Annotated in this window: 105 protein-coding genes, 2 tRNA genes, 1 pseudogene and 2 riboswitches (2 of these 110 cut by a window edge); of the genes and pseudogenes, 18 read left to right on the top strand and 90 right to left on the bottom strand. The window is 48.1% G+C overall.

Annotated elements, in window-relative coordinates; genetic code table 11:
• On the bottom strand, positions 1 to 1,566 hold the 5' portion of the coding sequence (locus AC2JF8_RS03315; protein WP_500761126.1) for an AIPR family protein. Its footprint begins 177 nt before the window's first position; only the first 1,566 of its 1,743 coding nucleotides appear in the window; the start codon lies at positions 1,564 to 1,566; the stop codon falls past the left edge of the window.
• A gap of 217 nt (positions 1,567 to 1,783) precedes the next feature.
• Positions 1,784 to 3,334 carry a glutamine-hydrolyzing GMP synthase gene (gene guaA / locus AC2JF8_RS03310; RefSeq protein ID WP_500761279.1) on the bottom strand — a complete coding sequence of 517 codons (1,551 nt, stop codon included), beginning with the start codon at positions 3,332 to 3,334 and terminating at the stop codon, positions 1,784 to 1,786.
• A 189-nt stretch (positions 3,335 to 3,523) separates the two neighbouring features.
• Positions 3,524 to 3,621: riboswitch (purine riboswitch) on the top strand.
• Positions 3,622 to 3,696: 75 nt separating this feature from the next.
• On the opposite strand from guaA, the gene AC2JF8_RS03305 reads away from it, so the two are divergent.
• Positions 3,697 to 4,275, top strand: a complete 579-nt coding sequence (locus tag AC2JF8_RS03305; protein ID WP_500761124.1) for a xanthine phosphoribosyltransferase — start codon at positions 3,697 to 3,699, stop codon at positions 4,273 to 4,275.
• Positions 4,275 to 5,582 carry a nucleobase:cation symporter-2 family protein gene (locus AC2JF8_RS03300; RefSeq protein ID WP_500761122.1) on the top strand — a complete coding sequence of 436 codons (1,308 nt, stop codon included), beginning with the start codon at positions 4,275 to 4,277 and terminating at the stop codon, positions 5,580 to 5,582. Before AC2JF8_RS03305 ends, AC2JF8_RS03300 begins: the two co-directional genes overlap by 1 nt.
• Positions 5,583 to 5,683: 101 nt before the next feature.
• Here the strand turns inward: AC2JF8_RS03300 and AC2JF8_RS03295 are convergent, their stop codons facing one another.
• Complete coding sequence (locus AC2JF8_RS03295; protein ID WP_500761119.1) at positions 5,684 to 6,613, bottom strand: phosphotransferase; 930 nt, start codon at positions 6,611 to 6,613, stop codon at positions 5,684 to 5,686.
• Between the two features lie 67 nt (positions 6,614 to 6,680).
• Entirely contained in the window at positions 6,681 to 8,255 is a 1,575-nt protein-coding gene (locus AC2JF8_RS03290; protein WP_500761117.1) for an ATP-binding cassette domain-containing protein, read from the bottom strand.
• 270 nt (positions 8,256 to 8,525) lie between these two features.
• Between AC2JF8_RS03290 and AC2JF8_RS03285 the strand changes: the two genes are divergently transcribed.
• From AC2JF8_RS03285 to AC2JF8_RS03270, 4 genes are all read left to right on the top strand, one after another.
• A complete protein-coding gene (locus AC2JF8_RS03285; RefSeq protein WP_500761115.1) occupies positions 8,526 to 9,941 on the top strand; it encodes a C69 family dipeptidase in 1,416 nt (471 codons plus the stop codon).
• A gap of 257 nt (positions 9,942 to 10,198) precedes the next feature.
• Positions 10,199 to 11,464 carry a M20/M25/M40 family metallo-hydrolase gene (locus AC2JF8_RS03280; RefSeq protein WP_500761277.1) on the top strand — a complete coding sequence of 422 codons (1,266 nt, stop codon included), beginning with the start codon at positions 10,199 to 10,201 and terminating at the stop codon, positions 11,462 to 11,464.
• Between the two features lies 1 nt (position 11,465).
• Positions 11,466 to 12,284 carry a DUF3100 domain-containing protein gene (locus AC2JF8_RS03275; protein WP_500761114.1) on the top strand — a complete coding sequence of 273 codons (819 nt, stop codon included), beginning with the start codon at positions 11,466 to 11,468 and terminating at the stop codon, positions 12,282 to 12,284.
• Complete coding sequence (locus AC2JF8_RS03270) at positions 12,277 to 12,762, top strand: hypothetical protein (RefSeq protein WP_500761112.1); 486 nt, start codon at positions 12,277 to 12,279, stop codon at positions 12,760 to 12,762. The genes AC2JF8_RS03275 and AC2JF8_RS03270 overlap by 8 nt, the downstream gene beginning before the upstream one ends.
• A gap of 363 nt (positions 12,763 to 13,125) precedes the next feature.
• Here the strand turns inward: AC2JF8_RS03270 and scrK are convergent, their stop codons facing one another.
• The 17 genes from scrK to AC2JF8_RS03185 form a co-directional block, all read right to left on the bottom strand.
• Positions 13,126 to 13,998: a fructokinase ScrK gene (gene scrK / locus AC2JF8_RS03265; protein ID WP_500761110.1), complete on the bottom strand. Its 873-nt coding sequence runs from the start codon at positions 13,996 to 13,998 to the stop codon at positions 13,126 to 13,128.
• A gap of 130 nt (positions 13,999 to 14,128) precedes the next feature.
• Complete coding sequence (locus AC2JF8_RS03260; protein WP_500761108.1) at positions 14,129 to 14,506, bottom strand: VOC family protein; 378 nt, start codon at positions 14,504 to 14,506, stop codon at positions 14,129 to 14,131.
• Between the two features lie 13 nt (positions 14,507 to 14,519).
• Complete coding sequence (locus AC2JF8_RS03255) at positions 14,520 to 15,965, bottom strand: GH32 C-terminal domain-containing protein (RefSeq protein WP_500761105.1); 1,446 nt, start codon at positions 15,963 to 15,965, stop codon at positions 14,520 to 14,522.
• Complete coding sequence (locus tag AC2JF8_RS03250; RefSeq protein ID WP_500761103.1) at positions 15,949 to 16,359, bottom strand: PTS sugar transporter subunit IIA; 411 nt, start codon at positions 16,357 to 16,359, stop codon at positions 15,949 to 15,951. The genes AC2JF8_RS03255 and AC2JF8_RS03250 overlap by 17 nt, the downstream gene beginning before the upstream one ends.
• A gap of 16 nt (positions 16,360 to 16,375) precedes the next feature.
• Positions 16,376 to 16,864: a PTS sugar transporter subunit IIB gene (locus AC2JF8_RS03245; RefSeq protein ID WP_500761101.1), complete on the bottom strand. Its 489-nt coding sequence runs from the start codon at positions 16,862 to 16,864 to the stop codon at positions 16,376 to 16,378.
• A gap of 10 nt (positions 16,865 to 16,874) precedes the next feature.
• Positions 16,875 to 17,669, bottom strand: a complete 795-nt coding sequence (locus AC2JF8_RS03240) for a PTS system mannose/fructose/sorbose family transporter subunit IID (RefSeq protein ID WP_500761099.1) — start codon at positions 17,667 to 17,669, stop codon at positions 16,875 to 16,877.
• Positions 17,656 to 18,429 (bottom strand): PTS mannose/fructose/sorbose/N-acetylgalactosamine transporter subunit IIC, encoded by a 774-nt coding sequence (locus tag AC2JF8_RS03235; RefSeq protein ID WP_500761097.1) that lies wholly within the window; start codon positions 18,427 to 18,429, stop codon positions 17,656 to 17,658. The genes AC2JF8_RS03240 and AC2JF8_RS03235 overlap by 14 nt, the downstream gene beginning before the upstream one ends.
• 145 nt (positions 18,430 to 18,574) lie before the next feature.
• On the bottom strand, positions 18,575 to 21,313 hold the full coding sequence (locus tag AC2JF8_RS03230; protein WP_500761095.1) for a sigma 54-interacting transcriptional regulator: 2,739 nt from the start codon (positions 21,311 to 21,313) through the stop codon (positions 18,575 to 18,577).
• A gap of 682 nt (positions 21,314 to 21,995) precedes the next feature.
• The gene (locus AC2JF8_RS03225; RefSeq protein ID WP_500729593.1) at positions 21,996 to 22,601 is read right to left on the bottom strand and encodes a response regulator transcription factor; all 606 of its coding nucleotides are present in this window, start codon (positions 22,599 to 22,601) and stop codon (positions 21,996 to 21,998) included.
• Positions 22,594 to 23,742 (bottom strand): sensor histidine kinase, encoded by a 1,149-nt coding sequence (locus tag AC2JF8_RS03220; protein WP_500761093.1) that lies wholly within the window; start codon positions 23,740 to 23,742, stop codon positions 22,594 to 22,596. The genes AC2JF8_RS03225 and AC2JF8_RS03220 overlap by 8 nt, the downstream gene beginning before the upstream one ends.
• 53 nt (positions 23,743 to 23,795) lie before the next feature.
• Entirely contained in the window at positions 23,796 to 24,533 is a 738-nt protein-coding gene (locus tag AC2JF8_RS03215; protein ID WP_500761091.1) for an ABC transporter permease, read from the bottom strand.
• A gap of 5 nt (positions 24,534 to 24,538) precedes the next feature.
• Positions 24,539 to 25,414: an ABC transporter ATP-binding protein gene (locus AC2JF8_RS03210; RefSeq protein WP_500761089.1), complete on the bottom strand. Its 876-nt coding sequence runs from the start codon at positions 25,412 to 25,414 to the stop codon at positions 24,539 to 24,541.
• 247 nt (positions 25,415 to 25,661) lie between these two features.
• Positions 25,662 to 26,936: a UDP-N-acetylglucosamine 1-carboxyvinyltransferase gene (murA, locus tag AC2JF8_RS03205; RefSeq protein WP_500729589.1), complete on the bottom strand. Its 1,275-nt coding sequence runs from the start codon at positions 26,934 to 26,936 to the stop codon at positions 25,662 to 25,664.
• Positions 26,937 to 27,064: 128 nt separating this feature from the next.
• Positions 27,065 to 28,684, bottom strand: a complete 1,620-nt coding sequence (pyrG, locus tag AC2JF8_RS03200; RefSeq protein ID WP_500761086.1) for a CTP synthase — start codon at positions 28,682 to 28,684, stop codon at positions 27,065 to 27,067.
• A gap of 123 nt (positions 28,685 to 28,807) precedes the next feature.
• Positions 28,808 to 29,356, bottom strand: a complete 549-nt coding sequence (rpoE, locus tag AC2JF8_RS03195; RefSeq protein WP_500761083.1) for a DNA-directed RNA polymerase subunit delta — start codon at positions 29,354 to 29,356, stop codon at positions 28,808 to 28,810.
• A gap of 45 nt (positions 29,357 to 29,401) precedes the next feature.
• Complete coding sequence (locus AC2JF8_RS03190; protein ID WP_500729586.1) at positions 29,402 to 29,806, bottom strand: YwiB family protein; 405 nt, start codon at positions 29,804 to 29,806, stop codon at positions 29,402 to 29,404.
• Between the two features lie 154 nt (positions 29,807 to 29,960).
• On the bottom strand, positions 29,961 to 31,136 hold the full coding sequence (locus AC2JF8_RS03185) for an MFS transporter (protein ID WP_500761080.1): 1,176 nt from the start codon (positions 31,134 to 31,136) through the stop codon (positions 29,961 to 29,963).
• 202 nt (positions 31,137 to 31,338) lie between these two features.
• Here AC2JF8_RS03185 and AC2JF8_RS03180 point away from each other — a divergent pair, with 202 nt between their 5' ends.
• Entirely contained in the window at positions 31,339 to 32,697 is a 1,359-nt protein-coding gene (locus AC2JF8_RS03180; RefSeq protein ID WP_500761077.1) for an HD domain-containing protein, read from the top strand.
• 271 nt (positions 32,698 to 32,968) lie between these two features.
• Here the strand turns inward: AC2JF8_RS03180 and AC2JF8_RS03175 are convergent, their stop codons facing one another.
• From AC2JF8_RS03175 to AC2JF8_RS03160, 4 genes are all read right to left on the bottom strand, one after another.
• Positions 32,969 to 34,561, bottom strand: a complete 1,593-nt coding sequence (locus AC2JF8_RS03175) for an ATP-binding cassette domain-containing protein (RefSeq protein ID WP_500761074.1) — start codon at positions 34,559 to 34,561, stop codon at positions 32,969 to 32,971.
• Entirely contained in the window at positions 34,551 to 36,152 is a 1,602-nt protein-coding gene (locus AC2JF8_RS03170) for an ATP-binding cassette domain-containing protein (protein WP_500729582.1), read from the bottom strand. Before AC2JF8_RS03170 ends, AC2JF8_RS03175 begins: the two co-directional genes overlap by 11 nt.
• A 177-nt stretch (positions 36,153 to 36,329) precedes the next feature.
• A complete protein-coding gene (locus AC2JF8_RS03165) occupies positions 36,330 to 37,304 on the bottom strand; it encodes a ribose-phosphate diphosphokinase (RefSeq protein WP_500729581.1) in 975 nt (324 codons plus the stop codon).
• A gap of 194 nt (positions 37,305 to 37,498) precedes the next feature.
• Positions 37,499 to 38,353, bottom strand: coding sequence for a helix-turn-helix domain-containing protein (locus AC2JF8_RS03160; protein WP_500729580.1), 855 nt, complete (start codon positions 38,351 to 38,353; stop codon positions 37,499 to 37,501).
• 117 nt (positions 38,354 to 38,470) lie between these two features.
• Between AC2JF8_RS03160 and AC2JF8_RS03155 the strand changes: the two genes are divergently transcribed.
• Positions 38,471 to 39,727 carry an MFS transporter gene (locus AC2JF8_RS03155; protein WP_500729578.1) on the top strand — a complete coding sequence of 419 codons (1,257 nt, stop codon included), beginning with the start codon at positions 38,471 to 38,473 and terminating at the stop codon, positions 39,725 to 39,727.
• Positions 39,728 to 39,791: 64 nt separating this feature from the next.
• On the opposite strand, the gene murQ is transcribed toward AC2JF8_RS03155, so the two are convergent.
• The 30 genes and pseudogenes from murQ to trpS all read right to left on the bottom strand — a co-directional run bounded on the left by murQ (position 39,792) and on the right by trpS (position 72,887).
• On the bottom strand, positions 39,792 to 40,688 hold the full coding sequence (gene murQ, locus AC2JF8_RS03150; protein WP_500761071.1) for an N-acetylmuramic acid 6-phosphate etherase: 897 nt from the start codon (positions 40,686 to 40,688) through the stop codon (positions 39,792 to 39,794).
• Between the two features lie 16 nt (positions 40,689 to 40,704).
• Positions 40,705 to 41,259, bottom strand: a complete 555-nt coding sequence (locus AC2JF8_RS03145) for a PTS sugar transporter subunit IIA (protein WP_500761068.1) — start codon at positions 41,257 to 41,259, stop codon at positions 40,705 to 40,707.
• Between the two features lie 65 nt (positions 41,260 to 41,324).
• On the bottom strand, positions 41,325 to 42,761 hold the full coding sequence (locus AC2JF8_RS03140; protein ID WP_500761065.1) for a PTS transporter subunit EIIC: 1,437 nt from the start codon (positions 42,759 to 42,761) through the stop codon (positions 41,325 to 41,327).
• 14 nt (positions 42,762 to 42,775) lie between these two features.
• Positions 42,776 to 43,669, bottom strand: coding sequence for an alpha/beta hydrolase (locus AC2JF8_RS03135; protein WP_500761063.1), 894 nt, complete (start codon positions 43,667 to 43,669; stop codon positions 42,776 to 42,778).
• Between the two features lie 127 nt (positions 43,670 to 43,796).
• Positions 43,797 to 44,660, bottom strand: coding sequence for a MurR/RpiR family transcriptional regulator (locus AC2JF8_RS03130; RefSeq protein WP_500761060.1), 864 nt, complete (start codon positions 44,658 to 44,660; stop codon positions 43,797 to 43,799).
• Positions 44,661 to 44,860: 200 nt separating this feature from the next.
• A complete protein-coding gene (locus AC2JF8_RS03125; RefSeq protein ID WP_500761058.1) occupies positions 44,861 to 45,706 on the bottom strand; it encodes an alpha/beta hydrolase in 846 nt (281 codons plus the stop codon).
• Between the two features lie 217 nt (positions 45,707 to 45,923).
• Positions 45,924 to 46,172 carry a hypothetical protein gene (locus tag AC2JF8_RS03120; protein ID WP_500729572.1) on the bottom strand — a complete coding sequence of 83 codons (249 nt, stop codon included), beginning with the start codon at positions 46,170 to 46,172 and terminating at the stop codon, positions 45,924 to 45,926.
• Positions 46,173 to 46,392: 220 nt separating this feature from the next.
• Positions 46,393 to 46,866: a cysteine hydrolase family protein gene (locus AC2JF8_RS03115; RefSeq protein ID WP_500761055.1), complete on the bottom strand. Its 474-nt coding sequence runs from the start codon at positions 46,864 to 46,866 to the stop codon at positions 46,393 to 46,395.
• A gap of 179 nt (positions 46,867 to 47,045) precedes the next feature.
• Positions 47,046 to 48,110: a MupG family TIM beta-alpha barrel fold protein gene (locus tag AC2JF8_RS03110; RefSeq protein ID WP_500761052.1), complete on the bottom strand. Its 1,065-nt coding sequence runs from the start codon at positions 48,108 to 48,110 to the stop codon at positions 47,046 to 47,048.
• 136 nt (positions 48,111 to 48,246) lie between these two features.
• The gene (locus AC2JF8_RS03105; RefSeq protein ID WP_500761049.1) at positions 48,247 to 49,347 is read right to left on the bottom strand and encodes a DUF871 domain-containing protein; all 1,101 of its coding nucleotides are present in this window, start codon (positions 49,345 to 49,347) and stop codon (positions 48,247 to 48,249) included.
• A 15-nt stretch (positions 49,348 to 49,362) separates the two neighbouring features.
• Positions 49,363 to 50,720, bottom strand: a pseudogene (locus AC2JF8_RS03100) (PTS sugar transporter subunit IIC).
• Positions 50,713 to 51,000: a hypothetical protein gene (locus tag AC2JF8_RS03095; RefSeq protein WP_500761047.1), complete on the bottom strand. Its 288-nt coding sequence runs from the start codon at positions 50,998 to 51,000 to the stop codon at positions 50,713 to 50,715. The pseudogene AC2JF8_RS03100 and the gene AC2JF8_RS03095 overlap by 8 nt, the downstream one beginning before the upstream one ends.
• A gap of 215 nt (positions 51,001 to 51,215) precedes the next feature.
• Entirely contained in the window at positions 51,216 to 52,568 is a 1,353-nt protein-coding gene (locus AC2JF8_RS03090; protein WP_500729567.1) for a PTS sugar transporter subunit IIC, read from the bottom strand.
• 315 nt (positions 52,569 to 52,883) lie between these two features.
• Positions 52,884 to 54,209, bottom strand: coding sequence for an alpha-L-fucosidase (locus AC2JF8_RS03085; RefSeq protein ID WP_500761044.1), 1,326 nt, complete (start codon positions 54,207 to 54,209; stop codon positions 52,884 to 52,886).
• Positions 54,202 to 55,185 carry a LacI family DNA-binding transcriptional regulator gene (locus AC2JF8_RS03080; RefSeq protein WP_500729565.1) on the bottom strand — a complete coding sequence of 328 codons (984 nt, stop codon included), beginning with the start codon at positions 55,183 to 55,185 and terminating at the stop codon, positions 54,202 to 54,204. The genes AC2JF8_RS03085 and AC2JF8_RS03080 overlap by 8 nt, the downstream gene beginning before the upstream one ends.
• Before the next feature lie 2 nt (positions 55,186 to 55,187).
• The gene (locus AC2JF8_RS03075) at positions 55,188 to 56,057 is read right to left on the bottom strand and encodes an ROK family protein (RefSeq protein ID WP_500761041.1); all 870 of its coding nucleotides are present in this window, start codon (positions 56,055 to 56,057) and stop codon (positions 55,188 to 55,190) included.
• 22 nt (positions 56,058 to 56,079) lie between these two features.
• Positions 56,080 to 57,459 (bottom strand): glycoside hydrolase family 1 protein, encoded by a 1,380-nt coding sequence (locus AC2JF8_RS03070; protein WP_500729563.1) that lies wholly within the window; start codon positions 57,457 to 57,459, stop codon positions 56,080 to 56,082.
• Between the two features lie 159 nt (positions 57,460 to 57,618).
• Entirely contained in the window at positions 57,619 to 59,184 is a 1,566-nt protein-coding gene (locus AC2JF8_RS03065) for an SLAP domain-containing protein (protein ID WP_500761039.1), read from the bottom strand.
• A gap of 148 nt (positions 59,185 to 59,332) precedes the next feature.
• Complete coding sequence (locus AC2JF8_RS03060; RefSeq protein WP_500729561.1) at positions 59,333 to 60,676, bottom strand: MFS transporter; 1,344 nt, start codon at positions 60,674 to 60,676, stop codon at positions 59,333 to 59,335.
• Positions 60,677 to 60,776: 100 nt separating this feature from the next.
• On the bottom strand, positions 60,777 to 62,162 hold the full coding sequence (gene glmU, locus AC2JF8_RS03055; RefSeq protein ID WP_500761036.1) for a bifunctional UDP-N-acetylglucosamine diphosphorylase/glucosamine-1-phosphate N-acetyltransferase GlmU: 1,386 nt from the start codon (positions 62,160 to 62,162) through the stop codon (positions 60,777 to 60,779).
• A 61-nt stretch (positions 62,163 to 62,223) separates the two neighbouring features.
• Positions 62,224 to 63,054 (bottom strand): pur operon repressor, encoded by an 831-nt coding sequence (gene purR / locus AC2JF8_RS03050; RefSeq protein WP_500729559.1) that lies wholly within the window; start codon positions 63,052 to 63,054, stop codon positions 62,224 to 62,226.
• Between the two features lie 120 nt (positions 63,055 to 63,174).
• Positions 63,175 to 63,420 carry a Veg family protein gene (locus AC2JF8_RS03045; protein WP_500729557.1) on the bottom strand — a complete coding sequence of 82 codons (246 nt, stop codon included), beginning with the start codon at positions 63,418 to 63,420 and terminating at the stop codon, positions 63,175 to 63,177.
• 62 nt (positions 63,421 to 63,482) lie between these two features.
• Entirely contained in the window at positions 63,483 to 64,379 is an 897-nt protein-coding gene (rsmA, locus tag AC2JF8_RS03040; RefSeq protein WP_500761033.1) for a 16S rRNA (adenine(1518)-N(6)/adenine(1519)-N(6))-dimethyltransferase RsmA, read from the bottom strand.
• Positions 64,372 to 64,938, bottom strand: coding sequence for a ribonuclease M5 (gene rnmV / locus AC2JF8_RS03035; RefSeq protein ID WP_500761030.1), 567 nt, complete (start codon positions 64,936 to 64,938; stop codon positions 64,372 to 64,374). The genes rsmA and rnmV overlap by 8 nt, the downstream gene beginning before the upstream one ends.
• Positions 64,925 to 65,692: a TatD family hydrolase gene (locus AC2JF8_RS03030; protein WP_500729554.1), complete on the bottom strand. Its 768-nt coding sequence runs from the start codon at positions 65,690 to 65,692 to the stop codon at positions 64,925 to 64,927. The genes rnmV and AC2JF8_RS03030 overlap by 14 nt, the downstream gene beginning before the upstream one ends.
• Entirely contained in the window at positions 65,692 to 67,668 is a 1,977-nt protein-coding gene (metG, locus tag AC2JF8_RS03025) for a methionine--tRNA ligase (RefSeq protein WP_500761027.1), read from the bottom strand. Before metG ends, AC2JF8_RS03030 begins: the two co-directional genes overlap by 1 nt.
• A gap of 125 nt (positions 67,669 to 67,793) precedes the next feature.
• Positions 67,794 to 70,484 carry a magnesium-translocating P-type ATPase gene (gene mgtA / locus AC2JF8_RS03020; RefSeq protein ID WP_500761024.1) on the bottom strand — a complete coding sequence of 897 codons (2,691 nt, stop codon included), beginning with the start codon at positions 70,482 to 70,484 and terminating at the stop codon, positions 67,794 to 67,796.
• Positions 70,485 to 70,570: 86 nt separating this feature from the next.
• Positions 70,571 to 70,734: riboswitch (M-box (ykoK) riboswitch) on the bottom strand.
• A gap of 56 nt (positions 70,735 to 70,790) precedes the next feature.
• Positions 70,791 to 71,450, bottom strand: coding sequence for a TPM domain-containing protein (locus AC2JF8_RS03015; protein ID WP_500729550.1), 660 nt, complete (start codon positions 71,448 to 71,450; stop codon positions 70,791 to 70,793).
• A complete protein-coding gene (locus AC2JF8_RS03010) occupies positions 71,380 to 71,859 on the bottom strand; it encodes a deoxycytidylate deaminase (RefSeq protein WP_500729549.1) in 480 nt (159 codons plus the stop codon). The genes AC2JF8_RS03015 and AC2JF8_RS03010 overlap by 71 nt, the downstream gene beginning before the upstream one ends.
• 11 nt (positions 71,860 to 71,870) lie before the next feature.
• Positions 71,871 to 72,887, bottom strand: coding sequence for a tryptophan--tRNA ligase (trpS, locus tag AC2JF8_RS03005; RefSeq protein WP_500761021.1), 1,017 nt, complete (start codon positions 72,885 to 72,887; stop codon positions 71,871 to 71,873).
• Between the two features lie 96 nt (positions 72,888 to 72,983).
• Here trpS and AC2JF8_RS03000 point away from each other — a divergent pair, with 96 nt between their 5' ends.
• Together AC2JF8_RS03000 and AC2JF8_RS02995 are read left to right on the top strand one after the other, a co-directional pair.
• On the top strand, positions 72,984 to 73,589 hold the full coding sequence (locus AC2JF8_RS03000) for an SOS response-associated peptidase family protein (protein ID WP_500761018.1): 606 nt from the start codon (positions 72,984 to 72,986) through the stop codon (positions 73,587 to 73,589).
• A 56-nt stretch (positions 73,590 to 73,645) separates the two neighbouring features.
• Positions 73,646 to 73,716, top strand: a tRNA-Gly gene (locus AC2JF8_RS02995).
• A 53-nt stretch (positions 73,717 to 73,769) separates the two neighbouring features.
• Here the strand turns inward: AC2JF8_RS02995 and AC2JF8_RS02990 are convergent.
• The 4 genes from AC2JF8_RS02990 to greA all read right to left on the bottom strand — a co-directional run bounded on the left by AC2JF8_RS02990 (position 73,770) and on the right by greA (position 76,722).
• Complete coding sequence (locus AC2JF8_RS02990) at positions 73,770 to 74,432, bottom strand: CPBP family glutamic-type intramembrane protease (protein WP_500761015.1); 663 nt, start codon at positions 74,430 to 74,432, stop codon at positions 73,770 to 73,772.
• Between the two features lie 87 nt (positions 74,433 to 74,519).
• Positions 74,520 to 74,876: a hypothetical protein gene (locus AC2JF8_RS02985; protein ID WP_500761012.1), complete on the bottom strand. Its 357-nt coding sequence runs from the start codon at positions 74,874 to 74,876 to the stop codon at positions 74,520 to 74,522.
• Positions 74,869 to 76,182 (bottom strand): Y-family DNA polymerase, encoded by a 1,314-nt coding sequence (locus tag AC2JF8_RS02980; protein WP_500761009.1) that lies wholly within the window; start codon positions 76,180 to 76,182, stop codon positions 74,869 to 74,871. Before AC2JF8_RS02980 ends, AC2JF8_RS02985 begins: the two co-directional genes overlap by 8 nt.
• Before the next feature lie 78 nt (positions 76,183 to 76,260).
• On the bottom strand, positions 76,261 to 76,722 hold the full coding sequence (gene greA, locus AC2JF8_RS02975; protein WP_500729543.1) for a transcription elongation factor GreA: 462 nt from the start codon (positions 76,720 to 76,722) through the stop codon (positions 76,261 to 76,263).
• A gap of 208 nt (positions 76,723 to 76,930) precedes the next feature.
• Here greA and AC2JF8_RS02970 point away from each other — a divergent pair, with 208 nt between their 5' ends.
• Positions 76,931 to 77,353: an Hsp20/alpha crystallin family protein gene (locus AC2JF8_RS02970; RefSeq protein WP_500729542.1), complete on the top strand. Its 423-nt coding sequence runs from the start codon at positions 76,931 to 76,933 to the stop codon at positions 77,351 to 77,353.
• A 139-nt stretch (positions 77,354 to 77,492) separates the two neighbouring features.
• Positions 77,493 to 78,809 carry a C1 family peptidase gene (locus tag AC2JF8_RS02965; protein WP_500761006.1) on the top strand — a complete coding sequence of 439 codons (1,317 nt, stop codon included), beginning with the start codon at positions 77,493 to 77,495 and terminating at the stop codon, positions 78,807 to 78,809.
• 70 nt (positions 78,810 to 78,879) lie between these two features.
• Here the strand turns inward: AC2JF8_RS02965 and AC2JF8_RS02960 are convergent, their stop codons facing one another.
• The 6 genes from AC2JF8_RS02960 to AC2JF8_RS02935 form a co-directional block, all read right to left on the bottom strand.
• Positions 78,880 to 79,818: a nucleoside hydrolase gene (locus tag AC2JF8_RS02960; protein WP_500761004.1), complete on the bottom strand. Its 939-nt coding sequence runs from the start codon at positions 79,816 to 79,818 to the stop codon at positions 78,880 to 78,882.
• 9 nt (positions 79,819 to 79,827) lie between these two features.
• Positions 79,828 to 80,784, bottom strand: coding sequence for an ABC transporter permease (locus AC2JF8_RS02955; RefSeq protein ID WP_500729539.1), 957 nt, complete (start codon positions 80,782 to 80,784; stop codon positions 79,828 to 79,830).
• On the bottom strand, positions 80,784 to 81,923 hold the full coding sequence (locus tag AC2JF8_RS02950) for an ABC transporter permease (protein ID WP_500761001.1): 1,140 nt from the start codon (positions 81,921 to 81,923) through the stop codon (positions 80,784 to 80,786). Before AC2JF8_RS02950 ends, AC2JF8_RS02955 begins: the two co-directional genes overlap by 1 nt.
• Positions 81,916 to 83,451 (bottom strand): ABC transporter ATP-binding protein, encoded by a 1,536-nt coding sequence (locus AC2JF8_RS02945; RefSeq protein WP_500760998.1) that lies wholly within the window; start codon positions 83,449 to 83,451, stop codon positions 81,916 to 81,918. Before AC2JF8_RS02945 ends, AC2JF8_RS02950 begins: the two co-directional genes overlap by 8 nt.
• Before the next feature lie 80 nt (positions 83,452 to 83,531).
• Positions 83,532 to 84,605: a BMP family lipoprotein gene (locus AC2JF8_RS02940; protein WP_500760996.1), complete on the bottom strand. Its 1,074-nt coding sequence runs from the start codon at positions 84,603 to 84,605 to the stop codon at positions 83,532 to 83,534.
• A 124-nt stretch (positions 84,606 to 84,729) separates the two neighbouring features.
• Positions 84,730 to 85,821, bottom strand: a complete 1,092-nt coding sequence (locus AC2JF8_RS02935) for a BMP family lipoprotein (protein ID WP_500760993.1) — start codon at positions 85,819 to 85,821, stop codon at positions 84,730 to 84,732.
• Positions 85,822 to 86,205: 384 nt separating this feature from the next.
• Between AC2JF8_RS02935 and AC2JF8_RS02930 the strand changes: the two genes are divergently transcribed.
• Complete coding sequence (locus AC2JF8_RS02930; RefSeq protein WP_500760990.1) at positions 86,206 to 86,391, top strand: hypothetical protein; 186 nt, start codon at positions 86,206 to 86,208, stop codon at positions 86,389 to 86,391.
• On the opposite strand, the gene AC2JF8_RS02925 is transcribed toward AC2JF8_RS02930, so the two are convergent.
• From AC2JF8_RS02925 to AC2JF8_RS02845, 17 genes are all read right to left on the bottom strand, one after another.
• The gene (locus AC2JF8_RS02925) at positions 86,369 to 87,031 is read right to left on the bottom strand and encodes an HD domain-containing protein (RefSeq protein WP_500729534.1); all 663 of its coding nucleotides are present in this window, start codon (positions 87,029 to 87,031) and stop codon (positions 86,369 to 86,371) included. The two genes, AC2JF8_RS02930 and AC2JF8_RS02925, sit on opposite strands and share 23 nt — an antisense overlap.
• Positions 87,032 to 87,045: 14 nt before the next feature.
• A complete protein-coding gene (locus tag AC2JF8_RS02920) occupies positions 87,046 to 87,750 on the bottom strand; it encodes a C39 family peptidase (RefSeq protein WP_500760987.1) in 705 nt (234 codons plus the stop codon).
• 125 nt (positions 87,751 to 87,875) lie between these two features.
• On the bottom strand, positions 87,876 to 88,556 hold the full coding sequence (locus tag AC2JF8_RS02915) for an SAV1803-related protein (protein ID WP_500760984.1): 681 nt from the start codon (positions 88,554 to 88,556) through the stop codon (positions 87,876 to 87,878).
• A gap of 150 nt (positions 88,557 to 88,706) precedes the next feature.
• Positions 88,707 to 88,779: transfer RNA gene (locus AC2JF8_RS02910), tRNA-Thr, on the bottom strand.
• A gap of 64 nt (positions 88,780 to 88,843) precedes the next feature.
• Positions 88,844 to 89,179 (bottom strand): heavy metal-binding domain-containing protein, encoded by a 336-nt coding sequence (locus tag AC2JF8_RS02905; protein WP_500729530.1) that lies wholly within the window; start codon positions 89,177 to 89,179, stop codon positions 88,844 to 88,846.
• A 103-nt stretch (positions 89,180 to 89,282) separates the two neighbouring features.
• Positions 89,283 to 89,696, bottom strand: a complete 414-nt coding sequence (locus tag AC2JF8_RS02900; protein WP_500760981.1) for an NUDIX domain-containing protein — start codon at positions 89,694 to 89,696, stop codon at positions 89,283 to 89,285.
• Between the two features lie 62 nt (positions 89,697 to 89,758).
• On the bottom strand, positions 89,759 to 91,024 hold the full coding sequence (tyrS, locus tag AC2JF8_RS02895; protein ID WP_500729528.1) for a tyrosine--tRNA ligase: 1,266 nt from the start codon (positions 91,022 to 91,024) through the stop codon (positions 89,759 to 89,761).
• Positions 91,025 to 91,286: 262 nt separating this feature from the next.
• Positions 91,287 to 94,259 (bottom strand): LTA synthase family protein, encoded by a 2,973-nt coding sequence (locus tag AC2JF8_RS02890; RefSeq protein WP_500760978.1) that lies wholly within the window; start codon positions 94,257 to 94,259, stop codon positions 91,287 to 91,289.
• Positions 94,260 to 94,374: 115 nt separating this feature from the next.
• Positions 94,375 to 95,502 carry an LCP family glycopolymer transferase gene (locus AC2JF8_RS02885; RefSeq protein WP_500761275.1) on the bottom strand — a complete coding sequence of 376 codons (1,128 nt, stop codon included), beginning with the start codon at positions 95,500 to 95,502 and terminating at the stop codon, positions 94,375 to 94,377.
• A gap of 108 nt (positions 95,503 to 95,610) precedes the next feature.
• Positions 95,611 to 96,177, bottom strand: a complete 567-nt coding sequence (locus AC2JF8_RS02880; RefSeq protein ID WP_500760975.1) for an aldose epimerase family protein — start codon at positions 96,175 to 96,177, stop codon at positions 95,611 to 95,613.
• A 335-nt stretch (positions 96,178 to 96,512) separates the two neighbouring features.
• Positions 96,513 to 96,800, bottom strand: coding sequence for a type II toxin-antitoxin system HicB family antitoxin (locus AC2JF8_RS02875; protein ID WP_500760971.1), 288 nt, complete (start codon positions 96,798 to 96,800; stop codon positions 96,513 to 96,515).
• Positions 96,801 to 96,974: 174 nt separating this feature from the next.
• Entirely contained in the window at positions 96,975 to 98,393 is a 1,419-nt protein-coding gene (locus tag AC2JF8_RS02870; protein WP_500760969.1) for an MFS transporter, read from the bottom strand.
• A 141-nt stretch (positions 98,394 to 98,534) separates the two neighbouring features.
• A complete protein-coding gene (locus AC2JF8_RS02865) occupies positions 98,535 to 100,490 on the bottom strand; it encodes a BglG family transcription antiterminator (RefSeq protein WP_500760966.1) in 1,956 nt (651 codons plus the stop codon).
• 205 nt (positions 100,491 to 100,695) lie between these two features.
• Positions 100,696 to 100,986 (bottom strand): PTS sugar transporter subunit IIB, encoded by a 291-nt coding sequence (locus AC2JF8_RS02860; RefSeq protein WP_500760963.1) that lies wholly within the window; start codon positions 100,984 to 100,986, stop codon positions 100,696 to 100,698.
• Between the two features lie 28 nt (positions 100,987 to 101,014).
• On the bottom strand, positions 101,015 to 102,391 hold the full coding sequence (locus AC2JF8_RS02855) for a PTS galactitol transporter subunit IIC (protein ID WP_500761273.1): 1,377 nt from the start codon (positions 102,389 to 102,391) through the stop codon (positions 101,015 to 101,017).
• A 51-nt stretch (positions 102,392 to 102,442) separates the two neighbouring features.
• Positions 102,443 to 102,895, bottom strand: coding sequence for a PTS sugar transporter subunit IIA (locus AC2JF8_RS02850; protein WP_500760960.1), 453 nt, complete (start codon positions 102,893 to 102,895; stop codon positions 102,443 to 102,445).
• A gap of 107 nt (positions 102,896 to 103,002) precedes the next feature.
• Positions 103,003 to 103,734 (bottom strand): L-ribulose-5-phosphate 4-epimerase, encoded by a 732-nt coding sequence (locus AC2JF8_RS02845; protein WP_500760957.1) that lies wholly within the window; start codon positions 103,732 to 103,734, stop codon positions 103,003 to 103,005.
• Between the two features lie 315 nt (positions 103,735 to 104,049).
• On the opposite strand from AC2JF8_RS02845, the gene hflX reads away from it, so the two are divergent.
• Entirely contained in the window at positions 104,050 to 105,333 is a 1,284-nt protein-coding gene (hflX, locus tag AC2JF8_RS02840; protein WP_500760955.1) for a GTPase HflX, read from the top strand.
• Between the two features lie 84 nt (positions 105,334 to 105,417).
• On the opposite strand, the gene AC2JF8_RS02835 is transcribed toward hflX, so the two are convergent.
• From AC2JF8_RS02835 to AC2JF8_RS02825, 3 genes are all read right to left on the bottom strand, one after another.
• On the bottom strand, positions 105,418 to 106,164 hold the full coding sequence (locus tag AC2JF8_RS02835; RefSeq protein WP_500760954.1) for a C40 family peptidase: 747 nt from the start codon (positions 106,162 to 106,164) through the stop codon (positions 105,418 to 105,420).
• 234 nt (positions 106,165 to 106,398) lie between these two features.
• On the bottom strand, positions 106,399 to 106,824 hold the full coding sequence (locus AC2JF8_RS02830) for a C40 family peptidase (RefSeq protein ID WP_500760951.1): 426 nt from the start codon (positions 106,822 to 106,824) through the stop codon (positions 106,399 to 106,401).
• 233 nt (positions 106,825 to 107,057) lie between these two features.
• Positions 107,058 to 107,606 (bottom strand): guanylate kinase, encoded by a 549-nt coding sequence (locus AC2JF8_RS02825; RefSeq protein WP_500760949.1) that lies wholly within the window; start codon positions 107,604 to 107,606, stop codon positions 107,058 to 107,060.
• A gap of 94 nt (positions 107,607 to 107,700) precedes the next feature.
• Here AC2JF8_RS02825 and AC2JF8_RS02820 point away from each other — a divergent pair, with 94 nt between their 5' ends.
• A complete protein-coding gene (locus AC2JF8_RS02820) occupies positions 107,701 to 108,024 on the top strand; it encodes a DUF2187 domain-containing protein (RefSeq protein ID WP_500760946.1) in 324 nt (107 codons plus the stop codon).
• A 152-nt stretch (positions 108,025 to 108,176) separates the two neighbouring features.
• Positions 108,177 to 109,682 carry an O-antigen ligase family protein gene (locus AC2JF8_RS02815; RefSeq protein WP_500760944.1) on the top strand — a complete coding sequence of 502 codons (1,506 nt, stop codon included), beginning with the start codon at positions 108,177 to 108,179 and terminating at the stop codon, positions 109,680 to 109,682.
• 58 nt (positions 109,683 to 109,740) lie between these two features.
• Here the strand turns inward: AC2JF8_RS02815 and AC2JF8_RS02810 are convergent, their stop codons facing one another.
• Positions 109,741 to 110,361: an LVIS_2131 family protein gene (locus AC2JF8_RS02810; protein WP_500760942.1), complete on the bottom strand. Its 621-nt coding sequence runs from the start codon at positions 110,359 to 110,361 to the stop codon at positions 109,741 to 109,743.
• 150 nt (positions 110,362 to 110,511) lie between these two features.
• The gene (locus AC2JF8_RS02805) at positions 110,512 to 111,039 is read right to left on the bottom strand and encodes a hypothetical protein (protein ID WP_500760940.1); all 528 of its coding nucleotides are present in this window, start codon (positions 111,037 to 111,039) and stop codon (positions 110,512 to 110,514) included.
• A gap of 361 nt (positions 111,040 to 111,400) precedes the next feature.
• Between AC2JF8_RS02805 and AC2JF8_RS02800 the strand changes: the two genes are divergently transcribed.
• Together AC2JF8_RS02800 and AC2JF8_RS02795 are read left to right on the top strand one after the other, a co-directional pair.
• Complete coding sequence (locus AC2JF8_RS02800) at positions 111,401 to 112,978, top strand: multicopper oxidase family protein (RefSeq protein ID WP_500760938.1); 1,578 nt, start codon at positions 111,401 to 111,403, stop codon at positions 112,976 to 112,978.
• A gap of 91 nt (positions 112,979 to 113,069) precedes the next feature.
• Positions 113,070 to 113,780, top strand: coding sequence for a C39 family peptidase (locus AC2JF8_RS02795; RefSeq protein WP_500760935.1), 711 nt, complete (start codon positions 113,070 to 113,072; stop codon positions 113,778 to 113,780).
• Positions 113,781 to 113,980: 200 nt separating this feature from the next.
• On the opposite strand, the gene AC2JF8_RS02790 is transcribed toward AC2JF8_RS02795, so the two are convergent.
• The 3 genes in view from AC2JF8_RS02790 to AC2JF8_RS02780 are tightly spaced (at most 7 nt apart) and all read right to left on the bottom strand, a layout consistent with a single transcriptional unit that may run on beyond the window.
• Positions 113,981 to 114,439 (bottom strand): threonine/serine exporter family protein, encoded by a 459-nt coding sequence (locus tag AC2JF8_RS02790; RefSeq protein WP_500760933.1) that lies wholly within the window; start codon positions 114,437 to 114,439, stop codon positions 113,981 to 113,983.
• A gap of 2 nt (positions 114,440 to 114,441) precedes the next feature.
• Positions 114,442 to 115,218: a threonine/serine exporter family protein gene (locus tag AC2JF8_RS02785; protein WP_500760931.1), complete on the bottom strand. Its 777-nt coding sequence runs from the start codon at positions 115,216 to 115,218 to the stop codon at positions 114,442 to 114,444.
• A 7-nt stretch (positions 115,219 to 115,225) separates the two neighbouring features.
• Positions 115,226 to 115,343, bottom strand: the end of a protein-coding gene (locus AC2JF8_RS02780) for an ABC-F family ATP-binding cassette domain-containing protein (RefSeq protein ID WP_500760929.1). It continues 1,430 nt past the right edge of the window; 118 of the gene's 1,548 nt are visible here — the last part of the coding sequence; its start codon lies off the right edge, out of view — the gene reads right to left on this strand; the stop codon is at positions 115,226 to 115,228.

Below are 115,343 nucleotides of genomic sequence, written 5' to 3'. Positions count from 1 at the left end.
TTCGCATTCTTTATCAATTTCTTTCCTAGATTTGTCCTTATCTACATCATCTATCAAATAAAATCTTATCATCATAAGAATATGATATTTAAATTTCCTACAATTCTTATCAATTACATTATTTCTAACAAAGAACAAATATCTATATAGTGCAAATGACGATGTATAAAATGCTCTTAAAGAATTTGTTTCTTTGAATACCGAAGATGAATATTTTTTATATAGCTTACCAATCCAGCGACTTGCAATGTGTGGTTTTCCTAAAAACATAGAACTATAACATCTTAAGGAAGTTAAAACGCTCACAATTTTAACTTTTACTGTATTACTGTCGTGATATTGATTAGCTCTTCTCTCATAGTAGAGTTTCTTTTCGCCATCATATGTTTTAAACTCTTCTTCAAGTTTTCTCTGAAACTCAGTAAGAGCCAAAAGTTCTTCATCTTTGACAGCATTTTGTCTATTATTCGCAACAGTTATTTTATCAGATATTTTTTTATTAGTTGTAATTATTATTTTTACAGGAATATTTATATATTTTTTAGCAATATCTTTATTATTGTATATAACATATGATGTTTGACAACCATTTACAATTTGATAATTTTTTAGAATTAAATATGTTGAAATCAACTTAGCATCCTGTGCTATTATCGTTATACCATTATTTAAAATTACCATATTTTCTGGCTCATTAGATTTCAAAGTACTAGCAATATCAGTATTTGTATCAGTATCATCACCAATGAAATCTCTTACATTGTCAAAAAATAATGATCTCCTAAGATCACCATTTTCATCTTCTATAAGTTTTAAGAATTCAGTTTCAGAAAGATACCCATACCAGCCCTGTTGAATTCCTTTTATTTCTGGTAAAGTTACTTTATTAGGAAAGTTTATTTTCTCTTTAACTTTAATATTTGAATCTCTATAATACTGTTGTAGTTTTTGATTATCAACAGGTAGAAAAGTAAACTCAGAGAAAATATTTTCTTCTTTAATTGATTTTTTCACATTATCTATTGCAGCAGTATGATTCCTATCTTCAATATAAGTTCCAATTGTTACATAATAAGCCCTTCCTTGAATAGATTTAAATAATTCAGCATGCTGAATTATTTCATTTATCATACTCCACTTTTCCTTTATTAGAGTATTTTGAATTAATTTAGGTTTAGATCTTAAAATGTCTACTATTCCATCACCAAAGCTTCTTATAGATGCAGAATTAAATTGAGAACTTTTTTTAGCCTGAATAAATACTATTTTTATTGTATATTCACCGAATTTGTTACTATTATTTTTAAAAAAGTCCTCTAAAGCTTCTAGTGAATCAAAAAATTCACCATTTATAATAATTCCTATAGCATCTATCCCTGTGTCATTGGCATTACCGACAAGCATGCCATCAATATCGTCATATTCAAAATATCCATCCATAAGTTTAGACACAACATAATAAGTTGAAAATGCTTCAAAGATTTCAGATTCTTTATAAGAATTTTTATCTAATTTATTATCATCAACAAACTTATCTATATAAGAACTTATTATTCTATCTTTCATAATATACCTCCTCCAGTAAAGCGCTACTACTAACTGCCTATTATCAGCTTTTCATTTATTAAATACAATAAAAAATTCTAGCTCTCACTAGAATTTTCTCTTTCTTGCTTGGCAAACTTTTGGCAAACAATTATCTTTTTAAATGTAGGTTTTTAGTTTAATTAGTTCCCTAAAATGCTGTTATATCGCTCTTCCTGTTTTGAACAATATAGTCCTTTTATTCCCACTCAATCGTTGACGGTGGCTTGCTCGTCACGTCGTAGACCACGCGGTTGACGTTCGGCACCTCGTCCACGATGCGGGTCGAGACCTTCTGCAGAACGTCCCACGGCAGGCGGGCAAAGTCGGCGGTCATGCCGTCGACCGAGGTCACGGCGCGGATGCCGATTGTGTAATCGTAGGTGCGGCCGTCGCCCATCACGCCGACGGAGCGGATGCCGGGCAGCACCGTGAAGTACTGCCAGACCTCTTCTTCAAGGCCCGCTTCCTTGATCTCGGCGCGCAGGATGGCGTCGCTTTCGCGCACGAGCGCCAGCTTGTCCTCGGTCACCTCGCCCAAGACGCGGATGCCTAGACCAGGACCCGGGAACGGCTGCCGCCAGACCAGATCGTGCGGAATCCCTAGCTTTTCGCCCAGGACCCGGACCTCGTCCTTGAACAGCTTGCGCAGCGGTTCGATCAGCTTGAAGTGCATGTCCTTGGGCAGGCCGCCGACGTTGTGGTGGGACTTGATCGTCTGCGCGGTGTTGGTGCCGCTCTCAATCACGTCCGTGTAGAGCGTGCCCTGCGCCAGGAAATCAACGTCATGCAGTTTTTGCGCCTCTTCGCTAAAGACCTCGATGAACTCCTTGCCAATAATCTTGCGCTTCTGCTCCGGGTCACTGACGCCGGCGAGTTTGCCCAGGAAGCGGTCCTGTGCGTTCACCCGGATGATGTTCACGCCCAGGTCGCGGTTCAGCGCCGCCATCACCTCGTCGCCCTCGTTTTTGCGGAGCATCCCGTGATCAACAAAGATCGCGGTCAGCTGGTTGCCGATCGCCTTGTGCAAAAGCGTCGCGGTGACGCTCGAGTCGACGCCGCCGGACAGGCCCAGGATGACCTTCCGGTCGCCCACCGTCTTTTTAATCGCGGCAACCTGCAGCTCGATGAAGTCGTCCATCGTCCAGTTGGCGCGCGCCTTGCAGACCTTGAAGGCGAAGTTGCGCAGGATGTCCAACCCGTACTGCGTGTTGCGCACCTCGGCGTGGAACTGGATGCCGTAGAACTTCTTGGCGTTGTTGGCGATGGCGGCAATCGGGCAGTTCTTGCTCGAAGCGACCGTCGTGAAGCCTTCCGGCGCCTGCTTAACCAGGTCGCCGTGGCTCATCCAAACGTACTCCTCTTCGGGCAGGCCGCTGAACAGGACGCTGCCCGCGTCCTCAACCCGGATGTCGGCGCGGCCGTACTCGGAGTTGTCCGCCTTCTCGACCCTGCCGTCCAGGTAGTAGGACATCAGCTGCATGCCGTAACAGATGCCCAGGATCGGAATCCCCAGGTCAAAGATCGCGGGGTCAACCTTCAGCGCGCCCTCATCGTAGATGCTGTTGGGCCCACCGGAAAAGATGATGCCCTTGGGGTTGATTGCCCGAATCTTGGCCATGCTGATGTCGTGCGGCAAGAGTTCGGAATAGATGCCAAAGTCCCGCAGTCGACGGGTAATTAGCTGGTTGTACTGGCTGCCAAAGTCCAAAACAATGATTTCGTCAAAATCGTGCTCGTTTTCTTTCACTGTGCTCCGGTCTCCTTTAATAAAGCAAACAATAATCACTTCAACTCTACTAAGAATTGCACTCACGGTCAACTCTTTTTAATCAGTTTTGTATTTTTCACGAATTATTTCCTACCTATGCCCAAATTAATTCGCATTTGTTCGTAATCTTGCGCCTTGCACTGGGCCTTTTTCTTGTGGTAGAATGCAGGCACAAGGAAATATCAGGTCTATATATTGCCGAAATAAGGTCGGCAGTCTCTACTCAGAACCGTAAATTCTGAACTATGGCCAATCAAGGCGGTAGCAGCTCACGCTGCTCTCAGGGTCTTTTTTGCCATAGTTGTGGTAGAAAGGGCCCTTTTTGATTCAAGGAGGAAAACGTGAAGCTATTTGAAGACCGCATTCGCCGCGACGGCGAAGTATTGCCGGGCAACGTACTGAAGATCAACTCGTTTTTAAACCACCAGGTCGACCCCGAGCTGATGATGGCAGCGGGGCAAGAATTTGCAGAACTTTTCAGGGATGAAGGCATCACCAAGGTTCTGACCTGCGAAGCATCCGGGATCGCGCCCGGACTGATGGCCGCTTACCAGCTGCACGTGCCCATGGTTTTTGCCCGCAAGAAAAAGCCCTCGACGCTCAACGATGCAGTCTACTGGGCCGACGTCTACTCCTACACCAAGAAAGTAACGAACCAGATCTGCGTCGAGCAGAAGTTCCTGCACAGGGAGGACAATCTCCTAATCATTGACGACTTCCTGGCCAACGGTGAGGCCGTCAAGGGCATGATCAACATTGCCGAGCAGGCAGGCGCGGATATTGCCGGCGTCGGCGTCGTGGTGGCCAAAACCTTCCAGGGCGGCAGCGATTGGGTCCAAGAACACGGCTACCGGCTCGCAGCCCTGGCCAAGATTGGTAGCCTGGCCGACGGCCAGGTGCATTTTGAAGGAGAGGAATAATGCAGCAAAAAGAAGTCAGCCACCAAAAAGCAGCCGTTTTAGGTCTGCAGCACCTGCTTGCCATGTACTCCGGCGCCGTTGCCGTCCCGCTTTTAATCGGCGGGGCGCTGCACTTTTCCGCCGCCCAGATGACCTACCTGGTCTCAATCGACATCTTCATGTGCGGGCTCGCCACCCTGCTGCAGCTATTCACCAACAAGTTTTCCGGCATTGGCTTCCCCGTGATCCTGGGCTGTGCCATCCAGGCGGTCGCACCGCTGCAGATGATCGGCCAGAAGTTTTCAATTAACGACATGTACGGCGCAATCATCGCGGCCGGCATCTTCGTCGTCTTGATTGCGGGCGTCTTCGCCAAAATCAAGAAGTTCTTTCCACCGGTGGTCACGGGAACGCTAATCACCACGATCGGTCTCTCCCTCATCCCGGTTGCTGTCCAAAACATGGGCGGCGGCAGTTCCCAGGCCAAGAGTTTTGGCAGCGGTCAAAACCTGCTGCTCGCCTTTGCCACCATGTTCATCATCCTGGCCCTGCAAATCTGGACCCGGGGCTTCATGCGGTCCATCTCCGTTCTGATTGGGCTGATCATTGGCACTGCCATTGCCTCCTTCATGGGCATCGTCTCCTTCAAGCCCGTCCTTGAAGCTTCCTGGTTCCACCTGCCGCAGCTCTTCTACTTCGGCGTGCCCCACTTCGAGTGGTCGTCGAGTTTGACCATGATTATCATTGCCCTGGTTTCGATGGTCGAATCGACTGGCGTCTTCTTTGCCACCGGCGACCTGATTGACCACCAGGTCACCGAGGAAGAACTCAAGAAGGGCTACCGCGCTGAAGGAATTGCCCAGATTTTCGGCGGATTATTCAACGCCTTTCCGTACACAACCTTCTCGCAAAACGTGGGCCTGCTGCAGCTGTCGGGCATCAAGACCAAGCGGCCAATCTACTGGGCAGCCGGCCTGCTCATGGCCATGGGGCTTTTGCCTAAGATCGGCGCACTGGTGACCATCATCCCGACGCCCGTTCTCGGCGGGGCCATGCTGGTCATGTTCACCATGATTGCCGTTCAGGGCATCAAGACCCTGGCCAAGGTCGACCTGACTGCCAACAGCAACGTCCTGATCATCGCCATCTCCGTTGGACTAGGCCTGGGCGTCACGATCTACCCGCAATTTTTCCAAAATCTGCCCGCAACCGTTCAGCTCTTCCTGAGCAACGGGATCGTGATTACCAGCCTGTCGGCCACAATCCTGAACCTGCTGCTCAACGGCATCGAGGTCAAGCCGGCCGATCCGGCCACAACCATCTCCTAGAATTTTCCCAATCACAAAAAAGGTGTCTTTCCTCGTGGAAGGCACCTTTTTATGTCCGGTAGATTGCGGCATTCCGGAAATATGGAGGCTCTTCGTGCCCCCTAGTTCGTCTTAATGATGCTGTTAAAGATCTGGGGTGCAAACCTGCCCGCGGCTCCAGCCGGCTGCTTGCCCAATAACCCTGCCTCTTTCAGAAAGCATTCAACCGTTGCCAGCATCTGCACGCCGACGGCCTTGAACTCGGGGTCGCTGATTTTGGCCGTGTACTTCATGATGCCGACGGCCGAAAGCAGAATCAGCAGGGCCTGCGTGACCGGAAGGACCTCAACCTTGTTTCCGCCAGCCGCATACCCCTGCATAAAAGCCCGAATCAACTCTTCATTTAAGGCAAAGTCCTGGTAAAAAAGCTTGACAAAATCCTGATAGTTAACACCGAGCCGTGCCCGTTCAAAATCAATCAGGGTCAACTTACCGTCAACCAGCTGGTAGTTGCGCACGCCGACGTCACCGTGCAGGACAAAGTGGGAATTGACCCGGATATCCTGCTCAACCTGCGGCTTGACCTTGGAAAAGCCGGCAAAAAGAGCGCCCAAGCGTTTCTTAATGGCCGATTCGTCCAGGCTGGCAATGTCTCCTTGCATCTTAGCAAATAAGTTGTCCGCAGTAACGATACCGGCAAACGGCCTGACCTGAATGTGGAAGCTGGCCAGCTGCGTGCCCATCTCTGCTGCTAGTTCATTCGTAATTTTACCGGTCAGGGCCCGCGGGGCTAGGTCCGTCATGACCAGTACAAATAGTTCTGGTGTCGTCGCGAGCGTAAAAGACTCAAGCACGCGCTGGTTGAGCTGCTCGTTGACCGTCTTCTCGGTCACAAGCTTTTGCTTTTGCGTAAAGACCTTGACGAAGACTTGCTGCTTGTGCTTTTGGCTGTAACCGGCAAACGTGCTGTTTAAAGACTCATGGTCGATGGGAACTAACTGCGCGCTTAGCACCCGGTCCAGTAACTGCTTAAGTTTTCTGTTCTCTACCATATAACTGGTCCCCTTGAACAAAGGAGCAGCTCCTTTTCGAACCGCTCCTGTTAAAATCACTCAACACCTAAACGTAGTCGTTAAAGTCGATGACCTGGTCGTAACGGGTCAACTCTTCCGGCTCGTAGTGGTGGATCACCTCAATAAACGTGCGGTCCGAATCAAACAGGTAATCGTGCACCTGGTTTGACGTGGCCTTGTCCAGCGAGGCGTTGACTTCATCCAATAAAAGAATTTGGCGTTGGGACAGAATTGCCCGTGCCAGTTCGATCCGCGACAGCTGCCCGCCCGACAGCTGGTCGGCATTGTCGCCCAGTTCGTAGTCCAGGCCCTTGTCTTGAATTAGTTCGCCCAGACCCACGCCTTGGCAAACCGCAAGCACTTCTTCTTGCGGAATCTCCACGCCTAAGGTGAGGTTGAACCACAGCGTATCCGCAAAAATCACGGCACTCTGACTCGAGTAGGCAAAGAGGTTGGTAAATTTGCCCGGCGCTACCGGCTTGTGGTTGAGCACAACTTGTTTGGCCTGGCCATAATCACCGTACATGAGAAATTGCAATAGCGTCGACTTGCCAGCGCCTGATGGACCAATGATGGCCACCTTTTGACCCTTTTTAATAGTTAAGTCGATGTTGTTGGCCAGCTTTTGACCCTGACGGGACAGGCTCAGCCCCACAACTTCCAACTCTGCAAAGCTCGCATGTGTCGCCGCTGAACTTGCCCCGTGACCGTCAGCCTTTTGGCAGAATTGGTCGATCCGCTTGACGATGCCCTTGGTCGTGGACAGGTTGTTGCGCTCGTTGAGGATCTGCAGGATTGGGTTAACAAACGAGTTCGACAGCTGAATAACGCCGAAAAGCGCGCCCAGGGTGGTGAAGCCCTTGATTACAAGGATGATGCCGACCGCGAAGGGCACAAGGAACGTGCCGCCCATGACAATGATGTTGAGGTAGGCGTTCGTGTTGTCCTTGAGCAGGTTCATCCGCGCCAATTTATTCTCAAGCAAATTGATGATACCCCGGTCACGCTCAACGGCATTGTCCTGCCGGTTGTAGAGGTTGAGCGTGCTGGTTCCCGCCAGCGTGTTCTTGGTCTGGTTGACGTACTGGTCGTTGGCCTTGGTCCAGCCCTCCGAAGCCCGCTGAATCGGTTTTTGCAGGAAGTTGGACACGATCATCGGGATGAGCGAGCCGGCAAAAAACATGATCGTCAGAATGGGATTCAGGTAGAGCGCGTAACCTAGGGCGAGCAAAACCGTGTAAAAGTAGGTCAGAATCGAAATCTCGGCCTCGTAGCGGTTCGTTTCCAGCAGCTTAAAGTCGTTGGTCAGAAAGCCCAGGTTGCTTGCATCCTCGCTGCTGCTCAGGAGCATCCCCTTGAGCACCTTGGTCCGCAGCTTGACGTTGGTCTGCTTAATCGCGTCCGCCTTCAGGTAATTGAAGGTGAGGTTGGCGAACATCACGAGAATCAGCGCAATAATCACCTGGATGAAAAATAGCGGTAGCTTGCCAAACTGCTTGTCTGTTGCCATGTTGGTCAGCGAGCCGACCATGTAGGCCATAATAATGTTGGTCGTACTGGTAATCAGTCCGAAGACGTTCAGCCAGAAGAACTTCAGGTGCGAGTAGTTTTTAAAAATCATGTTTGCCTCCACAATACACTGATGAATTAATTAATAATAATTATTTAACCCTAATTTTTTTGTAAAATCTAGTTCATTTTCGCAAGCGGTCAAATATGATGTCTAAGCGGTCCCCACTTGGCCGGCAAAAAGCAGTCCCTATGCATGCTAGCCACTAGCATGTTCACTTATCTACCGGCAACAATTTAACAAAGTTCGTTTCATTTCTTTGCAATTACACACTTATTTTTAATACAATAGAAAGATAAGAAACTTGAAAGGATCGATTTTATGAAAAAAGCAGAATGTACAACAATTCTTGTCGGCAAAAACGCCTCGCTCGACGGTTCGACGATGATTGCCCGCAGCGAAGACGGCGGCCGCGAGATTATCCCGGAGGGCTTTAAGGTCATTGCTCCTGACCAGCAGCCTCGCCACTACGAGAGCGTCATCAGCCACCAGAAGATTGACGATGCCGACCTGCCGGCTAACCCCTTGCGCTACACCAGCGCACCCGACGTGTCCGGTGAAAGCGGCATTTGGGCAGCGGCCGGCATCAATTCCGCCAACGTGGCCATGACCGCAACCGAAACCATCACTACCAATTCCCGGATTCAGGGGATCGACCCGCTGCTGGAGCATGGCGGTCTTGGCGAAGAAGACTTCGTGACCCTGACTTTGCCTTACCTGCACAAGGCGGTCGATGGCATCAAGCGCGTAGGTTACCTGCTGGAGAAGTATGGCACTTATGAAATGAACGGCATGGCCTTTGCCGATCACGATGAAATCTGGTACCTGGAAAGTATCGGCGGTCACCACTGGATTGCCCGCCGGATTCCCGATGATGCCTATGTTGTTGCACCCAACCGGCTAAACATTGACGAATTCCACTTTGGCCAGGACGGCTTCATGGCCGACGATGGCCTGGAGGACCTGATTGCCGAATACCGCCTGAACCCCGACCAAGAGGGCTACAACATGCGCCACATCTTCGGCAGCTCGACGGTCAAGGACGCGCACTACAACAACCCGCGGGCTTGGTTCGTCCACAACTACTTCGACCCTAACTTTGGCGGTCAGCCAGGCAACCAGGACCAGCCCTTCATTTGCCGTGCTCCCCGCAAGATCAGCATTGAGGACATCAAGTGGATTGAGAGTTCCCACTACCAGGACACGCCATACGACCCGTACGGCGATTTAGGCACGCCCGAGCAAAAGAAATCCTTCCGGCCCATCGGGCTCAACCGCAACTTTGAAACGCACATTCTCCAGGTGCGCAATAACGTTCCGGAAGAAATTGCTGGTGTCCAGTGGCTGGCCTTCGGCCCCAACACGTTCAACAGCATGGTGCCATTCTATACCAATGTGAGCGACACGCCTAAGCGTTTTCAGACCGGTCCCAAGTTTGACCTGAAGCAAATCTTCTGGCTCAACAAGCTGACCGCCCAGCTCGGCGACACCAACTTCAAGATATATGGCGAACTCGAAACCGACTTCGAGCAGAAGTCGCTGGCGCAGTGCCACCACATCCAGCACGAAACCGACAAGGAGGTTAAGGGCCTCTCCGGTCAAGCGGTTGAAGACGCGTTAATGGCGGCCAACCAGAAAATGGCCGACCAAGTCTACGACAACACTGTCGAGCTGCTCGGCAACATGGTTAAGGAAGGTCACAACTTGATGACCTTGAAGTTTGACTTATTGGACTAATATTTTAAACTAACATTTTAAAACAGCAAAACAGCGACAAGTGATTGGACTTGCCGCTGTTTTTTGATGTGAGAATTTTTAACAATGTAATAAATAGTATCAACTTAAACCCTTAACATGGATTTTGCTTTGTCTGAATGATATTAATTACGAATATTAATAGCAAATATCACATTTTTGTTCTTGTATAATTGCTGATTTTATTTTATCCTTATTATTGTCATATGTCGCAATATAAGATCAAAAGTGAGGATACAATGTCAAGTTTTCAAAAAAAATACCCTAAAATTGCTGAAATTGCTGATTTTTTGCTTCATAATCCAGAGCTTGGTTACAAAGAATGCAAAACATCTGAAAGGATTGAAGATGAAATTCATCAAATCAGCCCAAGATTAAAAGTCGAACATTATTTAAAAACCGGTTTAAGAGTAACGTTGCCTAATAACAAGCAGAAAACAATTGGAATCATCGCTGAAATGGATTCGCTCTACCAGCCCAATCACAAATTAGCAGATGCAAATACCGGTGCCGCTCAGGCTTGTGGCCATTACACCCAAGTCACTACCGCACTAGCAATCATGAATGAAGTAGTTGCCAATCACAGACTTGAAGACTTTGGTGCTAACCTGGCATTTATCTTCACCCCCTCTGAGGAGTTTGTCGATCTTGCCTGGAGAAAGCAGCAAAAAGAGACTGGCCAAATCGATTACTTCGGTGGCAAGCAAGAAGCAATCAAACGCGGCATTTTTGATGATATTGACTATTGTGTTTCGGTTCATGCAATCGGTGAGGACTTTGATGAGCGAACTATCGAAATCAACTGTGACCTTGCGGGTTTTAATTTTGTCTATTTTGATTTCTATGGCAAGGCCAGTCACGCTGCTTTTGCTCCCGATGCAGGCGTTAATGCTCAAAGCATGGCTACGCTATTCAATACCGCTTTAGCCTTGCAGCGTCAGCAGGTTAAGGATCCCAATCGCATAAGGTTTAATCCGGTAATTGTTGGGGAAAATCACGAATCGATTAACGTAATTCCTGACCACGTCAAGATGGGCACAGACTTAAGATTTTTCGACATAGACAACGCGCAAAAGCTAATGGACCGTTTTAAGCAAGCCGCAGAAGGCTGTGCAGCAGCTCTTGGCGGCTCCGTTAAGTCTGAACGGCAAGTTGGCTACCTGCCCTTAATTTCTAGTAAAAGCATGAATGCCATTGTGAAAGATGTCTTTTCTGCAAACGAAGAGATTCCCGGTTTAATAGAAGATCGGGGCTACACAATGGCAGCAGGCGACATTGGCGATGTTAGCTTTTTAGTACCAACAATCCAAATTGGCTACGGCGGCTGGAACGGAACCATTCATGGCGATGATTTCACCTTAGTTGATCCTAAATTTGTTCTGGCAATTTTCCCCGAGTTTGTCTTTAACTGTATTCGCAAGATTTCAAATAATCTCGATCGGGTAAAAACTTATAAGAGAACAAAAGAAGAATATCTAACTGAATTAGAAAAGATGGCGCAATAAAATGAAATATTTAAAAGCATACGGTCCGCTAATTATTTTGGTGTTGCTAATAGATACAATTGCTGAAATGATCGGTATCCAGGTATTTAAAGTCGGCACAATCGAAATTTCGGTCTTACCCCTAGTGTTTGCGGTAATCATTGCTATTTTAATTTATTTGATTCCCGCAAAACCTATAAAAAAGCTCTACAGCGATAAACGCGTGAAATTTGCCGGCAAATACATGATTCTTATCATGTTGCCCTTAATGGCACGTTATGGTGCCAATGTCGCTCCTAAAATCAACGAAATCATTTCCGTTGGCTGGGTTTTTCTAGTCCATGAATTAGGCAATTTAGGCACGATCATCTTTGGTTTACCGGTAGCATTATTGCTGGGCTTAAGAGAAGAAGCCATCGGTTCAACCTTGGGCTTGGGTCGTGAAGGCGAACTGGCATACATCAGTGAAAAATACACGCTAAATTCGCCGGAAGGTCGAGGAGTACTCGGAATTTATTTAATTGGCACCATTTTTGGCTCAATTATCTTCTCCATCCTGGCCCCGCTGCTTCTAGGAATGGGCTTTAGCTACAAGGCTATCGCAATGAGTGCTGGTGTTGGCTCCAGTTCAATGATGACCGCAGCTTCAACATCCTTAGCAGCTTTAGTACCTCAGCACAGTGACATTATTTTGTCCTTCGCCGCGGCCAGTCAATTGCTGACAAGCTTCATTGGAACTTATATCATGTACTTCCTGGCAGTACCCCTGCAAAGATTCATGTACACCCACATCACTAGACTGTTAGATAAAAAGAAGGAAGTTAATCCAGATCATGAATAAAGAAAACAACTTATATGAGTTGGTTAAAGATGCCACAATCCTTTTACTTAGTATTAGCTTAGTACTATTCGTGCAATGGGTTAAGTTAATTAAAAATCCCAAAAGCACGCCAATTACCACTGACACGTTCATTGGGCTGGGCATGTTATGGCTTTTTTCACTGTTAGGCATAGTTATCAGCATGCTAATGAAAAAAGTGCCCTGGAAAATCATCCAGGGATTCCCTATTCTAGGTTGGGTCTCAATTGTTTCCCTAATTTTTTGTCTGATTAGTCCCTACTGCGTGCGCGTTATCAATGCTGTGGATTTTCTTTCACTAACGACCTCTGTTCTAGCATTTGCTGGAATATCAGTTACCACCCGTTTGAAGGAACTATCGAAGATATCGTGGAAGATTTTAATCGTAGCAATTTTTGTTTTCTTTGGCATGTACTTCATGGATACCTTAATCTCACAAATTGCCCTCAATCTTAGCTAAAAATCGTGATTGCTTCAATTTAATACGGTCCCCGGAATTAAGACAATTTTGGGGATCTTATTTTTATGGCCAAATTACCTAGATAGCCAAAAATGAAACCTTTCATCATTAGCATGATTATGGCATTGGTTCTAAAAAATTGCGTACCTTAGTCGACCAGCGGCCAAGACCACCAACCCGCAAAAATAGCCCGGACAGCCACATTGACTACTGCAGCACCAAAAGAATCGAGAGCAAATTAAGAGAACTAACTCCTTCTGAATATTGAGAGTTAGTCCTCAGCTAGAATTTATTAAGCTGGCCTAATTTTGGGATTCACACCACTTGCCGCTGTTTTTTGATGTGCGAATTTAGTTTGAGTTTTTATTCCCGCAGCATGCGCTTTGCCAGTGCAAAGTCGCCGACGGTGGCCGAGCCGTTGTTGCTGATCTCCGGCATCATAATGTACTGGTCGAGTGCTGGAACATGGACGTAGCCGTTCAACAACTGGTCAAAGTCCCGGCGCACTTTTTGTAAGAAACTTTCACTCGTGACGCCGCCACCAAAAACAATCTTATCGGGACGCAAAATCAGCGTAACCTGGAGGGCGGCCTGGGCAGCGTAATAGCTCATGATGTCCCACACGGGAGCGCTCAGGGGGACATCCTGGCCCTTTTTGCCCAAGCGCGCCTCAAAGGTCGGCCCGGAGACCAGCCCTTCCAGGCAATCCTTGTGAAATGGACAGACACCAGCAAAGTTGAGGTCATCGGGGTGGCGCTTAAGCTTCACGTGGCCCATTTCGGGGTGGCCGAGTGACCCAACGAGCTTGCCGCCAATGATTGCGCCGCCGCCAACGCCGGTGCCAACCGTATAATAGACCAGTGAATCGACGTCCTCGTTGGACAATTGCGCCATAACATATTCGCCGTAAGCAGAACCATTCACATCCGTGGTAAAGTACATCGGCACGTCAATGTGTTTTTTGAGAAAGCCCACAAAATCGGTATTGCTCCAGCCCGCCTTCGGTGTGTCGGTGATGTAGCCGTAATTGGGCGCCGTTTTGCGCACCTCGATTGGGCCAAAGGAGGCGATGCCGATTGCTTCGACCCCCGATTCCTTGAAGTAATCGGCAACTTTTTGCAGGGTTTCCGCCGGTTTCGTTGTCGGAAACGTCACTTGGTCTTTAACCTGGTAATTCTCGTTGCCAACGGCACAGACGAACTTGGTGCCGCCGGCTTCAATTGATCCTAATAGCATTTAGAGCTCCTTTTCCGTTAAAACTATTTACCTATAATTTTACGCTGATTAGCATGACAATTAACAATTTTGTAAAATAAAAACTCGTTTTCTGATGTGTTCAGCTTAACGAGTTATTACCCAATATCAGTTATAACTTTTGACAAACTTCAAAAATTTCTTTATTAGGGCCATAAAAGTTAAAGTATTTGATACCATTTTCCCAATAAGGCAGGCTTTGAATACCATCGTCAACAAACTGAACATTTAATTCATTAACGAACTCAAAGGCTTTATTAATATCGGTTGTATCAAGTGCAATATGGTTAATTGCACCCACCTTTTCTGGTGCTTCTTTAGGGGAATCCCAACTTTCCAGCATTAATGATTCTAGCTGGTAGAATCCAACACGCATGCCATTGACATTCTCAGTATTGACCAACTTAAAACCTAGGTTTTCATAAAACATTTTACTTTGTTCAAATTTTTGCGTTGGTATACCAATATGTTGTAAACCATAAAAAATCATTTAACCGCCTCAATTATCTTTCTGTGTCTTTCCATTGAGTAAAGTATTTTATATTTGAAACTGCAACTTTACCTTCAGTTACAAAAAAGCTAAGTTCTTTACCAGTCTTGTTATACATACGTGCACTCAAAGCTACATTATTAACATATAAAATGATAATGCTATCGTCAACAATCAATTTGATATCATATTTCTGGCCTTGGACTAATGATATCGGGCGCTGCAACCCGGTGTCAAAGTACGAAGGCCACGGATAATTTGGAGTTCTCGAGAATTTAAGCGCGTGCTCAGGTTTAGAAATCTTATATTGATAACCCTCTCTAGTTACATCATTGACAAAAGCCTTAATTCCACATTCTTTGGTATCGGCAAGAACTTCAATTTGAGCTTCAAGCAAAAATTGCTCTGGTATATCTTGGATAATTGTTTTTTCATTTTTACCACCGGTCTGTCCTAGCTCAAGGGGCGGCAATGAAGTCACTTGGGCAAAATTATCGATAATTGGTTGTGGTAGCGTTACTCCTAACGTCTTATCGTCTCGCTGAACAATCTGGTGAGGAACAAAGGCACCACCCCAATCCCAGTTTCCAAGATCTTCGCTATTTTCTTTTGTTGCAACCCAGCCTGTCAAAAAGCGCCCAACTTGATCATTGCCTACAGTTCTAGCCGCATAATAAGCTTTACCATCAAAGAATTCGTCATTTAATGAGCGCCAATTACCAAACAAATTTTTACTAATACGGTATTTGGTTCTTTTGTCTTCGGAATATTCAGAAAAGACTAAATACCAATTATTATTCATCTTAAACAAGTCAGGCATCTCTAGCATGTTAAATTCATTCGGACTCCAAAAATCACCTTTGAATTTCCAATCCTTCATGTCTTTAGATTCAAAATAAACCAATCTACCGGTTGGCTTTTTCTTATCACTAGGCAATCTAGCACCTAAAACCATAATATAGCTCTTTTTATTATCATCATAAACAACCACTGGATCACGCCAATCATTATGGTCATAACCATTCTGTGGCACTAAACTTGTAGCCTGTCCCGATTTTTGCCAGTGAATCAAATCTTGACTAGTAGCCAACATCAATATCTCCGAGGTCTTTTTAGCAAGCTTTGCCTGCCGATTATGACCTGTATAGAAGGCAAGCTTCTCCCCTTTGCCCTGGACTACACTACCTGCATAAATAAATTGATCAGCAGCATCGTGCGAACCCTTTGGCAAAACTTCACCATAATCTTTAAAATTAACAAAATCCTTAGTCGTCACAAGCGACCAACCAAATGGATCCGTTAACGGTTTTGGTTTTCGGGTATCTCTTTGATGAAAAAGATAAAAGGTTTGGTCTTCATTATTGAAGAACGGCATACAATCGCCAAACCAATGCCCGTTGGGTTGATAAAATATTTTTTGCATTTTTATGATACGTTCCTTTTTATTCGTCTTCAGCACTCATAACGTTTTTGATTTCAAATTCAGTTAGCGGCTGCAATTGTCTAATTGCTTCTACTACTTCGTTTAACGTTTTATTCTGCATTCTTAAATTCAGAGTCTCAACTAGAGTTGGAAGATTGACGCCACCAAATAGATGAGACCCGCTCTTCCAAAGCACACTTCTCTTTGCAAATTCATTGAAAGGCGTTCCCCCTGCAATGTCGCAAAAGACAAGTACCTGTTGATTACTCATAGATGCAACTAACTTATCAGCTTTGCTGGAAAATTGTTCTACACCATTATCTCCTAATTCAATTACACTTATTTGTGAAATTTTGCCAAAAAATGATTGTAAAACATTTAGAAATTCTGAGGCAAGATGGCCATGTGTAGCAATAATAACGTTAAACATTGAAAAATAATCCTTCTTAAATATAATCTTTTAAATGAACTGTGGGACTTTGTGGCGTTGGTATTACAGTTACTTCAATTCTACGATCAATTAATTGCTTAAATGCTAGTCTCTCTTCTTGAGTAACATTGATTGACGGTCTAACTCGTTCAGTTCCTTCACGTTGAGCCAAATTGCCAACATTCACTTTCGTAATTGGAAGCCCATTATCAATTAAATAATTAACATCCATTGGTGATATGCAAATTAGCAATACACGTTGCCCCTTGTACTTACCGTTTTTTATATTGTCAAGAGCCTTTTCTTTCCCCAAAATCGAAGTGCTTACATTAGCTGGAGCTGCTAATCTAACAACAGTCTTGCGCATCTCATCATTCATAATAGCATCATTAATTACCATGATCCTTGTTGCATTTAGGCGACCACTCCATTGCGTTGCAACTTGACCATGAATCATTCGATCATCAATTCTAACGTGAATGATTCCTTCCATACTCTCTGTCATTATTTACCCCTTAAGCTAAAATATGCATTGCATTTAATGCCACTGATACCACTAGTACAATCAATATTACATATACTGGTTTTACCTTTTTCCCAAGTAAATAGTAAATTATTGCTACAGCAGCTGCTGGTAAGAGGCCAGGCATAATCTGATCTAAGATACTATTACCTGTCATTGTTAATTTGCCTTGTTTAAAGGTAAATGCCAAATTTACTTTTACCATAGTTGCTGCCAATGCACCAACAACCATTAATCCAAGTACTGAAGCAGCATTGGTAAGAGCTTTAAGTGTTGTATTGATAGACGAGAGCATCTTGGTACCCGATTTATAACCAGCATTGAACAATGGATAAGCGGTAAGCCTCAGCAAAATTGAAGCAACAATCCACATAAACACTCCAAATGGATTACCATTCAAAGCCATGTTAGCAGCAATTGCACCAAAGATTGTCCATGGAATGGTCACAAATACACTGTCACCTATACCAGCTAATGGCCCCATCAATCCTGTCTTTAAAGCGCTAACCGCTTCAAGTGAAGCAGTTTTTCCTTTTTCTTCCATTCCCACGTCTACGCCCATAATGAATGGTGCCGTATAAGGAGTGGTATTAAAGAATTGTAATTGAGTTTTTATTGCATTTTTCTTGCCTTTGGGATCGTTTTTATAATTTTCATCAATAAAAGGCATCATTGCGTAGGTATAACCTAACGCTTCATATTTTTCATAATTTAAGGATGTTGCACCGAAAACAATCCAGCGATTCATTACTTTTCTGTAAACTTTATTCATTTTACTCATCTTCATTCAATCCTCCATCTGCAGCTTCTTTTACTGTACCATTGGCTTTAGACTGATTTTTATATAAAATCAAAGCAATTGCAAAACCGATTAGAGAAATACCAATAATTGGCATCTTTAAGTAAATTGCTAAAACGAATCCAATAATAATATACGAAAAGTAGTCTCTAGTAGGTAAGTATTGAAGAAGCATTCCGATACCAACAGCTGGTAAGATCCCGGCTGCCGTCTTTAAGCCGCCAGACAGCCACGCTGGGATATAATTAATAAAACTGCCAACAATCTTAGGGCCCAAGATAACCGTCAATAAAACAGGAATTCCAGATACAAAGCTGGTAAATAATGTGGCAAGATACTGCATCCAGCTAATCATACGATAATTACCTTCTTCTACAAATTTCTCAGCTCTTTGTTGACAAAAGATGTTAGCAGACCACTTTAAAACATCGACTTGAACAATCAATAGAGCAATTGGAATTGCAAGGGCAACACCAATTGCGGCTTTTTGGTGTGTTGCCAAAGTCAAATAAGTACCAATTAAGGCTGCCGTTTGATAATCTGGTACAGACGCCCCTCCAAAACTGGTTATGCCAAGTGTCATTAATTGTAGAGTACCACCAATGTAGAGGCCAGTCTCTGCATCCCCCATAATTAAGCCAGTGATAAAACCAGCTACAACCGGTTGTGATATGCCAATTTTAGGGCCCTCTTTATCAAAATTAATAATAAAGCCATATATTATAACCAATATATTTTGTAATAACATTTCTCTCTCCTTCTTGAAGATATAAAAATAAAACTGCTAAGTTCTTTAAGCATTACTTTCCTCCTATAAAGCTTTTAGCAATTTTCGTGCCAAGAATATATAAAAAAACGCACGTAGGTCACTAATTACTGACTCACGTGCATTTTTATTGTCGATTAAAAATTATTTGATCGATGTAGACTAACTCAGACGACGGTATTTTCACATTATAATTATCTTTAATCACACTAAATGCGGTTCTGATTTTATCCAGCTCAGGCCCATACTTTTCAAAAAACGATTTTTCATATTTAGAATCCAAATTATTGGTTTCCTTTCTAATCAATCTTTCGATTAAATAACTAATGTGGACGTACAAAGTAAACTTCTTCTGATTGGACAACGTAATCGCAAAACGCCGCTCCACTTCTTGGATAAAAATAGTAATATTTTCGATTACCTTTGAAGCGTCAAGTATGGTAACCATATTGATAGTTTGCTCTAATGAGAAGTTCTTGACCAAGTTGCTGGATATAGTAGTAATCTCTTGGTCAGAAAAAAAGCCCGTAAACCATTTTCGGAGCTTGGCAGTATCCTTATCCGACAAAATCTTCTCCAAATAAATAAAGTCTATATCAGATATATGAGGATTCTCAGTCCCAATGATTCCCACTATATCGTACATTTTACGAATAACTTTGACTTTTTGAGCATCTTGGAGTGCTTGATAATCATAGGGAATAATTTTGATTTTCTTGCCCGTGGGCAAACAGCGCTCTAATAGTCTGGCAACGTGCGTAGCTGTACCAATTCCGGAATAGCACGTTGTTAAAATCACTTTTTGCTTATTCTTTTGAGGATACGTCAGCTTAATATCAAGCTCACTGACTTGTTTAGCTAATTGACAAATTTCCTTAAAGCTGCGTTTCTTCAAAATACCTTCACCAACTTCCAGTGCCAAGGAAGTTGAGACATTATTCATTAGCAGGATCGGTGCGTCAATTTGCCGTGGAAAAAGTGTTTCAATTTCCTTTAACGATCCCATGTCAACTAAAATAATTAACCCGTGGGAAATATCGTTATTTTCGCTATAATCAATGATTTTGTTGGCAATTTCTTGAGCACTAACGTTAATCGGCATATCAAAGGCATCTAGCGTGTGCGCTCCAAGCAAACGATTCACTACATTGGCAATGCTTCCTGCTGTTGCATAGCCGTGTGCAAGCACAATTGCCTTTACCAGACCAGTTTTAGTAATTATTTCCAACTTATTAAGGTAGATTGACAAGAAAATATAATCAACTTCATTCAATTCAATATCTAAATTATCTTTTATCAGGTTAATAAGCTTTGATACATAGACATAAACTTCAGAATACCGCTGTCGTACATCGCGCGCTAAACTCAACAAAGTATTCTTGTTTTTAAACTCGTCGATGTTCCACTGAATCTTTTCCCGTTCAAATAAGTAATAACTAATTGCATAAACCGCATTGCCGCTAATTTTTAATTGGTAAGCATTTTTCAACTGGTCAAAGAGGTGCTTTACGTTTTCGATCACGTATGACAACAGTGGTATTTGCTTGCTATTGTCCTTTTCAAACAATAATGTATCAAATAATTGGTAGACTATCTGTTTGAGTCTTGACTCGCAGAGGTGCAGATTTTCATCATTTTGCTCGTAAATATCAAGCAACCGGCGCAGACTGTTAAGAAAAATTTTCTTCTCAGGAAAATTACGAGCAATCAAATTGCTTATTTCCGTATCGCTGGTAATAATCATTGGCTTGCCCGGAGTATGATACAGCTCAACCCTGCTCTTAGTTAAAACACTATCGGGCAAGTGATATGCCGTAATTGATATCTGCTTATTATTTTTTTGATCGACATTTGCATTCGCAATCGTCAGCTTGATTGCGTTCTTCAAATCACCAATGTTGCCACTTGGTTGGTAATTGGAAAGCATATCCAGAACCTGGTCGCTAATTACGAGTGTGCTGCCAATTTTCTTTTGCTCATTATCAAATAGCGTATAAATTAGGTTCAACCGCTCCTCCTTGCTCCTCTTGCTGAGTGGCGGCAACGTGATTTTAACCGGTATCCGTCGTATAAAGGTCGTCAGAAAAGTAGTATCCAAATCTTCGGTGGTGGCAAAGCACAAGCGCACGTTGACCCTTTTACCATGCTCAGTTTCTCCGACGGGGTACACAATTCCCTGGTCAAGATAAGTAAACAATTTTTCTTGCCCCTTTGGCCCAAGGCGATGCACCTCGTCCAAAAACAAAATACCACCATCCGCCTCAACGAAGGCACCCTGATGATCTTGGTCGGCTCCGGTGAACGCACCTTTCTTATAGCCAAACAAGTTACTGGTCAACAATTCCGGGTTGTCGGCATACTGCGCGCAGTTAACCGTAATAAAGGGTGCAGCAGCACTAATCAATTTGTGCGTATGGCAAAAACGATTAATCAACCCTACCAAGTAGCTTTTCCCCGTACCGCTCTCACCCGTGATTAATAGAGGCAGTTCGCCGTTTGGATAAAGAATGGCCGCCCGTACACGCTCAATGCTCTCTTTCAGACTGGGATTAATTTGGGTAAAACTCTTAAAAATATCCTGTGCATCATTTTCCTTTTCAAGTTGAGCAACAGACTGGTAAACGTTGGCCTGCAGCCGAAAATTATTCTTTTCGAATCTGGATTTATGTATAAAATGTACAGGCCGAGTTTTGATCTTGATCAATTTTTGCTCTCCAACCAGTTGATTCAAATATAAGCTAACCGTATTACGCTTGGCGTTCAATTGCTTAGCAACGCCATCTGCAGTAAATCGTTCGTCAAGGTCTTCAAGATTTACTGTTTTAGTCTGTTTCTCAAGGTAATTCAAAACTTTATTTTTCAGCATATAAACCTCTAAAGTTGCACTCATCAATATTGCGTTAATCGCTTTCACTAGCCATTGTACCGCACATTGCGCGATGTTTTTCACTCTTCTGTTCTGTGAAAAATGCAAAATTATTATTTATTTGCTCGAATAGTTGATATCGTTAAATTTTTAAATACTAAATAATTAATATAATTTTATTATCACTCCGTTAGTGTGAAGTTTATTGACTTCTGTGAATCATCATGATTATTAATGAACATAAATCAGAATTTGCACTAGCACGTAACCAAATAGTATGAAATAGTCAAAATGAAGGTGCCAACTAGGGTAAAAGCAACAAGCAACTGTTATTTCGAAAATGGTTTGGAAACTTTTGAAAGTCCAGCTGTCTAACATAGCTGAGTGACAATTGCATCAGGACGCAGGGAAATTAATCGTGCGTAGCTGACCAAATTTGTAAAGTACCCTAGCACAAGCAGCAATCAGCAGCCCCGCGTTTAATCGGTGATGCAGTAGCTACCCTGTCACAACCAAAAAGCGCTTCAAACAGCAGCATTATTCAGCAATTTTTCTGAAATTCAAACGCATAATCAATCACCACCAAAAAGGACCAATTTCCACTTTTAGAAATTGGTCCCTATTTGTCGTCTAATCAGTTGCCCTAAATGGCCGCCCTGCGGCAGCGATTCTCCACCACGCTTTACAGCCAGCCCTGCCTGCGGGCTATTTTGACCGCTTCAATGCGGTTTTTGGCAGCTAACTTGCTAAGAATAGCGGAAACATAGTTGCGGACTGTTCCGTTCGACAGGAACAGCTTCGTGCTAATCTCGGCCGTGGTCCAACCGGCGGCAATCCCGGTCAACACATTATGTTCCTGAACCGTCAACGGATCGGCGACGCCGGTCAGCACCGACTGCACGAGTTCGGGGGCATACAGGGTCTGGCCGTCCACGATGCGGTGAATGGCATCCACTAGGTCATCGCTGGAACTATCCTTAAGCAGGTAACCCTTGACGTCGGTAGCTACGGCCTGTTCGAAGTAGCCCTTGTGGGCAAAGGTGGTAAGAATAATGGCCTTGGTCGGCAGGTTGCACTCCTTTATCTTTTGCGCAATTTGCAAGCCCGTCAATTGGGGCATCTCAATGTCAAGCAGGACAACGTCGGGGCCCTTTTCCTGGATTGCCCGCCACGCAGCTGCGCCATTTCCATAGCTGCCGATGACTGCCAAGTCCGGTTCCAACCTTAAAATTGCGGTTAGAGCCGAGTTCAACATTGCTTGATCCTCGGCCAAAATAATTTTAATCATCTGCCTGCTCCTTTAATGGTAAGGTTAAATTAATCTTCGTACCGTGCTGATTGTTGCTAATCGCAAACTCGCCTTGAACCTGGTGCACGCGCTCCTTCATCCCCAGGATGCCGTGCGCACCATGCCGAATCTGCTGGAAGCCCTGGCCATTATCACTGATAGTCACCAGCGCCTGGTCACCTTCCTGGACAAAAATCAGTTTGACCTCATCGGCCCGGCTGTACTGCATCACGTTCGTCAAAGCTTCCTGCAAAACGGCCGCAATTGTTTCCTGGACCGCAACCGGCCACTTTTGGGCAAGCTCCTCATGCTGCGTAATTAGGGAAATATTTAGGCCGGCCAGCTTATCGGTTAAGTTAACCAACACTTCGGTCAGGGTCACCTGGCGCAGGTCGGTAACAATCTCGCGCACAAGGGTTAGGTTGCCCCGCGAAGCCGCCTGAATCTCGACCAGCTGCTGTTTGACCGCCACCGGATCACGCGTCAGTAGCTTGCAGGCTAGTTCCGTTTTGAGCGTGATGGTTGCAAAGGACTGACCTAGGGTATCGTGCAAGTCGCGCGCAATCCGGTCCCGTTCCCCGCGGCGAATCAGCATTTCGTAACGCTTGTTCTGCTGCTTCAGAATGCCCGACCGCACGTAAGTATTGCGAATTGACCGACCTCCCAAAGGCGAAAGGAGAACAAACAACAGAAAAACCAGGGACGTAATCAAATCAACGTGGTGGCTACTAGTAATGAAGGTTGCCAGCACAGTGAGCGGAACCTGCCGCACGAGAAGCAAGAGTCCCGCCGCAACAAATGCGTAATATGTCACCACGTATTGCCGAAAAAGCTTCTTGGAGACGGGCAGGGAGCCGATGACCCAGGCGGGAAACAAAAACAGGAAAAACATCTCCTGCAAATAAATCAGGACCAGGGCCAACAGGTACTGGCCGATGACCCAGAGTTGCAGCTGCGGAGTCACAATCCAGCTGTTGCGGTAAAACCACGCAAAAACCATTAACAGGATTAACGCCAGCTTTTCTTTACCAGTGTGATAGGGAAACATTTGTATCAACGGAATCCACAGCCACTGTAGCCACAGGTACGGCGCAAACCCAAAGCGGCGAGGAAACAAAATATACTTATGGATAAAAGCCATCGGTCCATACCCTTTCTCTGCTATTTTACACGTTAATTACTAGTCTATCATTATTATGCGGCCCTTTGCCGGCATCTTTGCAAAAGGACAATACAGGCAACCCCAATTATTAGCCAGATCAGCTCGCCCGCGCATGAAGCCTGGGCCCAGGTGTGCTGCTCAAGCAGCTGGTTAATTATGTTTGCGGTCTGATACGTCGGCAGCAGCTTGCCAATGCTTTGGAGCCAGGCGGGAAACATCGTCAGCGGCCACCACAAGCCGCTGAGCATTGCCATTGGGAAAACAAGCATGGAAGAAATCAGGTTGACCATGCCGGCATCGCCCAGATACGTGATTGCGGCACCCAGCAGCATCAGCGTAACGCTGCCTAAAGTCGACAGCAGCGTAATAGCAATCCAGGCAACAATGGACAGGTGAACCCCAGCCATTAAGCAGCCCACTAACTCGATTGCCAGCACCTCAACCAGCGTTAAAGACAAAATAGTGAGGAAGAATGATGCGTAGTACGTCGTTCTGCTAAGTGGGGTCACGTCCATCAACCGCCAAAAGTGTTGGTCTTTATCATCCAGTGTGTTGTTTGAAACCGTGATGATAGAGCTTAACAACGTCGCAAAGAGAAGCATGCTCACCAGGTATGTCTGCTTAAAATTACCAGGCATCCCCTTGCCCATCACATTGGTGAAGACCAGGTAAAAGGCCGCGGGGAACAAAATGTCGAAGGCAAAAAAGCGTAAATTACGCAAAATCAGCCGTTTGAAGTTAACCTGTGTCAATGCCAGAAAGTTTTTCATATCGTTTACTCCTCGTTAATTTGCTCAAAAATATTATCCAGCGTCGTTTGATGAATCTGCAGATCCTGAATTTGCGTCATTTGCGGTGCCAATTCCTGCAGGAACTGGTCGACGTTGGTCACAGAGAAGCGGTAATGCTGCCCTTCGTGCAGTTCCAGCTGACCCGTCGTCAGGTGCAACTGGTCCACCGCTATGGCACTCACAAACTCGACCGTATTCCGGCTAAACTTAGCCCGCAGGGCTGCCAAGGAGCCGTCGTGGAGCAAGTGCCTATCTTTCAAAAAGAGAATCCTGCTTGCAACACCTTCAATCTCCGCAAGGTAATGACTGGTGACGATTATTGTCTTGCCCTGTGCGGCCAACTTTTGAATGTACCGCCAGAAACCATGACGGCTAGTGGTGTCCATGCCCGCGGTTGGTTCATCTAAAACCAAGAGTTGGGGATCACCGACCAGGGCCAACGCAAAGTTTAATTTGCGCTGCTGGCCACCCGACAGCTTGTCGACGTAATTATGGCGATTGGCGCCTAGGTCGGCAACCTGCTCCAACTGCTTCATTGACAATGCCTGCGGGTAGGCCGTCCTCATCAATTCCAGCAGTTCACTGGCCCGAACCCGCTTCATAATCAAGTTGTCCTGAAACATGACGCCGATCCGCCTTTTAACGACTTGGGTTTGGGGTGCCTGCCCGAACAACTTAATGCTGCCGACAGAACTGGGTTGCAGCCCCAGCAGCAAGTTAATTAGGGTGGTCTTTCCCGCGCCGTTAGCCCCCAGCAGGCCGACTACTTCGCCTGCGTGAATAGTAAAATCAAGGTTTTCCAAAATGGTTTTACTGCCATAACTTTTACTGAGGTTTTTGCTCGTGATGATTTCGGTCATGATTTAGCTCCTTTTAAATAATGACCTTAGCTTAGCAATCCCCCAATCGCCGGAGAAGTCATAAACGTCACAAGCTTGCATGACAGATGTCATATAGATATGAGTTATAGGCATCCCGGTCAAACTGGGCACCAAAAAGGCATGAGGTCTCGCAACTTCATGCCCTTCTAGCCATCATATTTATTCCGATTCAAACCCAACGTAAAAATACCTGCGGAAATCATTCCACAGGTATTTTTCGTTATTCCTATTTATCCGGCACGTCCTGAATCGTGACGTCCGCACCTAACAGGCGCAATTTTTCCTGCACGCGGTCATAGCCACGCAAAATATTGCCGGCGTTGTTGATTACGGTTTCGCCCTCTGCCATCAGGCCCGCAATCATCAGACAGGCGCCGGCGCGGATTTCGCCAGCCGAAACAGTCGTGCCGTGCAAACACGTCGTCGGGTGCACCAAGATGATGTTGTCTTCAGCCTTGATGTCGGCACCCATCTTGCGCAACTGCGCGATGTGACCGATGCGCTTGGGGTAGATCTGGTCAATAATGACGCCCTCGCCGGACTTGGCCGTGAGCAGAAGCGGCGTTACCGGCTGCTGCAGGTCCGTTGCAAAGCCGGGATAGGCCCCCGTCCTGATCTGCGTCATTTTCAAGTCGCCCGCCGGGTAAACGTACAGTGAATCCTCGGCGGCCTCGATGACCATCCCCATCTCCTCAACCTTGGCCAGGTATGAATCAAGGTGCTCTTCAATAATATTATGAATACAAATCCCGTTGCCGATGCAGCCGGCAAGCGCAATGTACGTCCCAGCCTCGATGCGGTCCGGTATAATCGTGTGCGGCGTCTGGGCCTCAAGCCGGTCGACGCCCTTGATCCGGATTGTATCCGTCCCGGCACCACGAATTACGGCACCCATATTATTCAAAAATGTTGCTAAATCGATTATTTCTGGTTCTTTAGCGGCATTATCAATCACCGTCTGCCCGTGCGCCGTCACTGAGGCCATGATGATGTTCATGGTTGCGCCAACGGAAGGCATTTCCAGGTGAATAGTGGCTCCCTGCAAGCCGCTGGCAGGAGCCGTAATTGTTATTTGATCATTGTCATTTTTAACGCATGCACCCAGGGCCTCAAAGCCCTTAATGTGTTGGTCAATGGGACGGGGACCAATATCATCCCCGCCAGGGAAGCCCACAACAGCCTTGCCAAAACGACCAAGAAGGGCACCCATAAAATAATATGAGGCGCGCAAACTCTTGATCTTGCCACTCGGCAATGGGCTCATCTTAATGTTTTCCGGGTTAATGTGCAGGGTTGTTCGGTGAAAATCGCTCACGACGTCCATTTCACTCAGCAAATCCATCAGGTTGCCGACGTCCGCGATCCTTGGAACACCTTCCAAAGTCACCGGGGTACGCGACAAGATGGACGCAGGAATCAGCGCCACGGTTGAGTTCTTGGCTCCACCAATCCAGACATCGCCCTGTAGGGGCTTTCCACCATGAATTATCATTTGCTTCATTGGCGAAAATTTCCTTTTCTATTTCTTTTTGTAATAATAATGTTAAAGGAATTTAACAGAAAAAACAAGGGAAGACTTCTGTCTCCCCCGTTCAAATTTCAGCTTTTGGGATCATTCGGTTTAGCCTGTTAGAGCTTTTCTTCGGTCAGGCCCGATGCAGCACCGATGAAGGCCTTGTAGAGGCCTTCCGGTCTCTGCGGCCGGCTCAAAAATTCGGGGTGATACTGTGCCGCAACGAAGAACTTGTTCTTGGGCAGCTCGATTACCTCAACCAGGTGGTTGTCGGGTGAAACGCCGGCAAAGGTCATCCCGGCTTTTTCAAACGCTTCCCGGTACTCGTTGTTAAACTCATAGCGGTGGCGGTGACGTTCCTGGATGACGTCCTGGTTGTCATAAGCGGCAGCGGTTTTGGTGCCCTTCTTCAGTGCGGCCGGGTAAAGACCAAGCCGCAGGGTGCCGCCGATGTTTTCCTCATCCCGCTTGTCGGCCATGATGTCAATCACGTTGTGCCTGGTCTTAGGGTTGGCTTCAGTGGAGTTGGCGTCCTGCAGCCCTAAGACGTTGCGGGCAAACTCAACGGTTGCCATCTGCATGCCCAGACAAACGCCGAGGAACGGGATGTCGTTCTCACGGGCGTACTTAATGGCGGTGATCATGCCCTCAAGCCCGCGTGTGCCAAAGCCGCCGGGAACGATCAGGCCGTCGGAGTCCTTCATGTAGTCGGCAATGTTGGCATCGGTGACGTCTTCGGCCTGAACCTTGTTAATCACGATATTGCTGTTATATGCGTAACCGGCGTGCTTCAGCGCATCGGTGACGGAAATATACGCATCTTCGAGCTCGATGTACTTGCCCACGAGGGTAATTTTGGTCGTGTGCTTCAGGTTCTTGACGCGGTCGTCCAGCCGCTTCCACTCCGCCATGTCGGCTTCCTTCTTCGGACTTTCGATGTGCAAAAAGTCGCAGACCTTTTGGTCCATGCCCTGGTCCTGGAAGGACAGCGGCAGGTCAAACAAGGACGGTGCGTTGATCGATTCGATGATGCGGTCAACCGGAACGTCCGTGAAGGTTGAAATCTTGTCCTTATGGTCCTGGCTAATCGGCATCTCTGCCCGCAGTACCAGCATGTTCGGCTGAATCCCGATGCTGCGCAGCTCGGCAACCGAATGCTGCGTCGGCTTGGTCTTCATTTCACGCGCGGCGTGCAGGTAGGGCACAAGCGTACAGTGGATGTACATCACGTTTTGTTCGCCCACCTCACGGCGCATCTGCCTGATTGCCTCCATGAACGGAGTTGATTCAATATCACCGACCGTGCCGCCAATTTCCGAAATCACAACGTCGGAATCCGTAGTCAGGCCCGCCCGCATGATCTTCTGCTTGATCATGTCGGTAATGTGCGGGATTACCTGGACGGTTGCACCGTGGTAGTCGCCACGGCGCTCTTTTTCCAAGACTTCCTTATAGATCTTGCCGGTCGTCACGTTGGAATACTTGCTAGTGCGCACGTCCACGATTCGCTCGTAGTGCCCCAGGTCCAGGTCGGCTTCCGTTCCGTCATCCGTGACAAAGACCTCACCGTGCTGGTAGGGGTTCATCGTTCCGGGATCGATGTTGACGTAGGGGTCGAACTTCTGCATGGTCACCTTCAGGCCCCGATTTTTTAATAGCCGCCCCAGGCTCGACGCGGTAATGCCCTTACCCAAGGAAGAAACAACGCCACCCGTAACAAAGATATATTTTGTCATTAGCCAAACTCCTTTTTGCAAAAAATAACTGAAAAAATAAAAAAAGCTCCCATACGGGAGCATAATCGCACATAGGGTGCCCAAGCTAAATATTATCTATTTTATGTCCTGAAGTCAAGTAAATTACTCCTCGTCTTCGTCATCGTCAGCCAATTCCGACAACTGGCCCTCGATACCGTCCGGAAGTTCGGTGTCGTCATCATCGTTTGGATCGACAAAATCGTCATCGTCCGCAAAGTCGTCAACCTCATCGTCCGCGGCTACGTCCAGATCGGTGTCCTCGGGGTCATCATTATCGTAGTCAATGATGTCGTCGCTACCGGTTGCGCTGGCCAGGAAGGCATTAACCTTCTTGTGGTGCGTACTGGTATCTTCTTCGTCCTCATCTTCGGGGTGGTTGACCTCCTCGTCAACCGATTCGTATGGGAACCATGAACGCAGCGCCCAGATATTTTCCCCCATTGAGATAAACTCGCCGTTGGTATTCATATCCGTATAAAATTGGGGCAAACGTTCCCTAATTTCCTCGTCACTCACACCCAAAAATTTTTGAACAGCGTTAACAATATCAGCAAAGGCCATTCTCTTATTGTTGTCTTCTAAAATTGCGCGAGCAACTTCAATCATCGATAATTCGTTGCGATTTTTGTCTTTAAAGTCGTTTAGTCCCACAATGCATTCCTCTCTCTTACCAATCCTTATTATTTTACTAGGCGTTTAAGTAAAAATCAACGTGATGGCATAATTACCTATTAAGTATAGACCACTATAAAGGTCATATTCAATCTGCAGCTGCTGCGTGCCGTCATTTTTAGGGAAAAATTTAATTGTCTTGGTGGAACTGACCAGATCCATCTGGTAGCCCTGGGCCACGTAGCGGCAATCCTTGCGCTCGCCCAGAACGAAGTGCAGCTGGGAGTAATTCTGCTTGTCCCCGCCGCGCCTGATAATCACGTTGCCCTCTTTAACCAGAATTTTGACGGGAACCACTCCGTCTTCCAAATAGGAAATCCGCGTCGCACCGCCCGCCGCGGTTAATTCGCCCCTGGCGGTTTTCTTAAAGGTGGCGCTCTCCTGCTCCTGTTTGATTATGCTGGTAAAGTCGATTTTCACTTTAGTCATTGCCCGAATATCTTCTCCTCACAAGCCGCGAATTGCCAAAATCCGGCTGCAAATTGCCCACAAGCCGGCATTTACCGGGTCCGGCTCAATCTGCCTATAATTCTACCATAGACTGCGCTTATTGCGTGCGCCCGCGCAACGGGCAAAAACGAACCTAGTCTTCTTTGACCAGCAGCATGTTGAGCCCGCCCAACAGAACCAAGACGCAGCAGATGATAATCAGCGGCTGCGCGCCCGCGTGGTCGAGCAGAAGGCCGGCCGCAATCGATCCGACCGGTCCGCCCACCTGCGTGCCGGTTCTGATCGTTGTCAGAACGCGCCCCAGGTAGCGGTCGGCGGTCGCCGTCTGCTGCCTTGATTCGCCCAGGATATTGTGGACGCTGGTAACCATGGCAAAAAGAAAAACCAGCACCGCGAAGGCGATGAGGTTCGTCCCACAAAAAAGCATCAGCCCCAGCGGAAGCGCACTGAGAATCCAGGTCCAGGCCACCGTCTTGCTCTTGGCCGCCATCCGCCCGGAAAAAAGTGCCCCTAAAATGAAGCCCAGCATCAAGACAATGTAGAAGGTGCTGTACCATGATGCTTTGCCCGCTTTTTGCGCAACGCGGGGCAGTATTAGAATCATTGCCGGCGCCGCAAATGAATACAGAAGAGACGACCAAAAGTAGCGCTTTAAAAAGCTGTTTTTCCTAATGTAGCGGTAGCCGCTGATCGCATGCTGCCAGTAATTCGCCGCGTCGAACTGCGCCGCTTCCTGGTCATGGTTCTGCACGGGAACATCTTTTAGCGCACGGATTAAGAAAAAGAGGCCCACCAAACTGAGGCAGCCGCAGAGCAGGATAACCTGGCCGCTCGTTATCAGGACCAGCAGCACGCCGGAAAGTGCCGTGCCAGCAATGCTGACGACCTGGTCAATGATATTGACCTTGGAAATGATGTTGGTCATCGCACCCTCATCGGGCACCGCCCCCTTCAGAAGAGCCCGGTCGGCCGGACCGAAGAACTCGTCGCAGATCGACAGTAATCCGGCAATGACAATGGCCAAAACATAGTTATGCGTCATGAAGACAATGACGGCGGTCAGAAGAAAAGTCAGGGCCACCTGGATGACCATGGCGTAAATGCTGGTCTTCTTGTAGGAATGGTTGTCAATGAACGGCCCGTAAAAAATCGCCAGGGCCGCAGTCACTGAAAAAATAGCGTTGGCGATGCCAACAACGGTCGAACTATTGGTTTGCACCTGCAGCCACCAGGTGAAGACCAGGCCATACAGTGAGTTGCCCAGTCCACAAAATAGCCGCGAGGCCAAATATGATTTCTTTTCGATCATGTGTTTCCTTCTGAATACTTATGCACAAATTCATCCTAAGTATACCCCAATCTTGCACGTGTGCAATTGCTTTTATTATTTTTTTCTAATTTATCACCCAGATTAGCGACTTGTTCTAACCCTAGAACCGCAAGTTTGCTATAATTTAGGTAACTAGACGTTTTTTAACAATTACTGACCAAGCAAATTTTGAGGACTTAACATGCCTAAATTTCACAACACTAAATTAACCAAAGAGGTCGTCCTGCGTGATCCCGTCCACGAGTATATCCACATCGAGGATCAGGTAATCCTGGATATTTTAAAAACCAAAGAATTTCAGCGCATGCGCCGCATCAAACAGCTGGGGCCAATTGCGTACGTTTTCCCCGGTGCTACGCATACCCGCTTCGAGCACAACCTGGGCGTTTACGAACTGACCCGCCGCATCTGCAACATTTTTGCCAAAAAATACCCGTCCCGCACGCCCCGCGACGGGCTATGGGACGACGACAACCGCCTGCTCGTTGAGTGTGCCGGGCTGCTGCACGACATCGGTCACGGGCCGTACTCGCATACCTTTGAGCATCTTTTTGGCACGAACCACGAAAAAATCGGCCAGAAGATCATTACGGACCCCAATACGGAAATCAACCAGGTTCTGCACCGCGTCGCGCCCAACTTCCCCGAACTGGTGGCCAGCGTCATCGCCAAGACCTACCCCAACCCCCAGGTGGTGAAAATGATCTCCAGCCAGGCGGACGCCGACCGGATGGACTACCTCGAACGTGATGCCTATTACACCGGCGTTACCTACGGCGAGTTTGACCTGTCGCGGATTTTGCAGGAAATCAGACCGTACGCGGGCGGCATCTGCTTCACGATGGCCGGCATGCACGCGGTCGAGGACTACATTGTTGCGCGCTACCAGATGTACCAGCAGGTCTACTTCCACCGGGTGGGCCGGTCGATGGAGGTGATTCTGCAGCACCTGCTTGAACGGGCAAAGACAATTTACCAGCAGGGCAAGCTGCAGGTCACGCCAAGTCTGGGCAAGTTTTTGGCTGGCAACTGGACCCTAGAAGACTACCTTAAGCTGGATGACGGGGTGATGGAAACCAACTTTTCAATGTGGACCAGGTCGGGCGACCTGATCCTGGACGACTTGACGAGCCGCTACCTGTTCAGGAAGCCTTTTGCCAGCGTCTGCATCGACCAGGAAACGAAGAACCTGCTGCCCAAGATGCGGGAACTAATCAAGCAGGCCGGCTTCGATCCCGCATACTACACCGACACCAATTCTGCCTTTGACGAACCCTACGACGCATACAAGCCCACGGGCAAAAACGCCAACAGCCAGATTGAACTCATGCAGAATGACGGCCAGCTGATTGAACTATCCCAGTTGAGCCCACTCGTGCGGGCATTGAGCGGCACGCTGCAGGGCGACGAGCGCTTCTTCTTCCCCAAGGTGATGATGTCCGACAGTAGTGAACCGCAAATCTTCGACCCGCTCTACCAGCAGTTCCAGCGCTACGTTAAAAACGGGCACTTGCGCTACCTCCGGCGGCCGCGCAAGTAGAAATGCCACCGGCAAAAATGCGGTTGCGCCTCAAGTTTGCCTGTCTTGGTGAGACAAGCTGCAACAAATGAAAAAGAAGCCTTGCTAGTGCAAAGTTTCCCGGGCAAGCCGCTTCATAGGCGGTAGGCCAGATACTAAAGCGGTGTCGAATTGTCTGTAACCTGCCAAAGCTACACAGGGGCAGGGTCTCTTTTGCATAAATCAGTTAATAAGAATAAAACAGTGCTGAATCATTTTGTGACATTTAATGATCCAGCACTATTTTTGTAAGCTATTGCGTTGACGATTTCTCCAAGTGAATCTCCCGGTCAAACAGCTGCGTCATCTCCTCGTTGAAACTGTGGGCGATGAAGATGACCGTTGCGGGCGTTGATGCAACTACCCTGAGGATTGCCATCGTGGCCTTCTGGTCGATTGCGCTGGTGCCCTCATCAATCAGGATGACCGTGCTTTCGTGGGCCAGTACACGCGCTAACACAATCTTTTGCCGCTGACCACCTGAAATATTGAGCTTGTTCAGGTCAATTGGCTGGTCCAGCCCACGGTCAAACTTGACAATGTCGCTAGTTAGCTGGACTTTCTCCACAAGCGACGGCAGAAACTGCTTTAATTTATCCGCAAACATCGTCATGTTGTCGGCGATGCTGGCCGGGAAGAGGACCGGTTCCTGTGGTATGTAGCCTACGCGGCCCATGTCGGGTTTGACCGCTTTTCCTTCTTCGTCCAAAAAGGTGACTGTACCCGAGCTGGCCCTAAGCTGGCCGAGCATCAGCTTAAGCAGGGTCGACTTGCCGGCACCGGAGTCGCCGGTTAACAGAATCTTTTCACCATTCTGCACGTCGATGTCGGGGAAGTACAGACATTCACCGCTAGGAAACTGCAGGCTGAGGCTGCGCGTGCTGATTGCAGCGGGGGCAGCTGCATCTTGGTCTTGGGGTTCTGCAACGGGACGGGCGGAAGCAGCAATTTCGTAGTTAAGCTTCTGCGTGCCCCTGATTCTGCCGTAGGCTTCAACCATCAGCTGGATGCCCGTGGTCAGGTAGTAACTGCAGTTGCCGACAGCGACAATCACGCCGAAGACGACCAGTCCCCGCTTAATCAGATAGCCTGCAAGCACAAATAAAATCAGGCTGAACAGGGTCGACACCAGGCCGTTGGCCACAGCCAATTCCTGCAGCACGGCGGTTTGCTTGACGTTAGCGTCTTCCAACTTTTTACCCGCCTTGCTGGTAACGCTGAAGAGCTTTTCACCAGCAAGGTAACGCCTGAGTTCGTCCAGACCGCCCAGCCATTTGCCCAGACTGTCAAGATACTTGCGGTTGCTTTCCGAGATCCGCAGTGCCGCCCTTTGCATTTGCTTTTCCAATAACTTGGGCAACAGAAGCGAGACGGCCACCATGACGATGATCGTCAATAGCAGGCTCCAGTGTAGCGCAAGCAGCAAGACGACCACCGACACAAGGATAGTCAGTCCCCCGATAAATTCCATGAAGGCTTCCAGGTAGTTTTCCAGGTTCTGCACCAGGTCGTTAGTCAGCCGGTTCTGAACCTGCGCCACCGGGTGGGACAAGTGGTCGTGGTAGAAGTGCTGCGTGATCTTTTGCCGCAAAAACACGTAGTAGAGCTCATTCTGCTCGGCTACCAGGTAATCGTTCAGGCCCTGCAGCAAGTAGTTAACCAGAACAATGCCAAAGCTGGTCAGGGTCAGCACCAGAAAGGCCGGCCAGTTGCGCTGCTGGATTGCGGTCGTTTCCATCATTACCACGGCGGTTGAGACAATCAGGAGTGCGTAGATGATAACGTCATTGCCCATCATGAGGATGAAGCGCAGGGGGTTTTGCTTGTAGTAATCTTTAATCGACATTTTTTTCGCCTTTCTTATTATCTGCCCGCAAGTGAATCTGGTAGTCAAAGCGACTGGCCAGTTCCGGTCTGAAGTTGTGTGCGATTAGGATAACGGTCGCATCCGTATCCAGCAGCTCGCCCACAATCGCGCTCGTGGTCCGACTATCAATTGCACTGGTGGCCTCATCCAAAAGCAGGAACTGCGCATCATGAATTGCGGCCCGGGCCAGCACGACCTTTTGCTTCTGACCGCCCGACAAGTTGTCCTGATCAAGGTCAATGACCGTCTCGCCGTGACTAGGGAACTGCGCCAAATCTGGGGTCAGGCGCACCTTATCCACAAACTGATCAACATGGTCTGCCAACTTGGAACTAAACATGGTAATGTTGTTGGCAATCGTGTCCGGAAAGAGGCTGGCATCTTGGGCAATGTAGCCCAGGCGTGCTTCTTGCGGGGCCACCCGCTGTCCTTTTTCATCGGTAAAAAACAATTCACCGCTTGCGGGCTCGACCTGCCCCAGCATGACCTTGAACAGGGTTGACTTGCCGGCACCGGAGTCGCCGACGAGCAGCACCTTGTCGCCCCTGTTGACTTTGAAGTCGGGGTAGGCAATCGTTTCACCGTTATCATACTTGACCACCAGATTCTTGCTCTGGACGCCGCACACGACTGTGCTCTGCGGCTTCGTGGCAACCGGTTGGGTAACTTCGGTGACTTCTTGGCGCAATTTCTTCGTCGACTTGATCCTGATCATTGCACTGATGATTTCCCACAGACCGTTAAAAATCGTTGAGGTAAATTCAGAACCCACGAACCAGTCGCCCAGGCTGACCTGCCGGCTGAAGTACAGGATTCCGCCCCAAAAGCCAGTGCCCACCTGACCGATGGCGTTGCCCAGGCCGTTAATGCCCGTCGAAATGCCCTCGTAGCGTTTCTTGGCAATGTTGGCTCGGGCCAGTGCCCGGCTGCTCTGAGTGATTTCTTGGTCCAAGCGCCCTCCCGCCTTGTAGCGGCGCAGTTCGCTTAGTCCCGCGAACCAGTTCTTAATTGCGTCGAGCAGCTCCCCGTTTTTTCTTGTTGCGTTAATCGAGGCCTGCGCCATCTTCTTCTCAGTGATTTTAGGCAGCAGCAGGACGATTGTGACGGTAACTGCGGTTGACGCAATCATCGACCAGTGCAGCGTGAACAGGGCGGTGAGGGCCAGCGCGACGTTGAGCAGGCTTTGCGCCGCCCGCATCCAGGGCAGCGCATAGTCATCTGCCAGCACCTTCAGGTTGTTGCCCAATTGGTTCTGCATCTCTGCAACCTTGGCCGTCCCCTGTGCATAATAATTGTTCATAATTTTTCCACGCACCTGGTGAAAATAATCCTGCACCTGCTTGTTGTACAGGTAGGTGGCAGCCGCGCGCAGCAGAACCGCAGTCAGGTCACCGGCGGCGAACGCTAGCAGCCATAAGACAAAGTGCCACCACTTGTTGGCAGTCAGGTCGTTAATGGCATATTTGAGCAGGTAAGTTGACGCTGTCGATGCGAGTGCGCACGCACTGCAAGCCAGCATGATGATAGCTGCCCGCAGCGGCTTAACCCTTATGATTCCCTTTAATGACATTGCTCCCATCCCTTCACTTCTTCGTTTTTTTGCTTATTTTTATTAAACTCTAATCATCCTCTAAAAGCATTGAAATTTAAGCAAGTGGGCGCTGTGCATACCCAAGTGGTCAATTTTACGCAGCAAAAAGCCCGCCACCATTTTTGGGTGACGGGCTTAATTTTTAAACCTGTGAAATTATTCGTGCTTATCTTTTTGGTATCGGGTGTTAAACAGGGGGCTGAGCGGTTCATTCCTCTGGATGCATTTGATAGCATCCCCAATCAGTGGTCCTACTGAAACAAGCAGGGTCTTGTCCAGCTTCTTTTCCTCTGGCTGGTTGATGGAATCCGTCAAGACCAAGTTTTTAATCGGAGAATCATTTAGTCGTTTAGTTGCCGGGCCGGACAAAACGGCGTGGGTTGCGCTGGCATAAACTTCCGTTGCGCCTGCATCAATCAGTGCCTGGGCCGCCAGCGTGATCGTGCCCGCAGTGTCAATCATGTCATCAATAATGATTGCGCGCTTGCCCTTCACGTTGCCGATAATATTCATTACCTCGGCAACATTGGCCCGCGGACGACGCTTATCGACAATTGCAATGGTTGTGCCCAAGAATTCAGCTAATTTTCTGGCCCGGGTAACGCCACCGTGGTCCGGTGACACGACCACTGCATCCTTTTCAAGGTGGTTGCTCAGGAAGTAGTCGGCGAGCAGCGGCGCACCCATCAGGTTATCAACCGGAATATCGAAGAAACCCTGAATCTGCGGAGCGTGCAGATCAAGCGACAGCACCCGGGTGGCGCCAGCCTCCTGCAGCATGTCGGCCACAAGCTTAGCCGTAATCGGCTCACGCGGACGGGTCTTGCGGTCCTGGCGCGCATAGCCGTAATATGGAATCACGATGTTAATCGTCTGGGCGCTGGCCCGGCGCACGGCGTCAATCATAATCAGCAGTTCCATCAGGTTGTCATTAACCGGAACGCTCATCGACTGAATCAGGTACACGTCCTTGCCCCGGACCGACTCATCAATGTTAATCTGGATTTCACCATCGCTAAAGCGCTGAACGCTGGACTTGCTAAGGGGGATGCCAACCCGGTCAGCAATTTTTGCGGCAAGCGGCACGTTCGAATTAAGGGCAAACAACATCATATTGTCTTTATAAGACATAATTTCCTCCGTAAAAAACTGTTAACAACTTATTATTTTACCAAAAGTTATCCGAAAAAGTTATTCTCTTATATTATTATTCAACTTTACCACGCGACATTCAAGCCTTTATGGTTAGATACGTCAGCAATTTAGTAAGTTTTGCTGTTTACAAATAGCAAAAGCACACGGTCTCTCCCCAAAATCGCCGGCTGCTACTGCTCCTTGTATTGGTCAAAAAATTTCTGCCCTTCTTGGCCGTATTCGGGCATCCCCAGCAGGGCATAATTAGCGATGGCCCTTTGCGCCTGTGCTAAATGCTCTGCCTGCTTGTCATCATGGTAGGCAACCATATTTTGAAGTATTACGAGCATGTTCTTGATGAAAAACAATTCCTGTCTGGTTGGGATTTTACCGGCCGCTTCAATAAATGGTCCTGCTTTTTCATACCTGTCTTTTTCAATGCACTCAATCAAAATATTCGCACATATGCCCAACACTGCTTCTTGAATGCTCGTACTTTGCGACTGGCCGAATTGGTTGATTACGCGTCTAGCAAGCACCACATTGCTTTCGAAGTCGAAGTAAGGAACCAGGTTGGTATATAGACGCAGTCTTTTTTCATCTAAGTTATCGGAACTAAAGATCAGTTCCTTGAGCTTTTGCAGCCCCTCAGCGCCCAACATAGAAAAATCATCCGTTATGTCAGCGATGGCCTCATCGATTAGTAGGAGCTGAATATTCATATTGACCCCGCCCATTTTTTCAACGCTGCGTCTCAGGCTCTGCAGCCGCTCGACGTCTCGCTGGTAATAGGCTTCATTGATTAGCTGACCCACCTCTTCGTTCTGGTCATACTTGGCCTTGTCCGACCAGCTCAACTTGCTGAAGAAGGCTAGCAGGTTAACGTTATTGGCACGAAACAGGCTGAGCAGGTCCTCGGCCGTAATGCGGTGAATGTTCTTTTCCACCTTGGAATAATACGACGTGCTGACCACGCCGCCGACCCACTCTTTCTGCGTCTTACCCTGCTCCAGGCGGTACTGCCGCAATAATTCTCCGATTGTCATCACGCTTGCCTCTTTCTTATTTGATCAAAAAATTTCGAATACGACATTTTTATATTTAAAATTATAGCCCTTTTATAATAAAAATATCATCAAATTAAGAAATGAGAGGCAAATATTATGAACATCTTTTTAAAGAATAAAAACTACAGAAAATTTACAATTGCCAGCTGGTTATCCGGTGCAGGCAACATCCTTTTTTACCTGGCACTCATGACTTATGCCAGCAAATTAAAAAATTACTCCCTAGCATTATCTTTGATTGCGATTACCGAATCGCTGCCTGATTTAATTCAAAGTCTCAGTGGCTACCTGGCAGACCGGACGCACAATAAGTACCGCGTAATTGTCTGGCTTGCAGTCATCCGCTTTGCCCTGTACATGCTGGTAGGTCTACTATTTGTCACCAATATTGCCGGCTGGAACCTAGTTTTAATGGTTATCGGACTCAACTTTGTGTCTGATCTCTCCGGCATGTATTCTGGTGGATTACAAACACCCTTAATTGTTGGTCTCGTCGGTGAAAATGAAATGGCTGAAGCCCAGGGCTTTACCAGTGGCGTATCACAACTAATTACGTTGGTCGCACAATTCGTCGGTTCCGGGCTCCTGCTCTTCATGTCATACTCAGAACTAGCCATTGTCAACGCACTGACCTTCTTAGCAGCCGGCTTACTCTATGCCAACATTGGCGCAAGTGTTCGCAAGCAGCAGCCTGACCAGAAAGAAGAGGTCAACGACCAAAACTTCTTTGCCACGATTGGCTCATCATTCAAGCAAGTAAGGAAAGCCCACGGACTCTTAACGATCGTTTTAGTTGTAGCTATGCTTAATGGTCTGCTCAGCACGGTTGAGCCACTAATTTCAATCGTTATTGCCGGCAACAAAAGCATGCTTATCGGTAGCTATAGTTTCACCATCGCACTTCTAGGAGCCGCTGCCGCAACCGGCTTAGCTCTTGGCAGTGCAGTCGGAACCAAGCTCCTTAAAAACACGTCGCTTTTCCAGCTATCTTTATTATCTACTATCAGTAGTGCCATTATGGCCGTTAGCATTTTAAACAAAAACAGCGTATCCTGCCTTATCTTAATGGCCATCCTTGGTTTCTTGATTGGTACAATCAGTCCTAAGTTAATGCAATGGTTGGTGGTCTCCGTAGATCGTAAAATTTTAGCTTCTTCAGCCGGACTTTTAAACACAATCTTAGCAATCGCTGGCCCATTAATGACGACATTATTTACCACCATAGCTGGTACAATCAACGTTAATTATGCCCTGTACGGTGTCCTAGGATTTAGCGCAATTGTCTTCACTGTTACTTTGATTGTAATGATAAAAGTCAACAAAACAAAACAAGCAACGCCGGCAAAGCAATAAACAAAAAAGCTTTGATTAACTTTTAAGTGTGTCAAAGCTTTCTTTTTACTCAAAATGCGGTAAATTACTTTTCCTGCAGGACTCGGCCGACGTTCCCGTCGTGTGCGGCCAAAAGCGTGGCGGCTTCCGCCCTGTTCTTGCCCGTCTTGAGCATCACGATGGCCAGGGAAACATCATTGTCTGTTTTTTTCAAAAATGCGCGTGCACGGTCAAGGCTGGCGCCCGTGACCGCACTGATAATGCGGCAGGCACGGTCGACCAGCTTAGTGTTGGTCGGCTGCACGTCAATCATCACGTTCTGGTAAACCTTGCCCTGCCTGATCATCACGCCAGTTGAAATCATGTTGAGAATCATTTTCTGCGCGGTGCCCGCCTTCATCCTGGTCGAACCGGTGATGACCTCGGGACCGACGACCGCCTCAATCGCAATCTCGGCGTGGTGGCCGATCACGGAATCGGGCACGCAGGCAATGGCCACGGTCAGGGCACCGACCTGTTTGGCGTAATCAAGGCAGCCGACAACGTAGGGCGTGCGGCCGCTGGCTGCCAGTCCCAGAACAGTATCTGTCGTCGTCAGGTTCAATGCACGCAGGTCTTTTTCACCAAGCTCCGACGAGTCCTCGGCCCCTTCAACGGCAGCAAACATCGCTTCACGGCCACCGGCAATGAGACCAACGGCCCGTTCCGACTTGATGCCGTAAGTCGGCACCAGTTCGGCGGCATCAAGCACGCCCAGCCGGCCGCTAGTGCCCGCTCCGACGTAAATCAGCCGGCCGCCACGGGCAAAACGGGAAGCCGCCCCATCAATTGCACGGGCAACCTGCTCGTCCTGACTGCCGACGGCGGGAGCGACCTTCTGGTCTTCAGCATTAATGGTTTTAACCATTTCTTTTGTCGACATCTGGTCGATCCCCATCGTCAGTGGATTACGCGTTTCAGTTACTAAATTTTTGATTTCCATAATATGCTCTAGTTATTTACTTGGTTGTGACCGTGATTGCATTTTGGCCAGCAGCAACCTCACCCGGCGTCACCGGCGTAAGCGCGGCAACCTGGTCCATGTTGGTAACGGTAGTGATGACGTCAATGCCCTTGCCGGCGCTCTTGATGGCGGCAATATCCATCTGCGCTAAAACGTCGCCGCGCTTGACCCCCTGGCCGCTGTGGACCATGACGTCAAACGGCGCACCCTTCAGGTCAACGGTATCGATGCCGAAGTGCAACAGAATTTCCAAGCCGCCCACGGCCGACTTCATCGTGATGGCGTGCTTGGTGTTCATGACGGTCACAATCGTGCCGTCTACGGGCGCAACGATCTTGCCGTCTTTTGGCACCACCGCGAAGCCGTCACCGACCATCTTTTGTGAAAAAACATCGTCGTCAACTGCAGCTAATTCTTCAAGCTGACCACTGACGGGGCTGGCAAAATCAAGCGCCACACTTGCGGCATGCTGGGCGGGTTCAGCCTTTTTCATGCCGAAAATGCGATCATGAATTTTCTGCCCCATCTTCGTAAATTTACCTGTACTCATTTTGCCTCCTATGTTTATTGCCAACGTATATGCAGCTTTAATCGTTTTGAGATTACTAGTTACCTTTATTCCGGAAACAGCTCATTAATTCTGCCTTCATCAAAGCCAAAGAACCATGTGCAAATAAATCCACCTAGATATGCTATCAGCATTGCAATAACAAATTGCAGCTGCTGACCCGGCTGTATTATCAGTAGGCCAAAAATACCCGAGACACCCTGAGAGACCGTTCCTAAGTGGAACAATGAGGCTGCAACGCCACCAAAACCGGCACCTAAACAAGCAGTAATAAAAGTCCTGCCTAACGGTAAAGTAACGGCATACATCAGAGGCTCACCAACTCCCAAAATTGCGACGGGAATTGAACTCATAACCATCTTTTTAAACCGCTTGTTCTTGCTCTTTAAGTAAAGCGCAAGTCCGGCCCCGACTTGACCGCCACCAGCCATTGTTAATATAGGCAGCAGGTAGTTGATTCCATGAGTAGGTCCAGTTGGATCATTTAGCATAACGTGAATAGGCGTTAGCGCTTGATGCAAGCCGACAGAAACCAATCCCAGGAATGTCGAAGACAGTATGTATCCGCCAAACCAGCTCAGCTTTGTGTATAAGAAATCAAAAATAATATAGATAATATTAGTCAACCAGTTGCCTACTGGCTGCAGGAAAACTACAGAAATCAAACAGCAGAAAATGAGCGTTAGGATTGGCGTAAAGAACGTATCAAAAATATTGGGCATCCAGGTTCTGATCCAGCGCTCAACAAGCGCAATAAAGATACCCATAAAAAGAGCAGTCAAGAGCCCACCAACGCCAGTTACATAAGGCTTATCGGTAATTGGCATTGAAATTGCCAACGAAGCTAGAGGGAAAGTTGGCACCCCAAGACTTAAGCAAAAGATTCCTCCTATTCCACCTAGAATAGGACTGCCTTTAAATTCTTTAGCAGCATACATCCCAACAAAAACGGGTAGAAAGGCAAATAATCCCCAGCCAATTGTCTTAATGGTCATGTACCACCAATCGTTCGCAAATGCGTTGCCCGTTTGATAATCAATAACGTTGGTAATCCCGTTTACAAGTCCCGCTGCAATGATTCCCGGCAATAGTGGGATAAACACATTAGCAATATGGTGCAGCCCCCGCTGCAGAGGTTTGTCATGTTTTGCCTTCTGTGCAGCTTTGTTTTTCTGCGCCTGTTGCTTAACTTCTTCTAAGCTGCCTTCATCGCTTTCATATCCCAAGTTAATATCGGCAAGATTGGCCATGATTTGGGCAACTTTGCTAACTTTTCCAGGTCCAAGCACTACTTGTAGAGTTTCGGATTGAACCACTCCTAAGACTCCATCTGTTTTTTTCAAATCGTCCATATTAACCAAGGAATCGTCCTTAATTGTTATACGCAGCCGCGTCATACAAGAAATAATTTCACTGACATTGGTTTTTCCACCAATCAATTTCAAAATCTGTGCGGCTAATTCTTCGTTAGAATTTTTTGTCATTTTCATTCACCTCGTTAATTCATCTCGTCCAGAGCCCAGCCATAGGCATTTGGCGCAGCCTTTGTCCAGTATGTCCAGTTGTGGTTATCACCACTATCTTTGATGAATTTAACATTCATATTTTTCGCCTTTAGCGCATTTACAAAGCGATTCACGTCTTTAATCGGAACGGTTGTATCCGAAGAAGTAGACTCAACGAAAAACTTGGTCTGAGCAGATTGAGCATTAAGGTACTTGGTTGGAAAAATCGAATCATAAACCTTGTCAGACCAATTCTTTTTGCCATCAGTGAAGGCATGCATGCTCATCTTAATTGGGTTATCGTTAGGCAGGTCATACCATACCGCTGGCGAAATCAAAACAGCCTTGCCAAAAATCTTAGGGTACTTAAGGGCAAACCGAGCTGCACCGTACCCACCCATCGAAATACCTCCGATTGCGGTATGTGCTGCATCCGTCTTGGTCTTATACAGCTTATTAATCGTTGGCACCATATCATCGACTATGGCATCTTCCATTTGCATTCCACCTTTTTGGTTAACGTAGAAGCTGTTGAAACCATCCACAAAAACAACAATCATTTTTTCGTTTTTACGATGAACCAGACCATCCAAGATTTGTTGTGAATTAAAACGCTCAAGCAAATTCCGGTGGTTGCCGCTCACGCCGTGCATCATGTATAAAACAGGATATCTTTTAGTACCATTTGGATCATAGCCGGCGGGCAAGTATACATCATAATTCCAATCTAAGTGGAGCTTTTTGGAATACATTGTTGTGGTAGCGACCTGACTTTGGTTTGGTTTAACCGTTGTATTCGCCGCTGCTTTTTGTTTTCCACATCCAGTTAACAGAAAAACCATCGGAATTAACGCCAACAGGCTTGGCCAATATTTCCTTAATTTCATTTTTGCCTCCTAAATTTAACAATAAAATCAGTATAAAATTAATCATACCAATTTGCAATATTAAATATAAAATTATTGTTATCACAATATTTTGTTTCAATAAACTGTATAGACCAATTTATAAAAACTACTTTTTAAACGCAGCCCGATAATCTTTCACCATCGCCCGTGAAGCCGCAATTGCTCGTGAACTATGCTCAAAGTCCCGGCTGAAATACAGGTAAAACAGGACGTCAATCACATAAAATTGACCTGTAATCGAATTGGTTGCGCCTACCCGTACATCCGGCTCGATTGGCTTGCACGTCATCAGCGCCCAGTTGGCCTTCGTGCTCAAACTATTCTGCCCAAACATGGTCAGGGCAATCACCGCAATGCCATGCTTGCGTGCCCAGTCAGCCAGATAAAGGCATTCCGGCGTCTCGCCCGAATTCGAAATGAGCCATAAGACGTCGTGCGCTCCGGCGTTGGTCAGCTGCGCCAGAAAGACGTGCATGTCCTCGCCAAACAATACGTTGCAGCCAACCCTGGTCCACTTCTGGTAAATGTTCCTGGCCGCCAGGGCCGAGGCCCCCACGCCGAACACGTAAATTCGGCCCGCGTGCAGCAAGCTGCTGACAACTTCATCGCAAACTTTTTCACTCAACAATTCTTTGGTCTGGTTAACGTTCTCCATTTCATTTTTAATCAGCCGGTTGCCGATTGATGCAAACGACTCGTTAGCCGTGATGTCCAGGTGAGGGCTCGCCTGCGCATCCGCCCTGCCGGCCAGGTCAGCGAAAATCATCATCTTCATCGCCGTGAACGATTCAATCTGCAGACTCTTCACCAACCTGGAGACGGTGGCGGCACTCGTACCCGAAGCCTTAGCCAGGTCACTAATCCCCATTTTGATAATTTTTTGCGGATTGGCCAGGATGTAGTCCGCGGACTTTTGCTCTGAAGCCGTCAGGTGTTTGCGTGTAGCCGCGACGCGATTTTCAAAATTCATCTTTACCCTCTTTCAAGCGCCTATCATCGTCTTTTAAACTTAAGTTTACGCTTTCATTATATATTTTTAAAATATTTTTTCAATGATATTAGTGTTTTTGTGATAATTATTTTCAGAAAACAACTTATCAAGCTTAACGCAAACAAAAACCGCGTATTAAACGCGGTTTGCAATAATAACAATCTTGTGGAAAGCGCAGTCTACGGCCACAAAAACTTAATCAACTGGCGGTCGACTTGCCGGTTCTCGTGCAGGCGGCTGTGCTGTCCGCCCGGCCCGACAACCTTGTATTCCGCGTAGGATAACGCCCGCGGCGTCACCAGGTAGCGCAAAGACTGCGAGGATGCATTCGTCACGTCGCCGTCCGCGTGCGTGCCGTCGTCTTTGTCGCCAAAAATATTCAGGACCCGGACCTGTTTTTTAGGGTACTTCCGCCGCAGCCCGAGCAGTTCACGGTAGTCGGCATCCATCTTGTCCGGCTTGCCCTGGGCGTTGAGCTTGCGCCGGTTCGGCTCGTCATTTTGCCCGATAATGCCATTGAAGTGACCGGCAATGTCGACCTGCTTGCGCAATTTCGGCAGCGTGCCCTCACGGGCGTTGTCCAGGAGGTAATAGACAATTGCCATGTTGCCCATGGAGTGCCCCACCAAATTGATATTTTTGATGTGATATTGCCGCTGCAGCTTGAGGATAACGTTTTTCAGCCAGCGACCGTCTTCGTGGTAATCAGCGTTACGATTATCCTGAAACCCAACCTCGACAATCGGATTGTGTGCGTTCGCCGGAATCTGCCCCACTAATTTCACCCCGCCCCGGGGATTAACGATCGCCTGGGTAACGCTGTTGGTGGCACCGGCCTTGCGTGCGGCGGAAGTCATCTGGTGTTCCGCGTTCACGCTGCTGCCCCAGCCGTGCAGAAACAGTGTCGGCGTGGACTTAACGGCCGCCGTTTTGGAAGCCGGACCTTCCTGCTGGTGACAGCCGCTGCTAATAACTAGTAAAAACAAAATCAATCCGGTCAAAAACCACGTGTGCTTCTTTGACATTAGTCTGCATCTCCTCTTTTAACATGCGGGCACCAGCGAGCTGCAGAATCCTGTCTGCCAGTCACGCTCAGACAGGATTGCGCCCGGTGACAGCCGCTCCCGCTCACCCAACCTTTTTGCTGGATTAATGTTAATTTACTCCTTATAGTCAACGTTAAGTCAACCATTTTGACGCATTTTTTGATCCCGCACTTCGCACGCGCGGTTCGCCGCACTATCAGCTGTGCCTTCTCTTGTACCAGTCCCGGATGTCTAGGGACGTGGCAATTAAAAAGTAGGTAAAGAGAACCACAAAGGTGATTAAGATGGCCTTAGCAAAAATGCCGAAATTAAACATCACCGTCATTATTAAAAACACCACGTAAAGTGCAGCAAGCGGGAGGACAATGCGATTAACCTTGTGTTCCCGGGCCAGCGCGTGGATGCCCTTGCTTTCGTTTAGGTCTTTAAGTATTTTTTTAGCCATCATATTCACCTCAAATATAAAAGTAAAATTAATATTTGTTTAATATTAGCACCTTAACATCAAAAAATAAATAAATTCTCACTTTTATTTGCAAACTTTGACTTCACCGCCGGCAATTACTATTCACATACAAAAAAGCTGCCCCGCAATCCGTTACAGGTGCGGAACAGTTTTCACTAGCAGCTTGAATTGCAGGGGTCATCACGGCCCAACAACCATGCTACTCAACCAGCATGAACTCGTCGGTCGTCAAGCGGTGTGCGCCCAACCTGGTCAACAGGTGGTTGTAATGCTGACGCATCGGCTTAACCACCGAGTCGTGCGCGTCGGAAATCAGGGTGACTGAATAGTTGCGCTCAAGTGCACTCTTAACCGTTGCCTGGACGCAGGTCTGGCTCGTCAGACCAACGACAAAGAGATTCTTGGGCTGCGCTTCCTTTATCGCCTGTGCAAGCGCTGAAACACTAAATGCGCTTGGATCCTTTTTGGTGAACACGGGCGCATCATTATCCACAACCAGTTGGGGATAGAGGCTGCCCAAATTATGGTGCTTAACGTAAAGAACGGGCTCACCCTTTTCCTGAAACGTTCTGATGATTTTGTTAACACGTTCTAAAAAGGCAGACTTGCCACTTAGAAAACGCATATTTTGCTCTTGAACATCAACTACTAACAGCAAATTATCGGTTGGCATTATTTTCCTCTCACTCGCTAAAACATATAACCTAATTCATAAGTTAAACATGAATGCAAAAATACAGAAATTCCTGAATTCGATTACATTATAACGCGATATTTGCGGCTTGCAATGTAATCTGCTTTACATTTGTGCAATTATTTTGTCACAACAGGACAGGCCTTGATGCCAACAATTTAATCCCCTTTTTGGTCCGATGCCAAGCAAAAAAGCAGCTTGGTCCCCGGTCCAACCTGGTCGAGCAGGGACAAATCAGCCGCAACAATTTCCCCCAAAACGTTTACCCGCTCATCGGCAGGCAAATCCCGCTTTGTGATCTGCAGTTCCCCCTGGTAACGCAGATAGCGCGTATTATCACACGTGATCGTGCCCCGGGGACGCGGCCGCGGGCCAGGCTGCGGCTCAACGCTAAACAACTGTCGCGTCCTGCCCTCGGTCAGGCGCACCACATCCCGTGCAACATCGGCCCGGTTGTGCCATTCATGATCGAAGAGCACCGGCAGGTCAGTATCGACGTGCAGGGTCAGCGCATGTTCTTTTTGATAGTTCTTAAAATTCGTAATCATCTCCGGGGATAAGGCCGCATCCCCCACAAAAACGTGATCGCAGCCTAAATTGGACAAATCAAGCGCAGCAGCCAGCGGATTTTTGTCCCGGTCCCCTTCAAGCGTCGGCAAGCCCGCATGGATCGGTCCCCGTTTGACGCTGTCCCCCGCCACAAAGGCAATTGTCTCCAGCCCATTTTGGTGCAGCCAATCGTTCTTCTTCTTGAGCCAACCGCTATCGAGCCCGGTCTCGGGGCGCGGGTAGTAGTTATGCCAGGCCTTAAGCTGGCTAAAGTCGGCACCATGCTCACGCAAATAGGCAATATCATCCGCACTGATTGTGCTCGCATTGAGAGCAATCGGCATCTGCTTGGAAAGCTTGGCGATGGTGGCCAGTGCGACGCCGTCGTCAATTCGAAGGCCAGTCAAGTGCAGGCCTTTTAGCTGCTCCGTGTTGCTAATCGCTATGCCCAGATTACGCAGACCCTCTTTTGAAACATCGGCAATAATGGCAGTGCCCAAGTTGTCGCACCATTTAGTTAGCTCCTCCAGTCGGCCCAGCACCGCGCTAGTGTCATCTTCCGGAATATGCAGTGACGTAAAAACGGTGGCAAAGCCAGCATTGTGCATTGCAAGCAAATAATTGTAATCCTGCGCCGTTAAATCACGGTTAAGATACATTGAGAACCCCAACATAACCTTTCATCCTCTCCCAATTTTTGAATAACGAACTCACTCACACTATTATACTATTTATTTTGGAAACAATAACCGCAATATAAAAGCCGTGAGACAAAGGCCCACGACTTATTATGAATAAACAATTTATTACTTACGCATTTTCTTGAAGCATAAACGTGCTCCACGGCTCTATTAGAGCAAGCAGGTCCATGTCATCGCTCCGCAAATGACCGATCAAATTGCGCCTGCCATCATTTTCAAACGGCCTTTGCACAATCTGCAGCTCGCCCTTATAACGCGGGTAGTCATCATTAACTATAGCGACGTCACCCCGCTCAAAGCTCGCGTTAGCAGCACTAGTGGCCGGGATTGATTCCTTGGCAAAGACCACGCGCGGCTTAGTGTCACGCAATAAGTAGTCCGAAGCGTCACCCCGGTAGAGGTGCGGTTCCTGGAGACAAATCTTGCGTTCCAGCGGCTGAACCTCTCCTTCAAAGTCAACACCCAATACTGGAAACGGACTGGTAAAAGCCTTGGCAGCAGCGGCCAATTCGTCTTCGCTGGCAAAGGCGTTGCCGATAATAATATCGTCAATCACCTTGGTCAAGCGCAGGTGCGTCACCTGACTGAAAATATTCCGCTTACGGTCACTCTCCAGTGTTGGCAGACCCTCATGAACGGGCCAGGGACCAAACTGGGCTTCCTTAGACGAGATGAAGGCTGCGGTGTGCAGACCGTAATCACGGTACTGCATGGAGTAATCCAAGAAGATTTCTTCGCCCAGGCCAGTATATTCCTGCGGGTAGAAGTTGTGACAGCCGATCAGGTTGTCACCTTCCGGATCATAAGCCATGATGCTGTCCAAATAGTTGGTGCCCCGACTCATGTTCAGTTCAATCTTCAGACCATACTGGTTGTGCGTCATGGCTGCTTCCTCCATGCCGCTGAAGCCTTCGTCCAGACGCAGGCCCCATACGCCCAGGTCGTGGAAGAAGACCAGGTCGTTATAATCAATCTTTAGTTCCTTGAACAGAACGGGGTTGATGTCAACAACCGTCTTAAAGCCCAATTTATTTGCATAGGCAACATCTTGCTTCAGCCTAGCCAGCAAGTCCTCGCCGCTTGCGCTCTTAAGCTGCAAAAGCGACATGAAGATGCGGCGATAGCCGTACTTATATGCCAAATCCATGTATTCCTTGTCCCGGTCAAAGGTGCTCTGTTCGGGATAAAGCGAAATTCCTAACTGTTTCATGTACTGCTACGCTCTCTATGCAACTTCGTCAGGCTTGACGTTATTGGCAATCTTGACAAACGGTACGTAAATCAAGAAGCCAATAATCATGTTAACAACCTGCAAGACAATTGCGCGCCAATCTATTGTACCTAAGAAAGCGTTGATAAACGGTGGCATTGCCCACGTTATCTGACTTCTTACTGGATTAACCCATCCCATACTTAATGCACCGTAGGCAACTGAAACCATCACTAATGGAGCCAGAATAAACGGAATGAAGTAAATCGGGTCAAGCACAATTGGCAGACCAAACATAGCTGGTTCATTAATGTTGAAGAAGCCCGGAACAAGTGAAACCTTTGCTACTGCTCTTTGGTCCTCACGCTTAGAGAAAATCAAAATAGCGACCAAAAGTAATAGAGTCGAACCTGCACCGCCAATCCAAACGTAAAAGTCAAAGTCTGCTCTTGTCCACATGTAAGGTAAGGGCTTTTGAACCTTTGCAGCGTTCATATTAGCAATTAATGCGGTTGTCCAAATACTTTCCGTAATCGGTGCAAGTACGTTGGTTCCGTGAATACCAAAGAACCAGAATAGTTGAACCAGGAAAGTAACCAGCAGAACTGATCCATAGCCTTGGCTAATATTCATTAATGGTTCCTGAATAGTCTTTGAAATAAAGTCAATAACCGTCGTCTGATTTAGACTAAAGAGGTAATCAATAATACCAACGGTAAAAATACCAGCGGTTGCCGGGATAATACCCGTGAAGGCATTTGAAACTGCCGGCGGCACGCTGTCTGGCATCTTAATTGTGATTTTTTTCTTCATGAGCACAATATAGATTGTTACAGCAATTGCCCCATAATCATGACGGTAAAGAAACCGGTAGCACCAAAGTACTTGTTGAAGTTGAAGTAACCCCATGCAGAAAGATTCTTATCAGTTACAGCTGTTCCGGCATCGGTCAAAGTTTTGACATCACCCTTAGATAAAGCTTTTCCCAAATCAACTGTAAAATTCTGTGGTAAGCCTGAAATAAAAGTACCCAAACTAACTAACCCACCAGTAATTGGTTCTACTTTATATTGAACAGATAACTGATAGCCAAAGGTAAAGGCAAAAAGCACAGCTAGAACAGCAGTAGTTCCTGTCCAAACCATGGAGTTAATACCAATCAGCCATTGCATTGAGTTGACGATGCCCATCCAGCCTAACTGGGTCGGCAAATCTCTTACCAGGGCATTTAAAACACTGGCAACGGAACCAGCCATAATCAACGGCATAATAGAAATAAAGGCGTCACGCAGGGCAACAAGCCAACGAATTGACCCAATCTTGGCTGCAATAGGAACAACCCACTTGTTCAACCAATTAATCAATTTATTCATATTCTTCCTCCTCACTATATCTCACTACAGCTGTAGTATAACATATATTTTGGAAGCGTTTTACTATAAATGGCTGAAATTCTTTGTGGCTGCGGGCCTCCTTGATTTGGTATATACCACGATAAAGTGTATACGATAAGCTAACGAGGCGATCTCTCAAAAATGGTATAGGCCAAAAATATTTTATGCCATTTTTAATTTTTCTTTTCCTTCTAAAATTTTGCGCCCTTATTTGCCCTTGACCACCCCAATTTAGCAAAATTGCCTTGAGCAATTGCACCAACCGGACGCACATCCACTAATTTAATCCAGCAGCTGTTCCATTTTTTGAACGCAAAAACAAACCGGCTAACACTGTTGGTTAACCGGTTTATAATTATTGTGCGTTATTAATTGCTTTACGATTTTTATGCCTTAGCCATTTCTGCTTAGATCAAATTATAATAATACCATTATTGAGGAAGAAGTTATATAAGCAGCAAAGCGTCAGTAGTCTTAAGAATTCATCCCCTCCTCTTTTATTTCATTTTCTAATTTAAGACCCTTATTGCTTGCCATGACAAATGGCAAATATAGAAAGATATCTAGAATAAATAATAATAATGACAAAATAGTTGCCGGAATATCACCTGCCGTGGTTACCCATGCAGTCAAAACAGGTGGAATCGTCCAAACCGGGATAACCACGCTTTTTGCGACTAAGCCCAAAACCGTTAGGGGATATGCAATTGCAAGATTGATTAAGGGTACGAAAAGAAAAGGAATAACAAAGTAAGGATTCATTACTACTGGCATACCGAACATAATAGGTTCAGAAACATTGAAGATACTTGGCAGCAACCCCAACTTTGCTACATCGCGGTAATCTTTGCGTTTGGAAGCAATAAAAATAGCAATCAAAAACGGCAAAATTGCTCCCGTGCCACCTAATAAAGTATACATGCCAATCCACGGGTTAGTCACAATGTTAGGTACCACTTTATGTGCCGCAAAGGCCGCAACATTTTGTTGAATCGCCGCAAGCATAGGTGGAGAGGTAACTGAAGCAACAATGTTTTGACCGTGCAAGCCAAAGAACCAAAGAAACTGCGTAACGAACTGGATGACGAATAGGCCAACCCAGGATTCCATTGCTGCTTGCAGTGGTTTCGAAATAATTGTTTGAATTAGATCTGGGAAAGACTGGTGGAAAATTTGTACGTATGCAAAGCCAAGCACGGCAAAAACGATTACCACTAAAGACTCAGGAATCAATGAGTTGAAAGACTGTGCTACTGCAGGTGGAACACCTTCCGGCATCTTAATCCGCAATTTTTTTGCTTTATAAAAAAACAGTAGTAATTCGGTGCTTAAAATTGCAGCAATCAGTCCGACAAACATGCCACCCGAAGAGGTCAATGCTTGTGTATATACTCCTCCTACCGTCACACTCTTAGTCGTACCAGCAACAACCGCCTGATTATTAAGCGGAAACAGAATTAGGGCTGTCGCCACACTTAAAATACCAGCATGAATTGGGCTAATTTCATTGGAAGCGATTCGACCATCAGCAATATAACTATTTAACAATCTGTAACCAATAATAAAAGTAACAAAAATAGTCATAAAACCCATGGTACCATTGTTAACCATAGTTCCCATTTCTGTCAGCTTAGCTGCATAAGGAAAAGCTTTCAATACGGCTGGATTATTTAAGACCAACGAATTTAACAAAACAAAGATTGAATTAACCATAATAATCGGCGTAATGTCAACAAAGGCATCACGAATAGATACCAAATGTCGCTGATTACCGATTTTTGCAGCTAGTGGCAGAACTAGCTTATTAATTTTATCGGAAACATTCATATTTACTCCTTTACTTAATCTAATAGCCTATTACCTATAAAACGGTATTAATAGGCTAACTAGCAAAAGAAAAGCTTTTAACTTAATATCTTTTGCCTTCTTAAGTCAACTATTTGAAACGTTTCAATAAATATATTATACATCGTTTTTGTAAACGTTTCAATAATGAATAGGCCTTTTAGCGATATTTTTTGAAAGCACTTTTTTGTTGAGTCAGCAAACCAGCAAAAACTAGTTATCCACCAAGTAAAAAAGCAGACAAACGCTCAAAATAGTGTTTATCTGCTTAATTTGTATTGTAGTCAGACTTTATTGTCATTTAACTTTGATTTTTAAAGCCGCAATGGGAAAACTGGTTGTAGGCAGGTCAACTGTCTCGTCGGAAGTTTGCAGTCGATTACCTGTTTCTAAATCAATCACATACCGGGGCAGCACGCCCAAGTCGCTAAGCCTGATTTTTTTGCCGCCGTCTTTTTGGGCAAAGAACAAGTAATAATTATCATTCTTCTTGGTCAAGCCGAGATTTTCGCCTGCATATTCTGGACATCCCCGTGTGCCATAAACAGCTTCACCAAAAACATTTAGCCACGAACCCAATTTTTTCATTATGTTCAATGCGGGTTCTGGCAAATCACCATCGGGCTTGGGCCCCACTCCTAAAATAACGTTGCCGCCCAGCGTGACAACCCGCACAATGCTTTCCAATATTTCGTCAAAATTCTTATATTGATCATTAGGAACGTAACCCCAATTTTTGGCCAGCGTAATATTGCTTTCCCAGACCTTCTTCGGTGGAATCGCCGGTATCTTTTGCTCGGGGGTAACATAATTTTCATACTTGCCCCCAATCGTTCTATCAACAATCAGGGTATCCGCCTTTACCGACCAAATTTTTTGGGCAATTTCCGCCATTGGCAAAAATTCATGGTGTTCACTGTTTACCCAACCAGCATCTAACCATAAGATATCAATTGGCCCGTAATTTTGGCATATTTCGAGCAGCTGCTGCTCAACAAAATTCTGAAACTTATGCCACAACAATGGCTTTTTCTTGGGGTCATAGCTGGCATACCTGCCTTTGGGGTCAGACCCCGGTTCCCAATAGAACGGACAGTGCCAGTCGGCCTTAGAATAATAAGCGCCCACCGCAATATTTTCTTTTCTAAAGGCCTCATTCACATACCTTAAAATATCGGCGTGCGGATTACTGCGAAAAGCCGAGCCTGCGCCGGTAATCTTGTAATCACTATATTTTGTGTCGTACATGTTAAACCCGTCGTGGTGTTTAGTCGTGAAAAGCATGTATTTAAACCCAGCTGCTTTAGCCGCTCTGGCCCACTCAGCCGGGTTAAACTTGACCGGGTTGAATTGCTGGTTCAGGTTCCAGTAATCGTGCCGCAGCGTTTTTAAATCCTTGCGCCATGCGCCATGCTTGCGCGCCCACTCATCTTCTTTGGACAATTGCCAAGATTCGACAATTCCGGCTTGCGAGTACAGCCCCCAGTGAAAAATAATACCCAATTTTTGATCCTGAAACCACTCCAGCTTATTGCGGATTGGCCCGGGCATTTCCTGATACTCTTCCTGTTGAGCGGCCAGATTTTCAACAATGTCCTGCCTGCTTGGGGCTTTTTTAGTCATTTTTTAGTTCCTCCTGCCAGAAAATCTTGTCCTGTACAAAGACCCTGTTCGATACCTCTTGCTGCTTAAGCAACTTCAAAATAGTCTCTGCAGCATTTTCTGCTATCGTATCGACGGGCTGCTTTATTAGCGTAATCGGCAAGCGCATGTTTTGGAACATGTGGGAATAGCCAAAGCCCGCAACGGCAATATCTTGTCCGACAACTTTGCCATAGTCGCGCACCCCCTGTATTACCTGAATTGAATTGGAATAGTTGGTTACGAAGATTGAATCGTAGCCCTTTTTGATCAATACGGGGACAGCTTGGTAGGCTTCATTCGTACCATAATCAACATAAGTAGCATATTCTGGCAAAAACTTTTTTGAAACCGACTTGAATGCCGCATTAATACCCGCTAGACGCTGCTGCAAGACATAATCACTTTCGGTCGGAATTATAAAAGCCGTTTTCTTGCGTTTAAGGAGCATCCTTTTTACCACTTCCCGGGCTGCTGTCTGGTCTGCACTCAGTATTTCGGGTACAGCCTCGTCCTTTAATGAGGCTTCGACCGACACAACCGGCACATTTAATTGTCCTACTTTCTGAACAGCTTCCCACTCAGGCTCAGCCTTCAAGATTATTAACGCGTCAACCGACCTTTCAATCAGCTTGTGCAGCTTATACTTAAATATTTGCTCGTTATTCCGGTGACTAGTTAAAAGCAAAAAGTACCCCGCCTTGTCAAACAATTGTTCTAATTTAGCTAGCAGCTGTGAACTATACAGGTTATTCATGTTATCGACTAATACACCCACCGAAAACGATTTGTTCATCTTCAACGACTTAGCCGTCTGATTTGGAATATAGTTAAGTTCTTCGATTGCCTTTTTGATTTTTTCCTGGTTTGCGGCCTTTAGCTGGTAGCCGTTCAAATAGCGCGATACCGACCCCACCGATACGCCCGCTTGGTTGGCGATGTCCTTGATCGTAACCATGTTTATTTCCCCTTTTTCGCATACTCTGTCAGATAATTATAGGCAGCGCCATAAAGATTAGCCGCATTATGATATTGGCATGGCCTCACTTCCGGCATGATCTCTCCAACTTGACTTTGCATAAGGAGTTGTCGCAGGCGCTCTGCCAGTCCTGCGCTAAATCCCGGATGAGCAGAAACGCCACCTCCGATGACAATTGCATCAAAATCGAAAGCCACTTGGAGATTATACAGCGCCAAGGCAATGCTATCACTAACTTGATTAATTAAGGCCCGGGCTATTTGATCACCATGCGCAGCCAGTGCAAATAACTTTTTGCCGTCAACTTTGGCATTATTTTTTTGCCGTTCATACTGGGAAGATGCTTTGACGATTGTCGAATGCGCGCTTAGAATCGGACCGTCTGCTTCTTTCATCAGACCAAACTCACCGCCAAAAAGGTGGCTGCCCTTATATAAAATCTTATTAATAAAAATTGCACCGCCAATCCCGGTACCAACGACGACAAAGGCTACATTACGAAACTCTTTACCGGCACCGATGTTAACTTCACACAGTCCTGCACAGTTGGCATCATTTTCAATAGTGACGGGCACTGAAAATTCATTTTTTAGCTCTTTAAAGATTTGTCGTTGGTGCAGGTATGGCACCGCACTAATTCCCCGAATTATTCCCTTTTTATTATCCACAGCACCCGGTGCACTGATTGCAATGCCCGTTATTTCTTGCCCATCAACCCGGCGGTGCATCAGCGCAAGCAGCCCTGCAAACGTTGCAGGCGTTGCCCATTCAGTTTGCTTTGTTAGTTTGTTCCCGGTAAAATACCCGGTTTTGACCATGGTTCCACCAATATCAAAAACTGCTAATTTCATTGACTATCCCTTCAATTTTTGGTTATCCTAAATCGCTACCGTTGCTTTCAATTACCCGTTTAAACCACCAGTAGCTTTTTTTAGGAGTCCGCTTTAAGTCGCGCACGTCAGTGTTGGTTCGGTTTACATATACCATGCCATAACGCTTGTCCATATTGCCCGCTGAACTAGGAATATCGATTAAACCCCAAACAAGGTACCCTAGAACAGGCACCCCGTCTATTAGCATTGCATTTTTCAATGCCTGGATGTGGGCACGATGATAAGCGATGCGCCCATTGTCGCAAATTTCTTTGGCAGTCGCTTCTTCTTCCCTGAGGCCAATCCCATTTTCAATGGGAAAAAGCGGCAGGTGGTACTGGTTGTACGTTTTAGTCAAAATATCGCGAAAACCACTTGGATCAATTGACCAACCCCATTCATTCACCCGCAAAAAAGGGTTTTCCTTTGTGCCAAACTGCAGATAATAATTCGGCAAGGTACCTTCAGGAACTAGAGTGCTGCTAATGGTCGTGCTTTGATAGTAACTAAAGGCAATGAAATCACTCTTCATCTGACCAATCGTCATCATATCTTTAGGGAGCACGTCCACTTTTATTTTGTGGCTTTTGACACAATTAATTACTTCGGTTGAATACCGACCAAAAACAAAGGCATCCAGCAGATTCTTATTCATAAACTCATCAATTTGACGCGCATACTGAATATCCTTAGGCAGCGGCGAGACCGGGTAGACCTCACTATATGCCAGCATGCCGCCAATTTTGCAGTCTGTTGTTGCATGTAGGTAGTTGGCTACTTCAGCGTGAGCCAGCATGATGTGGTGGCTAATTGTATATAATTCGCCAGTCGTTTCTCCTCCTTTAAGGTAACCCGATATCTTAAAAGCCCCCGGCATAAAATATAAGTTTTGTTCATTAAAGGTTATCCAGTATTTGACACGGTCACCAAATAAATCAATCATCTTCTTGCCATACCGCACAAAAGCTTCAACTACATGGCGACTAATGAATCCATTATACTTCTGCGCCAAGCCAAGCGGCATATCAAAGTGGTAAAGGCAAACCATTGGTTCAATATTGCGTTTTAATAATTCATCGATTAAATCTGAATAAAATTTGATTCCTGCAGGATTAAATTCGCCGTCTCCCGTAGGGTTTACCCTGCTCCAAGAAATTTGAAAGCGATAAAAATTGACTCCCTGCTGTGCTAGCAGATCCAAGTCTTCGGGATAACGGTGATAGTCGTCAATCGCCACGTCCCAAATTGAAGAGCCATCACTGCTTCTGTAGGTATCATAAACTGATGGACCCTTACCACCTTCGTGAACAGCGCCCTCCGTTTGCATACTCGATGTTGAATTGCCCCAAAAGAAATTCTTTGGCAATACTTCCTTGGCCATTTCTATACCTCATTCTATAATATTATTGAAACGTTTCAATAATATTATAGAAAATAAAAGCATTTATGTAAAGGTCTGCACCAAAATGCTTAATCTTTTTAGCAAAAATAAAAGCCCTACCCGCATAGGTAAGACTTATTAATGCTTTTACTATCTCTATTACTTGGCTGGTGTTGTTATCGTCGTTGCAACCGGCGCCGCAACTGATGCGTAGTCGCTGATGTTCAGCGTCTGCTGAAAACCATTTGCGCTGCTAATCGTCAAAGACGTGTTGTTGTTGCTGAACTGCACGGTGCTCTTGTCCACGCCGTTGGCGGTTGCCGCCACCTGTGCAATCTGATCGGCTTCACTCATCGTCAGGTTCTTCAGGTCTTGGACGATAACCTTCTTGCCGCTAAGCGCTGCCTTGGCCGTGGTAATCTTGGCCAGTGCGGCGTTAATCTGGCTGACGGTGGCGGTGGCAGAATTTATCTGCGTGCCGGTCGCAACTGCAGCGTCATAGGCAGCGCGCAGGCTTGGGGCAGACAACTTGTATGCGTCGCTTGCTTTAACCTTGCTGTCTTCCGCCAAGGCATCCTGCAGGCCCTTCTTATCCGTTGCGGAAGCAATCACCGTGTCATTCCGGGCACCCTCCGGCGTGTTGACCGGGGAAAGCTTGGCGCCACTGATTGTTGCGATGTCGTCGTCTTTGAGGTAGCCGTTTTTGTCGCTCTGCAGCTTGTAGAAGAGTTCTGCCTTGTTATCCGTTTCAACCCAGATGTAGCGCATCTCGGAAATACGCGCCCGGTGGCCCTTGGCAAAGGTCTTGGTCGACTGCACGACGCCCTTGCTGTTGTAAACATGGGCATCCCGTGCCAGTGTTGCCATAGTGACCGTCTGATCGACAACGGGCGCAGAATTAGCCGGCTTCAGCTGCTTGCCGGTAATGACGCCAACGTTGTTCTTCTTCACCCACTGGTCATCGCCCGGGTAATTGCTGTCATTAATGCGGTAGAATAGTTTTTTGCCGATGTACTTCAGCTTGTCTACCTGGATCTGCTCGCCCACGCGCAGCAATTTCTTCTGTGAGTGGCCCGCACCGTCAAAGATGTAGGCGTTATGGCTTAGCGTGATGACGGTGGGATCATTTTGGTTATCAGCGGGGCCATCATCCTTCACCGGCTTGCTGTTGACCGGTTTCAGCTTGGCACCCGTGATTTTGCCCACATTAGCCGCCTTGATAAACTGGTTGGTCTGACCGCTGATTCTGTAATACAATTTTTTGCCAATGTAGGTCGCCTGGTCGAAGGTAACGGTTTTGCCCTTCTTCACCTTCTTCTTGGCAGTCTTGCCCTTAGCGTTGTAAATGTATGCGTTGTGCGTAATCTTGGCCGTTGCCGTAGTCGCTTTGACCACCTTCTTGCCGTCCACAAAACCAACGTTGGCAGCCTTGACGAAGGCGCCACCGCCCAGGTCATAGTAATCCTTCTTGCCGATGGTCGTCTTGCCCTTGTACTTCAGGGTCTGGCCCTTGCCAATCTTGGTGTTTGCGGCGCTGCCCATGTAGGTCTTCAGGCGCTTGCCGTTCTTGTCAAAAACGTATGCGTTGTGACTAAGCTTGATTGTGCCCTTCTGTGAAGCCTTATTAGCAGCGTGCACCAATAGCGGCTGGCTCGCACTGATCACTGGACTTGCGCCAATCAAGGCAGCTGTCGACACCATCATCAATTTATGACTTAACTTCATTTTGATTCCTACCTCGTTACAAAATTTAACTGCAATTAACTACAATACCCTTATTGTATACTAAAACCACGGTTTAACAACTTCTGCCGGGAATATTACTGATTTTTAATATTCTTAAATGATTGTTAAATATTCGTAATAACCAGAACTATTTTGCTGCTTCCCGGCGCATCCTGGCCTCGCTAACTGCCGTGTAAACCAAGAAAATAATTGCAGCAAAAGCGGCAACGTACAGGATTGTGTTGCTTGCAACCCAGCCGAAGCGATTGACCAGAACGCCAATCAGGGCAGTGGCCAGGGTTTCGCCAAAAATATACTGGAAGAAGCCCATGAAACCGGTCGAGGCCCCGACCGCAAACTTGGGCACAACCTCGTTAACCATCAGACCAACCAGCGTCAGCGGGGCGTATATCAGGTTGCCCATAATGATCAAGGCTGCGATAATCAACGTGTGGTTGGTGCTGAAGAAATAGCAGGTCAGACAGATCAAGGTGCCAATAACGCAGGCAATCGAAACCAGCGCACGGCGGCCCTTCAGTGCATCCGAAATGGCACCGATGATAATTACGCCCGGCACCGAGGCCAATTCAAAGATGCCGATGACCCACTTGGCCGCGGCCGGATCGAAGCCCTTGTTTTGCACGAGGTAGGACGGAATCCAGCTTTGGATGCCGTAGCGGACCAAATAGAGCGCCATTGAGGTCAGCGTCACAGCCCAGACCAGCTTGTTCTTCAGGATATACTTAACAAAAATCTGCCCAACGCTCAAGTCAGACTGATCGGACGTCGAAACCTGACCATTGTCCAAAACAACCTTGTCGCCCGTATAGGTTGAGATGTCGGGCAGGCCGACAACCCGCGGCCGGTCCGCACCCAAAAGCAGAATCAAGATACAGATGACAAAAGAAATTGCGGACGCGGTGTAGAACACGGCCGGAATTGATCCTGCAAACAGGAAAACCGCCAATTGCACAATCGCCACGCAGATAAAGGAGCCGGCATTGTGGGCCGATGACCAAATCGAATACATCGTCCCCCGCATTCTCGGCCCCCACCAGAGCTGAATCATCTTTTGGCAGGCCGCAGCACCCATCCCCTGCGTGACCGCCATCAAAAACATGAGCAGCATCATCAGGTACAGGTTGTGCGTCGAACCCAACAAGATATTCAAAACCGCCGACAGGAAAAGCCCGAGCATCAGGTAGCGGTTAGAGTCGCACTTGTCCGCCAAAACGCCCATGAACAATTTGGCTACGCCATAGCCGATGCCGAAGCAAGACAGGATTAAGCCAACGTCAGAGGTGGTAAAATGGTAGGCCTTCATGATGTCGTTCTGCTCGGTTGTGAACACCAACCGGATGATATAGTAACCGATGTAGCCGATGCACGTAGCGAGCAGCACGCCCAATTGGCGCCACTTATACGTGCTGGCCACTTTTTCTGGGGCTACCATTTTGGTCGCATCGGGCTGTTTCATGACCCATTTAAACAATTTTATCCACTCCTTTAAAATAACGCCGCCACGGCAAGGCTGCCGCGGTGCGCTGCAACGAAAAAGTCCCAGAATTGCTCCAGAACTTTTGTGCTTTTTTTTACTTCCAACTATCGTCCTGCGCAAGCGGCAGCTTGTGCCAGTAACCAGGCTTGTTGACCTGACGGCCACGGGCAATCGCCATGTCGTAGCGCGCGACGTCCTTGGTAATCGTCGAATCAGCGGCAACAAACGCGTGGTCCGCAATATTCACCGGTGCCACGAGGGTTGCGCCCGAGCCGATGAAGGAATGGTCGCCGACGTTTGTGTGGTCCTTCTTGACGCCATCGTAATTGGCAAAAATTGTGCCGCAGCCGACGTTAACGTCGCGCCCCAGCGTAGCATCGCCAACGTAAGTCAAGTGGCCCACCTTTGAGTTGACGCCAATCTCGGCGTTCTTAACCTCAACAAAGTTGCCAATATGCGCGCCTTCACGGATCACGGCCTGCGGCCGCAAGTGGGAGTTGGGACCAACGTCCGAATGGTCATCCATCACGGCTTCTTTAAGCGTTGACGACGTCACCGTCACGCCCCGCCCGATTTTAGAATCAACAATTCTGGAACCGGACGTAATCAGACAGCCTGAACCGATTTCCGTCTTGCCCTTGATGACCACGTTGCCCTCGATTTGGGTGTCGCTGTCAATCTTGACGTCGGCATCGATGTAGGCCGTCGCTGGGTCCACAAAGGACACGCCGTTAGCCATGTGCCGCTCGTTAATTCGCCTCTGCATGATTTTGGTGGCCTGGGCCAGCGCAATTCGGTCGTTAACGCCGATGCTTTCGCTGTAGTCATGCATCTTGTAGGCACCAATCCGGTGACCACCATTGCGCAGGATTTCCAGCACATCGGTCAGGTAGTATTCACCCTGGGCGTTGTGGTTAGTGACCCGCTTCAGTGCATTAAAAAGCTGCTTGTTGTCAAAACAAAATACGCCCGTGTTGATTTCAGTGACCATTAATTCCTCCGGATTGCCGTCTTTTTGCTCAACAATCCGCAAGACATTATCCTGTTCGTCGCGGATAATGCGGCCATAGCCGGTAGGGTTAGGGGCCTGTGCGGTCAGAACCGTGGCGGCGTTGCCCCTTTTTTGGTGATACTCAAACAACTTCTGGAAGGTCGCACTGGTAAACAGCGGGGTGTCCCCGGTGATAACAAGGGTCGCCCCCTCTTCACCAGCCAACTGCGTCTTGGTCGTCAAGACGGCGTCACCGGTGCCCAGCTGTTTTTTCTGGGTAACAAATTCCGACTTGCCCGCTAACACCCGCTCGACTTCCTCGGCCCCTGTGCTAACCACGGTGACGATCTTATCGGGATTAATTGCCTGAGCAGCCTCAACTACGTACTCAACCATCGATTTGCCGCAAACTTCGTGTAAAACCTTATAAAGCTTGGACTTCATCCGCGTGCCCTTGCCGGCGGCAAGGACGACTACAAACTTTTTCATTCAATTCAGCCTCTTTATATACTATTAATTACATTCATATTTAAGTATATCATTTTATCGGTTAAAAGCGGCCAAAATCTGTGTGTGCAACGATCGTTCCCGGTTCGGCCAGGATGACCTGCTTCTTGCCGTCCACCCGCTTGATCTTGACCAGTGACAGGTGGCCCTCAATCAGCTTCACGTCGTCAAAGTCGGCCTCGCACAACACGCAGATGCCGGCAATGTTGCCGTTGAATTCCTTCACCAGCTGCTGCATGCCGGTTAAGGTCCCGCCCGCCATCATGAAGTCGTCTACCAGCAGCACGTTGGACTTTTCCGTCAAAACCCGGGTTGGCAGCTCCATCTTCGACACCCGGTCGAGTGATGAGGAAATATAATTGACCGAAACCGTCGCGCCCTCGGTCACCTTGGACCGCTTGCGGGCAATGATGAAGGGTACGTTCAGGTAACGCGCAACAGCCTGGGCCAGGGCGATCCCTTTGGTCTCAATCGTCATCACGACATCAATGTTTGAATAAGCGTAGCGCGTAGCAATTATCTTGCCAATCTTATCCAGATCCTGGGGACTGCCCAAGATGTCGGACAGGTAGACAAAGCCCCCGGCCAAAATCCGCTTAGGGTCTTCAATGCGGGCAGCCAGGTCCGCCAGGTACTTTTGTGCGTGCTTCTTGCCCCAAAAAGGAATATAGCGCACGCCCCCGGCAGCGCCAGCCACCGTCTCCAAAATACCATCCTGGTTGCCGGCAAGCGTGTGCTTCAATATCGTCAGGTCTTCAGAAATCGATGACTTGGCGGCGCCGTAACGCTTTGCAAAAACCGGCAGCGGAATTAGATCATGCGGCCGTTCCATTAAATATTTAGTCATATCCGCCAATCGCTCTGAACGTTTCATAAATTATCCCCTCTAATGTTTGTCTTTTTGCCTGTTATTACTATACACTGAACCAGCAAAAAAGGCACTAACAATTTTAAAATGTTAGCACCTTATATGCTCTTCTAATTGTGCTTTGGACTATTCAGCTACATCATCAAATTTTAACGTAATATTCTTGGTCAACAAGTCCGTGTAGCTATAAGAAACGTGCTTAAAGTTATTCTGGTCTTGGTCCAAGTCAACTACAAAAACCGCTGGGAAGGTTTCCTTCAAAATTCCCCGTCTTCTAGTAACCTTCTTGCGTCCAGCCCGTGCGACGACCGTCAAGGAATCACCTAAATGTGAATCCAGCTTGTGTTTAATGGTAATAATCGATGTTGGCAATGATAACAGCTCCTTTAGCTGTAATTTTACCATATTTCAATTAAATTATCAACGTTTTTTTGCTAACCACGATCATTTCTAGCCGGAACGGCACGAGCAATCTGGATAAACTGGTCAATCGTCAGCTGCTCCGGGCGGATGCGCGGATCAACGCCCAGGGCTGCAAACAGCCGTGTACGCTCTTCTTTGTCCGGCAGCAAGTTTTTCAAATTATTGTTTAACGTCTTGCGCCTCTGCGCGAAACACATCTTGACCACCCAGTTGAAGTGCTTGCTGTCGCCAACCGGGGGCTTGACTGTCAGCGGCTTCAAGACCACAACGCTGGAGTTCACCTTGGGCCGGGGAATAAAGGAGCTGTTATTAACCGTTAATGCAATGTGAACGTCCATGTTGGTCTGCACGGCAATCGTGAGCGGCCCGTATTCCTTACTGTCATGCTGTGCGCCCAGACGTGTGGCCACTTCCTCCTGCATCATCAGCGTCAGGCTGGAAAAGTCCAGCTGCGCATCATTCAGGAAAAAAATAATCGGCGTCGTAATGTAGTACGGCAGGTTGCCCACCACCTTAACCGGCCTCGTCAAATCGAAAAAGTCCGCAAGGTCCGTGGCAAAATCCGCCTTTAAGATATCCTTCAGCAGCAGCTTGAAGCGCTGCGCAAGCGGCACGCCGGCAATTTTTGCCGGCAATTCGTTCTGCAAAATCTCCGGCAGGCTGTCGTCAACCTCATAGGCAAATACCTTAGCGCCGGCCAGTAGCAGCTGCTCGGTCAAAGAACCGATTCCGGGTCCGATTTCAATTACCTGGTCACCTGGATTTATCCCGGCTGCCCGCACAATTCCCTGAATTGCATCCACGTCAACCAGGAAGTTTTGCCCCAGATTTTTCTTGGCCCGCACAAAGTACCGGTTGATAATTGCCTGGGTTCTGACGGGCGACCCGATTGGAATTTTGCTACTCATGTTTGACCTCCTTGACTGCTTGCGCAAGCTGACTCAGTGATATGCCAAAGGTGTGCAGCCGCTTATAAAACTGCTTGCCGTTGCCGTAGCCAACCCGCAGCTTGATCCCAACCTGCTCGCGCAGCTGGCGTGCACCCTGTCCACCATCCAGTCCCAGCTTGTGGTAGGCCTGCGGCGTCAGGTCGCTAGCCGGAGCGCTTTGCTCGTGCAAGGCACTCAGAGCCCGCGTTAACGCCTCCTTAGATGCATGTTCAACGCCGAGCGAGTTGCCCCGCTTGTGCGGCTCGCCCTCCTTGCGCGTGATGAACGCTTGCTTGGCAGTTGGCACCGCCGCCGTGACCAGCCGGCGAATGCGCTCACCGTTAAGGTCGGGATCCGTCAAAACAATGATGGGCCTCTTCAGGGCCAGTTCGCGCAGCGCGGTCAAAACCGGGGCGGGCACGTCCGAACCGTTGGTTTCAATCGTCTCAATGCCCGGAAAGAACTGCTTCAGCCGGATTGTGTCATCCTTGCCTTCCACCACAACAACCGCATTAAACTGTTTTTTACTTAAGACCATAAACCCTCACTGTGTTTGCATAAGTCGCCTGGGCAACTTCCTCCAGCGCTATCCCCTTCAATTCAGCAACCGCCCGGGCAACATAGTAGACGTTGCCCGGCTCGTTCTGCCGGCCGCGGTAAGGCTTAGGTGCCAGGTAGGGGGCATCGGTCTCGACGAGGAGCCGGTCCAAGGGCGTTTTGCGTGCGGACTCGTGGACCGCAGCTGCCTTGGTGAAGGAGACCACGCCCGAATAGGAAAAATAAACGTTCAAATCAAGAAATTTAGCGAGCCAAGCAGCGTCACCGTTGAAGCTGTGCAAGATGGCCCCATACTCAAGGTTGCTGCTCCTCAAGATTTCATAGCAGTCTGCCATGGCATCCCGCGTGTGGATGTCCACCGGCATATGCAATTCGTGTGCCACCTCAACCTGCCGTGCAAAAACCGCACGCTGCTGCTCACGGGGAGACTCATCCCAATAGTAGTCCAGGCCAATCTCGCCCATTGCGACCACGCCGGGCATTTGCAGCTGCTCAATCAGCAAATCCTCGGCTTCTTGATTATAATCCCGGGCAACGTCCGGACAGTAGCCGACCATGGCATAGACCTGGTCGAAGCGCTGGGTGAGTGCAATCGCACGCTTATTAAAGTCGGGATCCTGGCCCGCACAGATCAGCTTGGTGACCCCCAATTTGCGCGCCCGTTCCAGGTAAAATTCTTCCTTGCCCCGAAATGGTTCGTCCTGCAAGTGGGTGTGATTATCGATTAATTCCATCAGCCTAATTCTGCCCCAACTTCATGTTCATCACCGACCACGGCAAGCTTGACCTCGCCGCCTTTTTCGCTTGACAGCAGCATGCCCTGGCTCAGGTGACCCAGCATCTTGCGCGGCTTCAAATTCGTTACCGCCAGCACTTTTTTGCCCAGGAGCGCACTTGCATCGGGATAATACTTGCGGATGCCGCTGAGAATCTGCCGTTCGTTGCCGCCCCCGAAGTCAAGCTGGAATTGCAGCAGCTTGTTTGACCCCTGAACCGGCTCAACTGAGAGTATTTGACCGACCTGAATCTTGACCTTGTCAAAGTCATCAATTGTGATCTCGTGCTCCTGGCCCTGCTGACTCCGGCTCTGCTTCTTGGGTTTGGCCTTGGCCATCTCTTCTTTGATGTACTTGACCTCTTCTTCGGGCTTTAGCCGCGGGTAGATTGGCGTCGGCTTCTCGATGACCTGAACGTCCCAGTTAAAAGCACCGAAGTCGAGCGTCTTCTGCTCCGAATCATCCCAGTTCAACCCGAGCTGTTTGAACATTTCGACCGCGGTCCTGGTCATAATCGGCGCAATGAGCAGCGCAATGATCCGCAGGCTCTCAGCCAGGTTAGACATTGTCCGGGCCAAAGCGTCCGTCTTGCCCTCCTTGTTCAGACTCCACGGCGTGGTCTCGTCGATGTACTTATTGGCGCGGCTGACCAGTTGCCAAATGTCCTCGATTGCCTGGGTAAAGTGGAGCGTGTCCATCTTCTTTTTGTAGTCGGCAATCGTGCTTGTCGCAACCTGTGCCAGGTTGCGCCCGAGTTCGTCCTGGTCGAGCGCGACTGCCGTCACCTTGCCGTTTTGGTACTGGTTAATCATGGAAACCGTCCGGTTGAGCAGGTTGCCCAGGTCATTGGCCAGGTCGTAGTTGACGCGCTCAACGAAGTCTTCCGGCGTAAAAATACCGTCGGCGCCAAACGGCAGGGCCCGCATCAGGTAGTAACGCAGGGCATCGACGCCGTAGCGGCTGGTGATCGATTCCGGGTAGACAGCGTTGCCCTTAGACTTGGACATCTTGCCGTCCTTCATCAAGACCCAGCCGTGGCCGATAATGTGCTTAGGCAGCGGTAAGTCGAGGGCCATCAGCATGATGGGCCAGTAGATCGTGTGGAAGCGGACAATTTCCTTGCCCACCAGGTGAACGTCAGCCGGCCAGAACTTTTTAAACAGGGAATCATCATCCGAGCCATAGCCCAAAGCCGTAATATAGTTGGACAGGGCATCAATCCAAACGTAGACCACGTGCTTGGGGTCGCTTGGAACCGGGATCCCCCAGGAAACGGTCGTGCGCGTAACCGACAGGTCTTCCAGACCCGGCTTGATGAAGTTGTTGACCATTTCCTTTTCACGGGAATGCGGCAAGATAAACTCCGGATGTTCCTGGTAGTACTGGTAGAGCCGGTCGGCGTACTTGCTCATTTTGAAAAAGTAGGACGGTTCCTTGACCAGCTGCACTTCGTGGCCCGACGGGGCCTTGCCGCCAATCACATTGCCGGCATCGTCCTTGTAAACCTCGGCCAGCTGCGATTCCGTAAAGTATTCCTCGTCCTCAACCGAGTACCAGCCGGTATATTCGCCCAGGTAGATGTCGCCCTGCTTTAAGAGCTGCTCAAAAATCTGTTGCACACCCTTAACGTGCTCCTTGTCGGTTGTCCGGATAAACTTGTCGTAGGAGATATCGAGGCTTTTCCACAACTTCTTATACGTAGCCGCCATGCCGTCGACAAATTCCTGGGGCTTAACGCCCTGCTGCTCGGCCTTCTGCTCAATCTTCAGCCCGTGCTCGTCGGTACCGGTTAAAAAGAAGGTGTCATAGCCCTGGCTGCGCTTGTAGCGCGCCATTACGTCAGCCGCAATCGTGGTGTATGCGTTGCCGATTGTCAAGCGGCCGGAGGGGTAGTAGATTGGGGTTGTAATATAAAAAGTTTTTTTATCAGCCATATTTGTTTCTCCTTAAGTTTCTTCCAATTCATTAATATTATACTACACCAAGCAAAAAGGGAATTCCCCCGGGCGGAATCCCCTCTAATATTTTGCTGGACTAGCAGTTTCTGATTTGACTTGGTTTAAATCAAGAATTTTTCGTTCTTGAGGTAGAAGTGCTTGACTACGGTAGTCAGCAGAATGTACAGCACCAAAATGCCCAGGATTATCCACATGAAGCTCATTGGCAGTTCGCCAAACTTGAGTGTGGAAGACAAGAATGAGAATGGAATCAGGGTTCCGATAATCCCGGCCCCAAAGGTTGCCAGAATGACCGTAGCGGTGGCGTGCTGGCCGATAAACGGCAGGTGCCGGTCGCGCAACGCGTGAATGACCATTTCCTGGGTCCAGAGCGATTCGATGAACCAACCGGTATGGAACAGGGCAATAAATGCTGCCTGCTGGGCCGGACTGATTGCATTGAAACTGCCCCCGACCAGGTGCGGGCAGACTATGAAGTACAAAATGCCGAAGGTCAGAATGTCAAAGACAGAGGACGTCGGACCAAAGTAAAACATGAACTTCGGCAGCTTTTTGGTTGACCAGCTCCGCGGCTCCTTCAGGTAGTCAGCGGACATCTCGTCAAACGGCAGCGACAAGCAGCTCGTCCCGTAGAGCAGGTCCAAAACAAGCAGCTGCAGCGGCAGCATCGGCAAAAACGGCAGAAACGACGATGCGACCAGGATTGACAGGATGTTGCCGAAATTCGACGACAGCGTAATCTTGATGTACTTCATCGTGTTGCCGAAGACCTTGCGGCCAATCCTGACCCCGGTCTCCAGCACGTTCAGGTCCTTGTGCAGCAGGATGATGTCCGCCGATTCCTTGGCGATGTCGACCGCCGTGTCCACGGAAATCGAAACGTCGGCCGCCTTCATTGCGGGCGCGTCGTTAATGCCATCGCCCATGTAGGCAACCGTGTGCCCGTTTTTCTTTAGCAGGTTAATGATCCGCGTCTTGTCCTCGGGTGAAAGCTTAACGAAGATGTTGCACTCCTCAACCATCTTGGCTAGTTCCGCGGGGTTTTTGCCCTCCAGATCGGCACCGGAATAGACCGTGTCGACGTTGAGGCCGACCTGCAGGCCAACCGTCCGCGTGACCGCCTCGTTATCGCCAGTCAGAATCTTAACGGAGATGCCGTCGCCCTTAAGGCGGGCAAGGGCAGCCTTGGCACTCTCCTTGGGCGGATCCAGAAAGGCCAGGAAGCCGCAGAGAATGAGGTCGTTTTCATCCTTGACGGAAAACTCGCCCACGGGCGCGGGGTTGCGCTTGTAACCCAGCATGATTACGCGCAGGCCGTCATCGTTCATGTTGTTGACCTTTTCCATGACCTTCTGCTTGCGTTCCGGCGTCAGTGGCAGGATCTGGCCGTCAGCCTCGATTCTAGTGGCGACGGCCATCATTTCTTCGGATGCGCCCTTTGTTACCAGCAGGTGCTCGCCGTGCTTGAGGTCGGAGTTTGCCACGACGACGCTCATCCGCCGCCTAGAAAAGTCAAACGGAATCTCGTCGATCTTGTTGTAGTCCCGTTGAATCTCATTAATGTCGAGCTCGTTGCCCGCAGCCTCAATGATGGCCTTGTCGATCAGATTCTTCATCCCCGTCTGGTAGTATGAATTGAGGTAGCCCATTTCCAGTATCTGCTGGTTTTCGCGCAGGTTCAAGTCATAGTGCCGCTCCAGGACAACCTTGTCTTGCGTCAATGTGCCCGTCTTGTCTGTGCAGAGGATATCGGCCGAGCCAAAGTTCTGAATCGAGTTCATCTTTTTGACGATTGTGCCTTTTTTGGACATCTCAATTGAGCCCTTGACCAGATTCGTCGTCACGATTACCGGCAGCATTTCCGGCGTCAACCCGACCGCCGTCGCAATTGAAAAAATCAGGGCGTTGATCCAGTCACCTTTAGTCAGGCCGTTGATGATTAAAACAAGTGGTGCGATGATGAGCGTCATAATGATAAGAAGCCGGGATACATTCTTGATACCAACGTCGAAGGCGGTATTCTTAACGTCATTGTGAGCAATATCATGCGCCAACTTACCAAACATCGTTCGTTCACCAGTTGCAAAGACCACACCGAGCCCCGAACCGGAAACAATCGTCGTTCCCTCGTACAGTATATTCGGGTAGTCCAAGTAGTCGCGGTCCTGCCCGATTTTAGGCCTTCTCGTTGCAATTTTTTCAATCGGGTTCGATTCGCCGTTGAGCGAACTGGATGAACAGAAGAGGTCCTTGCTAACGAGTAGCCTCATGTCGGCCGGCACCATGTCGCCGGCTGCCAAGCGAATCACGTCGCCTACAACGACCTGGCTCGTATCGATCTCCTCGTCCTTACCGTCGCGGATAATATCGGTTGTTACCGAGACCATCTGCAGTAGCGAATTGACTGCATTCGAGGACTTGATGTTCTGGATAAAACTGGTAATGCCCGAAATGAAGACCATCGTGAGCATAATTGCAACCGTGCTGATATCCTTTTCGCCGGCCGGCACAAAAATGTAGTCGGTAAACAAGGACAGGGTGGCGAGGGCCAGCAAAACCAGCGTAAAGGGCGTAATAAAGGCCTCGGTTAAAAAGTGCAGCTTTGAGTTGTGCTTGCCAGATGCAATCGTATTTGCGCCAAATTCCTCCCGGTTCTGGTCGGCCTGCGCGCTAGTCAAGCCGTCGCTGCTCGCGTGTAGGCGGGCGAGCGTCTCTGACCTGCTTTCCTTGGCAATGGCCTTAACCAATTCCAAGTCTTTGTTTGCGACTGTTTCGTTTGGTTTTCTCAGCATCGTTTCCACTCCTTCTCTTCTAAAAACGCAAACAAACTAAAAAGGGACCGCCTAACACCGTTAGCGACCCCTTTTAAACTAGGTATCATTAATACTCGTCGTTCAGCTTTAACACTACGTGACGTAAGCACATGCCAGCTATCTGGTTACCGCCTTAATTCGACGGTAACTATTTAACTCGTTGGCATCTCTGGATGTTTCTGAGCGATAGCATATGTTCACGTAGGAGTCTCACCTAACAGTTCATTTGTTTATTTGATTTGCATTGTGAGTGTAATACACAACAAGCAATTAAGTCAACCCATTTTACCTGTTTTTCAGGTGCAAATTGTTCTTGAAAAAATAGACCAGGCCACCCAAGACCAACACAAGGGCAAGCGCAATCGGCAGGGCAACCCGGCGCGGGTGTTCAATCTTGCTGCGTTCCGCGCTCGTCAGGTCATACTTATCAAGCGAATAATGGTACTGCTGGTCAATCGTGGTCGCGCACGCCCTGAAAACAAAGCGCAGCCCCTTATTGAACTCTTTCTTGCTGCTGGAGCGCAACTGGTCTGACTGCGCGCGGATGATATTGCCTCGCACATCCGCCGTAAACGCGCCGTGCAGGTCCTTACTGGAGTAGATCTGCACGTTGCGCCGCTTGTTTTTCGAACCCACCACGATGAAGACCGTGTGCTTGTACTTGCCCAGTTTGGGGGGCGTCAAGTGGCTAACGCGGTTAACGGTTTGAACGATAATTCGCGGCTGCTCGCCGGTCTGCATGTACCGGTCGTTTTTGGCCAGGATCAACTTGCTGGTCTCGCGCTCCAAGAGGTGGCTGTTGTCCTTCACGTTGGGGTTGGTAAAGCCCGTCAGGGTGCAGAAGGCGCCTGCCAGTGCAAGGAGCCCGACCACTTTAATTCTCAGCGTCTTCCAGCTTGCGCGCCAACTCTTCCACGTATTCACGGTTGATTTTAATTTGCTCATAGGGAACCCCACAATCTTTAAAAAGCGCTATTGCCAGCGGACTATCATGGTAATCAAAGTAATAGTTGACCTTCTCCACACCGGCCTGAACAAGTGCCTTGGCACAATTATAACAGGGAAAGTGCGTCACATAAATCTCGGTGTGATCGGTTGAAACGCCGTTCTTCGCACACTGAATCAGCGAGTTCATCTCCGAGTGAATCGTCCGCACGCAGTGCCCGTCAACAATCTGGTGGCCGACGTCATCACAGTGCGGTGCACCCGACACGGACCCGTTGTAGCCCGTCCCGATAATCCGGTTGTCCTTGACCAAAACATTGCCCACCAAGGCCCGATCACAGGTTGAGCGCTGGGCGATAACCAGCGCCTGCATCATAAAATACTGCTTCCAAGGAATCCGCTTACGCATTTTTTTGCCTCTTAGTCAAAGTAATTCAATCCGATTGCATCCCGCACCTCAGCCAGGGTTTGGGCGGCCACACGGTTGGCCCTTTGCGACCCCTCCTGCAGCATCTCGTAGACCTCGTCCAGGTTTTGTTCGTAACGGGCGCGGCGGGCGCGAATCGGGGCCAGTTCTTCTTCCATCACCTTATTCAGGTAGCGCTTGAGCTTGACGTCGCCCAAGCCGCCTTTTTGGTATTCTTCCTTCATTTCTGCTACCTTATCCTTATCGGGAGCAAAAATATCAAGGTAGGTGAAGACCGTGTTGCCCTCGACCTTGCCCGGATCCTCCACGTGAACGTGGCCCGGGTCGGTATACATCGACATGATCTTCTTTTGAACGATCGCGGCATCGTCGGCCAGGTAGATGGCATTACCTAGGGACTTGGACATCTTGGCGTTGCCGTCAAGACCCGGCAAGCGGCCCTGGCCCTTGCTGGGAAAGTAGCCTTCGGGTTCAACCAGCACGTCCTTGTGGTAGACGCGGTTGAACGTGCGCACAATTTCACGGGTCTGTTCAAGCATCGGCTCCTGGTCGTCCCCAACGGGCACGAGTGTCGCCTTGAAGGCGGTAATGTCGGCCGCCTGGGACACCGGGTAATTCAAAAAGCCCACCGGAATCGAGTCGTTAAAATTCTTCTGTTTGATTTCGGCCTTGACGGTTGGGTTGCGCTCCAGGCGGCTGACCGTCACGAGGTCCATGTAGTAGGCCGTGAGTTCAAACAGGGCCGGAATCTGCGACTGCACGAAGATGGTCGAAACCTGCGGGTCGATGCCGACGGCCAGGTAGTCAAGCGCCACCTGCACCAGACTGTTTTTAATCTTTTCGGGGTTGCGCGCATTATCGGTCAGGGCCTGCGTGTCGGCAATCATAATGTAGGGCTGGTAGTCGCCCGCGTTCTGCAACTTAACCCGATTCTTCAAAGAACCAATGTAGTGGCCCACGTGCAGCTTCCCCGTTGGCCGGTCGCCCGTGAGGATAATTTTCTTTTTCATCGTATCTACCTTCCTTGAAAGTCAAAACCTGCTTTAATGCAATAATCATAGTCAATTCTACCAAAAATCACGCAATGATTAAACACGGAGGAAAAAATGTGCAACCAGTTTCAGCTGCCGCGTCTGGCAGAAATCAAAAAATACTTAACTACCGACCTCAACCTGCCACTGAGCGAGCTGGCATCAACGCTGCCGCAGGACCAGGATGTTTTCCCCAGCGGTCTGGCCCCGGTCCTGGTCTACCAGGGCCAGCAGCTGCTGCTGACGCCGAAAAGCTGGGGCTACCCTAGTCCTGTTAACAATAAGGCCGTTGTCTTCAACGCGCGCGTTGAACGGTTCTTCGAGCAAAAACCCTCAATGTGGGACGCATCCTTTGCCCGGAGACGCTGCATTATTATTGCCCGGCAATTTTATGAAAGCAGTCAGCAGACTTACCTGGCTGCCAACGGCCGCCGTTACCATGAGCGCTTCAGCTTCAGCAATGCGGGCGCGCCCCTGACCCTGATTGCCGGCATCTACGAAGAAGGCCACTTTGCAATGGCCACGACCGCGCCTAACGGCATAATGGCGCCCGTGCACGACCGCATGCCCCTGGTGCTGGAAGCGGACGAGCTGCGCCGCTGGCTGTTTCAGGATTTTTCCCGGCTACTTGACCGCAGCCGCGTTGACCTGACTGTCGCCAAGCTTGCGGCCAGGACCTAAAAGTGAAAATCAGGGCTTGGATTTAAACCAAAAACATGGTAAACTATTTCAGTAATGCGGGTATAGTTTAATGGTAGAACGTTAGCTTCCCAAGCTGAAGATGCGGGTTCGATTCACGCTATCCGCTCACGCAAAAAAGGCGATGATTAATTTCATCGCCTTTTTTATTTTGTCCAGGTTCTACGTCATGATCACCAAAAGAACGCCATTGAGCACCGCCAGGTAGACGGGCATCCACAGTGTCTGGGCGTAGAGGTAGGACCAGGCAAAGAGCGCCCCGAAAAGAACGTCGATCGCTAAGAGGACAACCGAGCCCTGGCAGTTGAGCAGGCTGAACAGAATTCCCGAGACAAGCATCCCCAAAAACGCGGTCGTCACCGTGCTGCGCCTGAAGGCGTAGTTGAACAAAAACCCGGTGGCCAAAAACTCCTGCAAAACCGGCAGGACAACGCCCACCGCAAGCAGCAAGAACCAGTAGCCGCTATCCGATTCATGCCGCAAGAACGCCACCTGAAAGCCGTATAAGCTGAGCCTGCTATATGCCTGCATCCAGGAGACGCTGATGCGCAGTGCGGTCACCACCACGGTTAACGCTACAATCGTGCCAAAGTAGTTGAGCCACGAGCCCGCGAAGCTGCGGTCAAAATACCGTTGCTCCCGGTTGAAGCGGTAAACGTAGAACAAGATAACCATTAAGGAAATCGTCGCAAATAAGACGAGGTCCCAGACGTGAACCGGTGCGTTTTTGGTAGCAAGCTTATATGCACCAACGGCCATTAAGTATCCAATAACATAAAAAATATAGCGAATTAAGTTGCCGTCTCTTGATGCCGGTGTGTTCACAGAATTACCTCGATCTACATTTTGTGCCTTACAAATTCCATATTATAGCAAAAAAAGACGGTATGAAAAAGCTAGGCCGTGCAATTCCTAATCGACTTCGATGTGGTTAATATCTTCCAGGGCAATTTTATGTCCGTCCACGACAATCCCCTCATCGCTATAGCCATTGACAAAGCCCGCAACATCTGCAGGCAACTGATCATCACCGTCCACCACCTTGACCTGCAGGTGCACCAAGCGGTGGTTGCCGTATGCCTTGAGCAGCTGCACGCTGATTTCTTCGGGAGACATGGCCTGCTTGCGCGGATGCTTGCTGGTGCGCCGCTTCTCGTCGCGGGTAATCGCCACCGTATGATCGCTTAGGAAAAAGCCCACCCACTTCTTCATTTTTCGATCCTGGTAATTTTTGAAAAAGTCCAGCACGATCTTGTCAAAGTCATTCATAGGCGTTGCCGCCATTGTGACCACCGACCAGGTTGGCGCGCCGAATGGCGGTTGCGCCATCTAGCAGGCTGGATGCTTTAACCACGCTCGTGAAGCCGTACTTTTGCCGGATCTTGTCCACCGTTGCCGTCACGGTGCGCTTCTTCAGCTGGCGCCACGGCTGCACAAAAAACGTTAATTGTTCACAGTTATCTGCCGCTAGGCGGCTGCAGTTGATTCCCAGTGCCCGGACGGCTTCACCATGCCAATTCGTACGAAAAAGGGCCAAAACCTCCTGGACCACCAGGTCGCTATCATTGGTGGGGCAAATTTTTCGTTGGACGCTGAAGCCCTTGCGAACGCCCGCAGAGCGGTACTGGGAGAATCCAACGTACAAGCTGATGCAGCCAGCCTGCAGCTTGTGGGCCCGAATTCTGGCCGCAACCTGCTCACCAATTTCACGCAGCACGATTTCAATATCGCGCTGAACGGTGTAGTCCCTGGTCAAGATCTGCGAGTTGCCGTAATTTTTCATTTTTGGAAAAAACTTTTCGCTTATGACGCTGCGATCCACGCCCCAGCTGATGGCAAATAGCTGTGCCCCCATTACGCCAAACTCTTTTTGCAAAAGGGCGGGATCCGTATGAGCCAATTCGTACATATTGCTGATGTGCAGGCGGCGCAAGCGCTGCGCCGTCCGCTTGCCGATGCCCCAGACATCTTCCAGGTTGGCAATCTGCCAAATTGTGTCGGGAACGTCAATATAGTGCCAGTAGTCAATCATCGACTTCCGGTGCTTAGCGGAAATATCCATGGCCAGCTTGGCAAGCAGTGGGTTTTCGCCAATGCCGCAGGTGGTGTAGAGTCCAAGCTTGGTTCTGATTTCCACCTGGATTCGGCGGCCCACCAGGTAAGGATCTGCGCCAAACAGGTGCCAGGACTTGGTCATGTCAATCATCGACTCATCAATCGAATAGACGTGAATATCTTCTTCAGCTGCGTACTGCCGAAAAATCTCTAAGACTTGCATGCTGCGCCTGATATACAAATTCATGTGGGGCTCAACCAGGATCAGGTCCGGGGCCTCCCTTTTGCTGGGCAAATCACGCACCCGCATCACATTGGTCAAGCCGTACTTCTTCTTAGCCAGGGGCGAGGCCGCCATGATCAAGCCCGAGCCGTTTTTGGTATTGGGCTGGTGCGAAACAACCGCAAGCACCGCCTTCATCGGATTGAGACCCAGCCTGAGTGCCTCGCAGCTGGCATAAAACGACTTGTTGTCAATCATGAAAACTACATGGTGCGGTTCATACCGATAATCATACACTGCTGTCCACTTCCTATCTCAAACGTTTGTTCGATAACTTCATTATACAAACACAAGTTCGGATAAGCAAGAACATTTTTAGTCAATCGCAACAATCATCACGCCGTACCGACCGGCCGGGGCCTCCACCTGGACCAGTGTGCCTGCAGGCTTTTTCATGATTGCCTGCCCCAGCGGCGAGTCAAACGCAACTTTGCCCGCCGCAATATCTGCTTCCATCCGTCCAACCACCACGTATCGTTCGGTCCCCTTTTCGCCTTCAAATTGCAGGGTAACGGTCTTGCCCAGGTTGACCTTGCCGTCCGCAGTTTTTTCAACTACTTCGGCATACTTCAGCTGCTTGTCCAAGTAGCGCAGGCGACTCTGCAGGTGTCCGAGGTCCCGCTTGGCCTCCGTATACTCCGTGTTCTCGGACAAGTCGCCAAGGGCACGGGCCTCCTGCAGAATCTTAATTCGCCGCGGGCGGTCTTTTTTTAAACGTGCAATTTCTGCCTTGATCTTTTGGTAGCCTTCAGGCGTCATCTTCTGGTAGTAAACCATAATTATTCTCTCCGTTACTTATGCTAAAAATTATCCACAAGTTAAAAATACTGTTATAGCAACGTTCTGCTTTTAAAATTAGCAATCTAAAATAAAGAGTGCTAATTGTTTCCCTTTTTCCGGTATGCCTACTATAATAATCAGTGTAAGGAAGAAATGAAAGAAAAGTCTTCCGTTACAACAACATATTTGAAAGGAAGTTTTTACTATGGCAAATGAAATGATGAATCACCGCGATGACTTATTTGATGCAATGAATGATTGGTTTGATCTTCCGCGTAAACTTTTTAACAATAACGAAATAGCAAAACTAATGCAGTCAGACGTCGTTGAAAACGACCACGAATACATAATCAAAGTAGACATGCCCGGGATGGACAAGGACAAGATTAACGTGAATTACGATAACGGCGTTCTGAGCATCTCAGGCTCCAGAAAGGCCTTCAAGGACCTGTCAAAGGATGGCAGCATTATCCACCGTGAACGGAGCGAAGGCCACATTTCCCGCAGCTTCAGACTGCCAGATGTAGCTGCCAGCGACATTCATGCAAAATATGACAACGGCGTATTGACTATTACCCTGCCCAAGCAAAGCACGAACGCAGGCGACAATTCAATCCAAATTGACTAATGCGGATAGCATGGAGGGCGCTTTTAATTAAGCTGCCCAGACAAATAATTCTCTAAAGCGAGTTCAACCATTGAACTCGCTTTTGTTTTGGCTTAAAATATAAAGTAATTTAAAAAAAGATTAAAAAGGAGATTAATTTATGGGACATAAAGTTACCGTCCAAGAATTGGAAAAATTTGCGGAAAAGTTCAACGCCAACCCGCAGAACCAGGTTGTTGCCCGCGCCGCCCAAAAAAGCGGCGTTCAGGCGGCAGCCTACAATGACCGCGTTCAGGGGGAATTAACCAGGGTCTTTTCAACCGAACTGGACACCGAAAACGTCACCAACCAGCTGCAATCGGGCCGCTGCTGGGAATTCGCCACGCTCAATATTCTGCGTCACAATTTTGGTCAAAAGTACCACGTTAAGAACTTTACCTTCTCGCAGAGCTACAACTTCTTCTGGGACAAGATTGAACGGGCAAACATCTTCTACGACAACATTTTGGACACGGCCGACCAGCCACTGGACTCCCGCACCGTTAGGGCGCACTTAGAAGGGGCCGGCGAAGACGGCGGTCAGTTCCACATGGCGGCAGCCCTGGTTGCCAAGTACGGCGTAGTGCCTTCATACGCAATGCCGGAGAATGCCAACACCAACAACACCAGCGCCTTTGCCAAATCACTGGCCGACAAGCTGCACAAGGACGCGCTTGTTTTGCGCAAGTTGAAGCAGGACGGTGAAGAGGAAAAAATCAAGCAGGCGCGCGAACAGTTCCTGGGCGAGGTCTACCGGATGACGGCCATTGCCGTCGGTGAACCTCCGAAGAAGTTTGACCTGGAATACCGCGACGACGACAAGAACTACCACCTGGACAAGGACCTGACCCCACTGGAATTCTTGCACAAGTATATGGGCGACGTCGACTTCGACGACTACGTTGTCTTGACCAATGCCCCTGACCATGAATACGGCAAGCTCTACGGGCTGCCGTTTGAGGACAACGTTGCGGGCTCCTACCGGATCAAGTTCCTTAACGTGCCGATGGAATACCTGGAGTCTGCCGCCGTTAGCCAGTTGAAGGACGGCGAAGCCGTATGGTTCGGCAATGATGTCGGCGAACAAAGCGACCGTAAGAAGGGCTACCTGGACAGCGAATTATACAAGATGAGCGAATTGTACGGGGTCGACCTCAAGATGTCCAAGGCGGACCGCCTGCGCACGGGCAGCGGTGCCTCCACCCACGCCATGACGATAGTCGGCGTCGATGAGGACCAGGGCCACATTCGCCAGTGGAAGGTTGAAAATTCCTGGGGCGAGAAAAACGGTGACAAGGGTTTCTTCGTCATGACCAACGACTGGTTCAAAGACAACACCTACGAGGTTGTTGTCCACAAGAAGTACCTGACACCTGAACAAGTAGCCCTGGCAGAGGGTCCGGTAACAGACCTGCCCGCTTGGGATTCACTCGCTTAAACTGAGTACAGAACTAACAAAAAGACGAGGTTCAAACCCGAACCTCGTCTTTTTTGTATAATTAAATCCCTTACTTGGTCCGCATGAGGAGCTCATCGAACCTCCGGAAAAATTCTTCCTTGTTGGCCTTGGTCACCAGGGTTACCTCATGACCATTAGGATCATCAACCAGACGCCCTGCGGCTGTACCGGTCGTGATCACCTTAACCCTGTGCGTTGCCACCGCCTGGACCACTTCCGGGTAGAGCGCACTGATGGTCGTCAAAACATCCCAGAAGTATAATTGGGCGCTCTGAACCGGCGGGTTGACCAGCAGGCTATAGCCCTGGCCCACCAGGTCAACGGCCGGATACCTGCGCAGGCTGGCCCAGTGCATTCTGACTTCATCCGTTAAGGGCAGCTCCTCGCTGCTTTCAAGTCCCACAACCTGCATTGCGATATCTGCCTGCAGGACGCGTTCCACCGCATAGGGGTCCCAGAAGGCGTTCCACTCCTGGGTACCATCCGCGTTAACCTGAACCACGTTGCCGTGGCCATCAAGAGATCCCCCCATCCAGTAAAGGCATTCAATGTTTTCGCTAATGGTGGGGTCGACTTCCAGAGCACGGGCCAGGTCTGTCAAAGGACCGGTCATGACCAGCGTGACCTTGTGGGCGGCGTGCTTGATCTTGTCAACCATGTCCAAGTGCGCTGGCTTGGCCGCTTCCCTGGTAATCATTTTCCCCGCTTCATTCAGCATCGGCAAGTAATTGAAGGAATAGGAACCCGTGCGCCAAGCTTCCGGGAACTGGTTGACCGCACGTGAAGTCGAACGGGCCACTTCCAGCTGATCACCGCGCAGGTTAAAGCGGTCAGTCAATTTGCGGCAGACTTCAACGGCCGGATCAACGTAGCCGTCCGCATCAATCGCACTGATGCCGATGAGCTTGATACCGGGAGCCTGCAGCAAGAGCAGGCAGGACACCAGGTCGTCGATATTGCCGTCATGGTTAAAGTAAATTTCTTTCATTATTTTCTCCTACTTAGACTTAACGTAATTTTGCCCGTCGGCAGCCGGTGCCACCGACTTGCCGAAGAACAGGACCAGAATCACAATGGTGAGCACGTACGGTGCAATCTGCATGTAGACGGCTGGGATATGGTTGAAAAACGGCAGCTGGTTGCCGATGATGCTCAGACTCTGGGCAAAGCCAAAAAACAGCGAGGCCAGCATCGCACCGAGCGGGTTCCACTTGCCAAAGATCATTGCGGCCAGCGCCATGAAGCCCTGACCCGCGATGGTCGAAACCGAGAAGTTGCCTGAGATTGCCTCGGCAAAAACGGCCCCGCCGATGCCGCCCAGAAAACCGGAAATCAGCACGCCCGCATAGCGCATGCCGTAAACGTTGACCCCCATCGTGTCCGCCGCCTGCGGGTTTTCGCCGCAGGCACGCAGGCGCAAGCCGAAGCGGGTCTTGTATAGCACCCACCACAAGATAAGCGCAAGGATGATGGCCACCCAAGCCGGGGCCGACGTGTCCCTGAAGAAAATGGGTCCGATGACGGGAATATCGGCGAGCCCCGGAAAGCTGAAGTAGCCAAAGCTCTGGTTGATGTTTTCCGTTTGCCCCTTGTCATAAATAGCCTTGATCAAAAACACGCCCAAAGGTGGAGCCATCAAGTTCAGCACCGTCCCGCTGATAATGTGATCGGCGTGAAAGTTGATGGTTGCCACGGCATGAAGCAAGGCGAAGAAAACGCCGGTGACCCCGCCAACGATAGTTCCGAGCCAGGGCGTGAGGGTACCAAAGGTCGAGGCAAAGGTCAGATTGAAGACAATTGAGGCAAAGGCGCCCATCGTCATGATGCCCTCCAGACCAATGTTAGTAATCCCCGCGTTTTCACTGTATACCCCGCCTAAAGCCGTAAAAATCAGCGGCGTCGAGTACACAAAGGTCGATGAGACCAATAAGGGTAAAATTGTCATTAAGTTCATTAGCCCTGTCCTCCTTCACTAGTCTTGGGTCCAGCGGCAGTTTCTGCAGCAGCCGCGTCTGTGCTCTTGCCAGCGCTTTTAGCCGTTTGCTTATTTTTAAACAACCGTCCAATCACGTACTGGATGGCGACGAAGAAGATGATTGCCGCAATCACAATGGACACTATTTCGTACGGAATCCCCGCGATGGTCTGCATGCCCAGGCCCCCAATTTTTAAAATTGAAAACAAGACGGCCGCAAGCAGGATCCCGAGGGCGGTGCCGCCGCCCAAAAGGGCAACGGACAAGCCGTCCCACCCGATGTCGAGACTGGTGGTCTGGGTGAAGTAGTTCTGGTAGGTCCCCAGGCCCTGAACAACACCGCCCAACCCAGCAAAGCCGCCGGACAGAAGCATCGAGATCATGATGTTTTTCTTAGTCGACATGCCGGCGTAGCGACTGGCGAAAGGGTTAGTGCCGACGGCCTCAATTTCAAAGCCCGTTGTCGTCTTTTTCATCAGGTACCAGTAAAAGAATACCGCCACGACCGCAATGAAGATCCCGGCGTTGATCCGCGAATCGCCAAACATTTTGCTCAGCCACGGAATCTTTAGGCTGCCATTGGCGCTAATCGTCTTGGTCGTATCAATATCCAGGCGCAGTCTAGCCGGCATCACCTGCTGGGTCAGGTGCTGACAAACGTACAGGACAATGTAGTTGATCATAATCGTTGTAATCACTTCGTTGGTGCCAAATTGCGCGCGCAGCCAGCCCGCGATTCCCGCCACAATGGCACCGGCCACGACGCCGGCCACAATCGCCAGCGGCAATAGCAGCACCTTGGGCATGCCGGGGTTGGCAAGCACGATCCAGATGGATGCCAGCCAGCCTGCCTGCGCTTGGCCCGGCAGACCAATGTTGAAGAAGCCGGCCTTCGAGGCAATGGCGAAGCCGATGGCCGTAAAAATCAGCGGCGTGGCCTCACGGATGGTTTCCCCGATTCCGTTCATATTGCCCAGGGCACTAGTAAACATCGACGTGTATGCGTCAACCGGGTTATAGCTCCACACGAGCATGATCAGCGCACCAACCAAAAAGCCGGCCACAATCGAGATCAGCGGTACTAAAATTTTCTTTATTTTGGGGGTCACCTTAAGCAAAAGTTGTGCCTTCTTTCTTGAAGCCCGTCATCAGCAGGCCTAGTTCCTCATCGCTCGTTTCTTCTGGCTTCACCTCACCCGAGATGTCGCCGTCGTGGAGAACGATAATGCGATCCGACAGCTGCATAATTTCATCCAGTTCATAGGAAACCAGCAGGATGGCCTTGCCCTTAGCGCGTTCAAGCAGCAGCTGCTTGTGAATATATTCAATCGCACCAACATCCAACCCGCGGGTCGGTTGAAAGGCAATGATCAGGTCGCTGTCCCGGCTCAATTCGCGGGCAATGATTACCTTCTGCTCGTTCCCACCGGACAGTTCCCCAACCGGTACGCCACTGCTTGTTGTTCGGATATCAAACTTGTTGATAAGGTCGTCAGCGTACTTGTTGATGACATCATGGTGCATCACATTATGCTTTGAAAACGGCGCCTTGTAGTAAGTCTGCAAGCTGAGGTTGGCCGCAACCGAAAACGGCAATATCAAACCATACTTCTGCCGGTCAGCAGGAATGTGGGCAACGCCCTTTTCCGTAATCTTGCGGACATTCTGATTGGTCATGTCCTGGCCAGCAATGAAGACGCGGCCCGAATCAACGTGCTGCAAACCGGTCAGCGCCCGGACAAGCTCGTCCTGACCATTGCCATCGATTCCAGCGACGCCGAGAATTTCCCCGGCATGCAGGTCAAAGGACAGACCCTTCAGTGTCTGAACGCCCTGGCTGTTTTTTGCCTGCAGGTTGTCAACTCTGAGCATCGTCTTGCCCATTTGGGCAGCGGGTTTGTCCAGCCGCATGTTGACGTGGCGTCCAACCATCAGCTCGGCCAGGCGATTATCGCTAACCTCGTCCACATTAAAGGTCCCCACGCTTTTACCGGCACGGATAACGGTCACCTCATCCGCCGTCTGCTTGATTTCCTCCAGCTTGTGGGTGATCAGAATGATGGATTTGCCCTCAAGCGCCAGGCCCTTGAGGATTTCAATGAACTCCGTGATTTCCTGCGGGGTCAAGACCGCCGTCGGCTCATCAAAGATCATGATGTCGGCCCCCCGGTAAAGGATCTTGAGAATCTCCACCCGCTGCTGCTGCGCCACCGTGATCTCGCTCACCTTTTTCATGGGATCAACATTGAGGTTGTAGCGTTTAGACAGCGCGTCAATTTCTTGTTTGGCCTTGCTAAAATTCAGTTTAGGACCACGAACGGGTTCGTGGCCCAGGATAATATTTTCCAAAACGGTAAAGGAATCCATCAGCATGAAGTGCTGGTGCACCATCCCAATCCCCAGATTTTTGGCAACGGTTGGGTTTTTCACGGCCACTTCCTGTCCGCGCACCTTAATCTTCCCTGCTGTCGGCGTGATCAGCCCCGACAAAATACTCATTAGGGTCGACTTCCCGGCACCATTTTCACCGAGGAGCGCCAAAATTTCGCCCCGCTTCAAGGTTAGGTTAATGCCATCATTAGCCTTAAAGCCGTTGAAGTCCTTGACGATATTGCGCATCTCGATTACATTTGTCGTCTCGTTCATTATTAATTCCCCTGTAAAAGACTCTTTGCATCAGCATACAAAGAGTCCCTTAATCAATTCAATTGCTTTTTCAGTAGCCCTTATTTGGCCGCAACCATGATTTTGCCTGCAATTATCTGCTTGCGCGCATCCTGGACCGCTGCCCAGGCCTTTGCATCCAAGTTGCCCTTCGTGATTGAAACCCCGTCACCCTTCAGGGTGTAGACGAGGTGCTTGCCACCCGGGAACTTGCCCTGGGCTGCATCGTTTGCCAAGGTTTCGGTTGCAACATTCAGCCCCTTTAATACGGAAGTCAAAGTAAAGTTGCCCTTCTTATTGTCCTTGGACTTGTAGCTGCCCAGGTGTTCCTGGTCAACGTCAACGCCGATGACCCAGACCTTTTGACTGGCCGGACGCGCCTGGTTGTAAGCCTTGCCCTCTTGGAACACGCCGTTGCCCGCGTTGCCGGCAGCCTGGTAAATAACGTCCGCGTGGTTTGCATACATGGACTGGGCAATCGACTTGGCCTTATCAGTTGCGGTAAAGTTGCCAATATAGGACGTGCTTACCGTAATCTTCTTGTGCAGGGCCTTGGCCGCATCGCGCACGCCCTGCTTAAAGCCGGCCTCAAAGGTCGCAATTATGGCAGACTTGGCACCGCCAATGAAGCCCACCTTGTTGGTCCTCGTTGTGTATGCGGCCGCCACGCCGCCAAGGTAGGACGACTCGTTGCTCTTGAAGGTAACGGACGCCACATTCTTCTGGCCCTTAATCACGTCGTCGATAATAACAAAGTTCTTCTTCGGGTTCTTCTTGGCTGCCGCCTTGACCGAATCCGTCAGCATGAAGCCGACCCCAACAATCGTCTGGTAGCCAGACTTAGCGGCCTGGTTAAAGTTGGGCGTAAAGTCGGACGCGCTGCTCGACTGGAAGTACTGGTAGCCCTTGCCCTGCTTCATGTTGTGCGTGCGTCCAAACCGCTTGAACCCTTCCCAGGCCGACTGGTTGAAGGACTGGTCATTAACACCATTAGAATCAGTTATCAAGGCGATGCTGTTTTTCATATTTTGGCTGCTGCCTGTGCCCTGCTTCTTGCCGGAACAAGCTCCGAGCACTAGACCCGTTGAGACAATTGCAACTCCTGCTGCAAAAAATTGCGTTAACTTCTTACCCATATCTTATAAACCCTCCACAAAATAACGAACTTTACAGTGATAACTTTAGTATAAAATACGTTTAATTTCAAGATTTATTTGATAATTAGTACATAATTAACGTTTGTTTTGCATCAAAGTCGAACTATTTTCCCGGGTGAAGCGGCACCTTAATCTTGCCGGCAATGATGTCTTGACGCGCCGACTGGGCGTATTTCCAGGCCTTGGCACCAACCTGTCCGCGTTTGATAGAGACGCCGTTCGTCTTTAGCCCGTAAACCAGGTTTTGGCCGCCCGGAAACTTGCCCTTGTATGCCCGGTCGGAAATATCCTTGGTCGCAATGTTAACGCCGGTAATAACCGAGGTCATCACAAAGTTGGCCTTTTTGCCGTCCTTGGCTTTATAGTTGCCCAGGTAAGACTGATCGGAATCGACGCCGATTGCCCACACCTTTTTATCTGCGGGGCGGTCCTGGTTGATGGCCTTGGCTTCCTGGAACAAACCGTTGCCGGCTAGGCCAGAAGCATGGAAGATAATGTCCGCCTTTTTGGCATACATGGAGCGGGCAATCGCCTTTTCCTTGTCGGCGCTCTTGAAGTCGCCCACGTACTGGTTGAGCAACGTGATCTTCTTGCCTAACTTCTTGGCTTGGTCATGAACGCCCCGGGTAAAGCCGGCATCGAAGAGGTCAATGATGTCGCCGTGGGCGCCACCGATAAAACCAATCGTGTCGGTCTTTGTTTCCGTTGCGGCCACCACGCCGGCCAGGTATGCGGCCTGCTCACTCCTGAAGTTGGCAGATGCAATATTTTTCTGGCCCTTGATTATCTCATCAACGATGACAAAGTTCTTCTTCGGATACTTCTTCGCCGCGGCGCTGACGGCATCCTTTAGGCTGTAGCCAATGCCAAAGATGGTCTGGTAGCCGGCCTTGCCCGCCTGGTCAAAGTTGGGCTCAAAGTCGGAGGCACCGCTTGACTGGAAGTACTGGTAGCCGTTCTGGCCGCGCTTCAGGTTATGTTCCTGGCCGTATGCCTTGAAGCCCTGCCACGCCGACTGGTTGAACGAGTTGTCGTTGACGCCCGCAGTATCCGTGATCAGCGCAATCGAATGCTTGGCGCTGGTGCTGGCGTTGCCACTGCCGCCTTGCTTTCTACCCGAACAACCAGCAAGAACGATGCTGGCGGTAAGAACCAGCGTCGTCATTGCTAAAACTTTTTTGATTTTACATTCCATGTTTATGGACCTCCTAAAGATATTCGCAATTGATACAATAACAATATTTAGTGGTGCTGTCAAAGTTGTGGCACTAGATAGAGTGTTGATGTGACAATGTTTAGGTTTTGGTATGGACCACGATGTAAGCTAGTTGCCCTAGCGTTTGCATGCACCAAGCCCAAAAAATAATTTTTTTCTTTTAGTGTGCAAAACTTGCCCCGGTCATAAATTGTTCGGCACGAATGCTTGTGCAGCAGTTACTGTTAAAGTCAACGCCGGCAGGTTAAAATAGTCTTATCAAATGGATGCAGGCACTATTTTACAGCAAAAAGCCGCACGCAGGTGCGTACGGCAGAAAACACGAACAATGTTTCTAGTTATCAAGTGGAAGGAGTGAACACAATGTTATACACGGTCAATTGGCAGTCGACTTTGGGCACAATCAGCCTCCTAAGCGACGATAATTACCTGCTGGGATTATGGTTTGACGGACAAAGGCACTTCGGTGCCCAGTACGACTTAACCCAGGCAGACGAAGACGTTGCAGCGCCGCTCACGCTAGGGCCTAGACGTCCCACTCCTGCATGAATTCGGCCACAAAGGCGCGCATGAACTCCGTGCGCTTGTGCGCTTCCTTCTTGCCGCCAGCGGTATTCATCAGGTCCTCCAGCTGAAACAGCTTCTCGTAGAAGTGGTTGATCGTCGTCTCCGTGTGCTGGCGGTACTGGTCGTGACTGACCAATTTCTGCGGCTTGATGGCAGGATCGTAGATCACGTTGCCGTGCGCACCGCCATAGGTGAAGGCACGCGCGATGCCGATTGCACCGAGGCTCTCGATGCGGTCCGCATCCTGGACGTACTGGCCAGACAGGGGCAATTGGTAGTGGTGCTCGATGTTTTTGGAAAAAGACATGTGCTGGATCGTGAACAGAATATCCTTGACCTCCAGCGCACTGAAGCCTGCTGCAGGCAGGAGCGCGTCAATCTGCGCAAGCACCTCTTTAGGGGCGCCGCAGATCTTTTCGTCAATCGTGTCGTGCAGGTAGCCGGCCGCCCCGATAATCGCGCACATGCGGCTGTCAGGGTGCGCTGCGGGGTTGTCCTGCAGGTACAGCGCACGCGCCAGGTGGGCAACCCGCCGGCCATGGTAGAAGTCATGCCCCGTCTTCTCGCCTTCAAGCTGCTTTTTAACAAAATCAGTTACTCTTGTTATCTCCAAATTAATCATCCCTTCGATTGGTTTTACTGAATCGCGACCGCATAGCGCCTATAGTTGTAGCTGCGGGCAAACTTCCGGGCACGCACCCAGTACTTGCCGCGGTTGGGGTCGGCCACGTGATAGCGCTTGCGCCGCGTGTCATAGCCGTCCAGCATCATGACGTGGGCGTTGTCGATACCCTTGCCCCAAAAGTAGCGGCCCCACCGGGCCTTAGCAAAGTTGAGCGTGACGTAGACCACGACCGGGTTACCGCGTTGCAACTGCTTGCGCAGCACACCGACGCTGGCGCCGCTGATATCCTTGACCGGGTGGTACTTACTGCCCCACTGGGCCAGGGGCTTAGGAAAAATCGATTGGTAGACGCCGCGCGTGACTTGGTAGGGGCTGCCCGCAAAGCCAGTGCGAGGATCGTTGTTTTTGCTGCGCGGCAGGTGTTTCATGAACTGAGCCAGGCCCATGTGGGTCAAAACGCCCTTGTAGTGCAGACCCTCAAGAAGAGATGCCGACTCGCAGCCCATCCAGGCGCCCACCGCATTCTGGCTAATGTAGGGCGCATTCAGGTTGACGTAGCGGGCTTGCTTTTTCTTTGATGCGCTCTTTAGCTTTAGCGTTTGCACCACGGCAGCGCTCTCGCTGCTGGCTGCTTCTGCACTAACCGGAACGGCCGTAGCCGCCACGCCTAGCAACAATGCTCCCGCCATGCCTAATTTTCCTTGTAACCCCTTCACGCTGTCCGTCTCCCATTTTCTATATATATCAGAATGTTTACACCATTATACTCAACTTATTAAAACTCAATCTCCTGCTTCATTCAATTTTTAAACTATGAAATTGATAAATTTACTAATGACAGCTAGCTTTTATTACAAGATAAATTATGACAATTACATTTAACGAATTCATTAAATTCGTTTAGTAACCTTTCTGCTTCATTTTTTGTCACTTTACATGCATTATAAAAATTTTGATTTATACTTTTATTTTTCAGATTGGTATTCCCTTTTACATACCATTTAAAAATTTTGCCTTTAAGTGACTCATAACCTTCACAACCACAAGTTCTTTTTGTATCGATTTTCAAATTTTGCTGATTGATTTTTTTAATAATAAATAGGTGCAGCACTGCATGCTCTACTACATTGCAATAAACCAAATTACTTGGTAATTGGTATTCAAAGCCATAACAGGGTTCTAAGTCTTTAAATTGATTATAAATAGTTGTTACTTTGTTTAAATTAGTAAATTTATCTTCAGCTACATGGTGTATTTCTAATCCACACTTTCCTCCTCTAATATTATTATTGGGTTTAATGTCTCCACCCCTAGTTATATTTACTTTGACATTTCCTGTTTTTTCGTTATTTTTGTTATGAAAATAATTGAAATATGATTCTTTTTGAAAATACGGTGTTTTTATTTCTATTTTTTTATATTTTTCTTTTAAATATTCAACAAAGTCTTCATAGGAATATTCATCTCTTTGTAGAATACAGATTATCCTCTCAACATTAAATTTATAATAATTATTTTCCATATATTCATTATCAACTTTCTAACACCCTTTGTAATAAACATTATCAGTTATTTCTTACAGTATGTTTAATAGTTTCCCTACGCGCATCATTGCTAATATTTCAATATTAACGTTTCACCAAGGTTAGTAATACTTAGTAAATCTACGTTAAGCCGCTTCCCAGATTTGAACTGGGGACCTCCTCCTTACCACGGCGGTGCTCTACCTCCTGAGCTAAAGCGGCAAGTTAATTTTAGCACAAAAAAGTACCCGCTCAGAGGCAGCGGGTACTTTTTTACTATGAATTATTATTCTGCGCTTGGACGATACCTAACGGCGGTGCCGTAAGCCACAACCGACTGCATGTCGCCGGCGATTGAACCAGAATCAAAGCGCATCATCACCACTGCATCGCCGCCTACCTCTGCGGCCGCATCCCGTAAGCGCTCAAGGGCCTGCTGACGTGATTCTTCCAGCATCTTCGTGTAGCTGCGAATCTCCCCACCAATCATGGACTTCAGGCCCGCCCCAAGGTCCTTGAACATGTTCTTGGACTGGGTCGTCAAGCCGAAGACCTCGCCAATTATCTCATAATCCTTGCCGGGTATTTCCTCCGTGGTGGTAACTAGCACCTGCTTATTCATAATCGTCCTCCTGAATTGCAATAATCTTGCTGATAAAATCGTTGTTAAAAACCAATTATGATTGCGCTCATTTATTTTGTCAATCTAAAATAAAATTAATGTTTCACTTGAAAAATTCATGTGCGACAGCCGGCAAAATCTTACCGGCAAGGGCGGGTGGCATTAGGTTTATTCGGGTTAGCGCCGCACTTGCAACCCACGTGGGTTCATAGACGTTAGCCCGACTGGCACGCGCTTTTTCCTCGCCGTGAATTGCCGGCGTGTGCACTAGGTCAACCTTAATGCCAAAAAACAGCTCCCGCTCGCCCTCGTCAAGTTCGCCCAAAATATGCAGGTCGGCCGGTAGCAGCTTGACCGCTAATTCCTCATCAACCTCACGCACCGCGGTTTGCCGCGGCGTTTCGCCCTCCTTGGCGCCGCCGCCCGGAACTACCCAATAGTCGCGCCCGTCCTTCACCCGGCGGATGAGTAGCACCGCGTCTGTTTCAGGATTATACATTACCACGCGTGCACGCATTATTATTCCTCCAATATCAACTATTCTACTAAAAAGGCCTGGCACAGCCCCCAATCAGACGACTAGTCCATAATCTTGACCAATGTATACTTCCGCTTGCCCTTGCGGATGATGACGTACTTGCCATCAAAGGCCGCACCCGGCTCAACCTCAAAGTCAACCGACTGCTGGCGGTCGCCGTTGACGTAAATGGCCCCGTTCTCGACGTCTTCGCGGGCCTGCCGCTTGGACGATTCAATCTTGGTAGCAACCAGGAAGTCAACAATGTTTTTCTTGGTGCTGTCTGCTGTGGCTGCCGGTGCGCTCTTGAGGCCCTGCTCGATCTGGCTGACCGTCAGGTCCTTAATGTCGCCGGAAAACAGTGCATTCGTAATCATTTCAGCCTCACGCAGGCCCTCATCACCATGGACAAACTTAGTGACCTCTTTGGCCAGGGTTTTCTGTGCGGTGCGCTTCCAGGGCTCCTCCTTGACCTGCGCTTCCAGCGCGTCGATTTCCGCGTGGCTTAGGAAGGTGAAGTACTTCAAGTATTTGACGACGTCGCGGTCATCCTGGTTGATCCAGAACTGGTAGAACTCGTACGGGCTCGTCTTTTTCGGGTCGAGCCAGACCGCACCACCGGCTGACTTGCCGAACTTGGTGCCGTCGGCTTTGAGCATGAGCGGAATAGTCAGGCCAAAGACCTGCCGGTCTGCGCCAGCTAGTTTATGAATCAGGTCGATGCCGGCCGTGATGTTGCCCCACTGATCGCTGCCCCCGATTTGCATTTGCACGCCGTGCTCCTTATTGAGCCGGTAAAAATCAATGGCCTGCAGAATCTGGTAGGAAAATTCAGTGAAGGAGATGCCGTTTTCAAGCCGGCTGGCTACAACGTCCTTATTCAGCATGTTGTTGATCTGAAAATGCTTGCCGTAATCACGCAAGAAGTCAATCAGACTAATCTGGTCCAACCACTCGGCATTGTTAATGATTTCAAAGTTTTCAGTGCCAAACAATTTTTCCATTTGCTGGGTTAACGCCAGTTCATTTGCGTGAAGTTTCGCAGCACCAAGCAGGGTCCGCTCAGACTTGCGCCCGGAAGGGTCGCCAATTGTACCCGTACCACCACCAATCACGATTACCGGGTGGTAGCCAGCCAACTGAAATCTTTTCAGAATCATGAAGGGAATGAGGTGACCGATGTGCAGCGAGTCGCCTGTGGGATCAGTCCCGCAGTACAGGGCCAAGTCATCGTGCTCTTGCAGGTACTTGGCCAGCCCCGCTTCATCGGTTTGCTGATTAATCGCACCACGCCACTTTAAGTCCGCCAAAATATCAAAATTTGCCATTTCTTCCTCCAATAAAAAAGTCCCTAGATTCAATTAAGAATCTAGGGACGACTAAATCTCTTTTTTAGCCGTGGTACCACCCACGTTCGCGTTTTAAAAACGCCTTAACAGCAGTCTTTACGGGAACTACCCCACTGTAATTCGCTATTTTCGACCTGTCTAGTTCACACCTGCCACTAGTTCTCTGTACGCTGAATCGAATCGCTACTTAAATTATTACTATCAATAATACTAACTTTTTTATATTTAGTCAACTGCCTTTTTACTTGTAGAAGCCCTTGATCTGCAGACCATAGGCCTTGCCCGCCGTCATGTCGTATTGCACCCTTTCGTAGTCGGCAAGTAATTCCTGCTGCTTCGAAGTCAAGTACTTCGGATCAATCACTTGGCCCTTGCGCCCGATTAACTCGAAGCCTTGGTCACCATCAAAGTTAATCGTAATTGCCGGCAACTTCTTGTGCACTTCCGTCAGTAAGGCCTGGTACGGCGTGACCTTTGAGTCAGTCTGCTGCAGCATCATTGCGATAAAGTCGCTGGAACTGACAAATTGGTTGGCCTTGCGTGGCAGGCGTATCTTGGCACCGTGCTGACGAGCATATTTATTGGAATAAATGAAGTAACGCGTTGAGTGCATCTGCACTGGATACTTCGAAGTGTAATTCTGCGAAATAATGCTTGGGTAGTGGTCGCCATAGAAGACTAGCGTGATTGGCTTATTGATCTTGTCAATCTGTCCGATAAACTGCTTAACCGCCTTATCGGTGTACTGCGTGCCCTTGACGTACGTCGCCATCTGTTCCCGAACCGCTGGCGAGGTGAATAGCTTACCGGAAATCTTGCCCATGTATTCATTATTCGGATACCAGTTGTTGTACGGCATGTGATTCTGAATAGAGATCAGATTGATAAACTGGCCGCCCTTGCGGGCATTAATCTGATTCAAGCCGTTGGCATAGGTCGTAAAGTCGGAATTGTAGCCGCTCTTGCCCAGCTTCTTTTGGTCAATAATCTTATACTTCGACCCGGCATAAACAAACTTATCAAACTTAAAGCGGTGATAGTCCTCACGCCGCGAGTAGTAAGTACCAATAAACGGGTGAACGGCCGACTTGTAATCAAAGTTCATCCCAATCGTGGGGTAAAAATCATAGTTAGGCACAACCTGAACATATGGGGTCAACGTTGACTTGAACAACCCCATGTTGAGTCCCGTCAGCGTCTCCCACTCCATATTGGCCGTGCCGCCGCCGTAACCAGCACTGAGCATATTGCCATACGAAGAGCGCGACTTCATCGACTCAATGAACTTAACCGGGTTAGGGACGTCACGGTCAAATTTGATCGTCGGGAATGTGCTTGGGTCAACAAAACTCTCACTCAAGTTAAAGACAATCGTCTGGTCACGCAGGTCGTTTTTCCGGTGCTTGTTAATCCGTGCAGCAACCTTGGCATACTTGTCGTTCAATTGCTTGATGTTGGCCTCGGAGTAGCCCTCCGGCTGATCCATAATCTGCAGGTCGATGTAGTTCAAGAAGTTGAGCACGGGTCCATTAACCTGAATATCACGCTCGGGATTCCGGAACCGCTGCCTGTTGTCAAAGCCCCGGTTAATGTGGTAGATTACCCCGCCATCGTGGTTAAAGCGCAGGGGCGTCATAAAGAGCAGCAGACTGAGCAAGGCCCAAAGGCCGCGCCGCTTCCAGGAGCCCCGCTTTTTAACCGCAACCTTACGTTCCAGGAAAATATCCAGAATGATTACGACAACGATTGCGACCAAAATGGCAATGACCGTGGTCTTGCCCACCATTGGCAGGAGCGTCCTCCAGTTGACAATTTCGCTTATTTCAGTAGGATAAATCGGCTCGCCACGGAGCAGTAGCTTAATCTTGTTGGCAACGGCCCAGCCGATGGCAATCAGGCTGACCAATACGTTGGAGGTCCAGTAGCGCGTGGTAATGAAGTAAAAGATCGAGAACAGGGCATCCAGGAAAATTGTCGTCAAGACAATCGCGAAGAACTTGGTTCCCAGCAGGTAGACGATTGCGTTGATTGTTGCAGCCGTACTAATCTGAATACGGAGGTTATCCGACTCAATTAGGAAGGCCCCAAAACTCAGCACGTAGAACCACGCCCAGGTGAGCAGGTTGACGCGGTTGGCAACAACAAACCGGCTAAAGTGCTCCCACCCCAGCTCACAAATCTTGGCAAAGTCAGATTCGTGGTCTAAGTACTTAATGATCCGCCGAAACGGTCTAATCCTGAACATGTAGCGTTCAAGCACAAAGTCCCAGGCGCAAGCAATCACTAGCATGATAACAATCAGGAGCAACTTGTTAATGGTTGATGAAGCAGTAAAGCGGAATGCACGCATAAAGCGTGGCGAAATGGGCGCATCCATGAACATAATTACTGGGATGAAGAAGCGCATATCCCGCTTAGTAAAGGTCATAATGACCCGCTTAAACAGGAGAAAGATAGCCACCACTAGTAAAAACATAAACGGCGAAGAGGGGTTATTCAAAAACTCCCGGTTCCAGTCACCACCGCCGTTTCCAGAAATAATCTGTGACCAGTAAACCGCGTCAAAGCCAGATACACCGATTACAACGATAACAAATGAAGCTAAGCCACTAAAAAGAGAAAGCGCTAGCAGCTGGCCACCGATGTGCACCTGAGCCAAGAACATGCCCCACGCAAAGAAGAGCACCAGATAGAGGCCGTAAAGAGAATACTGAAATGAAAGATTTCCCGCACTCAGGGCAAAGCCCAAGAGCGTGAGCATGCTTAATACCAATAGATTCTGCTTTGCAGTTAGCTGGTGGAGCAGGTCGTAGAGGCGCGGCTGAACCAACAAACTGAAAAACAACCCAGCAAATAGTACAGAGGTACTAGTAATAATTGGGAAGAGCATCCCCCACACGCGCCACATATTGAAGCGCGCTGGAACCTTAAAGAAGAAGAGGACATAGTACACGATTAAGGTGGCCATCGCCAGCAGCCAGTACTTGAAACTTTCGCTTACAGCTTGCTTTCTTCTGCTATAAACGGCCCCAAAAATCATTGGCACAATCACTAAGGTCGCATTATGCATCATGTTGGGCAAAAAGCGAATGAAGGAGTAGTGCGCCCGCGCTGCGATCCCCTTCAAGCTGAACATTTGGACCAGCATGAAAAGCGCCGCAACTAACAGACAAATAACTTGAACAATTCTCGATATTTTTTTATTTTTATTCATATTTCTAGTACATATCCCCACTAAAAATGTTGTTATCTAACTTTGACTATAGCAAGTGATCCAACTTTTTCCGGCATGGCAAAGTAAAATCAATTCGGGCCCGCAAGCAGTCTTATCATTTACCGTCCCCGCCACTTTCCTGGATAATCTGTCTTTCATAATCTGGATAAAGGTGATAATCCTGCATATCCGGATTAGTAAAGTCAAAGCCCAGAACCTTATTTCGCTTGTTCTGATAGGTTTCATTATTATCGATTACTTCGGTTGGCAGTCCAAGCTCCGTACGCAGGTAGTCAGAAACCCGCTGCAATTCCTTGGTGGGCTGGACCTGGTAGGATGCGCCGTCCACTAACGCGTTGTGCCCGTGAAGGTAATCGCTTTTGACGTTCTTGGCCGTGTCCCGGTAATTAAATGCAATCTGCTGCAGTGCACTGAACGGCAGGTTGGTTTTTACATTACCAGAAATTGCATTCAAAATCGAGTCTAACTGCATCAACGTATTAAGCGAAATCGCCTTCTTAATCAGGGTGGTAATTACCTGGCGCTGCCGCTTCTGACGGCCATAGTCACCCTGGGGATCATCGTAACGCATCCGCGAGTATGCCAAGGCGCCGCTACCGCCCATGTGAGTCAGCCGGTTCTTTTTAAAAATATAGCCGCCGTACTCAAAACTGAGCGTTGGTCTGACATTAATCCCGCCAACGCAGCGAATCAGGCGCATTATTCCCTTCATGTTGACTAAAGCGTAGTACTTGAGCGGCACGTTAACAAGCTTAGACACGCTGGCCAGCGTCATCGCGGCCCCGCCGATTGGGTAAGCTGCGTTGATCTTCTCTATCTGAAAATCTTCCGCTCCGACCATCTGCGCCATCGTGTCACGCGGCACCGACATGAGCGTATAGCGCTGCTTTTGCGGATTAACCACAGCAATAATAATCGTATCAGTATTACCAATTTTTTCAGTCCGGTCAAGTGCGCCCGTATCAGTTCCCATTAGCAGAACCGCAAATTTTTTCTTGCCGTTGAACTCACCGTTTTTAATCTGAACGTAATTGCTGCTGTCATAGGTGCCATCGACCGCATTCTTAGTTCGAAAATAAACATACGCGGAATAAACAATGAGTGCCACAATAGTAAGAGCAAAAAAACTCAGTATCCAGGCTAAACGGCGCCTTTTCTTCTTGTAGTCCCGTACGTGAACTTCAACCCGACTTTTATGCGGATGATTATCGTTATGAACCATATTCTTATCTACCAAGTTTACCAATATTAATTACAATGAGCATATTATAACAAAAAAGCAAACCATTGCCGGTTTGTCCACAATATCTTATTAAAATCGTTAAATTGTTTAGCCAAGTGCCACGGTCAGTGCAAATTCACTGCTCTCATCGCTCTTTAGCACTGAATTATTGACACTGGCAATAACCCGGTCGTTTTCGAGCGCCAAGTCAAGGCTTGACGAGGCTACCTTCAAAACCGCACCTTTGCCCGTTAACTTCACTTCATTCACGTTTTCAGCTTTTGACCACCCTGCCAGAATCGGTATGGTCAACGCCAAGGAAAATGGCATTTCCTTGTGTGAATTATTCTTCAAATAATACTTAACATCAAGGTGATTGCCCTCTAGAATATAAGACAGAATCACTTCAAAATGATACGGAAACTTTTGATAGCTTTTTCCGTCATCAATCATCGCCAAGCTGACGCGCGTGTCACCTTTGTCAACAACTGTCCACGGCAAGAAGTCAGCCCAGTTTTTATTTTGATCAGTGCCCCAAAAAGCAACCGTTAACTTTTTCTGTACGTCGCCGTCTTTAAAGTAGTCAACCTGATCACTTTGGGAAACAAGGTTGATTAACCTGGCATTCTCCTCATTGACGGCTACCCGCAAAACAGAACTCTCAATTGTTTGCATAGCATACTCCAAACTTTCTACCAAATAAAAAATAGCACTTAAACGCGGGTGATGTCAATTCCCTTCAATTTTTAGGCGGTTGCAGCCCGGCTGAATACCGTGTATGGTATTACGAAATTTATATTATAAAATATCTCGATGGGGTAAAAACAACATTGATGGCAAACAAGTTAACCCTATGATTGATTGCTCCACTTCTCTTTTAAGAAATTATTTAAAAAGTTAGCAAATTTCGTTCTAATATACTATAATAGTGTTGTTCCCGAGAATTATAAATTTAGTTTTTGGAACAAGTTAATAAAAAGAGCACCCCATGATGGGGTGCTTTTTTTTCGTCAAATCCGGTAATTGATGCGATCGCGTGAAGCCTCCGTGAGGTCGGCTGAGACTGGTACGACGAAAGAACCGTCGTCAGGCAGCTTTATTGCGGCAATCTCACTGGGCTGGGGCAATTTGGTCTTGTTATACAAACGACTTGCGAGGGTATCGGCTGCCATTTTCATCGATTCGCGCAATCCCTGGCCCTCCGTGATTCCCCCCTTCACATCGGGAAAGCTGATTACGTACAGATCGTTTTCTAACGGTCGAAAAATAGCGGGATAGGTCACAATTCTATGGTCCATCGATAAACCTCCTTATTGCGTTTACCATTACCATTATCATATACCTAATGGACCCTAAACAAGAAACAATTAGCAAAAAATATTTTCAGGACGGATGGTGAAACTGCCTTTCAGTTGCTTCTCGTCTTGAACAAAAATAGCGGCGTCACTGTTATGAAGTGTACGCCATTTTATTTAATCCTTCTTAAATAACCGCCAGCCGCTTAAAATTACGGTCACTAGACAAATCAGCAGTGAGATAATAAAGACGACGTGCATCCCATAGATGAAAATCTCTGGCTGCTGGGGCAAATATTCCGTCACCCGTGCCCCCTTGGCGCTGCTCATCGCCGCAAAAAGCACCGTAGTAGCACTAGAAATACCAATCACCATGCCCAGATTCCGCGATAGCGAGTTGATGCTGCCCGCAATCCCCAGATCCTTTTGCTCAACTGAACCCATTACCAATGAATTATTGGGTGAGCTGAAGATGCCGCTGCCCAGTCCCATGATTGCGATACTGATGACATAGAGCCAGAGCGGTGAATTCAGGCTGCACATCGTGTAGCCAATCTGACTGACTAACAAGAGCATCAAGCCCACGAACGTAATCAGCTTGGGGCCGATTTTGTCCGAGAGCGTGCCGGCAATCGGCGCAGCAACGAACTGGACGACAGGCAGAATCATAAGGATGAAGCCGGTTGCCTTGGGCGAGAGGTGGCGGGCATTCTCCAGATAAAAGGGTGTGACTACGTTGAAGAAAAAGTTTGTAATAAAAATTAACAAGGCACACAGCAGGCTGACGGAAAAATCCGGATTCTTAAACAGACTGAAGCGCAGCAAGGGGTTAGATGCATGATTTTCAACGTTAACAAACCAGATGAAGCTGCAGATGCCAACCGCCAGCATGACCAAGACCGGCAGAGCGGTAAAGCCCAGCTGCTGGCCCAAGAAGATGCCGCCGAAGAGGGCAATCATGCCCAAAGCAAAACTAAAAGAGCCCATCTGGTCAAGCGGTGCATTGGCAAACGTGATATCTTTAGGCAAAAAAACGGCCCCGATAACCACGGCCAGCAGACCGACGGGAATGTTAAGCCAGAAGATGTAGGACCAGGATAGATGGCTCAAAATCACCCCACCTAACCCCGGTCCTGCAATCGAGCCTAGCGCCACGAAGGAACCGATGGTGCCCAGAGCTTTGCCCCGCTCAGTGGTCGGGAAGACTTCCGTGATGATGCCGTTGTTAGTGGCCATTGTCATCGCGGCACCAATAGCCTGCAATGCCCGTGCAATTAACAAAAAGAGCAGATTAACCTTGAACCCAGACAAAAGAGAGCCGGCGATGAAGAAGACTGCGCCCAGACGAAAAATCTTGATCTTGCCGTGCAGATCACTCAATTTGCCAAAAAAAAGGATAAAGCTGCAAACAATAATCAGGTAAAGCGAGACAACCCATTCGGACTGACTCATCGGAATGTGCAGGTCGCGGCTGATGACCGGCAGGGCGATATTGACAATCGTCCCGTCCAGCGTCGACATAAATGTAAATAACCCCACCGCTACCAGTATCCACCAGCGGCTTTTTTGTACTTTGGGGTCTGTTTGGTAACTCATCGTTTGTGTCATCTTGACCAATTCCTTCTCTATTAATTAGTTAGGTACCTTAATAGAATAGATTATACACTTTTTGCGCCGATTAGAATAGCAAAAAGTGACCATACGATGATATGGCCACTTTGGCTAAAAATATTAGCATTACATAAACGATAATAAAAAGCGCCGTACTTCTTGGGCTGAACTGGCACTGAGCAACCAGTTGACATTATCTTTACTTCTAACAATATCGACTAGCTGCTCTAAAGCTTTTTCATGTTCTCTTTTTTGGCCGGGCGACAAGACAAACATGCAAGTTATGCTGGCGCTTTGCCCGCAGGCCTGGATCAAGAGCGGTTTATCCAGCAAAATAAGTGATAAGCCTGCCCTCTTGCTGCTGCTACTTGGTGCAGCATGGGCCAGAAAAATATCGCTAGAAATAAGCATGTATGGACCATATTGATTAATCAGTTGAATGATCTTGTCAAAGTATGAACTATCGACAATATCATCCTGTTCAAGAAGCTGGCAACCTAAGCCCAAGACCTCCTGCCAGTTGGCAACCGCATCAGTATGCACAAATTTGATGTGATTTGCTGGCAGCAGATTGCTTAGCGCAGGCAAATTGCGTTGCCTAGTGCTCTGTGTATCGGGTGAGATGAATTTATCCAGACTGAGGCGTAGTCCCCGCTCGTCTTTGACGTCCGCATACTCATTGATAATTGATACCAGACTATTAACCGCACTTTCATTATGTTCAATTTTCCGCGGTATTTTTTTGCGCAAAAATTTTTCAATGGTGCTTTGGTCATGTTTTGTTAAGACAGCCTTAACGCTTATTATCGGCAGCGGAAATTCTGTACTCGACAGGGCCGCCGTGCTGATAATAAGTTTTGCCTGATAATTATGCTTAAAAATCTGATACAAATCACGCACCTCAAGCGGAAGCGAAAACTTGATTAGGGGATATGCTTTGCTAAGTTCATGGTAAAGCATGACAGATGTACCTATCCCACTCGTGCAAACAACTAGGACCTCGGCTAGCAAAGCCCTTTGCAGCTTATCATCATCAGACAAATCCTGGTAGCCCTTAGTATTATCTGACCCAAAGTAGAGACAGATTAATGCTACTTCTTCACTAGGCAAACGCTTTTGCAAATACTGTTCAAAAGGCACGCATGCTATTGCAGTAAATTTAACGAGTTCAGGATATTGGCGCTTGATTTCGTCAATTTCGTTAGAAGTATAGGGAATACCGAACTTCACCCGAAAAAACGTGGCATACAAGTGGTTGCACAGAACCCTAGCAAACGAATCATAGGAAATCTGCTGCTCAATTAATTGCTCATACCGAAAAACTATCTCTTGGGCAATATTGTCCAAATCATGGTATAAACTTTCGTTAACGCAATGAACCTCAGTTGCCTGCGAGCAGAGAATGATTTTACTGAGAAATACAACCTCTCCCTTCGGTACTTCTTCATCAGTCAGTTCATGCAGTAGATTCGCACACGCTGATAAAACGTTGGTTGTATTATTTGCTATCCACTCTGCATCGGCAGTGTCTTCAATGTAGTAGCCGCTAGCTATGCGCCACCTAGTAAATACCATCAGATACGCCAATTGCCGTAAAGAATTTTCCGAAAAGTTCATTCGTAAATCCTTTTGGATGCCATCGATCAACTTTCTCGTTTTTTCAACAGAACAGCCTAAGTGATTAATAAATGAAAGTGCTGCCTTGTTTTGGTGCAGCAGCATTTCATAAATAATTATTCTAATTGCATCCTCAGTACAAGTAATTCTATGCCCTAATCGTGAACTCACAATTTTTAACTGCGGAAACCGTTTATTGAGAACCTTAAAGTCCTTAATAATTGTGTTACGTGAACAACCAAACTTTCGTGCCAAACTATTGATTGAAAGATAGTTATTCTCATCCATTAACAGCAGGACAATTGCTGTTTGCCGATCGTCAGAGCCTAAACTAGCTCCTTGGCTGCGGGCAGCCGTCAAAACTGCTTTAGTACTGTTCTTATTCAGCTCAGCCTTAGCATAATCCGTTACCTTGTAACCATAACGGGGAATATTGACAACCCGGTCTAAATTCTTTTGTTCCAATATCTGATTGACTTTTTTTAACCAATTAAACGCAGTTCGCCGAGAAACGTTAAATGTCTCCAAAATTTCTTTTAAACTAACAAAACCAGGCGCTTTGCATAAATAATCCAGCAGCTCTTCAGCTTTGGTCAAACCAGTAGAATTGCTTGTCGCCATGCGAATCACCCTTTAGTATCAGTAACATAGCAGTTTATCAGGTGGCATATTAAAGGTCTAACTTATCGACCACTTCATCAATTACGCTATCAATACCAATATTGGTTAATAGCGGCAACCCATTAATAACTGGAACTTTAATGGCATCATTATCATATTGAGTAGTCGTGATAACCATGTCATAGTCACTGGCTAAAGACTCAACCTGCGCAACCGATGACTGCCCCAGCGTATACTTGTCAGCAGAAATACCACGGTTAGCCAATTCCTCTTGCAGCTTGTTCATTGCCGTTGTGCTCGTAACAACGCCAGCGCCGCATGCAACCAAAATCTTTTTCATAATCTTTTTCTCCTCAATTAACTAAAATTTACTTTGACTCTGTACCAACTGCTGCCATTTCTTTCTCTTCGGCAGTAATCTTCTTCCTGTTCCACCAGCACAATCCAACAATTAGAATGATCCCAATCACGTAAGCGGCAATCTTGAAGGGTGCAGCCTGTACAATCAACCACGGATACGGATTTGAACCATAATCAATACTAGAAATCAGTGATGATCCCTTAGGAATGGCGAAGTGCGCTGCACGTGCACACTTAGTAATCAGTGGGGCTAAATCCGTCCCAATCCATAACCCGATAACAACGTTTATCGCACCAATAATGAATGATCTAAAGAAATCACCGTGGGTAATGGAAACAATAAGCGGAAACATGAAGACAAAGCCTACTAGACCAATTGTTGGTAAAAACTTGTTGCCTGGCAAAATAAAGGCAAACAAGAGCGCAACCGGAATCATCAGGGTAGCACAGGCCAGTACGACCGGACTACCAATTCCGACAGCAGTATCCATTCCAATGTAAATCTTCCTTTTACCCGAAAATTTCTTTTGCGTAAAGGCCTGAATAGCACTAGAAACAGGTACTACTCCCTGCAGCAACAAGGCAGCCATCTTAGGCGTAATAATCATCACCGCAGACAGTGTGACACCCATTAACATGATTTTGCCCAGCTTGGTGGCAATCGTCATTCCCGGAATAAAACCGTAGGCCAAGATGCCAATGATAATACCAATTGCAAAACCCAAGAGAGTTGGTTCACCCCAAGACCCGAATTTTTTGTTAAAGTCCTTGGCATCCATGTGGATCTTGTTAATCCCCGGAATTTTGTCAATAATCCAATTAAAGACGATTGCAATTGGAACAAAAGAACCGGCATAGCCATGAGGAATAGAAATTCCTGGCAGTCCCAAATACTTTTCAGAAAGCGGGGCCGTCCTATCGGCCGTAACCATGATGACAATCATGTTGACACTTGCCAAAAACAAGCTAAGCACAATGTCGTTAGTTAGGGCGTAAACCAGCGAGCCACTAAAGGCAAAATGCCAAAAGTCCCAGATATCAACGTCAATGGTTGACGTAGTCTTGGTGAGCAGCATCAAAATATTAATGGCAATGCCCAGCGGGATCATGCTTACACCAACTGCTGTGCCGTATGCAATAGCTGAAGCTGAGGGCCAGCCGACGTCAATCACTTCCAGGTTCAAGTGCATGACCTGAATCATGTTCTTAATTGCCGGGTTCATAACGTCCGTTAAAATTGAGACGGTTGCATTCAGACCGATAAAGCCAATTCCAACCATTAATCCGCCGCGTAAGGCCTTAGTAAAAGGCACACGCACGCACAATCCAAAGATTAGCATAATAATTGGAATTAAGACGGTTGGGCCTAAGCCAACTATATACATAATGAAATCAATAATAGGTTTCACAATAAATCCTCCCGAAAACTTTCTATCCTAAATATGCTCAGAAACAGCATCATAAAGTTTTTTACCATCCGTGATCTTTTTCAAGTCACTCAAAAGCTCCTGATCCTGGAACAAGGCCATTAATTTTTGCAGCATTTCCACTTGACTATGTGGATCCTTCAAAGCCAACATCACGACAATCTGAACATCCAGAGACTGATCAGTCACGGCCATGTTGCGAAATTTAACCGGATGGGCTAAAGTTGCAAACGCGATTGCCGCTTCGTTAACGTATTGAACGTCGGTATGCGGAATGGCTACTGCAATTTGGCCACTTGGCAAGCCCGTAGGATGAACTCTCTCGCGCTCCTTCACTGCCTGTTCAAAAGTATCCTTGACCTTGCCCTCATCCCTAAGTTGAGTTGCTAAATAATGAATTACTTCGTCTGAATTATTAGCCTCAATCTGCGTAAAAAATAACTTGGGACTTAACAGTTTCATTCGTCCACCTCCTTTTCATTTGTTCACTTCTTAATTTAAGCATTTGTAAAAGCGCTTTATAAGTCTCGCACGGCTTAAAACTTTGGTGCACTTGATGCACTACCCCCCTAATTCTTGCTTTTGACATGACTCAGCGATTTTGCATTGTCCTGTCCATAATAAGCATTTTGACCGTGCTTGCGGTAATAATGCTTATCCAATAAATATTGGGGCAACTCACAATTGGCACGGGTAAGCTGCAAGGTGTGGTAGTCCTCTTCGGCCACCGTTTCCAAGACCTTAGCATTATAAACTGCTTGGCCAGGAGTTGCTCCCCAACAGAATGGTCCGTGTTGACTAACTAGCGCGCCGGGCGTTGCTTCGTAATCAAGTCCTCGCCGTTTAAAAGTACGTACTATGGCCTTACCAGTATTGCCTTCATAGTCAGCAGAAATTTCTTCGGCCGTCAACGCATCGGCGGCTGGAATTGCATCATAAAAGGTATCGGCGTGAGTCGTATTCATGGCCGGAATATCCATCTTTGCGGCAGCAAATGCAACTGCCCACGGTGAATGGGTATGTACAATGCCGCCAACGTCAATAAATTTTTTGTATAAAACGGCGTGAGTCGGAGTATCACTCGAGGGATTCAATTTTCCTTCAACTACCTCACCCTTAAGGTTAACTATAACCATGTCATTAGGAGTCAGCTTGTCATAGTCTACGCCAGAGGGTTTAATAGCAAATAATCCGCTGCTGCGGTCAATGCCTGATACATTGCCCCAAGTAAACGTCACTAGCCCTAATCGGGGCAACTGCATATTGGCCCTGTAAACCTCTTCTTTCAGTTTTTCTAGCATCTATTTATCCTTTCTTTGAATAGTGGAAATCGCTTCCATTTGCTATTCAAGCACCTTATAAATCAAGCTAAAAGTCAATATGTCCTATAATTTTTAGTGCAACTGGTTAACCACGATGGTTTTACAAACAAAAACGGCCGCGTTTAAAGTGGCACGTTTCTCTCATATCGCTATCTTTTTGTAAACCAAGACGTTTGTATTACAATTAGATTAATTAACTACAGAAAGAAGATTGTGACCTATGTGGATTATTAAGACCAAAAACTTTGAACCATCTGCTATTAAAATTAAAATTTATCTTGAAAAGAGGATTAAATGATCGATAACACCCCACACAAACCCAAGGCCTATATTGCTGGCATCAACTTAAATGATCCCAACTTCGATTATTACATGACTGAACTGGCTAACCTAACCGCAGCCGCTAATATGGAAGTCGTGGGCCAGGCACGCCAAAACGCCGAGCAGGTTGTCAGCGCAACCTACTTCGGCCTCGGCAAAGTCAACGAAATCAAGGACATGGCGCGCGGTTTAAAGGCTAAGGTGCTCGTTCTAAACGATGAGCTGACCCCAGTCCAGATTCGCAATCTGGAAAAAATTACCAAGCTGCGCGTGATCGACCGCACTGAACTGATCATCGAAATTTTTGCCAGCCGCGCGCACACCAAACAAGCCAAATTGCAGGTTCAGCTTGCCCGCTTGCAGTATGAATTGCCCCGCCTGCACCCCTCCGAAAACAGCCTCGACCAGCAGCGCGGAAACGGCGGCTCAACCGGGGGCGGCTTCGCCAACCGTGGTGCCGGTGAATCTAAGCTGGAACTAAACCGCAGAACCATCGGTAAGCAGATATCCACCATCAAAAAGGAACTCAGGACAATCGCCGGCCAGGAAGAAATCAAGGCCAAAAGGCGCAATCAGAACCACATTCCGAAGGTCGCCCTGGTGGGCTACACCAACGCCGGCAAGTCGACGACGATGAACGGGCTCCTAGCAGAATTTTCAACAGAAGGCAGCGCCAAGCAGGTTTTTGTCAAGGACATGCTGTTTGCAACGCTTGACACCAGCGTGCGCCGCATCGAGCTGGCCGACAACTTCAGCTTCATATTGTCCGACACGGTCGGCTTCATCTCCAAACTGCCCCACAACCTGATTGAATCGTTCAAGGCGACGCTGCAGGAGGTTAAAGATGCCGACCTGCTGATTAACGTTGTGGACGCGTCCGACCCCAACATGATCCAGATGATTCGCACTACCACAAACGTCCTGGGCGAGATCGGCGTGAAGGGCATTCCGATGATTACCGCCTACAACAAGGCCGACAAAGCCGACCGCAACTACCCGCAGATTGAGGGCAGCAGCATCATCTACTCCGCCACCGATCCCGCATCCATCAAAGAACTGGCTGGCCTGATCACCAAGCGCATCTTTGCCAACTACCAGAAGGTGAACATGCTCCTGCCGCTATCTGAAGGAACGGTCCTTTCCTACCTGCACGAACACGCCCAGGTTCTGGCTGAGGACTACCAGGCTAATGGCATTCACGTCACCGTCCGGCTGACGCCTGACGAGCAGGTACGACTTCAGCGCTACGTCGTTTAAAGCTTAACCTGAGCTGATGGGCAAAATAAATAGGCCACTTAGAAATTTCCTAAGTGGCCTATTTTAATTAGATTTAAGTATGCCCTAGTCAAGCACGCGCTTAGCAACTGACGGGTAGAAGTATGAACTTAAACTATCTTTAACCACACCTTGGCCAGGCGCAGCAGCATGAACATACTGGTTGTCACCAACGTAAATGCCCACGTGGTAAGGTGCAGCTGCTGAGCCCCAGAAGAGCAAATCGCCCGGCTGCAAATCTTCCATTGCCACCGTCTTGCCCTGTTTAACCTGACTATACGTCGTACGGCTTAATTCCTTGCCGGCAGCCTTGCTGTAAACGTATTGTGCTAGCCCTGAACAGTCAAACCCACTAGGGCCGTTACCGCCCCACGCATAGGCCTTGCCCACTTCAGCATTAGCAAGGTCAACAATCTTAGCTGCCTTGCCCTTAGCCTTCTTAGCTGCCTTTGAACCGGCACCAGCTTTAAACGTTCTAAGCTTAACCGCCTTAGTGGCCTTAATTGTATAGCGCGCTTGAATCCACTGACCCTCACCGATTTGATACCAGGTTCTGCCCTTACCATCAACGGCACTAGCTAAAATACTAACCGTCTTGCCGTGCTTAATTCTCTGCCCGGTAAATTTGGGCTTTGCGTAATTGTCCCAGATGTTAATCCCATAGCCAGGTACGTAATTAATTTTAACTTTCTGAGTAGCTGCTTCAACAGGGGAAGAGATTACAGTAGAATTAACAGCGTTAACTACCCCGATACCAGTGATAGCCAAGGCTACAGCCGTCGTAAATTTTGCCAAGTTACTCTTCATCTTCAAAACTAACTCCTCCCAATTGCGCACCACAAAAATGTTAAGATAATAAATTCAATTTTTCATACTTCTTTGTTACAGGCCTAATTCTACTCGTGAAATATTACAAAACAGTTACATTAACAATACCGGTAAGTAAAAAAGCACTTTCATCGAAAATGCTTTAGCAAAACCACTATTTTTGCGTAGTAATATGGACATTAAGAAATTTTATTTAATTGCAGAAAGAGTAGTGCATTATCATGCTAAAACGCGCTTAGCTTCTGAGGGGTAGAAATAAGAACTAATTGTTTGCTGCCGCACGCCCTGTGCTGGGGTCGCCGCGTGCACAAACTTGTTATTGCCTACGTAAATACCAACATGACTAGGAGAAGCAGCCGAACCCCAAAAGAGTAAGTCGCCCTTTTTCAGCTTTTTCATGGACACCTTTTTGCCTAGTGCCACTTGCGTGTACGTAGTTCTAGGCAAGATGGTCTTCCCTGCCCTCTTGTAGACGTATTGGACTAGCCCTGAACAATCAAAAGCATAGGGACCAGTTGCACCATAGATGTAGCTCTTACCCACCTGCTTTTTGGCAAGCTTGGCAACAGCATTGCGCTTCTTGGTCACTACACTGGCGCTAACCCTATCAGTTGTGCTGGCCGTGGCAACAGTTGTTGTCCCCATGCCAACACAAAACAAAGCAATAATTGCAATTAGCTTAGTTATACTACGTCGATGTCCCAAAATAAATCGCTCTCTTCTACCAAATATTTCTTATGCTTTCTGTTATGCAATGTTCAATTGCTACTTGTCATACTCGACAATTTATATCTTACTCATTTAATGTTACACAATCGTGTCAAATGAGCTACAAAACAATAAGAAATAAATTTAGCAGAGGTGCTTTTACAAAGTGATTAAGCGTTTACCAGACTGCGCACGATTTTGTCCAGCTCTTCTTTTGTTTGCGCCCAGTCATCGTTGACCAGGACGTGGGCAGCGCTCTTTAGCGTAGTGGGCAAAAGATTCAGTTCGCGGCCGCTGAGCCGTTCCCTGATTTTTTCCCAATCATCTCCGCGCTTAACGAGCCGCTGTTCCAGTTCTGCTTTTGTGCTTGTCGTTACATACAAAAAGTAGACCCGGGGCCTGATTGCACCAATATACGCCGCCGCGCCTTTAATATCAACAATTAATGAAACCACATCATGCTTGGTCCAGGCCTCATTCAGGGCCTCCTTGCTCGAGCCGTACTGGTAGGAGCCATACCTAACGTGTTCAAAAAAGTGCAGCTGACTAAAACTGGCATCACTCTCAAAATGGTAAGACGTTTCCGGACGCTCACCCGCCCGCAGGGGCCTGGTCGTATGCGTTAGTACACGCGGAATGTCATATGTTTGTGCAAGATATTCCGAAATGGTCGTTTTGCCTGCCCCGCTCGGACCAGCAATTAAAATTAATTTTCGCAAAAACTAGAGTTCCTTTACTTGAAAACAGTTGACTTTTATAATAATATCCTTCTGTTATAGTTAAACACGGGTAAGAGAGGAAGTAAAACTCATTATGAAAAAAACAGACGTTAAAATAGACGGCATTGTTAGCGCAAAGTCTGAAGAAGAACTTACCGAGCCCTTTATCGGCAAAATAGAAAAAATTTATGAAAATTCTGCCCTGTTAAAGATTATTGCTTTCGCTCCAGCTGATGAAACCGCAGTTGGTGATCTCAATAAAAAAATCGTGGTCAACTTTAAGAACTTGAAGGCTGCATCCAAGCAAAAGCTCAAGAAAATCCAGGATCTGGTCCAAAGCGACGTTAAGGTTGAAAAAATTGCACCGACTGCAAAGGCAGAGGAAAAAGCAGCAAAAGACGGACATAAAAACGTGTAATTATTTTCATTATCACGTAGTGCGTGCACTTAAGTGATTCCCCCTAGTTAGTTCGACAACTAATTATTTCTGGGTATTTGTGCGGCACTGCTTTTTTTTTTCGGCTTTTTTGCCTACAATTGAGCTAAGCCATATTTATTTTAGGAGAGATAATGAAAGAAAAAGTGCGAACCCTGTTATTCTGGTTTATCCTCATGCAGCCGTTCTTAGATTTGTACTGGTTTTATCACGGCACATTAGCCCAGCTGTTGCCGTTCACCCTGCCCACCATTATCCGCATTTTGGCGATGGGCGTGGTCATTGTCCTGTTTTTCAGCCAAAAACACTCCTGGCAAGAGCTGACCAAGAAGAAGTGGCTGCTGCTTTACCTGGCGCTACTGCTTATTTACTCTGCACTGCACCTGGTTCACGTTAGGCACTTTGCTAGTGTCAGTCCCAGTGGCTACGGTTATTCGACTGGGGGCGAAATCTTTTACCTGATCCGGATGATGCTCCCGCTAATGGTTATTTACTTTACCAGCGCGGTACATTTTTTAAGAAAGCAGCTGCAGGAAGTAATCGAGGGACTGTCCGGGCTCTTTTCCGGTACGATTGTCTTGTCCAACCTGTTTGTCATCTCGCTGAAGTCCTACGAAACGGGCACAATCAGCGCCAACATTTTCATGTGGTTCTTTGATCCTAACATTGGCTACTCACATATGGCATCCAAGGGCTTCTTCAACTTTACCAACATGGTCTCGGCCGTTTTATTCATGCTGCTGCCGCTCATGCTTTACTACCTGCTCACGGACCTGAACTGGCACACGGTGCTTTTAAACGTCGTCCAGGCGCTGGCCATGATTGAAATCGGCACCAAAGTCGCCGCCATCGGGCTTGTCGGCGGACTCGCCGTTTGCCTGCTCCTGTTTTTCATTCACAGATACCTGGTTAAGGATGTTCAAAAAAGCACCAAAGCCGTCGTCATTGCCGTCTTAATCGAGCTGGGCGCGTTGGCCATCCTGCCCTTTGGACCCGCAATCCAGCGCTATAACTATGAAATCTATCTGGCTAAGCAGTCTGATCACGACCTGACGAGCGAGCGGCGCAAGCTCGAGGCCGGACTACAAAAATACCCGGAAGGCACAAAACGGAAAGAGTTTCTGCGTACCTTCATCAAAAATAATTATCAAGCGTATGCGCTTAACCCCAAGTTCGTCTTCAAGAGCTACCCCTACCAGCATGATCCCGAATTTTGGCTGCAGATTATGCGCAGCCCGGGGCAGACCCGCATGGAAAATCGCCATGTCGAGGAGGCCATGCTCAACCGGGTCGTAAAAACCAATAATAACCATTGGGACAAGTACTTGGGCATTTCCTTTGTCCGTGAAAACAACATCTTTAACCTCGAGCGCGATTTTGCCGCCCAGATTTACTCTCTGGGCTGGTGCGGCATGCTGCTCTTTCTCGGGCCCTACCTGGCCGTGCTTGCCTATGCCGCTTACCGCTGGCTCAGTTTTAAAAGTGCGCGCACCTACCTGGTCAGTTCGCTGCTTCTTTCCACCGCTTTTGTCCTGCTGGCCGCCTTTTCATCGGGCAATGTAGTCGACTTTTTAACCGCTAGTTTTATTTTGGCCTTCGTTGACGGCAACTTACTGGTGCAAGTCAATCAACAGGCATAGCAAAAGCCCCAGAATCCTGTTGATTTTGGGGCCTTTTTTAGATTGAATAGACAAAATACTATTTTGACTTAATGAATGAAGCGTCAGGTATCCGGATCAGGAAGAAGCGAATCGCATTGTGACCAGCGTGCAGACCTATTCCGTTCTGCCAAACCTTTTTGTATGTGGCTGAATACACGGCAACGTATGCTCGCTGATACTTGCGATCCAGCTTTTTCAGTGCCTTTTCATCATATGGAATCCGGGCTGCATTGAGCGCAAGGGGATGCTTACCATAAGCTACTGCCGCAAAATCACTTGAGACCTGTGTCTTTTTGCCCGCACGATAATACGTGTAGGTTTGCGTACCGTTTTTTTTCTTCTTAGAGTTAATCGTGACGTAGCTTGAATTTCCCCTGCCTGTATCCATAACTAGGGGCTCGTATGTAACGGTTGCCGAAATTTTGCTCGTATCCTCTAGGTCCGGATTGTCCAGCACGACCTGGCCGAACAACCCGGCAATGCTAGCCAGCAAAACCACAATTTCCAACAGATCAATTGCAAAATTAGTCCAACTAAATTGCTGGTGCTTTTTGATAATCATTGTAATCCGGCGCTTGCGAATATTCTGCACCACGAATACGAAATAGAGGATAATGATGACCCATAATAAAACGCCAAGTAGATTCCAGCTAAACATGTTCAACCTCCTAATTTCTCAACCAAATGGCTCCCTTTTATTCACCACTTGCCTGCCAACGCCCCTCTGCTTTGGTTATCGCAGTGCAGGGTTCTAATAGTTACTGCTAGCGACGCAGCACGTAAAATAAAATTGTGAAGTTATGCACTATTAGCGGACCTTTTTGGCCTTTGCCGGTGCCGCTTGCGCCGGCTTCTTTTTGACTGTTTCTGCCGGTTTTTGGTATTCGCGCACCTGCTTGATTTTTTCTGCAATAGCACTCGTTAGCCGCTCAACAACTTCAGCGGCGTCTTGGGTAATTTCCTCTTCCGTTGCCAGCTGGTCAATTCTGAACTTCGAGGCATTCAGAAAGTCTGATTGCGTTTCAAAGTAAACCTGCACGGGATAATCTTTGCCCTCTTCAAAAAAGTTGGCGATCTTCTTGTAATTGCTATACGGAAGATTAATGATGTTGCTTTCCAGGGCAAAGGTCACCGGACGCTGCCCCGTTACCTCTAGCGCAATGTGACTCAAGGAACCATGCTTAAGCGCAGTGCCGGTTTCCTCAATCATTTTAGTTGCAAACGGCCTGATTTTAGCCTGATAGTGACCAAGATCGGCGTACTTGACCGTGGCCAGATCCTGCAGATAATCTTGCTGTGCAATTTTTTCGTTTAAGTCTTGTAAATTAACCTTCAAATTAACAATTCCTTTTTTAAACTTTGTCCACGTTACTTTCTCTTCTTTACGATACTCAAATTTGCAATTAAAAACAATTCCTTTTTATTTCTTAATAAAATCTTTTTTAAAAACATTTTTCTAAAAAAACAGCATTTTCACGGACTCACAACGGCCATTACCTTTAGATATCCACCATTTAGGGGCTTTCATTTGATTAATAACATAACACTCTGGCGATTATTTTGCATAAAAAAGGCGTTTTGCGATTATCAATCCAAAAATACGATTCCTCTTACTTTACAAGCGTTTTCACAAAGTGTAAATTAAGTATGTAAATAAAAATTTTCAACTAAATTTTTTAACTGAAAGGTAGACAGATATGTCAGATAAAGTTTACACAGATTATTTCTATAATTCCGAAGATTTTGACAAAAATCACGGTATGGGCTACAAACCCCTTCATATTCCCGAAGGCGTTGAAGCACAGCCTTTAGTTGTTCCTCCAGTTTTGGAACCAGACAAGCAGGAAGGCAATGACATTTGGTTCACCATTGAATCCCAAGAAGGTGACATGCAATTCTTGCCGGGCAAGAAGACCCACACTTGGGGCTATAATTTCCCAGTTTTGGGCAAGACGATGGTCTTAAAGAGCGGTCAACACGTTCACGTAACCCTGAAGAATAGCCTGCCAGAATTGACTACCTACCACTGGCACGGCATGGACGTTCCCGGTCCGGGCGCTGATGGTGCTTGTCACTCCCCCGTATATCCTGGCGAAGAAAAACAAATTGACTTCTTCGTTAACCAGCCCGCTGCTTTGACATGGCTGCACGCTCACCCATGTCCATCAACTGCTGAGCAGGTTTGGATGGGACTGGCAATGGGCGTTGTCATCACTGATGACAACGAAGCTAAGTTGCCAATTCCGAAGACATACGGCAAGGACGAATTTCCGATTGTGCTACAGGATCGGATTTTCCACGAAGACAACCAGTACGATTACAAGGCAGACTACAACGCAATGGGGATCTTCGGTGAAGTGCCATTAATCAATGCCACTATTCGTCCTTACGTGGACGTTACAACACAAAAAGTACGTCTGCTCTTCTTAGGTGGTTCCAACCGACGCGAGTGGAGATTACACTTTACCGATGACTTGGTAATGACCCAAATTGCCGGTGACGACTCTTTCTTAGAGCATCCAGTTAAAATGACTAAGATTTTAATTGGACCGGGTGAACGTCAACAAGTAGTTGTTGACTTCGGTAAATACAAGGAAGGCGATGTAGTCAACCTGTACACGGATGACTTCAAGCTGGTTGAGTTCCGAATCCATAAGTATGAGCGCGACGACAGTGTCATTCCAGACACCTTGTTCGTACCTGACTACCCAGAAGTTGACCCCAAGGCTGAAATCCGCAAGGTCACAATGGATAATCACAACTTGATCAATGGTCAACAATTCAAGATGGACAGAATCGACATGAAGCAGACGCTGATGAGTACCGAATATTGGGACATCACTAATACTAATGATAAGACTCACGGCATGCTCCACCCCTTCCACATTCATGGGGCCCACTTTATCGTAATCACTCGTAACGGCAAGGAACCTTACCCTAACGAGCGAAACGTCTACAAGGATACTATTGAAGTTGCTCCACAAGAAACGGTTCGGGTTAAGGTTTGTTTCGAAAACCCCGGGATTTTCATGTACCACTGTCACATCATCGAACACGAAGATGCTGGTATGATGGCCCAGATTCAAATCGTGGATCCAAAAGAACCTGACAAGAAGTATCACCTGATGGACATGGAAACTTTGACTAAGGCTTTCGCTGAAGAAAGAGGAATTGCTGAAGACGAGGTTTGGTGCCCAGGCATGGACACGGAAGGTATGGCTGTGAAGGGTGTAGACCACACCATGGATTCACTTTCAGGTGCTAGCCACCACTAATTTAACCAAACAATAAAAATTAGTAAAAATCGCTCATTACTTGAGCGATTTTTTGCTATGCCCCATATTTCTATGCTTAAATAGGCTTATCATGAGTAAGAAAAACGTATCAAAACCCCCACTAATATTTTTACTAGGACTCCTAACTCTAGGCGTTGTCCTCTTTATGGCCTTCAATTCGAATGAGATCAAGGACAAGTTCGACTGGTTGACGCTGAAGCAGGAGCAGAAACTGGACGTGCCCCTTGAAAACCAGTACCCCGACTTACCCAACGGCTGCGAAGTGACCGCCCTCTCCATGCTTCTGCGCTACTACGACATCAGGGTTACCAAGCTGGACCTGTCGCAAAACATCAAGCACGTTTCTTCCTTCAATCCCGATGGCAAATACCGCGGCAATCCACACGCTGGCTTTGTCGGCTACATGAGCCAGGCCAACGCCGGCTGGTGCGTCTTTAACGAACCGCTGGAACAGGTTGCCCGCAAGTATACGAGCCGCATCCAGAATGCGACGGGCCGCGACTTCATCCAGGTGCTGAAACTGGTCTCGGACGGCCACCCGGTCATGATCATCACCACCACCACGTTCAACCACGTAAACGACATGCAGACGTGGAAGACGGCCCAGGGAACGGTTAACGTCACGCCGTCCTCGCACGCCTGCGTGATCACCGGTTTTAACAAAAAAACGCGCACGGTCTACGTTAATGACCCCTTCGGTACCAAGAACAAGGCCGTTTCCTGGCAAAACCTTGAACGCAGCTACAACCAACAGGGCAAGCAGGCATTGTACATCAATTAAAAAGCACGTGCAAAAAAAGAGCAGATTCATAAGAATCTGCTCTTTTCAAATCGAGGCCCATCCTAAGATGGGTGACTACTTCTGTTCACATCAGGTTGGTCAACAGCCAACACTTCCCGTGTCTGCCAGTTAAGGCGGGCGTCCTCATGCAAATACGCATCTCGCGTTTTTGTCGACTCGCAACGCTTAGTATACCCTTTTCAGTTATGTTTGTAAAATTTTTTTATCCTGAAGAAAATCTCGACAAACATGTTGGACAGGAGCATCCCCAGGGCAATCGAGCCCGTGACGATGATCACGCGCAGGAACGCGTCGCTGGCCCCGTTCAGGTTGCCGGCGGTCAATTCCCGCACCGCCTGGTAGGCGGGCACGCCGGGTACAAGCGGCACGATGGCCGGGATGTAGAAGACCGTGGCCGGGCACTTCTTCCGCCGGGCAAAGACAATGCCCAGGATGCCAATGGCAAAAGAACCCAGCAGGTTGGACAAGAGCCGCCCCATGGAAGCGCGCATCGCCAACCAGTAAATCATCCAGCTAATAATACCACTGATACCAGCCAGATTGAGTACCCGGTGGGGCACGTTGATTGTCAGGGCAAAGCCGGCGGAAGCCAGGTAGGCAAAGCAAACGTTGATAATGATTTCTAACCAGAATGGCATTTTTATGCTCCCAAAAACTTCAGAATAATACCGACGCCGCCGCCCAGCGCAAACGCAGTCAACAGCGCCTCACAGACCCGGACGATGCCCGACAATAGGTCGCCCTTAAACAGGTCACGCAACGCGTTGGTCAGGGCCAAGCCTGGCACAAGCGGCATGAGCGCACCGGTAAGGATGTTGTCGATGACCATCTGCGGGTAGACGTGGACCAAGCCGACCGCAAGGGTCGTCATGATGAGCGCCGCCACCAGTTCCGCCAAAAACTTGACGTTGGTGAAGCGTTTGAAGTAGTAGAAAGAAACAAAACCGATGGCACCAATCAGCGCAGCGGCGGGAAAGTCGACCCAATCATAATTGTCCATGAACATGACCATCAGCGTCGCACTCAAAACCGCGGCACCGACCGTCTGCATCCACAAAGGAAAGGTGGGCACGTTCCCATTCGTCATCTTGTGGACCTGCTGCTTGACCTGGCGCAGGTCGATCTCCCTGGCGGCAAAGGCCCGCGACAGCGAGTTGATGCGGTCAACGAGCTCCAAGTTGATGTTGCGCTCCTGCACCTGGATCGTTTGACAGTAGTTGCCCTGGTCCAGACTCATGAAGATGCCGGTGGGCACAATGAAGACGCGCGGGTCCGGTTCGCCCGCGCTCTTGGCAATGCGGACCATCGTATCCTCGACGCGGTACATCTCGCTGCCGCCCTCGATCATCAACTGGCCGGCGGTCAGGCACGTATCCAGTAATTCTTGGTAAAAAAGCTTATCCCGTTCGCTAGACATTTTTCCCTCAAAGTTTATTCATCGTTTCAATATCGATTGTCTTGTCAACCCAGTCGCCCTGGAAGAAGTCGCGCTCGTGGCTGACAATGATTACGCCGCCTTCAAAGTTGACGATTGCCTGCCGC

It is taken from the genome of Lactobacillus sp. CA30L, assembly GCF_059900845.1.
The sequence above is the reverse complement of the archived record's forward strand: the minus strand, read 5'-3'. Positions and strand labels throughout refer to the sequence as shown.

Excerpts from the sequence above, each read along its gene's own strand:
- AC2JF8_RS02870 (WP_500760969.1), bottom strand. The coding sequence starts at position 98,393 with ATGAGTTACCAAACAGACCCCAAAGTACAAAAAAGCCGCTGGTGGATA.
- AC2JF8_RS03075 (WP_500761041.1), bottom strand. The coding sequence starts at position 56,057 with ATGAAATTAGCAGTTTTTGATATTGGTGGAACCATGGTCAAAACCGGG.
- AC2JF8_RS03115 (WP_500761055.1), bottom strand. The coding sequence starts at position 46,866 with ATGCCAACCGATAATTTGCTGTTAGTAGTTGATGTTCAAGAGCAAAAT.
- purR (WP_500729559.1), bottom strand. The coding sequence starts at position 63,054 with ATGAAACGTTCAGAGCGATTGGCGGATATGACTAAATATTTAATGGAA.
- trpS (WP_500761021.1), bottom strand. The coding sequence starts at position 72,887 with ATGAAAAAGAAAATTATCCTCACGGGCGACCGGCCAACGGGGAAGCTG.
- AC2JF8_RS03135 (WP_500761063.1), bottom strand. The coding sequence starts at position 43,669 with ATGAAATTAAGGAAATATTGGCCAAGCCTGTTGGCGTTAATTCCGATG.
- AC2JF8_RS03240 (WP_500761099.1), bottom strand. The coding sequence starts at position 17,669 with ATGAAGATGAGTAAAATGAATAAAGTTTACAGAAAAGTAATGAATCGC.
- AC2JF8_RS02945 (WP_500760998.1), bottom strand. The coding sequence starts at position 83,451 with ATGAACGAGACGACAAATGTAATCGAGATGCGCAATATCGTCAAGGAC.
- AC2JF8_RS03290 (WP_500761117.1), bottom strand. The coding sequence starts at position 8,255 with ATGATTTTTAAAAACTACTCGCACCTGAAGTTCTTCTGGCTGAACGTC.
- rnmV (WP_500761030.1), bottom strand. The coding sequence starts at position 64,938 with ATGGTCTTAAGTAAAAAACAGTTTAATGCGGTTGTTGTGGTGGAAGGC.
- AC2JF8_RS02820 (WP_500760946.1), top strand. The coding sequence starts at position 107,701 with ATGAAAAAAACAGACGTTAAAATAGACGGCATTGTTAGCGCAAAGTCT.
- AC2JF8_RS03170 (WP_500729582.1), bottom strand. The coding sequence starts at position 36,152 with ATGTCATTAAAGGGAATCATAAGGGTTAAGCCGCTGCGGGCAGCTATC.
- scrK (WP_500761110.1), bottom strand. The coding sequence starts at position 13,998 with ATGCTATTAGGATCAATTGAAGCCGGCGGCACCAAGTTCGTCTGTGCC.
- glmU (WP_500761036.1), bottom strand. The coding sequence starts at position 62,162 with ATGAAAAAGTTTGTAGTCGTCCTTGCCGCCGGCAAGGGCACGCGGATG.
- AC2JF8_RS02935 (WP_500760993.1), bottom strand. The coding sequence starts at position 85,821 with ATGGAATGTAAAATCAAAAAAGTTTTAGCAATGACGACGCTGGTTCTT.
- AC2JF8_RS03110 (WP_500761052.1), bottom strand. The coding sequence starts at position 48,110 with ATGTTGGGGTTCTCAATGTATCTTAACCGTGATTTAACGGCGCAGGAT.
- AC2JF8_RS02850 (WP_500760960.1), bottom strand. The coding sequence starts at position 102,895 with ATGAAACTGTTAAGTCCCAAGTTATTTTTTACGCAGATTGAGGCTAAT.
- AC2JF8_RS03215 (WP_500761091.1), bottom strand. The coding sequence starts at position 24,533 with ATGAAAAACTTTCTGGCATTGACACAGGTTAACTTCAAACGGCTGATT.
- murA (WP_500729589.1), bottom strand. The coding sequence starts at position 26,936 with ATGAAGCAAATGATAATTCATGGTGGAAAGCCCCTACAGGGCGATGTC.
- AC2JF8_RS03185 (WP_500761080.1), bottom strand. The coding sequence starts at position 31,136 with ATGATCGAAAAGAAATCATATTTGGCCTCGCGGCTATTTTGTGGACTG.
- AC2JF8_RS03080 (WP_500729565.1), bottom strand. The coding sequence starts at position 55,185 with ATGGTTACGATCAAGGACATCGCCAACCAAGCGGGCGTATCGGTGGGG.
- AC2JF8_RS03030 (WP_500729554.1), bottom strand. The coding sequence starts at position 65,692 with ATGGAATTAATCGATAATCACACCCACTTGCAGGACGAACCATTTCGG.
- AC2JF8_RS02890 (WP_500760978.1), bottom strand. The coding sequence starts at position 94,259 with ATGAATAAAAATAAAAAAATATCGAGAATTGTTCAAGTTATTTGTCTG.
- AC2JF8_RS03000 (WP_500761018.1), top strand. The coding sequence starts at position 72,984 with ATGTGCAACCAGTTTCAGCTGCCGCGTCTGGCAGAAATCAAAAAATAC.
- AC2JF8_RS03235 (WP_500761097.1), bottom strand. The coding sequence starts at position 18,429 with ATGTTATTACAAAATATATTGGTTATAATATATGGCTTTATTATTAAT.
- AC2JF8_RS03145 (WP_500761068.1), bottom strand. The coding sequence starts at position 41,259 with ATGAGTACAGGTAAATTTACGAAGATGGGGCAGAAAATTCATGATCGC.
- AC2JF8_RS03260 (WP_500761108.1), bottom strand. The coding sequence starts at position 14,506 with ATGATTTTTTATGGTTTACAACATATTGGTATACCAACGCAAAAATTT.
- AC2JF8_RS03085 (WP_500761044.1), bottom strand. The coding sequence starts at position 54,209 with ATGACTAAAAAAGCCCCAAGCAGGCAGGACATTGTTGAAAATCTGGCC.
- AC2JF8_RS02880 (WP_500760975.1), bottom strand. The coding sequence starts at position 96,177 with ATGCAAACAATTGAGAGTTCTGTTTTGCGGGTAGCCGTCAATGAGGAG.
- AC2JF8_RS03230 (WP_500761095.1), bottom strand. The coding sequence starts at position 21,313 with ATGCTGAAAAATAAAGTTTTGAATTACCTTGAGAAACAGACTAAAACA.
- AC2JF8_RS03190 (WP_500729586.1), bottom strand. The coding sequence starts at position 29,806 with ATGACTAAAGTGAAAATCGACTTTACCAGCATAATCAAACAGGAGCAG.
- mgtA (WP_500761024.1), bottom strand. The coding sequence starts at position 70,484 with ATGCTGAGAAAACCAAACGAAACAGTCGCAAACAAAGACTTGGAATTG.
- AC2JF8_RS03010 (WP_500729549.1), bottom strand. The coding sequence starts at position 71,859 with ATGCGTAAGCGGATTCCTTGGAAGCAGTATTTTATGATGCAGGCGCTG.
- pyrG (WP_500761086.1), bottom strand. The coding sequence starts at position 28,684 with ATGACAAAATATATCTTTGTTACGGGTGGCGTTGTTTCTTCCTTGGGT.
- AC2JF8_RS02845 (WP_500760957.1), bottom strand. The coding sequence starts at position 103,734 with ATGCTAGAAAAACTGAAAGAAGAGGTTTACAGGGCCAATATGCAGTTG.
- AC2JF8_RS02940 (WP_500760996.1), bottom strand. The coding sequence starts at position 84,605 with ATGGGTAAGAAGTTAACGCAATTTTTTGCAGCAGGAGTTGCAATTGTC.
- rsmA (WP_500761033.1), bottom strand. The coding sequence starts at position 64,379 with ATGAGTAGCAAAATTCCAATCGGGTCGCCCGTCAGAACCCAGGCAATT.
- AC2JF8_RS02860 (WP_500760963.1), bottom strand. The coding sequence starts at position 100,986 with ATGAAAAAGATTTTGGTTGCATGCGGCGCTGGCGTTGTTACGAGCACA.
- AC2JF8_RS02925 (WP_500729534.1), bottom strand. The coding sequence starts at position 87,031 with ATGATTAATTTGGAGATAACAAGAGTAACTGATTTTGTTAAAAAGCAG.
- AC2JF8_RS03015 (WP_500729550.1), bottom strand. The coding sequence starts at position 71,450 with ATGAGCAAATTAAAATCAACCGTGAATACGTGGAAGAGTTGGCGCGCA.
- AC2JF8_RS02815 (WP_500760944.1), top strand. The coding sequence starts at position 108,177 with ATGAAAGAAAAAGTGCGAACCCTGTTATTCTGGTTTATCCTCATGCAG.
- AC2JF8_RS03210 (WP_500761089.1), bottom strand. The coding sequence starts at position 25,414 with ATGACCGAAATCATCACGAGCAAAAACCTCAGTAAAAGTTATGGCAGT.
- AC2JF8_RS02885 (WP_500761275.1), bottom strand. The coding sequence starts at position 95,502 with ATGGTTCATAACGATAATCATCCGCATAAAAGTCGGGTTGAAGTTCAC.
- AC2JF8_RS03175 (WP_500761074.1), bottom strand. The coding sequence starts at position 34,561 with ATGTCGATTAAAGATTACTACAAGCAAAACCCCCTGCGCTTCATCCTC.
- AC2JF8_RS02955 (WP_500729539.1), bottom strand. The coding sequence starts at position 80,784 with ATGAACTTAATGACAATTTTACCCTTATTGGTCTCATCGACCTTTGTG.
- AC2JF8_RS02965 (WP_500761006.1), top strand. The coding sequence starts at position 77,493 with ATGGGACATAAAGTTACCGTCCAAGAATTGGAAAAATTTGCGGAAAAG.
- AC2JF8_RS02785 (WP_500760931.1), bottom strand. The coding sequence starts at position 115,218 with ATGTCTAGCGAACGGGATAAGCTTTTTTACCAAGAATTACTGGATACG.
- AC2JF8_RS02985 (WP_500761012.1), bottom strand. The coding sequence starts at position 74,876 with ATGAATGACTTTGACAAGATCGTGCTGGACTTTTTCAAAAATTACCAG.
- greA (WP_500729543.1), bottom strand. The coding sequence starts at position 76,722 with ATGGTTTACTACCAGAAGATGACGCCTGAAGGCTACCAAAAGATCAAG.
- AC2JF8_RS03120 (WP_500729572.1), bottom strand. The coding sequence starts at position 46,172 with ATGGCTAAAAAAATACTTAAAGACCTAAACGAAAGCAAGGGCATCCAC.
- AC2JF8_RS03285 (WP_500761115.1), top strand. The coding sequence starts at position 8,526 with ATGAAAAAAGCAGAATGTACAACAATTCTTGTCGGCAAAAACGCCTCG.
- AC2JF8_RS03140 (WP_500761065.1), bottom strand. The coding sequence starts at position 42,761 with ATGACAAAAAATTCTAACGAAGAATTAGCCGCACAGATTTTGAAATTG.
- AC2JF8_RS03165 (WP_500729581.1), bottom strand. The coding sequence starts at position 37,304 with ATGTCTTATAAAGACAATATGATGTTGTTTGCCCTTAATTCGAACGTG.
- AC2JF8_RS02795 (WP_500760935.1), top strand. The coding sequence starts at position 113,070 with ATGAGTAAGAAAAACGTATCAAAACCCCCACTAATATTTTTACTAGGA.
- AC2JF8_RS02900 (WP_500760981.1), bottom strand. The coding sequence starts at position 89,696 with ATGCGTGCACGCGTGGTAATGTATAATCCTGAAACAGACGCGGTGCTA.
- AC2JF8_RS02790 (WP_500760933.1), bottom strand. The coding sequence starts at position 114,439 with ATGCCATTCTGGTTAGAAATCATTATCAACGTTTGCTTTGCCTACCTG.
- murQ (WP_500761071.1), bottom strand. The coding sequence starts at position 40,688 with ATGGAAATCAAAAATTTAGTAACTGAAACGCGTAATCCACTGACGATG.
- AC2JF8_RS03130 (WP_500761060.1), bottom strand. The coding sequence starts at position 44,660 with ATGAATTTTGAAAATCGCGTCGCGGCTACACGCAAACACCTGACGGCT.
- AC2JF8_RS02915 (WP_500760984.1), bottom strand. The coding sequence starts at position 88,556 with ATGGAAAATAATTATTATAAATTTAATGTTGAGAGGATAATCTGTATT.
- AC2JF8_RS03090 (WP_500729567.1), bottom strand. The coding sequence starts at position 52,568 with ATGAATGTTTCCGATAAAATTAATAAGCTAGTTCTGCCACTAGCTGCA.
- AC2JF8_RS03270 (WP_500761112.1), top strand. The coding sequence starts at position 12,277 with ATGAATAAAGAAAACAACTTATATGAGTTGGTTAAAGATGCCACAATC.
- AC2JF8_RS03160 (WP_500729580.1), bottom strand. The coding sequence starts at position 38,353 with ATGACAATCGGAGAATTATTGCGGCAGTACCGCCTGGAGCAGGGTAAG.
- AC2JF8_RS03280 (WP_500761277.1), top strand. The coding sequence starts at position 10,199 with ATGTCAAGTTTTCAAAAAAAATACCCTAAAATTGCTGAAATTGCTGAT.
- metG (WP_500761027.1), bottom strand. The coding sequence starts at position 67,668 with ATGGCTGATAAAAAAACTTTTTATATTACAACCCCAATCTACTACCCC.
- AC2JF8_RS02830 (WP_500760951.1), bottom strand. The coding sequence starts at position 106,824 with ATGGGGACAACAACTGTTGCCACGGCCAGCACAACTGATAGGGTTAGC.
- AC2JF8_RS03155 (WP_500729578.1), top strand. The coding sequence starts at position 38,471 with ATGAACATCTTTTTAAAGAATAAAAACTACAGAAAATTTACAATTGCC.
- AC2JF8_RS03070 (WP_500729563.1), bottom strand. The coding sequence starts at position 57,459 with ATGGCCAAGGAAGTATTGCCAAAGAATTTCTTTTGGGGCAATTCAACA.
- AC2JF8_RS02970 (WP_500729542.1), top strand. The coding sequence starts at position 76,931 with ATGGCAAATGAAATGATGAATCACCGCGATGACTTATTTGATGCAATG.
- AC2JF8_RS02930 (WP_500760990.1), top strand. The coding sequence starts at position 86,206 with ATGTTATACACGGTCAATTGGCAGTCGACTTTGGGCACAATCAGCCTC.
- AC2JF8_RS02905 (WP_500729530.1), bottom strand. The coding sequence starts at position 89,179 with ATGAATAAGCAGGTGCTAGTTACCACCACGGAGGAAATACCCGGCAAG.
- AC2JF8_RS03295 (WP_500761119.1), bottom strand. The coding sequence starts at position 6,613 with ATGGTAGAGAACAGAAAACTTAAGCAGTTACTGGACCGGGTGCTAAGC.
- AC2JF8_RS03220 (WP_500761093.1), bottom strand. The coding sequence starts at position 23,742 with ATGGCTTTTATCCATAAGTATATTTTGTTTCCTCGCCGCTTTGGGTTT.
- AC2JF8_RS03300 (WP_500761122.1), top strand. The coding sequence starts at position 4,275 with ATGCAGCAAAAAGAAGTCAGCCACCAAAAAGCAGCCGTTTTAGGTCTG.
- AC2JF8_RS02875 (WP_500760971.1), bottom strand. The coding sequence starts at position 96,800 with ATGGACCATAGAATTGTGACCTATCCCGCTATTTTTCGACCGTTAGAA.
- AC2JF8_RS02810 (WP_500760942.1), bottom strand. The coding sequence starts at position 110,361 with ATGTTTAGCTGGAATCTACTTGGCGTTTTATTATGGGTCATCATTATC.
- AC2JF8_RS03250 (WP_500761103.1), bottom strand. The coding sequence starts at position 16,359 with ATGTTTAACGTTATTATTGCTACACATGGCCATCTTGCCTCAGAATTT.
- AC2JF8_RS03105 (WP_500761049.1), bottom strand. The coding sequence starts at position 49,347 with ATGAAACAGTTAGGAATTTCGCTTTATCCCGAACAGAGCACCTTTGAC.
- AC2JF8_RS03245 (WP_500761101.1), bottom strand. The coding sequence starts at position 16,864 with ATGACAGAGAGTATGGAAGGAATCATTCACGTTAGAATTGATGATCGA.
- AC2JF8_RS02800 (WP_500760938.1), top strand. The coding sequence starts at position 111,401 with ATGTCAGATAAAGTTTACACAGATTATTTCTATAATTCCGAAGATTTT.
- hflX (WP_500760955.1), top strand. The coding sequence starts at position 104,050 with ATGATCGATAACACCCCACACAAACCCAAGGCCTATATTGCTGGCATC.
- AC2JF8_RS03125 (WP_500761058.1), bottom strand. The coding sequence starts at position 45,706 with ATGTCAAAGAAGCACACGTGGTTTTTGACCGGATTGATTTTGTTTTTA.
- AC2JF8_RS03275 (WP_500761114.1), top strand. The coding sequence starts at position 11,466 with ATGAAATATTTAAAAGCATACGGTCCGCTAATTATTTTGGTGTTGCTA.
- tyrS (WP_500729528.1), bottom strand. The coding sequence starts at position 91,024 with ATGGCAAATTTTGATATTTTGGCGGACTTAAAGTGGCGTGGTGCGATT.
- AC2JF8_RS03065 (WP_500761039.1), bottom strand. The coding sequence starts at position 59,184 with ATGAAGTTAAGTCATAAATTGATGATGGTGTCGACAGCTGCCTTGATT.
- AC2JF8_RS03180 (WP_500761077.1), top strand. The coding sequence starts at position 31,339 with ATGCCTAAATTTCACAACACTAAATTAACCAAAGAGGTCGTCCTGCGT.
- AC2JF8_RS03225 (WP_500729593.1), bottom strand. The coding sequence starts at position 22,601 with ATGATTAAAATTATTTTGGCCGAGGATCAAGCAATGTTGAACTCGGCT.
- AC2JF8_RS02960 (WP_500761004.1), bottom strand. The coding sequence starts at position 79,818 with ATGAAAGAAATTTACTTTAACCATGACGGCAATATCGACGACCTGGTG.
- AC2JF8_RS02855 (WP_500761273.1), bottom strand. The coding sequence starts at position 102,391 with ATGTATATAGTTGGCTTAGGCCCAACCGTCTTAATTCCAATTATTATG.